This window comes from Curtobacterium sp. MCBD17_023 (genome assembly GCF_003224415.1).
Taxonomy (GTDB): domain Bacteria; phylum Actinomycetota; class Actinomycetes; order Actinomycetales; family Microbacteriaceae; genus Curtobacterium.
Genome location: NZ_QKLJ01000006.1, coordinates 1 through 112877, shown reverse-complemented (window position 1 = coordinate 112877; position 112877 = coordinate 1). Strand labels below are relative to the sequence as shown.

Here is a 112877-nt window from a genome sequence, read left to right as displayed (position 1 = left end):
TCGCACCGGTGGGCGGAGTCGCTCCGGTGAGCACCGACGTCCCGGCGGGCGCAGAGGTTCCGGCGGGCGCAGAGGTCCCGGCGGGCGCAGAGGTTCCGGCGGGCGCAGAGGTTCCGGTGGACGCGGTCCTCCGGCCGGGCTCCGTCGTCGTCACGGGCACGTGCGACCGGTCCTCGGTCACGTCGACGGGATCGGGGACGTCCCGGCACGACCGATCGGTGTGTGTCGACGGACGCCGGACGGGACCAGGCGCAAGCGACATGTGGGCTCCTGATCAGGCGAGGGGCGTGCGGATACGCAGAGGCGGTCTCCCGCTCTCACCCGGCCATGGTACATCAATCCAGTATGTCGGATGCCCCCAGCAGGACCCGGTCGAGCGTCAGCAGCGCCGGCTCACTCGTCAGGGCCGCGATGTCCGCCTCCCCGACGCCGGTCAGGCGGTACCGCACGCGCTCCCCCGGCAGCAGCGTCATGAACCCGCGGTCGACCGTGCCCGTCGCGGCCACCCGGTCCGGCTGCACGAGCAGGTCGCGGACGAGGGAGTCGGCCTCGACGACGAGGTCGAGCCCGTCGCCCTCCGGCGTCGCCGAGAACGTCGCCCGGTACCGCGCGGGCTGCCAGCGCATCTCCCGGTCCGGCGCCGGCGTCCACACGGCCCGGCGCCAGTCCATGTCCGCGACGACGACCTCGCCCCGGGCGTCGTCCACGACACCGACGCTCGCGGGCAGCCGCACGACGGCGACCCCCGGACGGTCGAGCACGACGGGCAGGGTCTCCTCCGCCAGGATCCGCCCGGACAGGTCGATCCGGCGCACCCGGACGACGGTGTCGAGCCCGGTGCGGGCGGAGCGGACCGCGACCTCGACCGGCGAGGCGTCGGAGGCCCGCGACGGGTCGTCACGCCCGTCGTCGCCGGGGACGGTGCCGGACCCGGCCACGTCGGTGACCGGCAGGGACGCGGTGCGCGGAGCCGGGCCTCCCGTCCGGTCGTCGACCTCGGTGGGCACCGCGCGGACGGCGGTGTCCACGGTCGACACCGGGCGGATCGCGACGAGGACGTCGTCGTAGAGCCGGCGGAGCTCGTGCGCGAGCGGTTTGCGGCGACCGGCTGAGTCGATCGCGGACCACGACGAGACCGGCCACAGGTCGTTGAGCTGCCAGACCACGACGCCCGTGTTGCGGGGCCAGTGCGTCCGCCAGTGCTCGACGCCGGTCGCGATCGCGCGGGCCTGCTGGAGCTGGGTCAGGTAGTGCCAGCGGTCGAGGTCGTCCCCGGCGCTGCCGAACCGCGATTCGATCCCCCGCGCGAGCTTCGCCATCCCGTCGGCGGCCTTCTGGTGGTGCACCACCCCGGGGGACGTCGGCGTCATCGGCTCGTCGGTCACCGCGTCGCGGAGCGTGCGCCAGGCCGGCGGCGCCTGCCACCCGAACTCGGAGACGAACCGGGGCACCGAGTCGCGGTAGTGGTCGTCGGACACCCGGTTCCAGACGTCCCACGAGTGGTGCGTCTCGTGGTCGACGTGGTTCGGCTCGATCGACTCGGACCCCGACCACGGCGACGCCACCGTGTAGAAGCGGGACGGGTCGACCGCGTCGACGATCGTCGGCAGCAGGTCGAGGTAGTAGCCGAGGCCCCACGGGCGGTCGCCGAGCTCGTCCCCCCAGCCGTCGACGTCGTGCAGCCAGATGTTCTCGTTGTTGCCGTTCCACACCACGAGGGACGGGTGCCGCGACAGCCGGGCGACGTTGTCCTGCGCCTCGGCGATGACCTCGCCGCGCAGCGGTTCGTCCTCCGGGTACGCGGCGCACGCGAAGGGGAAGTCCTGCCAGACGAGCAGACCGCGCTCGTCGCACAGCTCGTAGAAGTCGTGCGACTCGTAGACCCCGCCACCCCAGACGCGGACGAGGTTCGCGCGCAGGTCGACCGCCGCGTCGAGCCGGGCGGCGTACCGCGCACGGTCGACCCGCGACACGATGACGTCGTCGGGGATCCAGTTCACGCCGCGGACGTCGATGACGGTGCCGTTGACGACGACCTCGAACGGGCGACCGGCGGAGTCGAGCGCCGTCCGCACCCCGGCGGACCGGAACCCGGTGCGGAACGAGCGCCGGTCGAGCACCGCGCCGTCGACGGTCTGCAGCTCCACGACCACGTCGTGGAGGGCCTGCTCGCCGTACCCGCGCGGCCACCACAGCGCCGCGTCCGGGACACGGACCGTGACGACCGCACCGTCTTCCTTCGGGGTGACCTGGGCGCGGGACCGCTGCTTGGTCGTCCGCCCGTCGACCGTGGGACCCGAGACGGTCACGACGAGCACGAGGTCGTCGTCCTCGCCGTCCAGGTCGAGGTCGCCGGTGCTCGTGCCGTGGAGCGTCGGGCCGGAGCGCTCGAGGGCGATGTGGGTGTCGAGCACGCCCTCTCCGGCCTCGACGTCGACGAGGGGCCGGATGTCGGCGAGACGGGCGGTCGACCACCGCTCGATCGCGACCGGTCGCCACGGTCCGCTCGTGACCGCGGTCAGCCCCCAGTCCCACCCGAAGTTCGACGCCATCTTCCGCACGTACGGGAACGGCTCGTCGTACGGGCCGGGCATGCTGCCCGCGCGCGCGGCGACGCGCTCGGCCTCGCGGTAGGGCGACTCGAACGCGATCTCGAGTTCCTTGCCGTCGACCGGACCCGACGTCTCGACCTGCCGGAGGTCGAACCGGTAGCGCCGGTGCATGTTCCGCGTGGTCGCGATCGGGACTCCGTCGAGGGACAGCTCGGCCACGGTGTCCAGGCCGTCGCAGACGAGGTCGACCCGTTCGTGGCCGCGGGGGTCGACGTCGAGCTGCCGTCGGTACGCCCAGTCCGACTGCCCGACCCACTGCGTCCGGGTCTCGTTGCGGTCGAAGGTGGGATCGGGCAGCAGCCCGGCACGCTCCAGGTCGGTGTGCACCTGTCCGGGCACGGTCGCCGGCAACGTGACACCGCGGACGCCGGTCGGCAGGTCGGCAGCGACGCCGGAGGCGCCGTCCTCGACGAGCGACACGGTCCAACCGTCGCGGAGTTCCTCACGGTCGAGGGTCATACGGGTCCTTTGTTGAGCGGGCCGGTCGGCCCTGCGGTTCGGGACGCCGGCCCTCGGCCCGCCCCGTGGTCGGTGGTCCGACCGGGAGGCGCGGCACCGGTGGCCGGGCGTCGTCGCGTCGCGCGCGCGTCACGACGGGCGTGACGCGCGGGTGCGTCGCGATGGTAGTACGACCGCCCGACGAGTTCTCCGGAGGGCCGTCCTGCCGTCTCGGGAGCGCGGCCTCGCGGGTCCGGTCCGCAACCTGGTCGTGCGCTCGGTGCCGGCCGGTCCGGTGCGTGCCAGTGTGGGCGCATGATCACCGTGGAACTCGCCCGTGCCCTCCGCACCGCGGGACTCCGCTGGCACCCGGACACCGGCGACCGGTTCGTCATCGACAAGCCGGGGGTCGACGAGGATGTGTACACCGTCTCCGAGATGACGGTCGAGCGGCACGACCACCCCACGGGCGTCGAACTCGGCTTCAACGGCACGACCGAGTGGGCGCTCGACTCGGTCGCCGCGGCCGACTCCCTGTGGCTGCCGCGCGAGGACCAACTGCGGGACCTGCTCGGGCCGGCGTTCGTCGGACTGACGCGGCTGGTCGGCCAGGACGACCAGGTCCTGTGGACGGTCACCGCCCGCATCGCCGGCACCGACCGGACCTTCGCCTCGGCCGACCCGGCGGTGGCCTACGGCGAGGCGCTCGCCGCGTACATCGCGGCCGCACTCGCCTGACCCACCCGGACCGGCGGGAGGGGGACACGCCCGCCTGACCGTCCCCGGGAAGCCGTGCGCGACGTCGGGAGTTGGATCGACACATGACCACCGTTCCGAACATCACGCTCAACGACGGACGCACGATCCCGCAGCTCGGCTTCGGCGTCTTCCAGATCGACCCCGCCGAGACGAAGGCCGCCACCCTCACGGCGCTCGAGGTCGGCTACCGCCACATCGACACCGCCGAGATGTACGGCAACGAGAAGGAGGTCGGTGAGGCGATCGCCGAGTCGGGCATCCCCCGCGAGGAGGTCTTCGTCACCTCGAAGCTCAACAACGGCTTCCACGCCCCGGAAGCAGCAGCCGAGAACGGCAAGAAGTCGGCCGACCTGCTCGGTGGCTACACGGATCTCTTCCTCATCCACTGGCCGCTCCCGACCGTGAGCGACTTCGTCCCGACCTGGAAGGCGCTCGAGGAGCTCTACCACGCCGGCACCGCCCGCTCGATCGGCGTCAGCAACTTCCAGGCGCACCACCTGAACCGTCTCGCTGCCGAGACCACGATCACGCCGGCCGTGAACCAGATCGAGGTGCACCCGTACCTCGTGCAGGACGAGCTCCGCGCGTACGGCTCGGAGCACGGCATCGCGACCGAGGCCTGGTCGCCCATCGCCCAGGGTCTCGTGCTCGACGACGAGACGATCACCCGCATCGCCCGCAGCACGGGCAAGACCCCGGCCCAGGTCGTCCTCCGCTGGCACATCCAGCGCGGCGACATCGTCTTCCCGAAGTCGGTGACCCGCTCGCGCGTCGAGGAGAACTTCCAGATCTTCGACTTCGAGCTCTCGGACGAGGACATGACGGACATCACGACGCTCGACAAGGGCCACCGCACCGGCCCCGACCCGGACACGTTCGACTACGTCCCCGCGTAGTCCACGCTCCCACGAGGAAAGCCCCGGCCATCTGGTCGGGGCTTTCCTCGTTCTGGTGGAGGAACCTCACCATCACACTCGGGATCTTCTCCGTATCCCACATGCAGTATTCCCGGGTCTGCGTGCTCCGCGCGGACAGGAAGGGAACCATGCGCACGATCCACCGAGCAACAGCCGGGGCCGCCTTCGGCCTCGTCCTCGCCGCAACCCTCGTCCCGTCGGCCGCCTCCGCCGCGACGAGCCCTGCGGACCGTCGATCCCGGGGGCGACGGCTTCACGGCCGATCGTCGGCAGCACCACGAACGTGTACACGGTGCAGGGCGCCACCGCCCAGGGTGAGCGGGACGGCAACCGCCTGTTCGTCACCGGGCAGGCCTCCCCGGAGGCCCGGGTCACGAGCTCCGTCACCGGCGGCACGCTGAAGATCGTCGACGCGGACGGGCACGTCCTGTGCACCGGCACCGCGACCCAGGCGCGTCCGAACCTGTACTCCTGCACGCTCGAACCGCTCGTCTCCGGTCCGCAGACCATCACGGCGTCGGTCGTCAAGAAGAACGGCACGTACAGCACGCCGGGTCAGGCCGAGCTCGACGCCTACGCGGCGACCCCGACGATCGACACGGTCACGCGCGACGGTGACGACCTCGTGGTCACGGGTCACACGAACCTCCGCGCCGAGGTCCAGGCGTCGACCGACCGCGAGACCGTCCTGGCCACCGCCGAGACCGGGTCGAACGGCGACTTCAGCGTCCGGATCCCGGGCGGCGCGGAGGCCGAGCACGCCTTCGTCCGGACCGTGAACGACGCCGTGCCGGCGAGCACGCCCGACCACGACCGGTTCGCGGCGAGCGGCTGGGTGCTGGCGGAGGTCGACTCGGACGCCGGGGACGGCTCGGGCTCCGGCTCGGGTGGGGAGGACTCCGGCGCCGGCGAAGGCTCCGGCTCGGAGAACCCGGGCCCCGGCGAGGCGACCGAACCGGTCTACGACGTGACGAGCCCCGCCGACGGCGCCACGGTCGACACCGCAAGCCGACCTTCACCGGGCACGGTCGCCCGAACGGCCGCGTCAGCATCCTCGCGATGGGCGTCGACCCCCTCGGGAGCACGACCGCCGACGCCGACGGCAACTGGTCGGTCACGATCGAGGGCGCGCTGCACCTCGGCGACAACGGCATCGTCGTCGCGTTCGAGCAGCCGGACGGCAGCTGGCAGAAGCGGGTCTCCCAAAGCGTCACCTGGGCCCCGAAGACCACCGGATTCACCATCGCGACGCCCGCCGACGGCTCCACCGTGACGGAGGCCCGTCCGACCATCGAGGGGTCGACCGTCGGCTCGTACCGACAGGTCCTGGTCACGGACCACACCGGGTCCATGGCCGCGCACGGCACGACCGACGCCGACGGCGACTTCCGGATCGCGTTCTCGGAGGACCTCGAGGAGGGCCTGAACGAGCTCACCGTGCAGTACCAGGACGAGCACGGACGCTGGAAGTCGGAGCCGTACTCCCTCCGCTACGACGCCGATGGTGGGACCCCGAACCCCGGCGCGGGCGACGGCGACGGCACCACCGACCCCGGCGAGGGCGACGGCAGCGGCACCACGGACCCCGGCCAGGGCGACGGCAGCGGGACCACCGACCCCGGCCAGGGCGACGGCAGCGGCACCACGGACCCGGGCGAGGGTGACGGTGAGGAGACCCCCGCTCCGGCCGAGGTCGCCGTGACCACCAGCCGCCTCACCGCCTCCGAGATCGTCGCGCACTTCTCGGGCGCGGAGGGCACCGAGGTGACGGCCACCGCGAACGGCGTCACGAAGCAGGCGACGATCGGCGACGGCGGCGTCGCGAGCGTCGTCCTGCCTGCACCGGAAGCGCTGACGACGACGGTGCACGTCACCTCCACGAACGGCGACCGCACCGCCGAACAGGACGTGGTCGTCGGCAACGGCGACCACCCGTCCGACCAGCTCGCGGCCACGGTCGTGAACGCGTCGGCACTCACCGGCAGCGCCGAGATCGACGTCTGGGGCCTCCCCTCGGGCATCGGCGGCCTGCAGGCGACGGACGCGGACGGCACGGTCCTCGCCTACAGCGCCATCCACGAGGACGGCACCGGACACCTCACCGTGACCGGGCTGACGGCGGGCGAGCACGTCATCACCGTCGTCTCGGGTGACCGCTCCACGCAGGTCACGGTCACGATCTGACCCGCACGGCACGACGGCCCGTCACGAGGGTCTGATGTGGACGGCCCCGCTCCACGCCCGTGGTGCGGGGCCGTCCCCGTCGCGGCCGGCCACTCCCCCGGGCCCGCAGACGTCGGCGGCTCGTCTGACCGGAGCTCAGCGCGGGGCGACCGACGCCGTGACGGTGAACTTCGCCGTCCGCGTCACCTGCCGCGTGGGTCCGACCATGCGCTCGAGCACCGGGCGGTACCGGAGGTGCGAGTTCCACACTGTCCAGAGTTCCCCACCCGGACGCAACACCGAGGCCGCGTTCCGGAACATCGCCTCGGCGGCGTCCGTCGAGACGGTCGTGTCCGCGTGGAAGGGCGGGTTGCACAGCACCAGGTCGGCGCTGTCCTCGTCGAGTTCGTCGCCGGCGTCGCTCCGCACGGTACGGACGCGGTCGCCGACGCCGTTGACGTCGGCGGTGAGACGCGTCGAGGCGATCGCCGCCGCGGAGACGTCCGTCGCCACCACGCGCACCCGTGGGCGGGAGCGCGCGACGACGGTCGCGACCACCCCGTTGCCGCACCCGAGGTCGACGACGACCCGGGCCTCCGGCATGGCTGCCTCGGCGGCCTCGAGCAGGACCCGCGTCCCGATGTCGAGCGACGTGCCCGCGAAGACGCCGCCGTGGGCGGCGATGGTGATGTCGAGCTCGTCCTGACGCACCTGACGCGGCCACGGATCGGTCACCGCGGCGCGTTCGGCGGCGGCGCGGAGCGGGTCCGACGCGATGAGCAGGCGGGACTTGCCGCGCCCACGGCTCGCGACGACCTCGCCGAACGACCGCCGGAGCACGTCGTTCTGGGTCAGGGTCATGTACTTCGTGCGTCCACCGCAGAGCAGCACGACGTCCGGCGCGGCGAAGCGGGCGACCGCGCGTGCGACCTCGTCCAGGCGGTCGTGTGACTTGCTGAGCCGGAGGATGACGAGTCGGGCGTCACGGAACGCCTCCTCGAAGCCCTCCGGGTGGTGGAACCCGCGACGGCCGAACGTGCCGGCGCTGGCCTCCAGTGCTCGCTCACCGACGAGCGAGTCCTGGACCACACGGACATCCGTCGCTCCGTGCAGGGCGAGCACTCCGAGGGTGAGCACCCCGTACCGGTCGTCCACCACCGTGACGGCGCCCGGGTGCCGCAGGGCGTCGCCGTGCACGTGCGGAGCCTCGTCGAGGAGGAACCGGTCGGTCCCGTCGATCGCGATGAGGTCCGGGCCCTGCTCGCGGGCGTGGCGCCGGAAGTGGTCGGCGAAGTCGAAGGACGGCACGGACCGAGAGTAGCCGCGGTGCACTGGCAGTCCCGGTCCCGAGTCACCACTGACCGCCACAGGTGAGCGATATACCACACGCGACAGCACGCAGCAGGAGTCGTACGCTCGGAACACGCCCGGACCGCCCGGGCTCCGCAGCACCGCGAGAGGGGCCGATGTTCGTAGCGCGACCCACCCCCGGGACGAAGACCCTGCTCCGTGACGTCGCTCGTGAGCGTCTGCGTGCGGAGATCATCAGCGGACGGCTCCGTCCCGGCCAACGACTCGACGACGACGAACTCGCGCTGCAGCTCGGGTGTTCACGGACGCCGGTGCGGGAGGCCCTCGCGGACCTGGGTCGCCTCGGTCTGGTCGAACTGCGGGCGAACCGGTACACACGCGTGGCGGTGCCGCGGGACGAGGACGTCCTCCCCGCGCTGCAGGCCCTGGGGCTCCTGTTCGGCGGTGTGGTGCGGCTCGCCGTCCCGTCGCTGAGCGACCGGTCACGGTCCTCGCTGTTCCGTCGTCTCGGCGTCCTGCTCGACTGCATGCAGGAGCCGGGGTGGATGCCGACGGCTGACGCGGCGACGCCGGTCTACCGGACCTTCATCAACGAGTGCCACAACCCGATGCTGTCGGCGGCGTTGCTCAGCTCACTCGACGGCCTGACCTTCCGGCTGCGGAACGACCGGCTGCACGAGGCACTGCCGTGGGAGCACATCCGCAACGGTGTCGTCGCGCTGCGGATCGCCGTGGACGGGCGGGACGGCTGGCGGAGCGAGCGACCTGGGCGGTGCACCTGCTGCCGGACCCGGATCGCGCAGACGCCGGTGACGGGGACGACGACCCGCTCCGAGGACATGCGGAGCGCTGACCGTGTGCCAGGAGTGCATCCGCCAGGTCATCCGCTCCGTCCGAGCACGTCGCCGGACGATCGATCGGTGCGTCCCGGCGGACGAGCGGCCCGACGGTTCCGGGCCGTGTAGTGCCGCGGGCAGTGCGGCCCGCTCGCTCGCAGATCCGCCGCTCGACTGCTGACGGGCACCGTCGAACAGGGCGAGCGGGTCAGCGCTGCGGGCGGTACAGCACCACGGCGGTGTTCCGCTGCGGCCGCATGCCGGCCCGCAGGGGCACCGCGGCGCCGGTCGTCGTCGCGGCGAACACCCGGGCACCCGGACGGCTGATGAGCTGGTCGGCGAGTGCCCGTTCGAGCTCCCGGACACGGGTGCGCAGCTGTGCGTTCTCGTTCTCGAGGTCGAGCACCCGCCGGATCCCCTCGAGGGACACACCCTCGGACCCGAGCCGCGCGATCTCGCGGAGCTGGGTGATGTCGCGCATCGAGTACCGCCGCGACCCGCCACGGGTGCGCCCGGGCACGACGAGGCCGAGCCGGTCGTACTGCCGCAGGGTCTGCGGGTGCATCTCGGCGAGTTCCGCCGCGACCGCGATCGCGAAGACGGGCGAGTTCTCGTCCATCTCGGTCATCGAGCGCTCCTTCCGTCGTGCGCGTGGTGCGGGACCAGTCTGTGCCCGCACCACCGGTCGTGACGGGACGCGCCGGCGGCGCGCCCACCCTGCCGGCCTGGAGGCTCGGCGCGGGTCCCTGACGGAGCCGCGCCGAGCCTCCAGGCCGGTCGTGCAGTGCGGTTCGGTGCGCGGCTAGCCGCGCGCCTTCGCGAGGAGGTCCTCGCGGGGGTCCTCGTCCGGCAGCGCGTCCGCGAGGGCGTCGAGCGCCGCGCGGGCCTTGTCGGAGAGGTGGGACGGTACGGCGACCTGGACGGTGGCGAGCAGGTCACCGGTGCCGTTCTTGCCCGGGACGCCCCGGCCCTTGACCCGGAGGACCCGACCCGAGGGTGTCCCCGGGGCGACCCGCAGCTTGACGGGTTCGCCGCCGAGTGTGGGCACCTGGATCGTGGCGCCGAGCGCCGCCTCGACGAACGTCACGGGGACGTCCACGCGGAGGTTCTGCCCGTCGCGCTCGAACACCGGGTGCTTGCGGACGGAGACGGTGACCACCAGGTCGCCGGCCTCGCCGCCGTCGGGGCTCTGTTCACCTCGACCACGCAACCGGATCTTCTGGCCGTCGGCGACACCCGCGGGGATGCGGACGCTGACCGGTCGGCCGTTGCCCTGCGCGAGCTTGACGGTGTCCCCGGCGATCGCGGTGGCGAAGTCAAGCGTGGTCGTCGCGGTGACGTCACGCCCCTTCGTCGGTCCGCCGAAGCCGCGGAAGCCGCCGGAGTTCTGGCCGAAGCCGCCCCCGCCGAACATGCCGCCGAGGATGTCCTCGAACCCGCCTGCACCGCCCTGGCCGAACCGGACGCGCTGTCCGCCGCCGCCTCCGCCGAACATGCCGCCGAACACGTCCTCGAAGCCGCCCTGGCCGCCCGCACCACCCGAGGTGAAGCGAGCGCCGGAGCCCATCGCGCGGACCTGGTCGTACTCCTTGCGCTGCTCCTTGTCGGAGAGCACCGAGTACGCCTCGCTGATCTCCTTGAACTTCGACTCGGCAGCAGCGTCACCCGGGTTGGAGTCCGGGTGGTACTGCCGCGCGAGCTTCCGGTACGTCTTCTTCAGGTCAGCCTCGGAGGCGTCCTTCGACACCCCGAGCACTGCGTAGAAGTCCTTGTCGAACCAGTGCTGACTGGCCACGGCTCACCTCCCTTCCACCGTCGCCGACCCTCAGGCCGGCACCGCCACGGCGACCTTGGCCGCACGGAGCACGCGGTCACCGAGCTTGTAGCCCGGCTCCACGACGTCCGCCACGGTCTGGCCGGTCGCTCCCGGCGTGGGCAGCTGGACGATCGCCTCGTGCACGTTGGGGTCGAAGGTCTCGCCCTTCTCGCCGATCTGCACGAGCTTGAACTTGTCGAACCCGCTGCGGAGCTTCTGGGCGATGACCTGCATCGGTCCCTCGGCGAGGTCGCCGTGGGACTCGGCGCGGTTCAGGTCGTCGAGGGCCGGGAGCAGTGCACGCACGACCTCGGCGATGACGGCTTCGCGGTTGGCGTCCCGGTCACGCTCGACGCGCTTCCGGAAGTTCACGAGCTCGGCCTGGGCGCGGAGCATGTCCGTCCGCATCTCGCCGACGAGGTCGCGGTCGGACGGCGAGAGCCGGTCCTCGGCGATGCCGGTCGCTGCATCGGCCAGGAGCGCCTCGTCCTCGGGGCTGAGATCGTTCGCCGGCGGGGCGTCCGTCGACACCTCGACGTCCGGACCCTCGGCCTCGATGAGGTCCTCGGTGCCGTCGACGTCAGCCGTCGCGCCGTCCTCGGAGCCCTCGGCCGGGTTGCCCTGCGCCCGTCCGCCCTGTGCCTGGCCGCCCTGTGCCTGCCCACCCTGGGGGGCGGACCCGGCGGGCCCGGCGGAACCATCCGCCGGGCCGGAACCGGTCTGCCCACCGTCAGCCGAGCCTCCAGGCAGGTCGGCGCCGTCGTGCTGCGGGTCCTGCGGGTTCTCGTTGCTGGTGGTCATGTGTCCTACTTCTTGTCGTTGTCGTCGTCGTCCACGACCTCGGCGTCGACGATGTCCTCGTCGTCACCGGTGGTCTGGCCCTCGGCACCGGCGCCTGCACCCGCATCACCGGCGGCGTCAGCTGCCTGGCCCTGCGCGTAGATCGCCTGTCCGAGCTTGCCCTGCGACTCGTTGAGCTTGTCGAACGCGGTCTTCACGGCCTCGTCGTCGTCACCCGCGAGCGCGGACTTGAGGCCGTCGACGTCGCCCTGGACCTCGGACTTGACGTCCGCGGGCAGCTTGTCGTCGTTCTCCTTGATGAGCTTCTCGATCGAGTAGACGAGCTGCTCGGCCTGGTTGCGACGCTCGCTCGCCTCACGGCGGGCCTTGTCCTCGGCCGCGTGCTCCTCGGCCTCGCGGACCATGCGCTCGATGTCCTCCTTCGGCAGCGACGAGCCGCCGGAGATGACCATCGACTGCTCCTTGCCGGTGCCCTTGTCCTTCGCGGACACGTGCACGATGCCGTTGGCGTCGATGTCGAACGTGACCTCGATCTGCGGGATGCCCGCCGGGGCCGGCGCGATGCCGGTCAGCTCGAAGGTGCCGAGCGGCTTGTTGTCGCGGGTGAACTCGCGCTCACCCTGGAAGACCTGGATCGCGACCGACGGCTGGTTCGAGTCGGCGGTCGTGAAGGTCTCGCTGCGCTTGGTCGGGATCGCGGTGTTGCGGTCGATGAGCTTCGTCATCAGGCCGCCCTTGGTCTCGATGCCGAGCGAGAGCGGCGTGACGTCGATGAGCAGGACGTCCTTGCGCTCGCCCTTCAGGACACCGGCCTGGAGCGCGGCACCGACGGCGACGACCTCGTCCGGGTTGACGCCCTGGTTCGGCGACTTGCCACCGGTCAGCGACTTGACGACCTCGGCCACGGCGGGCATGCGGGTCGAGCCACCGACGAGGACGACGTGCGCGATGTCGTTGACGGACACGCCCGCTTCCTTGATGACGTCGTTGAAGGGCTTCTTCGTGCGGTCGAGCAGGTCCGAGGTCATCTGCTCGAACTGCGCGCGCGAGATGGTCTCGTCGAGGTTGAGCGGGCCGTCGGCGGTGAGCGTCAGGTACGGGAGCTGGATGCTCGCGCTGAGCTGGCTCGACAGCTCCTTCTTCGCCTGCTCGGCGGCCTCCTTGAGGCGCTGCTTCGCGATCTTGTCGGTCGACAGGTCGACGCCGTGCTCGTCCTTGAACTTCTTGACGAGGTGGTCGACGATGCGCTGGTCCCAGTCGTCGCCGCCGAGGCGGTTGTCACCCGAGGTCGCGCGGACCTGGATCGTGGAGAAGTCCTCGTCCTTGCCCACCTCGAGCAGGGAGACGTCGAACGTGCCGCCACCGAGGTCGAAGACCAGGATGAGCTCGTCTTCCTTGCCCTTGTCGAGGCCGTACGCGAGCGCCGCAGCGGTCGGCTCGTTGATGATGCGCAGGACGTTGAGGCCGGCGATCTCACCGGCGTCCTTGGTGGCCTGGCGCTCGGCGTCGTTGAAGTACGCCGGGACGGTGATGACCGCGTCCGTGACGTCCTCACCGAGGTACTGCTCGGCGTCGCGCTTGAGCTTGCCGAGGGTACGGGCCGAGATCTCCTGCGGCGTGTAGCTCTTGCCGTCGATGTCGACCTTCCAGTCGGTACCGATGTGGCGCTTCACGCTCGCGATGGTGCGGTCGACGTTCGTGACGGCCTGGCGCTTCGCGGTCTCGCCGACGAGCACCTCGCCGTCCTTCGTGAACGCCACGATCGAGGGCGTCGTGCGGAGCCCCTCGGCGTTGGCGATGACGGTGGGCTCGCCGCCCTCGAGAACGGAGACGACGGAGTTGGTGGTTCCGAGGTCGATGCCTACTGCACGTCCCATGTGATGGTGCTCCTTCGATCGGGTACTTGGTCTTGCTGAAGTCTACGCGGACTTGCGTCCGTTGGGCTCAAGTTTACTCCGGGAGGGAGGCGCGTCAAGTCCTGGGTGCAGAAGTTGCGTCGGTCGGACGCAGGTTCGCGTAGGCATCGCGCTCGGAAGGTCTTCAGGCTGATGCTGATATTTCTTATGTCCTATGACCAGTGCCCGGCGCGATCCCGCGTGCGTGGCCTCGATCCGAAAGACATCTCTTCACATGAAGTCATTCCTCCGGAGGGCCGTCGCGACCGGCGTTACTCTCTCCACCCTCGCTGGCGGCGTTACGTTGAGCAATCACCCGGCATCAGCAAGTGGCGCTAGCCCTTCTCTAGGTGATCATGGCGCGACGTTTCCGCTAATCTGGGAACAATCCAATTCCTACTGGTTCTACAGCGGGACCGGAGCCAGGTCCGGATATCCAGGCGACTCCTCCGCCCTGAGCAGCGCAAAGACATTGGAGGAAGCACAGCATCGCGCCGTCGCATTCCAGGCAGAATTCGCAGGTCAGTCTGAGGACGGCCAGGATCACTGGTACTTGCACCCGACAAAGTATCCGGAGCGCTGTTTGTTCGCTTACGTTCAGCTGAACCGGGATAATCAGTGGGAGGGCGGCGCTGAGACATTGAAGTGTGATACGCCACCGACTAGTTCAACATTCGAGGATGCCAAAAAATGGACAATCGACCACGGAAAGCTTCGGTCATTGTCCAATATAGGTATCGGATTCGATCACTCGCGCACGGACAGGGTCTGGTTCGCCGGACGGAACTCTTCAACCTACGCGACAGCCTCGTTTCCTTCTGTTCCATTTGCAGTACTCGCAGCGAAAGAGCCCGGCGCAAATTCCCTGATCGGTCTCCCTGGAGACTTGTCCGGAGCAGTCGGGATGGTCGCAACCGTCGACAGAGTCAACAACGTCTCAAAGAGTGCGGTCGTCAAGGGGACGGCGACGCCTGGCGCCTTCGTCTGGGTCGGTATGGCGTCGACGCCCGTGGACGCCGACGGAAAGTGGGAGCTGACAGTCGAGGGGCTCAAGGCCGGGCCGAACACGCTGCACGTCGTGCAGAAGATCGACGGCGAGGAGCACGATTCAAAGGACCTCGAGGTGACGATCGTCGACGGCGGCACCGTCGTCCCGAAGCAGAACGGCCCGATCGAGCTCGAGCGTGGCGGCACGACCGACGTCCCGTTCTCGGTCGAGAACAAGGAAGCCCGCTCCGACATGAAGGGCACGGTCGAGCTCGACGCTCCGGCCGGCACCACCTTCGCGGACGGCCAGACGGACGTCGCCGCCGAGGTCCGCACCGGCGACACCGGCTCGTGGACGCCGAACACGGCCCTCGACCTCAAGAACGGCACTCTCTCCGACGGCGGCAAGAAGCTGACGTTCGACGTCGACAGCGGGGCAACCGAGCTGCCCGCCGGCCAGGAGTACCGCTACACCGTCAAGGTCGACACCCCGGCCGACGCTGCCGCGGGCACGGGCGAGCTCGGCTTCGTCTACGCCGGCGACAGCTCGAAGGGCGACTACCGGGCGGAGGGCACGACGAGCACCACGGTGAAGGCCGAGAACGGCGGTGTCACCACCGACGCGCTCGGGTTCGACGTCGCGATGGAGGTCGGTGAGACGAAGGACCTGTTCCTCGGCCTCGAAGCGGCCGACTCGCTCACCTCGCTGAAGGACACCACGTTCGAGGTGACCGCTCCGGCAGGGACCAAGTTCGTCCAGGGCTCCTCGAAGAGCCAGTACCTCGACGGCAACGACCAGTGGCAGACCGACGGCAACTCCACCGCGACGGTGACCGTGAAGGACGGCGGCGCGAAGGCCGTCGTCACGTTGAACACGAAGGACGGCTGGGCACGCGGCGCGGGCCAGAAGGCCCGCTGGAGCCTGCCCATCGAGGGCACTGCTGCCGGCACCGGTGACGCCACGTTCACCGTGAGCGGCACCAGCAACCTCGGAGGGTTCACGGCGTCGGGGAAGGCCGGTGTCACCGTCACGAAGCCGGCGGGCATCTCGAAGCAGTTCAGCGTCGAGACGCCGGCGGACAACACCACGACCGCGAACCGCTCCCCCTACTTCATGGGCTGGGGCACCGCGGACTCGACCGTGAAGGTCACCGACGGCCAGGGCGGTCCCGTGATCGGCGAGACCACCGTCGACGGCAACGGCTGGTGGGGCAAGGTCAGCACCGCCGAACTCAAGGACGGCGTGCACACCTTCGTCATCACCCAGACGAAGCCCGGCGGCACGACGGAGACCATCACCCGCACCGTCACGATCGACTCCATCCGTGACCTCACGATCGAGCAGCCCGTCAACGGCAGCACCGCGTGGTGGCCGAACCCGTCCCTGATCGGTTGGGGCACCCCAGGCGCGACCGTGAACGTCACGGACGAGCAGGGCAACACGCTCGGCACCGAGACGATCAACGCCGACGGCTGGTTCGGCGCGAACAGCACGAAGGCCCTGGCGAACGGCAAGCACACGCTCACCTTCACCCAGACCGCCAACGGTGCCACGAACAGCGTGAGCGTGGACCTCACCATCGCGCACAAGCCGTTCCGTATCGAGGCCCCTGCTGACGGCGGCTCGAGCTGGTGGCCGAACCCGTCCTACATCGGCTGGGCGACCCCGGGCGCCGCGATCGACGTGCTCGACACCGACGGCAGCACCGTCCTCGCCCGCACCACGGCGAACGACGAGGGCTGGTTCGGCATCGTGAGTCAGCAGGCACTGTCCCTGGGCGAGCACACGTTGCACTTCCGCCAGACGTTCAACAACGCCACGACGGAGACCACCACGAAGTACACGATCGGGGCAGACCCGCTGCGGATCGAGGCTCCGACCGAGGGCTACACGAACTGGTGGCCGAAGCCGTCCTTCATCGGCTGGGCGACCCCGGGTGCGAAGGTCCGCATCGAGGACACCGACGGCACGACGATCACGACCGTCACCGCCAACGGCGAGGGCTGGTTCGGCGAGATCAGCCCGAAGGACCTCTCGGTCGGCGAGCACACCCTGAAGTTCGTCCAGGTACTCAACGACCAGGACGTCGACGAGCACACCGTCCACATCACGATCACCGCCAACTGATCGTGCACACATGATGAAGGCCCCCTCCGCACCGCGGAGGGGGCCTTCATCATGTGGTACCCGCGCTCAGCGAGAGAGGCGGTCCCGGACCGACGAGGCGGACCAGTGCAGCGCCTCCAGTCCGCGCACCACCGGACGGGAGGCCCGGCGCAGGTGATCCGCGAACGGTTCCGTCGGGTGCGCGGCACGCGCCACGACGGCACGGCGGTGCCGCTCGTTCTCCCACCAGTAGGACCAGTCCGGGAAGCGCCCGTCGATGGTGTACTCGATGACCAGCTCGTCGTGCGGCACGTAGGCGCCTGTCGACCAGCCGCGGAGGAACAGGTCGAAGTCCTCCGCGACCCGCACGGACTCGTCGTAGCCGCCGAGCGCCTCCCACCAGTCGCGGCGGAACGCGCACGCCGGGTGGTTGACGCCCATCCGACCCCGGGCGAAGACAGCGTCGACACCCCCGGGGGTGTCGGGCATGACCGGCCACGGTCGTGTCCCGCGCGGATGGACGCCGAGCGACCGGCCGAACACCGCCCGCGCCTCGGGGTGTGCGTCCAGGGCGGCGGCGTGTGCGGCCAGCCGGCCCGGGAGCATGCGGTCGTCCGCGTCGCACGGGACGATGACCGATCCCCGGGCGGCGGTGATCGCAGTGTTGCGCGCAGCCGACCGCCCTCGGTTGCGGTCGAGGGTGATCCCGCGGACGGCAGAGCCGTACGAGGCGATGACGGAAGCGGTGCCGTCGGTCGAGCCGTCGTCGACCACGAGGACCTCGAAGCCACCAGCCACCTCCTGCGCGAGGCAGCTGTCCACCGCGCGGCGCAGGGTCGTCGCCGCGTCGAACGCGGCCACGACGATCGAGAAGCGGGGCGCGGGCGGGTCCGGGGCGCTCGGTGTCATTGTGATATACTAACATTCGTTATGCACGAGGAAACGGACGGGATCGAGCACGCGCGGTCGTCGTCCGTCATCGTCGTGCTCGCCGCCGTGGTCGGGGTCCTCGCAGGTGCGACGTCGGAACTGCACCTCGGGCCGGCCTCTGCGAGCGCCGTCATCACCGCGACGGCGGCGGGCTCGTGCATCGCCCTCGCGCCGATGCTCGTCGGCAGCGGGCACCTGGTGCCCACGCCCGCCGTCCTCTTCGTGGCACTCGCGTTCGGTCGCGCCGTGTTCGCACCGAGCTCCGACGGCCTGCAGAACGTCGCCGCGTACGCGATCCTGCTGCTCGTGCCCGCGTTCGTCGCACGGCGGGTGGACCCGATCGGTGCCGAGCGCGCGCTGCGGTGGTTCACCGTGGCCGGCCTCGCCGCCACCGCCCTGTTCGCGGCGCAGCACGTCCTCGGCTTCCTGACCGACGGCGTCCGCTCCTACGCACTCGCCGCGCTGCCGCTGCTCGCCGCCGCGGTCGCCCTGCGGAGTGGCCCGCTGCCGCTCCGCGCCGCACCGCTCGTCGTCACCCTGGGCATCGTCGCGAGCCTGTCGCGGACTGCGTCGGTCGTGGCCATCCTCATGCTCGTGGCGCTCGTCACCCGGCGGCCGCGAGGCCGGCGCACGGGCCTCGCGGTCGTCGCAGTCAGCGTCGCCACCGCCGGGTTCATCGCCCTGTACTCGTTCGTGCCGTCCTTCGCGGCCCGGTTCTCGGCGGGCGACAACGCGTCGGTCGGCGGCGTCACGATCAACACCTCGGGACGCGCGAAGATCTGGGCGGCCGTCGCCGACCACGCACGGAGCGCCCCACTCCTCGGACACGGTCCGGGGAGCGCCGCCCAGCTGGTGACCGACACGTTCATCGAGGTCCGGCAGCCCCACAACGACTGGCTCCGGCTGCTGCACGACACCGGCTGGATCGGCGTGAGCCTCTTCGCCCTGGCGATGGTCACGCTGCTGGTCCGGATCGGCAGCGCCGCCAGGGCCACCGATCGCCCCGTGCACTGGGCCGCACTCTCGGCGCTCCTCGCCCTCCTGGCGACCGCCGTCACGGACAACACCCTGATCTACCCGTTCGCGATCGGTTCGACCGCAGTCCTCGTCGGACTGTCGCTCGGCACGGCACCGCGACGGGGAACTGCGCCGGCTGACCTCCCGGTCCCGTCGGCCTCGTCCACCAACCACACGGAAGGCACCCGCCCATGAAGCACTCCACCGTCCCCACCCGCGCAGCAGCCGTCGCCGTCGGCCTGGCCCTGCTCACGACCCTCTCCGCGTGCTCCGGAGGCGACGATCCCCGTCCGACGACGTCCCCGTCCGCATCGGCCTCGTCGTCGGCCTCGTCGTCGAAGCCCGTCTCCTGCAAGGACGGCACGGCGGTCGTGGACCAGGACGGCGCAACGGTCCGGCTCGACGGCTCGTGCACGTCGCTCGAGATCCACGCGTCGAACACGCAGGTCACCGCCGGCCGTGACCTCGAGCGCATCGCCGTGTCCGGAGACCTGAACTACGTCCGGGCCGCGAAGGTCGACACCGTGTCGTTCGACGCCGAGTCCGAGGGCAACCGCATCGTCACCCCGTCCTCACCGGAGACCGACGACCAGGGGCGGACGAACATCGTCGGTCCGGCTCCGGAAGGCCACTGACTGCGGGTCGTTCCACACGACGAAGGGCTCGGCCGTCACGGCCGAGCCCTTCGTCGTACGCTGACGCCCGCGTCACACCAGGGCGGGGAGGTCCTCGCGCAGGCAGCGGTCGATCCACGCCTGCAGGTCAGCGACTCCGTCCTCGACGGACCACGCAGGCGTCCATCCGAGGCGCTCCGCCGCCGCCGTGATCATGCAGGACGCAGCACGGACGTCCCCGTCACGGTACGCACCAGTGACCCGAGGGGCAGGGGCGCCGTGGAAGTCCGCGATCCGGGTGGCGAGGTCGCGGATCGTCGTCCCGACGCCGGAGCCGATGTCGATCGGCGTCCCCTCGACCTCGGGACCGCCGGTCACCGCGGCGGCGAGCGCACGGGCGACGTCGTCGATGTGCACGAAGTCGCGCACGATGGCGCCGTCCTCGTACACCGGGATCGACTCTCCCCGTCGGGCGAGTTGGGAGAACAGCGACACGATGCCGGTGTACGGGTTGGTGAGCGACTGACCGGGCCCGTAGACGTTCTGCAGTCTGAGGACCGAGAGTCCCACCTCGCGTGCGCCACACCAGGCTCCGAGGACGTGCTCCTGCGCGAGCTTCGTCGCGCCGTAGACGCTCGTGGGCGCCGGCACGGTCCGCCGGGCGTCGGACGGGACGGAGACGGCGCCCGGGTGGTCCCAGACGCCCGCTTCGAGCTGGTCGTGCGTCCGCTGGCCGGGCTGGACGATGCGGTCGGTGTCCCGCTCGCGCCAGTCCCCCTCGCCGTAGACCGCGCGACTGCTCGCGAGGACGATCCTGCTCGGCAGGGTGCCGTGACGACCGAGGGCGTCGAGCATGACCGTGGTGCCACAGACGTTGACGTCCGCGTGACGGGTGGCCGCGTCGAGGGACTGCGCGGTCCCGGTCTCGGCGGCGAGGTGCACCACCACGTCCGGACGGAGCTCCGGCAGGAGCGTGTCCCATGTCTCCGAGGCGGTGACGTCGGCGACGACGAATTCGGCACCGGGGTGGAGTGCGGCCGGGCGGCGGCGGTCGGCGTGCACCTGGGGGTGCAGGGAGTCGACGGCGACCCACCGTGCGGACGCCGGTGCGAGCAGCCGTGACAGCGCGCAGCCGATGAAGCCGGCGCCGCCGGTGACGAGGACGGTGGGGTGGGTGGTGGTCATGCGTTCCTCCTGGAGGCGGTCGTGGTCGGTGGGGTGACGGGGAACTCGTCGAGGAGTTCCCGCCAGGCCCGGACGTGCGCTGCGGGAGCGTGACGCGCGGCGTAGGCCTCGAATGCCCCCCGGCGCAGTCGGGCGGCGAGCGCCGGGTCGTCGAGGACGCTCCGGACGTGGTCGGTGAAGGTGGCGGTGTCTCCGGGGGGTGCGAGGAGTCCGGTGACGCCGTGCTCGACGACGTCGGCGATCCCGCCACGGTCGAAGGCGACGACCGGGAGACCGCAGGCCATGGCCTCCACGATCGTCAGCGGCTGTGCTTCGTCGAGTTCCGACGTGAACGCGAGCACCGAGGCGGAACGGAGTGCCGCCCACTTCGCGTCGTCGTACACCGCACCGACCATCCGGAACCGTCCGTCGAGGTCGCCGCGGGCGACGCGTTCCCGGACCGCTTCGGCGGTCCCATGGTCGGCGACGGGGCCGACCATCCGGTACTCGACGTCCTCCTGGGCTCCGAGTGCGCAGGCCACCTCGGCGAACACCTCAGCACCCTTGCCGGGCATCACGTTCGAGAGCCAGAGCACCGTCCGACAGCGGTCGTCGTGCCCGCGCTCGACGATGGACGGGACCTCCGTCGGGGTGTTCCGGATGACCCGGATCCGTTCCGGGCGGACGAACGGTCGGACGTCCCCGGCGAGGGACGGCCCCAGACAGACCACCGCCGCAACAGCCCCGAGCATGCTCCGCACGGCCGCGCTGCCGATGCGACTCCGCGACGCGATGGCGCAGAAACCGATCGAGTGGACGCTCAGCACGACGGGGACCCGCAGCACACGGAGCGTCCGCACGAGCACGACGTCGACGGCGAAGGACACCGGACGGGTCGTCGCGAAGAGGACGACGACGTCGGGGCGGCGGCGGAGGACCCGTCCGACCAGGCGACCGACGAGCCCGAACGCAGCGAGCACCTTGCGCACCCCGACCGCTCCGACTTCGTCGATCGTCCGGCTGAACCGCCGGTCGACGAGTCGGAGCCGACACCCGGCACGAGCCAGCAGGTCGAGCGTGCGCTTCGTCATGAGCGTCTGCCCGTGCAGCGGCGGCGGGACCTGGCTGACGACGAGGACGTCCGGCCACACCGTGGTCACCCGGGTCACGCTCGACCTCGTGAGACGAGTTGCCGGAGCACGGCCCCGACGAAGACCGCGTTGCCGATGAGGTACCGGCGCCACAACCGCCGCGGCTCCGTGCAGAGACGGAACAGCCACTCGACCCCGAGCCGGGTGGTCCAGGCCGGCGCCTCGGCCTTGGTCCCCGCCACGAAGTCGAACACGACACCGACGCCGACCGCGAGGACACCGAGTTCCCGTGCGAGCCGCCGCGTCTCGGTGTCCTGGAGCGGCGTGCCGAGGCCGACCCAGACGATGTCGGGCGCGGCAGCGCGGATGTCGTCGTCCTGGGCGCGGACCTCGTCGGGGGTCATCGGGCGGAAGTACGACCGGTGCGACCCGACGATCCGCACCCCGGGGTACCGCCGTTCGAGCTCGACCCGCATGGTCGCGAGGACGGCGTCGGTGTTCCCCAGGAGGTAGTGGCGCACGCCTCGCTCGCGTCCTCGGTCGAGCACGTCCGGGAACAGCGACGGTCCGCGGACCTGCGAGAGCCGCGGGCCCGGCAGGAGTCGTGACACCCAGGACAGTGGCTTCCCGTCCGGGTAGACGGCGGCGGACTCGACGAGGACCCGCCGGTACTCGGGGTCGCGCACGGCGAGCGAGAGGACGTACGAGTTGGCGAGGTGCACGTCGCCGGGCTGGCCGGCGAGCGCGAGGTCGACGAGCTGGTCGACCGCTCGAGCTCGGTCGGCGACGACCACCGGGACACCGGTGATCGAACGACGGGGGAGTGCGGCGAACGAGGCGAGGTCGGAGTTCGACATGTCAATACGATACGTTAGATTGCACCAATGCGCGTACTCCGCTGGCCGTTGGCGGCCCAGGTCCTGCTGAGCTCGGGGCAGCTCGTCCTCGCCGCCCTGGGCACCCTGGTGCTGACGCCGCAGCACTGGGGAGCACTCGCGATCGCCCTCTCCGTGCACTACGTCGCGGTCGGCACCGTCGCCGGGGTGACGCAACCCGTCCTCACCTGGTGCGCTGGTGACCGGGACGCCGCCGAGGGCCACCGGTCCGCCGGCGTCCGCCTGCAGGCCGTCGCCGCACTCCCTGCGGCCGTGATCGTCGCCGTCGTGGCGGTCGCACTCCACATCAGCGCGACCGCCCTGCCCCTGTCCGCAGCGCTCGTCGGGGCGGCGTCCTGGAACGCACTGCGGACCGTCGAGGTCGCCTGTGGCCGCTTCCGCCGAGCAGCAGCGGGCGATGCGCTGCACCTGGTGGTGCTGCTGGTCGGCGCCGGCGTCACGGTCCCCCTCGATCGCGACGCCCAGGACGCGCGGACGACCGTCGTCGCGTGGACCCTGGCCACGGCGACCTGGGGAGCTGCCGCGCTCCTCCTGGCGGGACGGCGCACGGCGGCCCGGCCGGTCGGTGTCCGTGCGTACCTCGACACACTCGGGCATGACGTGCCGTGGATGGCGCTCGACGGGTTCCTGGTGGGGTGCACCACCGCGACGGTGGTGACCGTGGTCGGCTGGACGAGCGGACTCGCGGCCGCTGGGGCCGTCCGGACCAGCACGACGTTGTTCGCCGGTCCGTTGCAGATGGCGCTCGTCGCCGTGTCGCCGCTGCTGGTGGCTCGGTTCCGACGGGATGCCGACCTCGCCCGATCCGGTTCCGCGCCGGACCGTCGCTCGGACTCGCTGCGCGTCCTCGCGCGCGTCAGCGGCCTCGCGGCGGCGGTCGCGACGGCGGTCGGCGCCCTGCTCGCGGTCGTGCTGCCGGCGCTCACCGCTCCCGGCGCCCCGCTCCACACCGTCCACACGACCTCCGCCGGTGCCGTGCTGCCACTCGCGGTCGGACTGTGGCTCGCGTCGACCACGACGGCGTACATGCGGTACCGCCGTCCCTGGCGCGAGCTCATGCTCGTCCGGCTGTTGACCCTCGGGACGTCACTGTCCGTCCTGGTGCTCAGCCTCGTCGCACTCGACCTACCGGTGGCTGCTGGCATCGTCGCGACGGCGGTGCCGTGGTTGACGTTCCCCCTCGCCCACGCCGTCGGACGGTGGCGGCAGGTGGCGACGACGCTGTCCTGAGGTCCCGGGCCGCCCGGTGGCAGTGGTTCAGTCGACCGCCGACCGCACGATGTCGATCAGGTCACGCCGCGCGCGCCACCCCATGAGCCGGTGCGCGAGACCGGGGTCGGCGACCATCGCGGCCGGGTCGCCGGCGCGCGGTGCGTCCACGACCGGTCGGACGGGCCTCCCCGTGACGGCGCCGACCACGTCGACGACGTCGCGGACGGATGCACCGCTGCCGGTGCCGATGTTGACGGCGGCACCGGCAGTGCGTCCACTCCGCAGCGCACCGACTGCAGCGACGTGCGCCTCGGCGAGGTCCTCGACGTGCACGTAGTCCCGCACGCAGGTACCGTCCGCCGTCGGGTGGTCACCCCCGAAGATCCGCGGGGCCGCGCCTCGGCGGACCTGTTCGACGACGATCGGGATGAGGTTCGCCGCGATGCGGTCGCGCAGTGTGACGTCGCCCGCGCCGGCGACGTTGAAGTAGCGGAGTCGCACCGCCCGCAGGCCCCATGCCCGGGTGGCGTCCTCGATCGCCCACTCACCGACGAGCTTGGTGCGACCGTAGGGGTTGATCGGCGCGCACGGCTGCTGCTCGTCGACGCCGTCGCGGTCGACCTCACCGTACACCGCGGCGGACGAGGAGAAGACGAGGTCGGGGACACCGGCCCGCCGCATCGCGTCGAGGACGTGCACCACGCCGAGCACGTTGACCCGGTAGTACCGCTCGGGCTCCGCGACGGACTCCCCCACGTCCTTGAGCGCGGCGAGGTGGACGACGGTGTCCACGGCGTACTCGGCGAACACCGCTGCCAGCGCGTCCGGCGCACCGGCATCGGCGAGGTCGAGCCGGACGAACGGGACGTCGACACGGTCCCGGAACCCCGTCGACAGGTCGTCCACCACCACGACGTCGTCGCCCGCAGCCTGGAGCGCCCGGACGACGTGCGCGCCGATGTAGCCGGCACCACCGGTCACGAGGGTGACCGTCACGCTGCCAGCTCCTGCGTGCGCCGGGCGTCCGGTCGTACGACAGCTGTCGTGTCGCCCGGCGCGGTCGTCGGGCTGGCACCGTACCGGTACATGCCGTACGAGGCCGTGTCGTCGTCGGTGGCGGTCACCATCGTGCCGACCACACCGATGACGTTCGCGCCGACGCTGCGCAGGGACCGCATCACCGACGCGACCGCAGCGCGCGACACCCTGCCGTGCGGCACCGCGAGGAGCACGGACGCGACCCGGCTGAGCACGGCGGCGTCGGCGACGAGCAGCGTGGGTGGGGCGTCGATGACGACGTAGTCGTGCTCACGCTGCAGGTCCTCGATCACAGCCGCCATCGCGGGGGAACCGAGCAGCTCCGTCGGGTTCGGGGGCACCGGTCCGGCCGGGAGGACGGCGAGGTGCTGCCGCCCCCACGGCTGGAGGACGTCGGGCAGTTCGAGACGACCGATCAACAGGTCACTGAGTCCGGCGCCGCCCTCGATCCCGAAGCGCTCCCCCACCTGCGGGCGACGGAGGTCGGCGTCGATCAGCGCGACCCGCGCACCGGTCTCCGCGAGGGCGAGCGCGAGGTTGCCGGCGCTGTAGCTCTTGCCCTCGGCAGCGCCGGCACTCGTGACGACGAACGTCGCGTGCCCGGCGGGGAACCGCACGAACTCCAGCGCGGCACGCACGCGACGGACCGCTTCCGCTGCGGGGCTGCGCGGGTCGTGCTGCAGGAGCAACGGACGGACGGACGCCTCCGGATCCCGCAGGATGCTCCCGAGGTACGGGACCTCCGTCGCCTCCTCGATCGCAGCGACGGTGCGGAGACGGGTGTCGAGCACCATCCGGAGCACGGCGACGCCGATGCCGACGGCCAGTCCGGCGAGCAGACCGGCGATGATGACCGTGACGGGCTGCGGGGCACTCGGCGCCGACGGTGGGATCGCCGGCGCGATCGTCGTGCTCGACACGAGCGGGGCGTCGCCGAGGCGGCCGGTCTCGAGCTGCGTGGTGAGGACCTCCTCGAAGGCCTTCCCGATGGCGTTCGCGACGGACGCGGCCTGCGTGGGGTCCGGGTCGGTGACGGAGATGTCGAGCAGCGCCGTGCCGTCCTTCGCGGTCGCGGTCGTGCGTTCGGCGAGCTGCTGCGCGGACTCGTCGAGGTGGAGGCGGTCGATCGCCCGCTGCAGGACGATCGGGCTCGCCGCGACGCCCGCGTAGGTCTCGGCGGCCTGGACCGCGAACGAGTTGCTCTGGCTGAGCTCGCTCGCCGCCGCACCGTCACCGGCGTGCGCAGCGATGTAGAGCCGGGTCGACGCCGAGTACTGCGGCGTCACGAGGAGCAGGTACGTGCTCGCCGCTGCGACACCGAGCAGCGCCGCCACGGTGATCACCAGCCAGTTGCGACGGAGGAGCTGCAGGTACTCGAGGAGCGTCATGGAGGCCTTCCGGGTTGTCATTCCGGATGGCAGAATATCAGTATTCCGTGCGAGTGCGGTTTCACACCGCGTTCGCGCGTGCGACTCCCCCGTACCAGTGCGCCGACGGCTTCGGCGTCCGCTCGAACGTCTCCCGGTCCCACGCGACGAGCCCGAAGGTCGGCCGGAACCCGGACGCCCACTCGTAGTTGTCGAGCAGCGACCAGTGCTGGTAGCCGAGGACCTCGATGCCGTCCTCGATACAGCGGTGGATCCCCTCGAGGGCGCCCTGCGTGTAGGCGATCCGGCGGGTGTCGTCGGAGGTGGCGATGCCGTTCTCGGTGATCATGAGCGGGACGTGACCGGAGAGCTCCCACGCCGACCGCAGGCCGTCCGCCGAGGCCCCGGGGTAGAACTCCCAGCCCGTCAGGGTCGTCTCGACGTCGTCGGCCACGGGCAGCGGCCCGCCTGGCCCGATGAACGTCCGCGTGTAGGCCTGCACGCCGAGGAAGTCGTCGCCCGCAGCGGCCTCGAGGTACCAGTCGTCGCGCGGGTACCCGTACTCGCGGAGCATCTCCTCGGAGCCGGGCTCACCGTTCGCCCGGAACGCCTGGGTCGCGACGGTCCACCCGGACTGGAGGCCCGACACCTGTGACAGCACGTCTCGCGACCGCCGGTGGCTGGCCAGCAGGGCGTCGGCGACGCCGAGGTCCGGGTTCGGCAGGCCGTAGGCGACGAGGTTCGCGGCGTCCTCGCCGCCCGCGAGCATCGCTGCGATGTTCGGCTCGTTGATCGTGCAGACGTACCGGACGCCGTCCTGCACGACGGGGAGCGCCGCCTCGGTGTAGCGGGCGAACAGGTCGGCCGCGTCGGGGGCACGCCAGAAGCCGTCGCGTTCGAACCAGCGCGGCACGGTGAAGTGCATGAGGGTGACGATCGGCTCGATGCCGAACTCGTGGCAGGCCTCGACCATGCGGCGGTAGTGGTCGACCTCGGCGCGGCTGACGAACCCGCGCTCGGGCTCGATGCGTGCCCACTCGATGCTGAACCGGTAGGAGTTCAGGCCGAGGTCGGCCGCGATGCTGATGTCCTCGCGGTACCGGTGGTAGCTGTCCGCGGCGTCGCCGGAGGGTTCGACGATGGTGGTGTCGGGCTCGTGCTCGTGCACCCACCAGTTGGAGCCTATGTTGTTGCCCTCGATCTGGTGGGCGGCGGTGGCGGCACCCCAGAGGAAGCCGTCAGGGAACTGCAGCGTGGTGATGATGGGTCCTTTCAGTGCTGCGACGAGAAGTCGTCGAACAGGGCGAGCGTCGCCGCGGGGTTCTCGACGTGGGGGCCGTGGTAACTGGCGGGGATGACCTCGTAGCGAGCGCCGGTGTCCTCGGCCATCTGCCGCTGCCACGGGATCGGCCATGCGCCGTCCCACTCGCCGTGCGCCACGAGGACGGGGAGCCCGGTCGCGCGGAGTTCGGGGGACGAGTCCGTGTGGTCCTCGAGGATGTGTCCGCCAGCGACGACGCTCAGGGGGCTCGTGGCGTCGAAGCGGTCGCGCACCATGCGGACGTCGTCGGGGAGGTCCTCGTCGGGTCGGTACGCCCAGAGCGGGTTCGTGGCGTCGAACAGCGTGCGGTTGTTCCCGCCGGTGTCGTGCAGGATCGTCAGCTCGGTGACCTTGCGGTAGGGCCAGCCGTACGGGCCGGAGCAGAACTGCACGACGCTGCGGAACGACCCCGGCGAGGCGATGGCGGCCGCCCGGGCGATCACGCCGCCGAGCGAGTGACCGATCAGGTGCACCGGGGCGCCGTCGTCGAGCAGCGCCGCGACCCGGACGACGTCGGCCGCTTCCTCGTCGAGCGAGTAGTCGGACGGCGAGGTCGGTGCTGCCGAGTCGGCCTGGCCGCGGCGGCTGATCGCGACCGCGGTCCAGCCGGCCTCGCGCAGCAGGGGCATGAAGGTGCGCCAGTCCTCCTTCGACCCGGTGTACCCGGGGACGATCAGGACCGTGCCCTTCGACTCCCCCGCAGGGACGACGCGGTAGGCGGTGAGCCGACCGACGGGCAGGTCGATGCCGACGGCGTCGACGCCCTCCGGAGTCGGGAGGTGCCCGAAGGGCGGAACGGGCGGGAAGTCGAGCAAGGTCGTCATCCGAGCAGTGTCCGCCGCGGGTTCGGGACCGCGTCCAGCAGCGCGACCGTGTAGTCGTCCTGCGGGTGCTGCAGTACCTCGGCCGTCCTGCCGCGCTCGACCACGGCGCCGTCGTGCAGCACCATGATGTCGTCGGTGATGAGGCGGGCGCTCAGCAGGTCGTGCGTGATGTAGAGGAGCGAGACGCCCCACTGCTCCCGCAGGTCCTCGAGCAGCGCGAGGACGCCGGCCCGCAGCGTCACGTCGAGCATCGAGACGGGCTCGTCGGCGATGATCACCTGCGGGTCGCTGGCCAGCGCCCGGGCGATGACCACACGCTGCCGCTGCCCGCCGGAGAGCTGGTGCGGGAGCTTCTGCGCGAACTGCTCGACGGGCGTCAGGCCCACGGTCTCGAGGATCTCGAGCATCCGACGCCGGGCATCGCGCCCGCGGAGTCCGGTGTAGTTCGCGATCGGTCGGGACAGGATGTACTCCACCGTGTGCAGCGGGTTGAGCGCCGCGTACGGGTCCTGGAACACCATCTGCACCTCGGAGCGCAGGTCCTTCAGACCGCGCCTCCCGAGCTTCGCCACGTCCGTGTCGCCGAAGCGCACCGTGCCCGAGGTCGGCTGCTCGACGCCGGTGAGCATCTTCGCGATGGTCGACTTGCCCGAGCCGGACTGGCCGACCAGGGCGAGCGACTGCCCGGGCTCGAGGGTGAACGACACGTCGCGGACGGCCTGCACGGGCTGCTCGCCGCGGCGGGGTGCCGGGTACGTCTTGACGAGGTGGTCGACGACGATCGGGTTCTTCGCGGCCGAGCGCTCACGGGAGCCGACGGTGGCGAAGGACGAGGTGGTCTCCTGACGGGACGCCGAGCGCTGCGACCGGTCCGGGAACCCCGGCAACGACACGACCTCAGCCCGCGGGTCCGCGTAGTGCGACAGCAGCATCGTCGTGTAGTCGTCCTGCGGGTCACGGAGGACCTCGAGCGAGCGGCCGTCCTCGACGATCCGCCCCTCGTGCATGACGAGCACGCGCTCGGTCGCCTCGAGCACGATGCCGAGGTCGTGGCTGATGAGGATCGCGGTGAACCCCTCGGAACGCTGCAGCTCGATGATCGTGTCCATCACGGCGTGCTGCACGAGCACGTCGAGGGCCGTGGTCGGCTCGTCGAACACCATGAGCTGCGGTTCGAGCGACAGGGCGAGGGCGATCGACACGCGCTGCCGCATGCCGCCGGAGAGCTCCCCCGGGTACCGCGCGAGCATGGTCTCGGGCAGCTTCACCTTGCCGATGAGCTCGCGCATCCGGGCGTCCCACCGCTCTCGGGGCACGTGACCGTGTGCCCTGAAGACGTCGATGAAGTGGTTGCGGATCGTCCGCACTGGGTTGAGCGCGTTCATGCCGGACTGCAGCACCATGGCGAAACCGCCCTGGCGCTGGCGCCGGAGCTCCTCGTCGCCGAGGTCGCGGATGTCGCTCCCGCCGAAGACGATGTTGCCGCCGTTGGTGCGCGCCGGCGGCTTCTGCAGCCGGGTGAGCGCGTAGCCGAGCGTCGACTTGCCCGAGCCGGACTCGCCGACCAGGCCGACGAACTCGCCCTTCCGCAGCTGGAAGGAGACGTGGTCGACGGCCTGGACGGCCGTCTGGCCGGCCGACTCGTAGACGACGGACAGGTCGCGGACGTCGAGCAGGACGTCGGTCCGGCCCTGGTCCTGCGACGTTCCGGACGGGAGGCGCGTGGCGGTGCCGCCACGAGCCTCCAGGCCGTCGCTGGTTGCGCCGCTCATGCGGTGACCTCCTTGCGCTTGCGGCGCGCGCCCTCGCGCAGTCGCGGGTTGGACACGGCGTCGACGCCGAAGTTGATCAGGGTGAGGCTCATCGCCAGGAGGGCGATGCAGAGACCCGGGGCGAACAGCAGGATCCACTGGCCGGTGAGCAGCGCGTTCGAGTTCTGCGCCCAGTAGAGGATCGTGCCCCAGCTGACGATCGACGAGTCACCGAGTCCGAGGAACTCGAGGCCCGCCTCGGCGAGGATCGCGCTCGTCGCCGCGCCGAAGAAGCTGCCGACGATCAGGGACGTCATGTTCGGCAGGATCTCGCGGAAGACGATGCGCGTCGCGCCGTCGCCGGAGAACTGCGCGGCAGTGACGAAGTCGCGGCTCCGCAGGGACTGCGTCTGGCTGCGGAGGACGCGCGCGCCCCACGCCCAGCCGGTGACGACGATCACGGCGATGATCACCGCGATGCCGCCGTTCTGCAGGTACGCCGCGATGACGATCATGAGCGGCAGGCCCGGGATGACGAGGAACAGGTTCACGATGAACCCGATGACCTCGGCGACCCAGCCGCGGATGTAGCCCCAGCTCAGACCGATCGCGACGGCGACGAGCGTGGAGAGGAAGCCCGCGACCGCGCCGACGAGCACGGAGACCCGGGCGCCGTAGATCAGTTGGGAGAGGACGTCCTCGCCGGCGGCGGTGGTGCCCATCCAGTGCGCCCAGCTGGCGTCGGCGTTCCGCGCGAAGCCGTTCTGGCTGCCGCCGTAGGGGGCGAGGAGCGGGGCGGACAGGGCGATGAGGACGAAGGCGCCGAGGATGCAGATGCCGACGCGGGCCTTGGTGTTGCTCCAGACGACGCCGAACTGGCGGGCGGCTGCCTTGAGCTTGGAGGGGGCGGTTTCCTGTTCTCCTCGGGTCCGTACTGCCACCGTTGTGTCCGGTGCTTTCGTCGTGGTCATCGGCGCGTCCTCGGGTCCAGGACGCCGTACAGGACGTCCACGATGAAGTTGGCGATGAGCACCGACACGGTGATCATCAGGAAGAGGGCCTGCATGAGCGGGTAGTCCTGCCCGATCACGGCGTTGAACAGCAGGTAGCCGATGCCCGGGTAGCCGAACACCTGCTCGACCAGCACCGAGCCGCCGACCACGCCACCGAGCGCCAGGCCGAAACCGGTCAGGTTCGGCAGGATCGCGTTGCGCGCGGCGTACCGGACGGCGACCGTGCGACCGCGGAGGCCGTTGGCCTCGGCGAAGGTGACGTAGTCGTCGCCGAGGGTGTTGATCATCGCGTTGCGCATGCCGATGATCCAGCCGCCCAGGCTCGTCACGAGGATCGTCACCGCCGGCAGGATCGCGTGCCGCAGGACGTCGCCGATGTAGGTGCCGTTCCAGCCCGGGACGCTCGTCGCGGACGACGCACCCGTGGTCGGGAACCAGTGCAGGACGTAGCCGAGGAAGAACAGCAGCAGGAGCGCCGTCCAGAAGTACGGGAACGTCGACATGAAGGAGCCCGACAGGGTCGGGAGCGAGTCGAGCCAGGTGCCGCGCTTCCACGCCGCCGCGACGCCGATCAGCGTGCCGATGACGAACGCCAGGATCGTCACCGTTCCGACGAGCACGAGCGTGTACGGCAGCGCGCGGCCGACCAGGTCGCCGACGGGCTGCGGGTAGAACGTGTAGCTCGTGCCGAAGTCGAGCGTGACGACCTGGTGCAGGTAGCTGACGTACTGGTCCCAGAGGTTGCCGCTGGGGACGCCGAGCTGGGCCTCGATGGCCTTCTTCGTGGCGTCGGTGACCGGGCCGTTCTGGCTGAGCTTGGCGAGCGCCGCGTCGGACGGGCTGCCCGGCATGAGGCGCGGGAGCACGAAGTTCAGCGTGACCGCGGCCCAGAGGGTCAGGACGAAGAGGACGAGTTTCTGAAGGACGTACTTCACTTGGCCTGCTCCTCCAGGATCTTCTTGCCCGCTTCGCTGTCACGGAGCCGGAGCTTCGTGAAGATCAACAGCGGTGCGGAGTCGTAGTTCTGCGGTGCCATGTACGGGTCCTCGGCACTCGGCCAGCCGACGAACTTGCCGGTGTTGAACAGGCCCCAGAGTCCGCCGTAGTACATGCCGATCACGGGCAGGTCGTCGTACACGATGGCCTGCAGCTTGTTGAGGATCTGCTGCTGCTCGCCCCGGTCGGTCGTGCCGCGGTACTCGTCGAGGAGCTTCTGGGTGTCCGCGTTCCGGTACCGCTCGAAGTTGTTCACCGTCGATTTGCCGACCGGCTGGTAGAAGTCGCTCGACAGCAGTGAGTTGTAGGCCTGGAAGACATCGCCGTTCCCCATGCCGCCCATCGCCATGTCGAACGTGCCGTTGTTGATGTTCTGCTGGTACCCGGCGGGTTGCGGTGCCTGGATCTGCACCTTGATGCCGATCTTCCCGAGGTCGCGCTGTACCTGCTGGGCGGCACGGAGCCAGTCCGAGTAGCCGTTCGCGGTCATCAGGGTGATCTCGAGCTGCTTGCCGTCCTTGACGAGCTTGCCGCCCTGCTGCTCGTAGCCGGACTTCGCGAACTCGGCCAGGGCGCGGTCGGTGTCCTGCGTGATCATCCCCTCGTCGGGGATCGAGGGGTCGAGGTACTGCTCCTGGTTCGGCAGGATCAAGCCGGTCTGGCCCGCCGCGCTGAGGTTGCCCTCGGAGGCGGTCTCGGCGATGCCGTCGCGGTCGAGCGCGTACGAGATGCCCTTGCGCACGTTGACGTCGTTGTACGGCGCCTTCGTCAGGTTCGGGATGAGGCCGATCACGCCGCCGGCCGGGAACCACCACTTGTTGTCCGGCGATGCAGCGCCCCACGTGCCCTCGACGTCCGAGATGAACGAGTACGCCCAGTCGTAGCCGCGCGTGACGGTGTCGAGCTGCGTGTTCGTCGCGGGGAGCACGAGGTGCTCGATCGCGATCTCGTCGGCCTGCCAGTACGTCGGGTTCTTGTCCATCGAGTACTGCTGGTCGGAGTAGTTGCCGAGCACGAACGGGCCGGTGCCGACGGGGTCCGGGTCACGCCAGGTGACGGGGTCCTTCACCTTCCCGTAGTGGTGCTCGGGCAGGATGTACGTCGCGCCGATGATGTTGAGGCTCGGGACGTCCTCGCCCTTGAGGTGGAAGACCAGGTGGTCGCCGTCCCGCTCGATGCGGTCGATGTGCTGCCAGGCACCCTTGACGTCCATCGCGGGGAACTCCTTGAGCAGGTCGAACGTGAAGAGGACGTCCTCAGGGGTGAACTCCGTGCCGTCGGACCACTCGACGCCCTTCCGGATCGTCATGTCGATCGTCCGCGCGTCGGGCAGCTCCCACGAGCTCGCGAGCCACGGGGTGCCCGTGCCGTCGAGGGGGTTGATCTCGATGAGCGGTTCGTACATCCACTTGCTCGCGGTGCGGGCGTTCGGGATGTAGGGGTTGAAGTTGCGGTCGAACAGCGGGTTGCCGCGGTCCGCGTTGATGAGCATCGTGTCCTTGCCGATGCTCGGGTCCGGCTGGGAACGGACCTGGATGCTGCAGCCGGTGGCCACGAGGGCCACGACCGCGAGTCCGGCGATGGCGGCGGCGAGGCGGCCGGCACGGGACCGGCCGGCACGGGACTGGCCGGACCGGTGAGATGCGCCCGGGAAGCCGTCCAGCCGGGGCCGAGGGCCCTGGGCGGCGGGCTCGCGCGTGCGCTGCGGGGGAAGCGTCATTGCTCGGTCGACCTCCGTGTCGAGTGGGTACCCGCCCAATGTATGCGCTTACATCACGCGGTGCAAGTGTGGACGTTGTTGCGCAGGGTGTCACGCTCCGGACCGGGGCCGACGGTCAGAGCGACGGCGGGCAGCTCTCGCGCAGGAGCACCTCGACCGGCAGCCGGACGGACCGTGGCGGACCCTCACGGGAGTCCAGCCGGTCGACGATCGCCCGGACCGCGGCCCGGCCGAGTTCACCCATCGGCTGGTGCACGGTCGTCAGGCGTGGGGACGAGAAGCGTCCGGCGTCGATCCCGTCGAAGCCCGTCACGACCACGTCGTCAGGCACCCGGAGACCGCGTGCGAGCACGGCGTCGAGCACCCCGAGCGCCGACTGGTCGTTCGAGCACACGATCGCCCGCGGCACCTGCTCGTCGAGCAGGGCCCGGGCGAGTTCGCGGGCCCGGGCGCGTCCGAAGTCCCCGTGCACGGTGCGCACCGCGTGCTGGTCGAGTCCGTGGTCCTCGAGCGCGCGGCGGAACCCGGCCGTCCGCTCCTGGTCGTCCGGCGAGTCGACCGGCCCGGCCACGTACGCGATCGACCGGATGCCGAGACGCCCGATGACGTGGGCGCCGAGGGTCCGCATGCCGGCCGCGTTGTCGACGCTGATCGAGTCGAAGCCCCGCGAGCGCCGGTCGTCCGCCAACACGACGACGGGGATCCGCCGCGCCACGTGCTCGAGCAACTCGTCCGGGACCGTCTGCGCGAGGACCGCCAGTCCGTCCACCCGACCGGCGACGTCGTTGACGACGACGTCGCGGGACGGCCCCCGACCGGCCGCGACCATGAGTGCCAGACCGCGCTGCCAGGCCTCGGTCTCGGCGCCGCGGAGCACCTCGTCGAAGTACAGGTTCGACGGCGTCGGCTGGATCACGTGCCGCCGGTCGTCGACCACGCGCACGCCGCCGTCGGTGACCACGTCCGGCCGCTCGTCCGGGACGACGTCGAACCCGGGCAGCAGGAGGCCCACCACCCCGGTCCGGCGACCGGCCAGCGCGCGGGCGTTCCCCGACGGCACGTACCCGAGCGTCCGGATCGCCGCCTGCACCCGGTCGCGCGTGCCCTCGCGGACCGCGTCGGGGGTGCGGAGGACCCGTGACACCGTCGCGATCGACACCCCGGCCGCGGAGGCGACGTCGTAGACCGTGGGAGGTGCGCTGCGCTGCGGGCCCACGCCGGTCCTCCCTCGCGATCGGAGCCGTGGGCGAGCCGCCCGACGACGCCGACCATCCTAGGCAGCCCGTGTTCCTCCGGACGCGCCCGGAGGGTCTTGCGGACGGATGCGGGCAGGACGACACTGGCCCGACCATCCGGAGAAGGGACGAGCAGATGTCACAGTCGACACCGTCCGGGCGCAGGGACGCGCACCGGCTCTCCAGCGACGAGGCCGAGGTGCGGGAGGCCCTCCTCGACCACGACGCCGATCCGCACCTGACGTGGGTGACCGCGCAGCTCGACGGGACGGAGGAGCACCCGCTCGTCGAGTGACCGCGGCCGCCGGTGCGGGCCGCGTCAGGCCCGGCCGGCTCCCGCGTCGACGCCCGCCCGCTCCGGCGCACCGACGATCGCCATGCCGGCACCACGGAGGCGTCGTCCCTCCTGGGCGATGAACCCGAGCAGGCGGTCGTTCGTGCCGGCCACGTGCGCCGCCACGAGCTCCGCCGCACGGTCCGCGTCGCCGCTCTGCACCGCGTCGAGGATGTCGCTGTGCTCCTGCCACGCGGCGTCGCGCGCCTCCGGCGTCCGGACCTCGATCCACCGGGTTCGCTCGAGCCGGGTCAGGGCGTCCGCGACGGCGTCGGTGATGAACCGGTTGCCGCCGAGGGCCGCGAGGTCGAGGTGGAACGTCGAGCCCATCCGGATGCCGGCCTGCTGGTCCGGCGTCGGGCGGAGGGCGTCGAGGTGCGCTCGGACGGCGTCGAGGGCGTCCGGCTGGGCGCGGGCGACGGCGAGCCGGGCCGCGGCGGGCTCGAGCACCCCGCGGAGTTCGGCGAGCGAGGCGATCTCGCCGAGGTCGATCGGCGTGACCGTCCACGAGCGGCCCTCGTGCAGGATGAGCCCCTCACGCTCGAGCCGCGACAGCGCCGCCCGGACCGGGGTGCGCGAGGCGTGGAAGCGCGCTTCGAGGCCGCGCTCCGAGATCCGCTCCCCTGGTGCGATGTCGAGCGTCAGGATCGCGGCGCGGAGGTTGTCGTAGAGCTGGGCCGTCTGCGACACGGGTGCGGCGTCGGTCGGTTCGGTCACGGGCACCCAGCGTAGTGGCGTCGTCCCCGTTGGTATACCGTTCCGGTACACCAGCCGAGACGGAGGCCACGTGACCCACACCCCCGCCCGAGCGTGGACGATGCTCGGGCTCGGGGTCGCCGCGCAGGCCGCCGGCACGCTCGTCGTGACCGCGCCAGCACTCCTCATCCCGCACCTGCACGCCCAGGGGCTGTCCCTCACGCAAGCCGGTCTGCTGGCCGCCGCCCCCACCGCGGGCATGGTCCTCACGCTCATCGCCTGGGGCGCGGTCACCGACCGCATCGGCGAGCGCATCGTCATCGCGGGCGGCCTCGTCCTCACCACCCTCGCGGTCGCCGGGGCCTGGATCGCCGACCACGACGCGATGCTGCTCGGGGTGGCGTTCCTCCTGGCCGGCATGACGAGTGCGTCGACGAACGCGGCGAGCGGGCGGGTGGTCGTCGGCTGGTTCCCGAAGGAACGGCGCGGTCTCGCGATGGGGATCCGGCAGATGTCGCAGCCGCTCGGTGTGACGCTGGCGGCCGTCACGGTGCCGACGCTCGCCGAGACGTCCGGCATCCGGGCGGCCCTCGTCCTGCCGGTGGTGCTGTGCGCGGTCCTCGCGGTGGCCTGCGCGCTCGGGATCGTCGATCCACCTCGCCCGCCTGTGGCAGCCGCCGGCCCTGCCGCCGAGAACCCCTACCGGTCGACGGGGTTCCTCTGGCGCATCCACGCGGTGTCGGTCCTGCTCGTCGTGCCGCAGTTCACGCTGTCCACGTACGGCCTGGTGTGGCTCGTGACGCTCGGGTGGTCGACGGCTGCTGCGGGCCTCCTGGTCGGCGCGTCCCAGTTCGTCGGGGCGGTCGGTCGGATCCTGGTCGGGGTGTGGAGCGACCGCGTCGGCTCCCGCGTCGCCCCGTTGCGCGTCGTGGCCGTCTCGGCGGCGGCGGTGATGGCGGTCCTCGCGCTCGTCGACGTGGCGCACCTGCCGGCCGCCGCGGTCGTCCTCGTCGTGGCGACGAGCGTCACGGTGGCCGACAACGGGCTCGCGTACACGTCGGTCGCGGAGGCCGCCGGTCCCCGGTGGTCTGGCCGGGCCCTCGGCGCGCAGAACACCGGGCAGTTCATCGCGGCGAGCGCCGTCGGCCCGGGCATCGGCGCCCTGGTCGGACTGGTCGGGTTCGCGGGGTCGTTCCTGCTGGTCGCGGTACTGCCGGTGCTGGCCCTGCCCCTCGTCCCGCGGGCGGACCGGTCGCACGACTGACCTCCGCGCCGGTCGCGTGCCGGGGTGGCGGACGGACGGGAGGCTCGTGGCGGCGCCGCCACGAGCCTCCCGTCCGTCGTCGGCCGGTCAGGCCCCGGGGACCTCCGGTCCGGTGCGCCAGCGCAGCAGCGCGGCGGTCGGGCCGCCGCCGGGCAGCGCCGCGGCGTTGGCGTACACCACCTCGGCGTCGGTGAGCAGTGCGGCGCGGACGAGCCCGACCGCCGCCGGGACGGGTCCGAGCACCGCTGCACCGAGCGCCTGCTCCGGGGCGGTCGCGATCCAGGGCGCGGCGTCGAGGGCCAGGACCGTGCGGTCGGCGAACCCGGCGGGGTCGAGGACGACGACCGACGGCTGCGCCTGCTGCAGCGCCTCGACGACCGGCCCGAGCCCCGCGGCGACCTCGCCGTCACCGCGTCCCTCGTGTGTACGGAGGAGGTCCTCGACGTCGTGCCGCCGCTGGGCGACGACGCGGGCGAGCGCGATGTCGACGTGCTCGCGGACACCGTCCTCCGACGCGTCGGACGCCCGCGGGTCGATCGGCACCTCGGAGAGCAGGGGTGCGGTCGCCTTCGTCTTCGACAGCTCGGCGACGAGGAGCTGCCGCGCCCGGATGTCCCCGGCGACGACGATCAGCCGTGGTGCCAGCCGGTCGACGGCGTCCTGCACGGCGGCGGCCACCTCGGACTCGTTCTGTCGCCAGAGTTCCTCGGTGTGGTGCTGCCAGCGCAGGTGCGACCAGCCGCCGCCCTGGAACTTGTGGAGCGTGTCGGTACGGCCCTCGACCTCCTGCTCCTCGCGCTGGTCGGGGTGGTCGACGTGCCCGAGCCGGTAGGCGCGGTAGCCACCGCCACCACGGCCGACCTCGACGACGAGGAACGGGACGTCGAGCGGGCGGTGCGCCAGGAGCGGCACGAGGTCGGGCACGGCGCCGTGGCCGACGGACTCGGGTCCGTGCATGTGCCCGGGCAGCAGGTCACTGAGCACGAGCTCGCCGTCGTGCACCAGGACGTAGCGGCTGACCGGCGCGGGGACCCCGGGCGTCTCCTCGAGCTCGGCCATCACGGTGTCGATGACGTCCGCGTCGGCACCCGCGGCGCGGAGGGCGTCCTCGGCCTTCCGGCGCTGCAGGGCGGCGAGGTGCTGCGGGTCCTCGCGGTCCCCGGAGGCGTCGACGTACGCCCAGGTCCACGTGCCGCCGGTGGCGAGCCGGGTGCCGAGCGAGCGTCCTTCGTCGGTGGCCTCGTTCGCGGTGACGGGCATGCTCAGGCCTCCTCGTCCGTGGTCGGCAGGTCGTCGGTGTCGCTCGCACCGTCGGCCGCCGAGGCGTTCGACGACGTGACGTCGGCCGACGCGTCCGGGTCGGCCGCCGAGGACGTCGACCAGACCGTCGCGTCGGCACCGTCACCGCTGCCGTCCGACTGTTCGGCGGCGACTCCGTCCGGGTCGTCGGCGGTGTCGACGTCCGTCGAGTCGTCGACGAGCGCGCCCTCGAGGTCGCCGTCGTAGCCCGAGGCCTGGACGGTCTCGGCGTCGTCGGTGTCGTCCGATACCGGCTCGGACTGGCGGAACTCCTCGACGTGGGCGTTGCTGCCGTGTCCCTGGACGATGCTCTGCGCCTCGTGCGCCAGCTGATCGTCGAGCTCCGGGTTGTGGGTGGTGTTCCCGCGTTCGCTCATCGTTGCTCCTCTCGTGGGGGTCCCACGCTCCGCGACGGCACCTGACCCCGATCCCAGGTGGACGTCGGGTCCTGTGGTTGGCTTGACGCTGCACCCGATCGACGACGCGCCGGGACGACGGCACGGTCGCCGTCCCGGCCCCGCTGATCGCCACACCCGTCCCGAGCGCCCCGAGCGCGGGGCACCACGGAAGGACTGGTCGACGTTGACCGACGCCGCACTCGACGACCTGCACGCGACGACGCCGGGCTCGGCGACACGACTGGCGCCGCGCGCCTGGCTGCACACGGACGCTCCGTCCCTGTCGCTCGCCGGGGAGTGGGACTTCCGCTGGTCGCCCGTCGCCGACGCCCCCGCCTTCGAGGACCCGGACGGCTGGGGCACGCTCCCGGTGCCCTCGCACTGGGTCCTGCACGGCCACGGGGCGCCGAGCTACACGAACGTCCAGTACCCCTTCCCGATCGACGCCCCGCACCCGCCGGACGAGAACCCGACCGGTGACCACCGCCGGACCTTCACCGTGCCGGGCTCCTTCGACGGTGCCGCGCGGGTGCTGCTCCGCTTCGACGGTGTCGAGTCGCACTTCCGGGTGTGGCTGAACGGGCAGGAGGTCGGGTGGTCGACCGGGTCCCGGCTCGCGACCGAGTTCGACGTCACCGAGCTGCTCGTGCCCGGGGACAACGAACTCCGGGTGCGCGTGCACCAGTGGTCGGCGGCCTCGTACCTGGAGGACCAGGACCAGTGGTGGCTTCCCGGGATCTTCCGGGACGTCACCCTGCTCGCCCGTCCGGTCGCACCGATCGACGACGTGTTCGTGCGCGCCGCCTGGTCCGCCGTCCCCGGCGACGCGGCGAGCGCCGGGACCGCAGCGTCCGGCCGTCCCGCGACGGGCACCGGCACGATCACGGTGCCGAGCATCGAGGCCACGTTCCCGGTGCGCTTCCGGGTGCCCGAGCTCGGCGTGGACGTCACCTGGGCCTCCGCCGAGGACGTCGCACCGGTGACCGTCGAGGGCGTCGAGCCGTGGAGCGCCGAGGTCCCCCGCCTGTACGACGCCACGATGTCGGCCGCGGGTGAGACGGTCGCGCTCCGGCTCGGCTTCCGCACCGTGCAGATCGTCGGCGACCGCTTCCTCGTCAACGGCGAGCGGGTCGTCTTCCACGGCGTGAACCGGCACGAGACGCACCCCGAGCGCGGGCGGGTGTTCGACGAGGCGCACGCCCGCGCGGACATGGCGCTCATGAAGCGGAGCAACGTCAACGCGATCCGGACGTCGCACTACCCGCCGCACCCGCGCGTGCTCGACCTCGCCGACGAGCTCGGGTTCTGGGTGGTCCTGGAGTGCGACCTCGAGACGCACGGGTTCGAGGCCCTCGGCTGGCAGGGCAACCCGTCGGACGACCCCGCGTGGGAGGACGCCTACCTCGACCGCATCGCGCGGACCGTCGAGCGGGACAAGAACCACGCGTCGATCGTGATGTGGTCGCTCGGCAACGAGTCCGGCACGGGGCGCAACCTGGCCGCGATGGCGCAGTGGGTGCACGCCCGCGACACCGAACGCCCCGTGCACTACGAGGGCGACTACACGGGCGAGTACACCGACGTCTACTCGCGGATGTACCCGACGCTGCAGGAGACCGAGTCGATCGGCGGCGGTGCGGCCACGCCCCTGCTCGGGTGCGGTCCCGCCGAGGCCGCCCGGCAGCGCTCGAAGCCGTTCCTGCACTGCGAGTACGTGCACGCGATGGGCAACGGCCCCGGCCAGATCGCCGAGTACGAGGCCCTGGTCGACCGGTACCCGCGTCTGCACGGCGGCTTCGTGTGGGAGTGGCGTGACCACGGCCTCCTCGCGCACACCGCCGACGGCACCCCCTACCACGCCTACGGCGGCGACCACCACGAGGTCGTGCACGACGGCAACTTCGTGATGGACGGCCTCGTGCTGCCGGACGACACCCCGACGCCGGGCCTCGCCGAGTTCGCGGCCGTGGTCGCGCCGGTGCGCCTCTCCGTCTCCCCGTTCGGCGGTGGGACGGCCGCGGGCGGCGGCACCGTGCTCATCGAGAACCGGTACCACTCCGCCTCCACCGCGGGCCTGCGGTTCGTCTGGACGCTGTCGCGGAACGGCGTCGTCGAGGCGTCCGGGAGGCTCGCCCCCGGTGTCGTCGCCGCGCGGGGGTCCGCCACGGTGCCGGTCCCGGCGGAGGTGCTCGCCGCGGCGGCGCTCGCCCCCGGCGACGAGCTGTGGTTCGAGGTCGTGGCGGAGCTCGCCGGACCGACGGCGTGGGCGGACACCGGCCACGTCGTGGCACGCACCCAGACGCTCGTGGCGAGCGCGCCCGCCCGGGTGGTCGACGCCTCTCCCCACGCCGCTCCGCAGCGCGCCGGGACCGGCTCGCGTGGGCCCAGGTCGGGCTGGGACGGCGACCGTCTCGGGGAGGCGACCTTCAACGCCCGTGGCGACCTCGCCTCCCTCAAGGGGCACGCGGTCGCCGGCCCGCGCTTCGAACTGTGGCGCGCGCCGACGGACAACGACCGTGGCGCGTCCCAGGGCGGCTACGAGACGGCGGACCCGGTGCTCACCGGCGGGGTCGGCGATCCGGATGCGCCCTCCTCGGCGTCCCGGTGGGAGGCCCGTGGGCTCGACCGCCTGACGCACCGGCTCGTCGCGGTCGAGCGGACCGACGACGGCCTCGTGCAGCGCGTCCGCGTCGCGGCGGCGAACAGCGGGGCCGGCGTCGAGGTCACACACCGCTGGACGCTGACCGACGCCGGGCTGCTCCTGCGGACCGACACGGTGCCGTTCGGCGGGTGGGACGTGACCTGGCCGCGGGTCGGGATCCGCATCGACCTGCCCGCCGCGCTGCTGGACGGGACGGTCTCGTGGTTCGGTACCGGCCCGGACGAGTCGTACGCGGACTCGTCGCACGCCGCGCGCGTCGGACGCTTCGAGGCGCCCGTGTCCGCGATGACGACGCGCTACTCGATGCCGCAGGAGACCGGGCACCGTCCGGAGCTGCGGACGCTGACGGTCGGTCCGTTCACGGTGTCGACCGTGCCGGACCCGGCGACGGGGCACCGCGCCGGGTTCACCCTGACACCGTGGACCGCGCAGCAGGTCGGGCGTGCCGGGCACCCGCACGAGTTGCCGACGCCGGATGCGCTGTACCTGTACCTCGACGACGCGCAGCACGGCCTCGGGAGCCGGGCGTGCGGCCTCGACGTCCTGCCGGAGCACCAGCTCTGGCCGAGCGCCCGCAGCTGGAGCGTGCTGCTGGCGTAGGGCCGCGGCGGCAGCTGCACGGCGGCGGCTGCACCGGCCCAACAGGAACCCGTCCGAACCAGGGGATCCCCCGGTTCGGACGGGTTCCTGTTGGGCGCAGCCGCAGCGCGCCGCCCGCGCGGCGCGCTCAGCCGCGCGCGATTGTGTCGGCGGCCGCGGGGTCCGCGCCGTCGAGGAACTGCGTCAGGCGCTCGGGCTCGCCGGGTTCGTCGATCGCCTCGGCCGCGCGGCGCAGGGCGAACAGGGACCGCAGGACGCCCCGGTTCGGCTCGTGCGACCACGGCACCGGCCCGGCACCGCGCCACCCGGCCTTCCGGAGCGCGTCCAGCCCGCGGTGGTAGCCGACCCGGGCGTACGCGTAGGACTCGAGCGTGGCGCCGCGCTCCCACGCCTCGTCGGCGAGCAGCGCCCACGCCAGGCTCGACGACGGGTGCGACACCACCACCGAGGAGACGGGCACGTTCGACCGGAGGAGCGCGTCCACCTCGGGTTCGGCGGGCAGCAGGGTCTCGGGGTTCGTCGAGGGGGTCGGGAGCAGGTTGTCCGGCATGACCGCCACGCTACTTGAGCCGTCGCCTACTTCAGCGGGTCGTTGCCCCAGTTCATGAGCGAGTAGCGCCACTTGGTGTCGGTGACGTCGCCCGAGGGCCGCTGCTCCGAGTGCCGGGCGACGTACCCGACGACCTTGCGCATGTGTGCGTAGTCCTCGTCGGTGAGGTCACCCTGCTTCTTCTGCAGGATCGCCGCGATGTGCCGGCCGGACTCGTGCCCGGTGGACTCGGTCGCGCCGTCCTTCTTCTGCCCGACGGACTTCGACTCGTCGGTGTCCAGCCACTTCTCGAGCTGGGACGCGGTCATGTTCACCGCGTCGTGGAAGTCGTCCCGCGTCTGCTTCTCGTCGTCAGCCATGCCGGACATCTTGCGCGCGCCGACTGCACGGCCGTACGGTGAGTCGTACCCCGTCATCGCTCCGGGGTCGCGGTGCGGGACGACCGGCCGACGGCACGGGTGACGGCCACGGGGATCCCCGACGGAAACGGTGCGGCATTGCGCGAGATCACCGGCACTGCGCCGCAGCAGCAGCTGTCCCTGCGCTGACACCGTGACCTCGCCCGCCCACCGGTGGGACCGCCGCCCGAGCGGCTGACGGTGTCGTGCGCCCGCACGATCTCCGGAGGCATCCGCATGCCCATCAATCCGTCCGTCGTCCTGCACGACGTCTCCTTCGCGTGGCCCGACGGCACCGTCGCGCTCGACCGCATCACCGCCGCGTTCGGTCGCGGCCGCACCGGTCTGGTCGGCCGGAACGGGGCCGGCAAGTCGACCCTCGTCCGCCTCGTCACCGGCCAGCTCGTCCCCACCGCCGGTTCCGTCGAGACGACGGGGGCCGTGGACCACCTGCCGCAGCGGCTCGCCGGAGCCGCACCGCACCTCCCGTCCGGAGCGGGCACCGCCGTGCCGTCCGGTCTGGAGGCCCGTCCCGGCCCTCCGCGGACCGTCGCGGACCTGCTCGGGGTCGGTGCGCAGGTCACGGCGCTCCGCGCCGTCCTCGCCGGGAACGCGACGCCGGACGACTTCGAGGTGGTCGGCGACGACTGGGACGTCGAGGACCGGGCCGGAGCGGCCTTGGCCGCCCTCGACCTCGGTCCGCGAGCGACCCTCGGCGCTGCCGACCTCGACCGCCCCGTCGGGACGCTGTCGGGCGGTCAGGCGGTGCTCGTCGCGGTCGCGGGGATCCGTCTCCGCGCGCGTCCGATCGCGTTCCTCGACGAGCCGACGAACAACCTCGACCGCCGAGCGTGGGCGGCCCTGCTCGCGCTGATCGACGACTGGCGCGGCACACTCGTCGTCGTGAGCCATGACCGGGAACTCCTGGAGCACGTCGACGAGGTCGTCGAGCTCCGCGACGGCGCTCTGACCGTGTTCGGCGGCACGTTCTCGGCGTACGAGGAGCACCTCGCCGTGCAGCAGGCCGCCGTCGAACGGGAGGTCCGGGTCGCCGAGCAGCGGTACCGTGCCGAGAAGCGGCAGCGGATCGAGGCCGAGACCTCCATCGCGCGACGTGCGAAGGCAGGGGCCGCGTCCGCCACCTCCATCCCGAGGATCCTGGCGAACGAGCGGCGGAAGCAGGCCGAGGCGACCGCCGGGCGGCTCCGGTCCGGACATGCGTCGGCCGAGGCGGTGGCGTCGGCGACGGTACGGGAGGCCGGCCGCCGCGTCCGACAGGACGAGACACTGCACGTCGAGTTGCCCGACCCCGGCGTGGCCGCGTCGCGGCGGATCGCGACGATCACCGTGCGCGGTCGGGACGCGGTCGTGCAGGGACCCGAGCGCCTCGCCCTCGTCGGCGACAACGGCGTCGGCAAGACGACCCTGTTGGAACAGCTCGTCGGGCTCACGACGGCACGGGAACACCCGCTCCCCGACACCGGCGCGGTCGCCCACACCGACCGGGTCGGGTACCTCCCGCAGCAGAAGGACACCCTCGACGAGGACGCGACGGTCCTCGAGAACGTGCGACGCGCAGCGCCGGCCGTCCCGGTGCCAGAGCTGCGGAACCGGCTCGCGCGGCTGCTCGTCCGCGGGGACGCCGTCGACCGGCCGGCGGGATCGTTGTCCGGCGGGGAGCGCTTCCGGGTCGCACTGGCCGGTCTCGTCCTCGCGGATCCGCCGCCGCACCTGCTCGTGCTCGACGAGCCGACGAACGACCTCGACCTGTCGAGCGTCGACCAGCTCGTCGCGGCCCTCCGGTCGTTCCGCGGTGCGCTCGTCGTGGTGAGTCACGACGAGCGGTTCCTCGGGGGACTCGGGCTGACGTCGCGGATCGAACTCGGCTGAGGCTCGACCGGCGGACCGGGCGGGCCGGGCTCGGCCACGCGGCGCCGCGGGACGCTCGCGTGGCCGAGGCCCGGCGTGGCAGCGCCCTCAGCGTCGCCGCGACGGCCGGATCGACAGCATCTCGACCGTGCCACGCTCCGGCAGGTCGACCACGGTGCGGACCGCGTCGGCGACGTCCTCGGGCGCGAGGTAGTAGTCGGTGTCGTACTCCTCGCCGAGCTTCTCGGTGAGGGCCCGCTGCATGTCCGAGTCGGTGCGGCCCGGGTGCACGCTGGACACCCGCACGCCGTTCGCGCGTTCCTCCTCGCGCAGGGCGTCCGTGAAGGCCCGGAGCGCGAACTTCGACGCCGCGTAGACCCCACCGCCCGGACCGGCCGTGAAGCCGGCGCCGCTGTTGATCGTCACGACGAGACCGCGGGCGGCACGGAGGCCGGGCATCGCCACGCGGGTCAGTTCCGCGACCGCGAAGACGTTCGTGGCGAAGACGGCCTCCCAGGTGTCCCGCGGGGTGTCCGCGATGCGGGTGCCCTGCTCGACGCCGGCGGAGTGCACGAGGACGTCGATCCAGCTCGGCACGGCCGGCAGGTCCCCGGCGCCCAGGTCCCCGACGAAGGGCTCCGCGCTCGGCAGCTCCGCGACGACGGCGGCGACCGCGTCGGCGTCGCGTCCGCCGACGAGCACGTGGTGCGTCCGGCCCAGGTCGGCCGCGATCGCACGGCCGATGCCGCGGGTCGCTCCGGTGACGAGCGCGACCGGACGGTCGTTCGCGGCGGTGGGGACGGAGACGGGAGGCTCGGTGTCGGTCACGCAGGCAAGCCTACGGAACCGTCACCGAGCCTCCCGGACAGGACGCGCTCGCGCGCCGTGCTCACTCGTCCTTGGTCTCGCCGGCGCTCTGCCGGATGCGGATGCCCTGGAGGACGTCCTCGGCGCGCTTCTCGTCCTGCTTCTCGGTCTGGCGGGTGTCGCGCTCGGGGAGCTGGATGTCCTCCTCCGCCTTGATGCCGGCCTGCAGCTCGCGGCCACGCTCGATCTCGGCGTCGAACTCGGCACCGAAGAGCAGTGCGTTGTTCGTGATCCAGATCCAGAGGAGGAAGACGATCACACCACCGAGCGAGCCGTACGTGGCGTTGTAGTTCGAGAAGTTCCCGACGTAGAACCCGAAGCCGACGCTCGCGATGATCCAGATGAGCAGCGCGAGGATCGACCCGCCGCCGACCCAGGTGAACTTCGGCTGCTTGACGTTCGGCGACCAGTAGTAGAGCACCGCGACGATGACGATCGCGATGACGAGCAGGATCGGCCACTGCACGATCGACAGTACGGTCACCGCCACGTCGCCGAGGCCGATGACGTCCCCGAAGCTGCGGGCGAGCGGGGCGGACACGAGGGTGAGCAGCCCGATGACGAGCAGGACGACCGTGGTCACGGTGACGCCGAGCATGGTCGGACGGAGCTTCCAGATCGGTCGTCCTTCGCGGACGTTGTAGATGCGGTTCATCGCGCGGCCGAACGCGCCGACGTAGCCGGAGGCCGACCAGAGCGCACCGAGGATACCGACGATGAACGTGACGGGAGCGGCGGGCGAGCGGACGAGACCCTCGACCGGGTCGCGGAGGAGGTCAGCGACGTCCTTCGACCCGACGTTGCCGATGATCTGCAGCAGGGTGTCGATGGTCTTCGACGGGTCTCCGAACAGACCGAGGATGGACACGACCGCCAGCAGACCCGGGAAGAGCGCGAGGACGGAGTAGTACGTGAGGCCCGCCGCGAGGTCGGTGCACTGGTCGGCGGTGAACTCGCGGAGGGTCTTCTTCAGCGTGTACGTGACCGTCGGCTTCTTGAGGTCAGTGGGTGAATCCGGCTTGCGGGGGTCGTTCGCCGCCGGCTTCTGTGCTTCCTTCGCCATGGTCAGCCCTTCGCCGCCTTCTTCATCCGCTTGATCGACTTCCCCGCCCGCTTCGCGTCCTTCTTCCGACGCTTCTCGGCGGCTTCGCGCTCCTGGTACACCGGGTTGCCCGTCGGGTCCTTGCGTGCGAAGACGGGGACGCCCTTCGACTTGCCGTCCTTGCGGACCTTCACCGGCTTGAACACCGGCACGGGGGCGGGCTCGCGGAGCGCGGCGAGGCGACCGGCGGGGGTGTTCCCGATCCGGACGCCCACGACGATCGCCGCGACACCGGCCGCTGCGGTCATCGCGACCGCGACGAGGGGCGTCGGGTCGTGGCGCCAGCGCTGCTTGGTCTTCGCGACGGCCAGGCGCGTGCGCGCGGGCACGTCCGCCTTCTGCCGGATGCGGTCCACCGTCTCGGTGATCCGCTCCCGGGTGCGCACGTTCGCGAGCTCGAGCTCGGGGAGGGAGTCGTTGGGCATGCATCCTGAGTACACGCTCCGGACCGAGCGCACTCGCGGGACGCGCTCCGGTGGAGGTCCGGGCAGCGCACCGGGCGCTGCCGCCCATCCCCCGGCGCTGCTCCCGGCAACGCGTCCAGCGGCGTGGGCCTACCGTCCCCGTCATGCTGTTCCGGGACGTCGCAGAGGGCATCCACCGCCTCGAGCTCGCACACACCAACACCTACCTGGTCGAGACCGGGGACCGACTGCTCGTCGTCGACGCCGGGCTGCCCGCGGTCTGGCCGCACCTGCAGCTCGCCGTGCACGACCTCGGGTACACCCCCGACCAGGTCGAGGCCCTGCTGCTCACGCACGGGCACTTCGACCACGTCGGCACGGCCGCCCGGATGCACCGCGACTGGGGCACCCCCGTGTACGTCCACCCGGGCGACCGGGACCTCGCTGCGCACCCGTACTCGTACCGGCCGGCGGTGAACCGGTTCGGCTTCGTGCTGACGCACCCGGGCGGACTGCGGCCCCTCGGACGGATGCTGCTGGCGGGTGCCGCGACGGTCGACGGCATCGACGAGGTCGAGCTCATGGAGTCCCGCGCCGAGACCCCGGGGACCCCCTGGATCATCGAGACGCCCGGTCACACGGACGGACACGTCGCCCTGCACTTCGCGGACCGGGACGCGGTCATCGTCGGGGACGCCCTCGTCACGCTCGACCCCTACACCGGCGGCATCGGTCCGCGGATCGTCGCCCCGGCGGCCACGGCGGACGTCGACACCGCGGTGGCGTCGCTCGACCTGCTCGTCGACACCGAGGCCCGGCACGTGCTGCCCGGCCACGGCCCGTCGTGGTCCCGAGGCGTCCGCGCGGCCGTGGAGCAGGCGCGGCGGGTGGCCGGCGCGGCCTGACCGCCGGGGTCAGTGCGTGAAGGCGTACCCGATCAGGGCCAGGGTCACGACGGCCCCCGCCAGGTAGTTGAGCCACAGGAACCGCTTCCACCCCGCGTTCGCCGACTCGGCCTCGGCATCGGTGACGTTCCACCACCGCAGCACGTTGAGCGCGTACGGCACGACGACGACTGCCGCGACCGGCCCGGGGAACGCCGAGAACAGCAGCGCCACCCCGGCCACCAGGTACATCACGAACGCGAGGCGGACGGTCGCGCGCGCGCCGATGACGGTCGCCACGGAGCCGATCCCCCCGGCGCGGTCGGCGAGCACGTCCTGCACGGCACCGAACGCGTGCGAGGCGATCCCCCACAGGAAGAACGCGATGCACACCGCGACGAGGTGTCCGGTCCACTCGGGTCCGGCGAGCGCGAGTCCGTAGACCGCCGGGGACACGAAGTGCGTGGACGAGGTGATCGAGTCGAGGAACGGCCGCTCCTTGAAGCGCAGTCCCGGTGCGGAGTACGCGATGACCGCGAACACGCTGACCGCGAGCGCGAGCCACGACCACGGCCCGTTCCCGCTGGCCACGCCGAGCAGCACGAGCGCGACGAGGAACGGCACGTTCGTGACCACGACGGCCCACAGGGTCGCGCGGTGCACACTCCGGTCGAGCAGCGCTCCCTCGACCCCGCCCTTGCGCGGGTTGCGCAGGTCGGACTCGTAGTCGAACACGTCGTTGATGCCGTACATCGCCAGGTTGTACGGCACGAGGAAGTACACGACCCCGACGACGAACGCGAGCAGCGAGAAGCCGCCGCCACCCTCGACGCCGACCCCGCTGCCGAGCAGGTACGCGGCGCCGAACGGGTAGGCGGTGTTCACCCAGCTGATCGGTCGCGACGAGACGAACAGGGCTCGGAGGGTGGACGGTCTGGAGGCGCGGGGCACGGTCATGGGGCCTCCTCGGGGGAACGGGACGGCTGGGACGGGCGTTCCGACCGTACCGGTCGGTCGAGCAGGACCCAGCAGCTCGGCAGCAGCAGGACCGCCCCGATCGCGTAGGCGAGGTCCTCCACGGGGAAGAGCCCGACGCGGGCGCCGAGGACGAGCGCCCGGTCGTACGCGACGACGCCGAGCCCGACGATGACGTTGTTGAACACACACGTCATGACGACCAGGACGACGCCGGTGACGACGCCGCCGAGGACGGTGGACCGCCGGCTGCGCCCGGCACCGACCGTGCCGCGGCTCCGGCGCGCCGACACGACGCCGGCGGCGATCGCGGTCAGCACCGCCACCCCGAGGAACGGGACCGCGAGCAGGGCGTACGTCCCCGACCCGGTCACACCGGGCCTCCGCCCTGGACGTCGGAGACCGTGCCGGTGCCCTGTGCAGCCCGTCGCCGACGGAGGCGCTCGGCGACCGGGCGCACGGCTCCGAACAGGTCCATCGTCGTCCAGCACAGCAGGACCAGGAAGAAGAACTCCTCGAGCGGCACGTCCGGGGCGAGGAGCACACCCGTCAGCACCGGCGTCGTGCCGATGAAGAAGATCCCGAGGTGCACGCCGACGACGTCCCAGACCATGAAGAACGCGAGCCCGATGAGCATGACCACGGCGGCCCGGAGCGGCGCACGCCAGAAGAACAGCCGGTGGCGGGCGTCGAGCACCGCGACCCCGGCGATCGAGACGAGCAGGCCGGCCAGGTACAGCCCCGGCATCAGCCCGTCGTCCGGAGCGGCGGTGCGTCAGCCGACCGCGGGAGCGGGGTCGGCAACGGCTCGGTCGACGTGTCCCCGTGGATCCGCTTGAGCAGGACCTCGGCGCTGATGAGGCACATCGGGAGGCCGATGCCCGGGATGGTCGAGGCGCCGACGTAGTAGAGCCCGCCGACCTTCGTGGACGCGTTCTTCTCGCGGAAGAACGCACTCTGCGTCAGGGTGTGCGCCGGGCCGAGCATCGAGCCGTTCCAGGCGTTGAGGTCGTCGGCGAAGTCCTGCGGCCCGATCGTCCGGCGGACGAGGATCCGGTCGCGCAGGTCCGCGACACCGGAGCGCTCGGCGATGACGTCGATCGCGCGGTCGGCGATGGCCTCGACCTGGGCGTCCCCCGCGCCGTCGATCCCGCCCTTGCCGATGGAGACGTCGGCGGGCAGCGGCACGAGGACGAACAGGTTGGTCTGCCCCTCCGGCGCGACCGAGTCGTCGGTGAGCGAGGGCGCACAGACGTAGATCGAGGCGGGGTCCGGGACGTGCCGGTCCTTCCCGAAGATCGCGCCGAAGTTCGCCTTCCAGTCCGCGGTGAACACCAGCGTGTGGTGCAGCAGCCCGGGGACCTCGCCCTCGACGCCGAGGTAGACGAGGACGGCCGAGGGACCGGGATCGCGCTTCTGCCAGTGCTCCGCGTCGTGCGTCCGGTGCTCCTGCTCGAGGAGTTCCATCTCGGTGTGCCGGAGGTCCGCCGCGCTGACGATGAGGTCGGCGTGCTCGACGTGCTCCGTGCCGTCCTGGTCGCGCCAGGCGACGCCGGTGGCCTGGCCGTCGTCGACCACGATGCGGGACACGGTGGCGCCGGTGGTGATCGTCGCGCCCTCGGCGCCTGCGACCCGCTCGACGGCGGAGATGAGCGCGCTGATGCCGCCCTTCGGGTAGAGCACCCCGTCGGCGAGGTCGAGGTGGCTCATCAGGTGGTACATGCTCGGCGCCGCGTACGGGCTCGTGCCGAGGAACACCGCCGGGTACCCGAGGATCTGCCACAGCCGTCGGTCCTGCACGGCGGACGCGGCGAACGAGGACAGCGGCTGGACGAGCAGGCGGGCGAGCTTCCCCAGCCGCTTCAGGACGTCGGGGGCGGCGAGCTTCGTGAGGTCTTGGAACGTCCCGTACAGGAACCGGCGCACGGCCATGTCGTACGTGTCGGCGGCGGAGTCGAGGTACTTGGCCATCCTCGCGCCGGCACCCGGCTCGATCGACTCGAACAGCGCGATGTTCTCCTCGCGCGAGGCCCGCAGGTCGATCGGCTCGTCGTGCCCCTCGGTGTAGACGCGGTACCCGGGGTCCAGCACCTGGAGGTCGAGCTGCTCGTCGGCACTCGTGTCGAGCAGCCGGAAGAAATGGTCGAACACCTCGGGCATGAGGTACCAGCTCGGGCCGGTGTCGAACCGGAAGCCGTCCTGCTCCCACGAGCCGGCACGACCGCCGAGCTGGGTGCGCTGTTCGAGGACGGTCACGGCGAAGCCGTCCCGGGCGAGCAGGGCGGCGGCCGCCAGGCCGCTGATCCCGCCGCCGATGACGACGGCCCGTCGGACCGGCACGGCCCGTCCGGTGCTCGGTCCGGTCGTCGGACGGGAGGCAGGGGTCGGGCTCAAGACGAGCCTCCAGTCTGTGGCGTGGCGGGTGGTGCGGTGACGGGTGGCGCGCTCCGGGCGGACAGCGTGCCCCGACGGGCGAGGACGCGCGCGGCGAGGCGGGCCTTGGCGGGGTTCGGGACGCGGACGCGGGAGGTGATGAGCCGCGCTGCCGGGGTCGCGGCGATGCGGTCGTTGAGCTCCTGGAACAGGGCGTGGGCGAGGGCGACCGCGGGGCGGGCGTCCTTCGGCAGGAGCGGCACGGTGCGGGCGGCGCGGTCGAGGTCGGCCTGGACGTCGGCGACGAGCCGGTCCTTCGTGGCCTCGTCGAAGCTGCGGACGTCGACGCCGGGGAAGTACGAGCGGCCGAGCACCTCGAAGTCCGCGTGCAGGTCGCGGAGGAAGTTGACCTTCTGGAACGCGGCCCCGAGGGCCCGGGCCCCGTCGACGAGCACGGCGTCGTCGAAGGTCGGTCGTCCGGCGCGGTACACGAAGGCGCGGAGGCACATCAGTCCGACGACCTCGGCCGATCCGTACACGTAGGTGTCGAAGGACGCCTGGTCGTGCTCGGTCTGGTCGAGGTCCATCCGCATCGACGCGAAGAACGGGCGGGTGAGCTCGGGGCCGAAGCCGGTCGTCCGGGCGCTCCGGGCGAAGGCGTGCACGACGGGGTTCACCGAGAAGCCGAGGGCCATCGCACGCTCGGTGTCCGTCTCGAGCTCGTCGAGGACCGTGCGGGCGAGCTCGGGGTCGAGTCCCGCCTCGGTCGCGGGGCCGTCCACGACCTCGTCGGCGACGCGGACCAGCGCGTAGACGTTCCGGATGTGCTCGCGGGTGTCCTTCGTCAGCAGTCGGCTGGCGAGGCCGAACGACGTGGAGTACCGGCTGATGACCACGCTCGAGGCGGCCTCGGCGGTGGCGTCGTAGAGCGGCAGGCGGTCGGGGGTGGTGCTCGACGTCACCGGACGCGCTCCACGAGTTCGGTGACGAGTCCCTCGAGCCGGGCGCCGAGTTCGTCGGGCAGCGCGGCCAGCTCGGCGCGGGCCAGGGCGGTGTGCTCGCGGATGTGGTCGAGGGCCGCGTCACGCGCACCGCACTCGACGAGGAGGGCGCGGAGACCGGCGGCCCGCTCCTCGGTGAGGTCCGGGTCGCCGAGGTAGGGCGCGAGGTCCGGCCAGCAGTCGGTCGTCGCCGCGTAGGCGATGAGCATGGTGCGCTTGCCCTCGCGGAGGTCACCGATCGCGGTCTTGCCGGTCGCGCCCTCGTTCCCGAAGACCCCGAGCAGGTCGTCGACGATCTGGTAGGCGATGCCGATCTCGCGGCCGAAGGCGCCGAGCGAGGCCACCACGGCCTCGGGCGCCCCGGCGAGCACGGCGCCGGACTGCAGCGGCGCCTCGAAGCTGTACACGCTCGTCTTGGCGCGTTCCATCTGGAGCACCTCGGCCACGGTCGGCATGACGCCGAGCGCGAGGTCGACGTCGGCCATCTCGCCGGCGGCACTGGCGAAGACGGCGTCGTCGAACAGGTCGAGCAGTCGGGACCGGCGCTCCCCGGTGACGCCGCTGGCCTCGATGAAGCGCGGGGCGGCGGCGAGCGCGAGGTCGCCCGCGATGACGGCCGCGCTCGTCCCACGGTGCTCGGCGGTCGGCAGCGGCAGCCCGCCGGTCGTCGCGGTGTCGCGGAAGGACCCGGCCACGTTCGGACGGCCGCGGCGGGACCAGTCGCGGTCGATGACGTCGTCGTGCACGACGAGTGCGGTGTGCAGCAACTCGTACGCGGCGGCGACGTGTGCGCCCGCGTGCTCGTCGTCACCCCCGAGGGCGGTGTACGAGGTGAGCACCATGCGCGGCCGGAAGCGCTTCCCGCCCATGCTCGCCTTGCGGAGGACGCGCCAGAGTTCCTCGGACGGCCGGCCGAAGGCCGCGGCCCGGGCGCTCGACGCCGTGAAGAAGTGCTCCAGGCACGCATCCACCAGCGCGAGGTCGATGTGCGCCACGGTGGCCGCTTCCTCGGTCATTGGCCTAATCTATCGAGGCAGATGAGCCTTTTCCCGGAAACCGTTGTCCTGCTCGACGAAGACCGTACCCCGATCGGTACCGCCGACAAGTTCACGGTGCACACAGACCACACGCCCCTCCACCTCGCGTTCAGCTGCCACGTGCAGAACGCGGCCGGGGACGTCCTCGTGACCCGTCGCGCCCTCGCCAAGAAGACGTGGCCCGGCGTGTGGACGAACTCGTTCTGCGGGCACCCCGGCCCGGACGAGTCGTTCGAGGACGCGATCGCCCGGCGGGCCGACCGCGAGCTCGGGCTCTCCGTGCACAGCGTCGAGCTGGTCCTGCCGGACTTCCGCTACCGCGCGGTCGACGCCTCCGGGATCGTCGAGAACGAGGTCTGCCCGGTGTTCCGTGCCGTGGCCGACGCCGATCCGCAGCCCGCGGACGACGAGGTGTCCGAGTGGGTGTGGCTGTCGGAGGAGAAGCTCCGCCAGGCCGTCACCGCCGCGCCCTTCGCGTTCAGCCCGTGGCTCGGGTGGCAGCTCGCCGAGCTGCCGCTCGACGCACTCGCCGGTCGGTAGCGCGTCGGCGGGCGCGACGCGCCCGGCCCACTGCCGGGAGGCCCTCCCCAGGCAGCTGACGCACCGGTCCCGACGGCGTCTCCGTCGGCTCCGTGACGGCGGTGCGCCGCGCCTCCCGTCCGGGGTCGCCCCTGCCTTCAGTCGGTGTGCATCCGCGCGCCGTGCATAATGATCTGGCTCGGGATGTGAACGTGCACATGGGCGTGCTGCGGGCCCGAGCGGGAGAGAGCAGCAATGGCGACCACGCGGGCAGAGCAGCCGCGGTCCCCCAGCATCCGTGACGTCGCGCGGGTCGCGGGCGTCTCGCACCAGACCGTGTCGCGGGTGCTGAACAACTCGGACGCGATCCGTGCCGAGACCCGTGACCGGGTCCGCGCCGCCATGGAGGAGCTGCAGTACCGGCCGAACCGTGCCGCCCGCGCCCTCGTGACGAGCAGGACGCGGACGATCGGTGTCCTCACCGCGCAGCGCGCCCACTACGGGCCGACCGTGACCCTGCAGGCCATCGAGGACGCCGCGGTCCTGCGCGGGTACTCCGTCACGACCGCCAACATCGCGGAACCGACCGATGCGGCGGTGCGCGACGGGCTCGGTCACCTGCTCGACCAGGACGTCGAGGGCATCGTCGTCATCGCTCCGCAACAGCGGGTGTTCGACCTCATCGAGGAGCTCGGCGTGCGCACCCCGTACGTGACGATGCGCTCGAGCGTCGGCGAGGACCCGACCGCCCTCTGGGTCGACCAGATGGAGGGCGCCCGGCTGGCGACCGCGCACCTGCTCGACCTCGGCCACGAGTACGTGCGGCACATCGCCGGCCCGCAGGACTGGATCGAAGCGGACGCCCGGATGCAGGGGTTCCTGCGCGAGATGTCCGACCGGGACAAGCCGGTGCAGCCCCCGGTCCTCGGCGACTGGACGGCGGACTTCGGCTACCACGCCGGGCGGGAACTGCTCCGCTACCGGGACTGCACGGCGGTGTTCTGCTCGAACGACGCGATGGCGCTCGGCGTCATGCACGCCGCCCGCTCCTACGGGCTCGACGTCCCCGGCGACCTGTCCGTGGTCGGGTACGACGACATCCCGGAGGCGAAGCACTTCTGGCCGCCGCTGACCACCGTGCAGGTGGACTTCGCCGAGCTCGGGCGCCGGAGCGTGGACATCCTGCTGCCGAGCGGGGACGACCTGCTGCGCCCGATCGACATCGTCCCGCAACTCGTCGTCCGTGGATCGACCGGGGCGCCGCGCCACCGCTGAACCGGTCAGTCTGTCCCCAGCCCGAGGGGCGCCCGAGCCACTGCGCGCGGAAGTGCCCCCGGCGTTACCGAATCGCGACCCGTCCGAATTGACAGCCCGGGCGAGCCTGTGCGTAGGATTACCTCCGTTCCTCGATGTGACCGTTCACATGGCCCGTCACACGGGGGACACCGGACGCGACAACGAAGTCCGCACGCACCCTCGTGCCCTTCGGATGCCGCAGCTGTTCCACCGAAGGACTGCCGCATCGCAGCGGCAGAAGGAGATGCACCGTGGCGTCAACCCCACAGGGTCACGACCCGATCGAGAGCGGGCTCGAGACCCGTTCGATCACCGCTCCCGAGACGATCCTCGAGATGCGTTCCATCACCAAGGAGTTCCCTGGTGTGAAGGCGCTCTCCGACGTCTCGCTGAGCGTCCGAGCCGGCGAGATCCACGCGATCTGCGGCGAGAACGGCGCTGGCAAGTCCACGCTGATGAAGGTGCTGTCGGGCGTGTACCCGTACGGCACGTACGAGGGCGAGATCGTCTATGAGGGCGAGGAAGTCCGCTTCTCGAACATCAAGCAGTCCGAGCAGGCCGGCATCGTCATCATCCACCAGGAGCTGGCGCTGATCCCGGAGCTCTCCATCACGGAGAACCTGTTCCTCGGCAACGAGCCGGGCCGCTTCGGTCGCATCGACTGGACCGCCGCGCAGCTCCGCGCGCAGGACCTGCTCGCCCGCGTCGGCCTGGCCGACGACCCGGACACGCAGATCAAGAACATCGGTGTCGGCAAGCAGCAGCTGGTGGAGATCGCCAAGGCCCTGCACAAGGACGTCAAGCTCCTCATCCTCGACGAGCCGACCGCCGCGCTGAACGAGAACGACTCCCAGCACCTCCTCGACCTCATCGTCGGGTTGAAGGCCAAGGGCATCTCGAGCATCATCATCAGCCACAAGCTCAACGAGATCGAGCAGATCGCCGACGAGATCACGATCATCCGCGACGGCAAGACCATCGAGACGCTCAACGTCAAGGCGGACGGCGTCAACGAGGACCGCATCATCCGAGGCATGGTCGGTCGGTCGCTCGAGTCGCGCTTCCCGGACCGCACCCCGAAGATCGGCGAGACGTTCTTCGAGGTCCGGAACTGGACCGTGCAGCACCCGCTCGACGCGTCGCGCCTGGTCTGCAAGGGCTCGAACTTCCACGTCCGCCGGGGCGAGATCGTCGGCTTCGCCGGCCTGATGGGTGCCGGCCGCACCGAGCTGGCGATGAGCCTGTTCGGTCGCTCGTACGGCACCTGGCTCGACGGGCAGATCATCAAGGACGGCCGCGAGATCAAGGTCACGAACGTCCAGCAGGCCATCGACAACGGCCTCGGCTACGTGTCGGAGGACCGCAAGGCCCTCGGCCTCAACCTGCTCGACACCGTCAAGCGCTCGACCGTCGCCGCCGACCTGAAGAAGATCTCCAAGGGCGGGGTCGTCGACTCCCTCGAGGAGTACTCGGTCGCCGAGAAGTACCGGAAGATGCTCCGCACGAAGGTGCCCTCGGTCGAGGACAACGTCGGCAAGCTCTCCGGCGGCAACCAGCAGAAGGTCGTCCTGTCGAAGTGGATGTTCACCGACCCGGACATCCTCATCCTCGACGAACCCACCCGCGGCATCGACGTGGGTGCGAAGTTCGAGATCTACGGGATCATCCAGCAGCTCGCGGCCGAGGGCAAGGGCATCATCCTCATCTCGTCCGAGCTCCCCGAACTCCTCGGTCTCTCCGACCGGATCTACACCATCTTCGAGGGGCAGATCACCGCTGACCTCCCGGCCGACCAGGCCGATCCAGAAACGCTCATGCGCAGCATGACGTCCGCGCGGAAGGGCGCCACCGTCTCATGAACAACCTGAAACTGCTCTTCGGCAAGGGCAACAGCATCGGCCAGTACGGCATGATCATCGCGCTCGTCGTGCTGCTCATCCTGTTCTCGATCACGACCCAGGGGCTCATCCTCGAGCCCACCAACGTGATCAACCTGTTCCTGCAGTACTCCTACATCCTCATCCTCGCGCTGGGGATGGTCATGGTGATCATCGCCGGCCACATCGACCTGTCGGTCGGTTCGGTGGCCGCGGTCGTCGGCATCGTCGTGGCGCAGTCCATGGCGGTCTGGCACTTCCCGGTCTGGGCGGCTATCGTCCTCGGGCTCGCCATCGGCGCGCTGATCGGTGCGTGGCAGGGCTTCTGGGTGGCGTTCGTGAAGGTCCCGGCCTTCATCGTGACCCTCGCCGGCCAGCTCATCTTCCGTGGTGCGAACCAGATCATCGGCTCGTCCACCTCGGTCCCCGTCCCGGACGCGTACACCCCGATCGGCGCCGGCTTCCTCGGTGACTTCGGTCCCGACTTCGGTTTCAGCAACGGAACGCTCATCATCGGGCTCGCGACGATCGCCGCGCTGATCATCATCGAGGCCCGTGGCCGTGCCCGCCGCAAGAAGATGCACGCCGACGTCCCGCCGCTGTGGGTCTCGATCGTCCGCACGGGCATCCTCGTCGCCGTCACGCTCTTCGCGACCTACCTGTTCGCCGCCGGTCCGGTCGGCACCTCGGTCCCGATCGTCGCGATCATCCTCGGCGTCCTGACCATCGTCTACGGCTTCGTCACGAAGAACACGATCTTCGGCCGCCAGGTCTACGCCGTCGGTGGCAACGCCAACGCCGCGGTCCTGTCCGGTGTCTCCGCGAAGAAGGTCAACTTCTTCGTCATGATGAACATGTCGGTCCTCGCCGCGATCGCCGGTATGGTCTTCGTCGCCTACTCGGGCGCCTCGGGCCCTGCGGACGGCACCGGCTGGGAGCTCGACGCGATCGCCGCCGTGTTCGTCGGTGGTGCCGCCGTCGCCGGTGGTGTCGGCACGATCTCCGGCTCGATCATCGGTGGTCTCGTCATGGCGCTGCTGTCGAACGGCCTGCAGCTCATGGGCCTCGAGTCGAACCGCGTCCAGATCATCCGCGGTCTCGTCCTGCTCGTCGCCGTCGCCTTCGACGTGTACTCGAAGTCGCAGGGCCGCCCGTCGCTGATCGGCGGCATGATGCGGCAGTTCCAGCGCAAGGACACCGAGGACAACACGATCGGTGCGCAGCAGCCGCGCTCGATCGAGGACCAGCCTGAGAAGGTCACCCTCCCCTAGCTCGGGAATCCCGGCGGTCGGGTGACCGGCTGCCGGGACACCCGGTACGACCCATCCACCACAGCGGGGCCCCGGCCCCACCTCCTCAACGAAGAGAAAGCAATCACATGCGCAAGAAGATCGTCGCCGGCGTCAGCCTGGCGCTCATCGCGGGCCTCGCCCTCAGCGGCTGCTCGGCCCGTGGCAACACGGAGGGCTCCGACTCGGGTTCGGGCTCCGGCTCCAGCTCGACCATCAAGAAGGGCGACCTCATCGGCGTCGCCCTCCCGGCGAAGACCTCGCAGAACTGGGTGCTCGCGGGCGCCGCGTTCAAGAAGTCGATCGAGGAAGCCGGCTTCAAGGCCGACATCCAGTACGCCAACGCCGGCAGCCCGGTCCCGGACCAGCAGTCGCAGATCTCCGGCATGGTCACCAAGGGTGCCAAGGCCGTCATCATCGGTGCCGCCGACGGTTCGCAGCTCGGCTCGCAGGTGAAGGCCGCCAAGGCCGCCGGTGCGACCGTCATCGCCTGGGACCGCAACATCCTGAACACCGAGAACGTCGACTACTACGTCGCGTTCAACAACTTCAAGGTCGGCCAGCTCCAGGCGCAGGCGCTCCTCAAGGGCCTCGAGGAGAAGAAGGGCGACAAGCCGTACAACGTCGAGATCTTCGCCGGTTCGCCGGACGACGCCAACGCCACCGTGTTCTTCAACGGTGCGATGGACGTCCTGCAGCCGAAGATCGACGACGGCACGCTGAAGGTCACCTCGGGCCAGACCACCTTCCAGAAGGTCGCCACCCAGGGCTGGCTCGCGCAGAAGGCCCAGTCGCGCATGACGGACCTCCTGGCCCAGTACTACACGGGTGACACCGAGCTCGACGGCGTCCTCTCCCCGAACGACACCCTGGCCCGCGCCATCCTCACCGCGACCAAGGCCGCCGGCAAGGACAACCCCGTCGTGACCGGTCAGGACTCCGAGACCGCGTCGATCCCGCTCATCATGCAGGGCACGCAGTACTCGACCATCTACAAGAACACCACCGACGAGGCCCAGGCCGCGATCGACCTGGTGTCCGACCTGGCCGACGGCAAGAAGCCGGAGACCGTGAAGGACAAGAACAACGACAACGGCAAGAAGATCGTCCCCACCGTCGAGCTGACCCCGGTCCTCGTCACCAAGGACAACGCCGTCGAGGCCTACAAGAACGACGCGACGCTCTCCGAGCTCGCCAAGAAGGGCTGAGCCTCCCCGCTCCAGCAGAAGGGCCCCGTCGCGTCAGCGACGGGGCCCTTCCTCGTTCCCGGTCGCGCCGACGCGTTCCTGCACCCTTCTGGAGGCCCGTCCCGCGCCTCCAGGCCGGTCCGCCTCGGTGGTCCCTGTGCCGGTAGCGTGTCCCCCGCCGGTCCTCCGCACCGGCCTGGAGGCCCGACCGCGCCCCTCCGCACCGGCCCGGTCCGGCGTCCGGTCGCGTCGGTCAGCGCACCGCGAGCAGCGCGCCGTGCGGGCGGAGACCTGGCGTCGTCGCCACTGTCCGGGTGTGGACCTCGAGCACCGTGAAGCCCGCGGCGCGGACCGCGTCGGCCAGTGCGTCGGGCGGCCAGCAGTACGCGGTCGTCACCGCGTGGTCGAACGGCTCTGCGCGATCGCCGGTGAAGAAGCCGACGAGCAGCCCGCCGCCCGGGCGGAGGACCCGCGCCGCCTCCGCCAACGGCCGACCGATGCCCGCCGGGCCGTGGTGGACGAGCGAGTACCAGGCGAGCACGCCGGCGAAGTGCCCGTCCTCGGTCGGCACGTCGTCGACGCTGCCCAGGTGGAACCGAGCGGACGGATGGGTCCGCCGCGCGTGCTCGACGAACGCCGGCACCTGGTCCAGTCCGACGACGTCGAGCCCCCGGTCGGCGAGGTGGCCACTCCAGTGGCCGGGACCGCACCCGGCGTCGAGCACGGGGCCGCCGAGCCCCGCCGCCCACGTCGTGACGAGGTGGACGTCGGCAGCGTGCATCGACACCATGGACCCGAGCTGCTCGGTGTACTCGGCTGCGCGCCGTCCGTACGCGTCCCGGACGGCGCCGCTGTCGGCCCCCGAGCCGGTGGACATGCTCAGTCGCGCCGCTGCATCGCCGACAGGCGCTCGTTGTACGCGTCGAGCTCGGCGTCGCCGTCCCGCTCCGCCTGACGGTCCTTCCGCTTGGCGGTGCGCTCGTCCGACCGCACCCAGTTGCGCACGACGATGAGCACGACGAACACCATCGGCAGCTCGGAGGCACCCCACGCGATGCCGCCGCCGGTGTGCTGGTCGTCGAGCAGTGCCGCGTCGTTCGTCTGTCCGAGGGCGTGGAACCAGTCGATCGCGTACACCGACTGCGACGTCATCACCGCGACGCCGAAGAACGCGTGGAAGGCCAGGGTCGCGAGCAGGGCGATGATGAGGATCGGGTACTGCGGGCGCTGGGGGCCCGGGTCGATGCCGACGAACACCCAGAAGAACAGGTACCCGCTCAGGACGAAGTGCACGATCATCACGATGTGCCACTCGTGGGACTGCATCGCGTACTCGAACGCCGGCGTGAAGTAGAACACGACGAGGGACCCGGCGAAGACCACCCCGGCGACCGCGGGCTTCGCGAGGAACTGCATCCACCGCGAGTGCACGAAGAGCATGAGCCACTCGCGGGCGCCGCGTGAGCCGTCGTTGCGCACCGGCAGGGTCCGCAGCGCGAGGAGCACCGGACCGCCGAGCACGAGCGGCAGCGGGACGAACATCATGAGCAGCATGTGCTGCACCATGTGCGACGAGAAGTGGATCATGCCGTAGACGGCCGGTCCCCCGGAGGTCGTCCAGATGAACACGGCGCAGCCGACGAGCCAGGCGATGGTCCGGCCGACCGGCCAGGAGTCACCGCGCTGCTTGAGCTTGCGGACGCTCCACAGGTACCAGCCGGCGCCGACCAAGGCGAGCGCGAGCCACATCCAGTCGATGTGCCAGTGCGACAGGTAGGTCTGCATCGTCTGCTCGGGCGGGTACGGGTACCCGATGAGCCCGGAGCGGGTGTCGGCCCCGGTCTCCGGCGTCTGCGGGATCGGCGGCTGGCTGCGGGCGACGGCGACCGAAACGCCGATCGCGACGGCCATGAACACGATCTCGGCCAGGGCGAAGCGGACGAACAGCCGGCGGTCGGTCGGTGCGCGGAGCAGCCCGGGCACGAGCTTGCGGCGCTGCACGACCCCGGCGATCCCGAGGAGCACGAGGATCGCCGCCTTCGTCGTGATGAGCCAGCCGTACGGCGTCGTGACGAGGTCGAGCGGCCCGGTCAGCCGGAGCTGCGCGTTGACGATGCCGGAGAACGCCACGGCGGCGAAGGCCCACCCGGCGAGCGTGGAGTACCGCGCGACGACCCGTCCGGTGGCGCCCTTCGTCCGGACACGCAGGAGCACGACGGCGACGAGTCCACCGGCCCAGACGCACACGCCGAGCAGGTGCACGGCGAGCGAGTTGACGGCATTCGCGTGCTCGAGCGAGCCGGCGGCGTGGCCGGAGAGCGCGAGCGGCAGCAGGGCGAACAGCGCGGCGACCGTGGCGACGGCGAGGGTCGTGGCCCGGGTGGCGAACGCGGCGACGAGCGTGGCGATGAGCACGGCCGCGGCGGAGACGACGAGCGATTGCCCGATCTCGACCTGGAATGCGAAGAGCATGAAGTTGCGGGCGAAGACGGGGCTCGTCACCGGGACGCCGAGGGTGTTCGCCCCGGTCAGGACGATCCCGGCGACCGCGGCGAGGAACCAGACCGACCCGGAGACCGCCGCCCACCGAGCGGCCCGGTGCTGCACGGAGGACATCGCCCCGTGGTCGGCCTTCTGCGCGGGCAGCGCGAACGCGGCGACGATGAGCAGACCGACGGTCAGCGCGGCGACCCCGTCGTGCACACCACGGGCGGCGACGAGACCGAACTGCACGACGTCACCCGCGGAGACGAGCTGCTGGTTCGCGGTGAACGCCCCGGTGATCGTCATCCCGAGGAGCGCACACGCCACGACGAGCGGCAGGGCGATCACGAGGACGGTCGCGACGGTGGACGTGCGGGTGGTGACGGGCGCGGTCTCCGGTGCCGGGCCTCCCGGTCGGGAGGCGGTGTCCGGACGACCTGCGGCGTCGGGGTGGGGCTGGGGTGACGTGACGGCCATACCTGTCTCGGGTCGGTTCCGTCCGCGGTCCGCGGACCCTCCATCGTAGGCGCGCGGGTCTGGACGCGCGAGGGCAGGATGCTGCGCGGCGTCCCGGGGCCACCCCCGTACGCTCGGGCGGGTGACGACGACAGAGTTCGACGACCAGGACCGGTTCGACCACGTGCTCGGCGCGGTCGCCGCCGTGCTGGACCCGTCGCTCGACGTCCTCGACGCCATGACCCGGGCGGTCGACGCATGCGTGCGGTGGACCGGGTCCGCCGAGGCGGGGATCGTCCTGGCCGACCGGTCCGGCGTCCTGCACGTGATCGCCTCGACGAGCGAGCGGGGCATCGACGCCGAGGAAGCCCAGCTCGGCACGAACGAGGGGTCCTGTCTGGACTGCTACCGGACCGGCGGGACGATCGACGTCCCGGACGTCTCCACGAAGGCCGCGGAATGGCCGACCTTCGTCCAGACCATGAGCGACCGCGGACTGATCGGCACCTTCGCCGAGCCCATCCGGCTGCGGACCGCGACCATCGGGTGCCTGTGCGTCTTCGCGGACCACGACCGGGGACACGACGACCAGGAGGTCGTGATGATCCAGTTGCTCGCCGACGCGGCCTCCGCGGCTCTGGCACGCCACCGCGCGCAGGGGACGCAACGGACGCTCGACGAGCAGATCGCGGACGCCCTGGAGGCCCGGGTGCTGCTCGAACAGGCCAAGGGCGCGTTGGCGTACCGGCGGGACGTCCAGATCGACGAGGCCTTCCGGGTCCTCCGGGACGGTGCCGGGCGCACCGGCCGCGGTCTGCGTGACATCGCCGCGGACGTCATCCAGCACGGGGCCGACCTGCGCGAGCTCGCCTGATGGTCAGCCCCGGTCATCCTCAGATCGAGACGGTCCGCTCGACGACCTGCCGCGCGGTCTCCGCGAGCGGCACCTGGTGGGACCGCGCGTAGGACCGGAGCAGCCCGAACGCCTGGTCCATGTCGACCTCGTGCGTCTGCGCGAGGAACCCCTTCGCCTGCTCGATGACCACCCGGCTGTCGAGCGCCCGCTGGAGCTGGTCGCGCGCGATGGTGGCCCGCTCGAGTCCGCGCTGCTGCAGGATGCTGATGGTCGCGACGTCCGTCAGCGCCTGCGCGGCGACGATGTCGTCGTCGCCCAGCGCACCCGGCCGCTCGCGGTAGAGGTTCATCGAGCCGAGCGTCTCGTCCCGCAGGCGGAGCGGGATGGCGTGCACCGACGCGTACCCGAACCGCTCCGACGCCGCTGCGAACGTGGGCCACCGTCTGCGCAACTCGGCGGAGCTGCCCACGGTGACGACCCGACCGGTGCGGTAGGCCTCGACGCAGGGACCTTCGCCGGCGTCGAGCTGCATGACGCCGACGAGGTTGCTCCGCTCGCTGGTCGACGCGACCAACTCGAGTTCGTTGGTCCGGGTCGCGAGCATGATGCCGGCCGCGGTGACGTCGAAGAGTTCCGCTGCCTTCCCCACCAGCATCTGGAGCAGTTCGATGACGTCGTAGTCGTCGACGAGGGTGTCGGCGAGGGTGACGAACGTGTCGACGAGGCGTTGCTCTCTGCTCTGCGTCATCAGCGGTCTTCTTTCCGTGCGGGGTCGGTTGTGCGTGGGTCTCGGAAGTCGATGCGCCGCTCGATGACGGCTTCGGCGATGGCGCGGAGGGGCTGCCCGTCCGCGAACGCGCGTGCACGGAGGACCAGCAGCGCGTTCTCCGGAGTGAGGCCCAGCTGGGCGACCACCATGCCGGTCGCCTGGTGCACGTGACGCCCGGACGAATGTGTGACGGAGACGGCAGAGGTAGCGATGCCGCCTTCGAGGTCACGCGTCGTCGTGTACAGGACACGGAGCGCGGCCAGCCCGGCGAGCAGCTTTGCCTCGGAGAGCTCGGCGGGTGCGAGCGGCTGGGTCTCGAGTCGGTACAGCGTCACGGCGCCGATGTCGAAGGTGCCGACGGAGAGCGGGAACGAGAGCAGCCCGGCCCATCCCGTCGCCCGCAGGGCCGCACGGGTGGACGGCCATTCGTCGTCGGTCGTCTCGCTCAGGTCGTAGGCGAGGACGGGAGCCCCACTCCGCAGCGCCGACCAGCCCGGGCCCTCTCCGAGGAGCACCTGCTGTTCGTCCGACTCCGCGGCTCGCGGATCAGAGGCGGCGATCACGGCGCTGCCGAAGGGTCGACCGAGCGTGGAGAGCGCGGCGCCGGCCACCGGGAGGACGTCGACGAACGCACCCGCCAGGGCGTCGTCGTCGCCGCCCTGGAGGCGACGGGCCGCGTCGGTGAAGGAACTCATCGTCGGCCCCGGGCAAGGGAGCCCGTGGGTGTGGTGGTGGTGGTGGTGGTCATGGGTATCAGCGCTCCTGCGAGAAGTGGCTGCAGCGCGGGGGCTGGGTGCTGAAGCGGACTCCTTCAGCCTAGTCGCGCGGACTCCACCCACTCCGAGGTGCGCTCGGTTAGCGTTCCGGTAGCCCCAGACCCCGGCCGCTCGTATCCACCAGATCCATGGCGAACAGCTGGAGCATCCTGTGCGCACATCGCGTCGTCCCCCGTCCGCCGCGCGTCCCGTCGTCCGGCGCGCGAGCCTCCGTCGCACCGGCCGTGCTCGCCTGCGCCGCGTCGCCGTCCGCCTGGTCGGGTCGGTCGTCGGCCGTCGTGGGACCGCATCGGACCAGGACCGCTGCCCGCGGATGCTGCACGGGCACCGCTGCCAGCTCCGTGAGGGCCACCCCGACTTCCACGCGGTCGACGACGGCTCGATCCGGATGCGCTGGCACGACCGCACCCTGCCCACCGACGACTGGGTCCTCGACGCCTTCGAGTCCTGACGGGGCACGGGCCGACGACTAGGCTTCCAGCGTGCTGCTCTCCGACCGCGACATCGCCGCTCAGCTCGACCAGGGCCGGATCGGCCTCGACCCGTACGACGCCTCGCTCGTGCAGCCGTCGAGCATCGACGTCCGGCTCGACAAGTACTTCCGGCTGTTCGACAACCACAAGTACCCGCACATCGACCCGGCCGAGGACCAGCCGGAGCTCACCCGTCTGGTCGAGACCGACCCGGACGAGGCGTTCGTCCTGCACCCGGGTGAGTTCGTGCTCGGGTCGACCTTCGAGGTTGTCTCGCTGCCGGACGACATCGCGGCGCGACTCGAGGGCAAGAGCTCGCTGGGCCGGCTGGGGCTCCTCACCCACTCGACGGCGGGCTTCATCGACCCGGGCTTCTCCGGACACGTGACCCTGGAGTTGTCGAACGTCGCGACCCTGCCCATCAAGCTGTGGCCCGGGATGAAGATCGGGCAGCTCTGCTTCTTCCAGCTGTCGAGCCCGGCCGAGAAGCCGTACGGGTCCGCCGAGTACCAGTCGCGGTACCAGGGGCAGCGCGGGCCGACGCCGTCCCGTTCGGCGTTGAACTTCCACCGTGCGGACGTGTCGCGCTCGAACTGATCGAGTCCCTCTGCAGGCGTACGAAATACGGAATACTGTGTATCGTGACGGCATGCCGCCACGCCATCCTCGTGCGTCACCGATGACGCTCTCCGCCGCCGCGATCATCCGCGAGGCACGGCAGCGCGCCGACCTGACCCAGGTCCAACTCGCCGCCCGCGCCGGTGTCACCCAGAGCGTCATCAGCACGTACGAGAACGGCCGCCGGGAGCCCTCACTGGCAGCCCTGCAGCGGCTCCTGCTCGCCGCCGGGTTCCGGACGGCGATCGACCTGCAGCCCGTGGCCGAACCGGCACCGCTCCGACGACTGGTCGCACGGCACCGGGACGAGCTGTCCGGAGTGCTGCAGCAGCACGGCGCGGTCGGCGTGCGGCAGCTGCTCGACGGCACGGAGCGAGCCCACCCGGACGAGTGGGCAGCAGACGTCGTCCTCGTCGTGGAGCTGGCCCCTGCCGCCGGGATCTTCGCCCTCATGCGGATGCAGGACGAAGCGGAGCAGCTGCTCGGGGTGCGGGTCGAGGTCCTCGCCGCCGATGCCCTGCCCTCCGACGTCCTCGACCGGACGGTCCCGCTGTGACCAGGGCGGTCGAGCGGTCGCTGGACGACGTCGTCACCGCGTGCGCGCGGATCCAGGAGTACGCCGACGACCCGACGTTGCCCGAGGCGGTCGTCGCGGACGCCGTCCGGATGCGCCTCGTCGACATCGCGTCCTCGGTCCGGGAGTTGCCGCCAGCGATGACCGCGACCGAACCGACGATCCCCTGGGCGCGGCTGGCGGCACTCGGAGAGCAGCTGACCCGCCGACCGTCCGACACCCCCGCCTCCGTCCTGCTGAACACCGCCCGCACCGACGTCCCCGCGCTCCGCGACGCCGTCGAGCGGCTCCGCGGCCACTGCCCCTGACCAGGAGCGACGGACCGATCAGTCCCCGTGCACGATGCACACCGCATCGAGGTCGAGCGATGCCTCGAGGGCCGCGGTGACCCCGGCCTCGCCGTCCGCGCCCAGCGGCGTGACGGTGTCGACCCACCACAGCGGGACGGACATCGCCGGGGCGTCCGGCAGGAGTCGGGTGACCTCGTCCAGGGAGTCGACCCGACGGACCCCGAGCACCGTGATGACCGGGTGCGTCGCGTCGCGGCAGACCTGCGTCATCGGGCCGTCGTCGAGGGCACGGACGCCCCAGGAGTCGTCGTGCAGGAGCAGGGCTTCGGCCACGTCGCGGACCTCGACCGGGCCACGACAGAGCAGGGTCACCTCACGTGGCACCCTGCGACCCCTGCCCGCCGTGCTGCATGGCGTGCGCCCCGAGGGCGCCGTCGTCGTGGGCCGGGTCGAGCGGGGCCCCGCCGACGAGCTGCAGGAAGCGATCCTCGTCGATGCGGTCGAGGAACGACTCGAGTGCGACCCAGCCGTCCTCGAAGCGGACGACGAGCCCCTCGCCGACCTCACCGGCGAAGGTCTCGGTCGTGGTGCGGACGGGCGGCCATTCGCCGCGACGGTCGAGGAATCGGGTGGCCTCGGGGCCGACGATCACCGCGAGCGGCTCCGGCTCACCGTACGAGACCGCGCGGACCAGGTGGTCGGCGTCCCCGCGGCGCTGCATGACCACGCCGAACACCGGCTCGACGTCGCTCGCGACTCGGTGCACGGCGTCCAGCAGACGACCGGCGAGCCCGGGGTCGGTACCGCCCTCGGGCACCGTGAGCACCGCGGACATCGTCTCGACGACGACCCCGTCGGTCAGGTGCGCTGTCATCGTGGCGGAGATGCCGTCGCCGACGGCGTAGGAGGTGCTGATGCCCGGCGACTCGTGCTTCGCGTACTGCGTGACGACCCAGCGGTCCCAGGCCGAGGCGAGCGGTTCGGAGGTGCCCCACCGCGTCGGGCAGGTGTCGACGGCGGCGCAGAGTGCCTCGATCGCGGAACCGATGTCCACCGACCGCTCGTCGTGGTGGCGGAGCGTGAGGTCGATGCTGATCTGCCGGACCGAGCCCCGGGCCTCCCGGTGCTCCGGCGACGGGTCGCCGAGCAGTTCCGGTCCGTGCTCGACGAAGTCCTCGATGCCGGCGGCGGGCACGCCGGTGCGACCGTCGCGCAGCTCGCCATCCGACCCGCGGACCGCCCATGCGGCACCGTGGGTGCCGAGCGCGTGCCGGAGGGCGGGGGTGAGCGCAGCCTCCGGGCCGGTCCGCAGGACGACCGTGCGACCGGAGGCGGACGCACGACGCAGCAGCGAGTCGAAGGACTCGGTCAGCCACACGACCGGGGCGCTCGAGTCCACCACGATGGCCGGTCCGACCACGTCGTCGATGAGGGGATGCCTGACCATCCGGTTCCTCCTCGGTTCGGTCGTGCTGACAAGCGCTTGATCCCCCTGGACGGTACACACGGCGTCCGGGAGTGTCCGTGGAGGACGGCGGCTCACAGCGGAGAGACAGGGGCGGCCGGGAGGCGCGGATCAGATCCGCCCGCGGCTCGCGGGAGCGCTCGGCTGGCATCCAGCGGATCATCCGCTAGGCTGGTGTGGTCCCGTTCGGCGGGATGCGCGAGTGTAGTTCAATGGTAGAACTCCAGCTTCCCAAGCTGGTAGCGCGGGTTCGATTCCCGTCACTCGCTCCGTTTCTCCCGATCGGGGTCGCTGCTCAGCGCTGTCGTTCTTCTTCCGACTCAGCTGAGACTCGCCCCCTGGCCGTTGGCGTCCGAGCCGACGACCGTCACCGGACGGTCTGCTGCACGCTCTTCCGTCGGTCGAGCTCGGCGAGCATCGTCTCCGTCTTTCGGAGCACTCGTGGAGTGGTGACAGCGGTGCCGATGAACACGGCGAGGAAGAAGACCGCACCGATCCAGAACAGCGGTTGACCGGTGACCGCGAGCCCGATGGCGAGGGCGGTCATCGGCAGGTACAGCAGCGGCGCCGCCCAGCGCAGTGGCCGGTACTGCCGCTGATGGTGCTCCACCGCGCGCCGCCACTCGTCCACGTCCACGTCGGTCGGAACGGCGCCACGGCGCACGGCCCGGCCGAAGTCCGGTCGTCGTGCCACCCCGCCGTACCCGCGTCGCATCCACCCGAGCCACAGCCCCATCCCGACGCCGTACAGTGCCCCGACCAATGCAGACACGAGCGCTCGAGCTCCGATGCCGAGTTCCGGCGCCGTGACGATCGTGAACGCGAACCACACCGCGGCGAACAGGACCGCCATGATGACTCCGACGATCCACGTCGGCAACTGCTTCATCCACCCCATGACCGACAGATTGGCACGACCACCCGGGGCTCTGCCTTGCGGGGAAGAGGCGGAGCGACCGCGGACGGTGTGCGGACCAAGATCCCGCGCAGGAGGTGGCGGGGTGTCCGGACCCGGTCCTGAGCGCGGTTCCGTTCCTGCCGACGGGCAGAGAAGGCGGGGCCGACTCGACCTCGTGAGTTGCACGACGACCCGTTCGCGTGATGGAGGTGGCGTCGGGCGCAACCGCAGTTCATCTCGCTGCCGCGACTCGGCATGGCAGGGCACCCCTCGGTATCGTCGCTGCACCTAGGCAACGAAGGAGGACGCAACGTGAGTACGCACTCCGCGCTCCGGCGCGCACGACAGGTGGTCGCGGCCACGATGAACCCGACGATCCCGGCGGACCGCTTCGACTGGGTCGGAATCGACGGCACGGTCGACACCGGCCTGCTCCGGGAGACGAAGGAGGCGATCGAGCTCCTCCTCACCGACCGCGCGGTCCTGCATGTCGGACGGATCAGGGACCTGCCGATCGAGGCAGGCGGACGCCAGGAGCTCTCGAGCGTGATCGTCCGCACCGTCTTCGACCGACTCCCGGCCCGGCGGAGCATCTCCGAGGAGACCTTGAACGCCGCCCTCGCGATGTTCGTCGAGGACGTCGCGCTCGTCCGCCGAGACGCGGTCGACACCGGCGTGGTCACACGCTCGGCAGATGGTTCGTCGTACAGTCTTCCGGCTTCACAATTGAAATCCTGACATTTTGCACTGCAGTTCTGTGCGTCGGTAGGTTTCCTCCATCGATGGCTCGATCGGGGCCATGGATTCATCCAAAGAGAGGAAGAGCACATGAACTCGAACCTGTTCAGCGCCACGGAACGCAACGTGGGGGCCACCCGTCAGGCTGGCGGCTACGGGCCCGGCGTCGCGATCGAGGTCCCGGCGTCGAGCGCCGTGGCTCGGACGACCGACGCTCACTGATTGCTTCCGAGAAGAGCCCCGTGGAGGACCGCGGGGCTCTTCCCGTTCGTGAGGACCGATGAACTCGCTCGAAACCATCCACGCTGAATTGGCAGGCATCCCGAGGTTCCCCGACGCCGCCCCTGTGGTCCACCTCCGGCAGCATCCGACCAACCCGGAAGTCCGAACGGTCTGGGCACAGCCATTCGACGCACCACAGGTCTGCGGCGACTGCCTCGACCGGAAAGTGGCACTGCTGTTCGAATCACAAGAGTCGCCACCGACGACGATCGGGACCGACGAACTCGACGCGATCGTCCACGGGAGCGCATCGCGCGGGATCGGCCTGGCCGTGACGAACGCAGATGTCGCGCAGAGTTGGTCACTGGTCGCCCCATGGCCCGACTGCGGTCGGTGTGATCCTGCGATCTCCCACCTGACGGCCCTGACGGCTGGAGACGTCGTCGACCAGCCCGACGATTGCACAACCGGGAACGGACTCCCGAGGCGAGGCACGGCCCGGGACTTCGTGTCTCGCCACCGCGGCCTCTTCGGCTTCGCATCCGTCCTGCTCAACCCGTCGTTCGACCAGGCGTGTGGCCTGTTCACCGTTGACACCGGCATGTTCCTCGGGACGCCCACGGTGTACGCGCCCGTCGGCGGGAAGGGTGACACGCTCGATCAAGCGCTCGCCAGCTGCGTCGGCGAGGGGCTCGAGCGGTACTGCATCGCGAGGCGCTCCAGCCGAAGCAGACTCGAGACCGTCCGCGCGTTCCCGAAGCATCGTGGCGAGCGGCCAAGAACTTCACCGGAGCGACCATCCCCGTCGACGCGGAGGCGGTGATCGAGGTCACGACGCTCGAGCCGCTCGACGGTCTCGAGCCGGTCACACTCCCGGAGTCCCTGGTACGGGCGCCGTACACGCCACCCTCCTCAGGAGTCGCAGTGCCGACGGCAAGCAGCACGACCGGCGCCGCGGCCGGCGGCACAGTTGCCGAAGCAACCCTGCAGGGCATCCTCGAGCTCCTGGAGCGTGACGCGTTCTGGTTCGCTGCACGGACGCGGATGCCACTCGTGCCCGCCGACCCGGCGCCGGTCTCGGAACTGGTCGACGTCCTCGACCGGAACTACGAGGTCGATGTCGTGCTCCGATGGATCCCCAACCCGCTCTCACTCCCCGTTGCACACTGCGCACTGGTCGGTCGGACGGCACGCCCGATGGCCGCACGTGGGATGGGTGTTGCCGTCTCCTCGACCGCAGCACTGCGCAAGAGCGTGCTCGAAGCGCTCCAGATGTGGCGGTCCCTCATGACAGGCGTGGATGTCGCCCCGTCCGACACCGACATGCGGAGCCTCTGGTGGTCCGGGCAAGCGCAGGAGCAGTTCCCCGCCTTCTTCGGGCAGCCCGAACTCGCTCAGGAGATCGCGCTCTGGGGAAGCGGGCTCGGTTCCCTCGGCACGGAGTCGGTCCTCGACGCCCTCATCGAGCACGCCGCCCGACACGGTCTGCGGTTCGCCCGTGCGGTCCTCGCTGATCACCCGAGCCACTCCGTGGTCCGAGTGATCAGCGATCGGATCCTCCCGCTCGACGACCTCTACTTCCCGAACCTCCGCCGGTTCGGCGACTGGGAGCGGGTGAGCGGGCACGAGGGCACCATCGGGTACCGCGGCCCGTTGTTCATGTGAACGCCATGAAACGGACCGGCGTCGGGATCTGGCTCTTCCTGGGCTGCAGCGGGATCGGCATCGGATGCTTCAGCGTCCTGGACACCTTCTACTTCCGCGGACTGGGCTACTCCGTCGCCGTGATCGGAGCACTGACTGCGACGTTCAACATCTCGCTCGCGGTCGCAGAGCTCCCCTCTGCCGTCGTCTTCGATCGACGGTCCCACTGGGCGGCGATCCAGGTCGGCAACGCGATCCGTCTCGTCGGGCTGACCCTCTTCTTCCTCGCGCTCGGTCCGGTCGGCGACTTCGTCGGCGAGGGCCTGGCCGGGATCGGCGCGGCCGCCATGAGCGGTACCTCGGTGGCCTACGTGCTGAACCGGCTCGGACCTGTCGAAGCACACGAACGACGACGGGTGATGGGCTTCTCGGTGGCGCTCGGAGCAGCCACTTCCTTGACAGGCGGGGCACTGGGACTCTTCGGGTACACGGTGGCCCCCAGACTCATCTGGGGACTCGGCGCGCTCTGGATCGCCGTCGCCGCCGTGGTCTTCCTCGTCGGACGACCCCGGACGTCGACTCCCGCCTCACGCCATGTCGAGCCGCTTGCCGCCTACGCCAGCGGTTTGGTCCAGATCGGGCGCCACCCTCGGGCCTGGCTCGCGGTCACGGCTGATGCAGCGCTGGTCGGTCCTCTCCTGCTCTGGCAGCTAAGACTGGGTGCGACGGACGTCTCAGCAGTCTTCGTCGGCTTCGCCGTGATGAAGGTCGCCGGCCTGCTGGGAGGCCAGCTGCTGGGGCACCGTCGAGTGGGAACGCGGGCGCTCTTGGCGTGCGTCACGGGCAACATCGTGTCGGTCGTGGGGTTCGCCGCAAGCGACCAGGTACCACTCATCGCCGGGTTCTTCGGGGTGCACGTCATGCTGCAGATCGCGGTGAGCGTGTACTGCAGGTCCGAGCTGCACGCGGTCGTGGACGACTCGCGCCGCGCCGGTGCCAGTTCGGTCGTGTCGCTGCTGGGGGCCCTGGTGAGCGGGGTCGCGGCGCTCGTGGTCGGACACCTCGCTGACGTTTCCGGCGCACTGCCCGCGATGCTCCCCAGCATCGTGCTGTACCTGACGGTCGCGGCCTTGACGATCGCGACCGCTCAGGCGCAGCGAGGACGCAGCACCAAGCCCCACGAACCCGACGTCAGGGGCTGATTCCGCACCAGCTCGGGTCGACCGGTGGCACTCGGCCCGAGTTCGGTTGCGCCGCCCGGTGCTAGACCTGACCGTGACGGCGCGATTCTCCGCTTCGGCGCCCAGGTGACAGGGTCGACGACCACGGCGACACCGGCGACACCGGCGACACCGTGACCGTCCATCTGAACGACGGCACCTTGGTGACGGCGCCGAGCATGGTGGCGGACGTCGACTCCTAGTCGCCCACGCTGGTCGGCGAGGTGCTCGCACAACGTGGGATGAGCCTCCCGGCCATCCCGGTGACGCAGGAGCAGACCCGATGCCACGAGCCGCAGCCGCTCCGGGCAGATCAGCGAGAGCGCGGGCGAAGAATCGTCGTCGATCAGGACTGGACGCGGACGATCCAGCTCGTGATCGCGCCGTGATGGGGTCGGCGATCCCAGAGTGAGGACACGCTGTGCTGCTGTGCACCACCAGCCTCAGGCATCCGCGCGCCACCCTCTGCTGGGTCGCGGGAGCTGACGTAGCGAGCTGAGACCTGGTCGATGCGGGTGACCGTCCCGGTGAGGTCATGCCAAGTCAGTTGGTCTGCGTCGTCGCGGTCCTCGACATAGAAGTCGAGCTGGAGTGACACCGTCCTCGGCTCGGTGAGAAGCCGGTCGACCCATCGCTGATCCATCTCGACCAGCGACCACTGGATGCGATCACCCACGGCGACGTCGAAGCCGTCCGCGTCGACCTGCCACTCGGGCAACCACACGTCCACTTCCCCCACCATCGGCACTGGAACCGCGTCCTCGGGCGGTACCGCGGGCACCGGAACGCCCGCTCTCATCGACGGAGCCGTGATGCTTGCAGGCACTCCGAAGATCGCTTCGTACTGACGGCGTGTGAGCACACGGTGTTCCGATCGCTGCTGCTCGGACCCATCACTCGGGAGCATGGGCCCAGCGTAGGACTCGCCTGGACGACGAGTGGCACCCCGAACGCATCAGGCCCGATCGTCGGGAGCCGATCGGCGACCGATACGGGTGCTGAGCGGTCGGATACGCCTTCTTGTCCGCCGCTAGCCTGAGCGGATGAACAAGCCACAACAGCAGGGAGCCGCCGACCTCGTGGGCCTGCTCATCGGCGCTCCGCTCGCCGTCATCGGCATCCTCGTGTCCTTCGTGGCGGGGAGCACATCGGCAGCCATCCTCGGGAGTGCCGTGCTGCTTTCGGGAGTGATGCTGGTGTGCAGCGCGCTGCTCATCCGCGGGTTGCGCCGACCATAGGGACGGACCGTCGGCCGCGGATCGTCTGAAGAAGACGGAGTCGACGGCGTCGCGGCGGACGAGCGCCACGTCGTCGACGAACATCCCCAGCAGTGCGGACAGGCTGCGTTCCGCAGCGTAGGCACGCGGAGAGGGCAGGGACTCGGGATGAGTTCCTGCCCTCTCCGGAGGTGACTCGGTTCAGCCCCAGGGTGCCGGGGTCGGGGCGTCTGCAGGGGCGTTGAGCTGGCTCATGAGGCCGGCGAAGTCCTCGGGGTGCCAGGTGGTGATGATCTTCCCGTCGCGGACCTGGTGCACGTCCATGGTGCGCATCTCGATGCGCTTGCCGGTGGGTTCGTGTCCCCATGAATGCACCCTGGTGCGTCCCGGAGACGGTGTTGCGGACGGCGACCTTGTCGTCCTGGACGATGACGTCCTGGTGCTCGACGGCGTAGTCCGGCATCGCGTGGCGGAAGAGGGCGATCTGAGCGGCCATGCCGGCAGGCCCCTGCTGTTGGCCGGGTGCGAGGGGCAGGTCCGTCCAGTCCTCGGCCAGGACCTCGTCGTAAACAGTGGTGTCCCCGGTGCGGAAGGGCTGGTAGAAGGCCCGCACGATGTCCTCGATGGCGGTTCCGTCGGTGTCGTCGTGCTCGTTCGTGGTGCGCATGCGTGTTGCCCTTCGTGGTGGTGGAGCAGGGTGAGGTACGGGGTGGGTGGTGGGGCGGCCGAGCCGCGAGGAGTGGCGTCCGATCTAGCCGAGTGCGAGGACGAGGCCTGCGATGACGAGCACGAGTGCCGTCGCCGCGTGCACGCCGAGGGCCTGGCGGAGGGTTCCGCCGTTCGTGACGACGATGACGGCGTCACCGATCGGCGTGATCGCCGCGGCGAGGAGCGCCCAGCCGAACACGTGCGGGCCGGCGACGAGCAGGACCACCAGCGGCACGATGCCGGAGGTGATGTCGCGGACGCCCTTGATGCTCGTGAACGCTCGCCGCCGGTCCTCGGCGACGCCGAACCCGGCGGTGGCGATCGCCGGAGCCACGAGGAACCGGCCGCCGATGAAGAGGATGAAGAGACAGCCGAGGACGGCGACGACGAGGGCGGTGATGACCATGGGAGGACCTTCCGTTGTTGTCTAACGACGTTATGCCTCGACGCTAACAGTCGATGGGGCCGTTGTCTACCGTTGTTATGTAACCGCGTTTTGCTACTCTGGACCTATGTCTCCACGACCTGCTCCTGACCTTGATCTCCGGCGCGACCAGATCCTCCGGGCGGCTCGCAGGGTCGCGGAAGCCGAGGGGTGGGAAGCCGTCACCATGCGTCGGCTCGCGTCCGAGATCGGGGTGACCCAGCCGGTGATCTACTCCGCGTTCGCCGGCGGCCGCCAGGCGCTCATCGACGCCGTCGCGCTCGCCGGGTTCGAAGCGATCGCGACCGCATTGGAGGCCGTGCCTGCGGAGCCACTGGCGCGGATGCAGGCCTACCTCGACTTCGCCGCCGATCAACCGCGCGTCTACGAGGCGATGTTCTCGATGCCGTCGGGCCTCGAGTTCGGTTCCGGACGCGGCCCGGACGCGCTCAAGCGCGCCTTCGCCGGGGTTCGCGCGGCGTTCCCCGGCCCGGACGACACCGAAGCCGAGGTGGCCTGGGCGACGGTCCACGGTCTGGCGACCCTGGAGAACAGCAAGCGGTTACCCGCAGCGCGGTCGCGTGCGCGACTCGACCACGCCCATCGAGCGCTGAGCGGAGGCTCGGGAGCAGGACGAGCGAGTGGCGGTCACACCCCCACGAGTTCGTAGGAAGACCCGTCCGCTGATCGGCTGAGGAAGCCGGGATCGACGGCGTCGCGTCGGACGAGCGCCACGTCGGGCGGACCACCTCCGCCCTGACGGACGCCCTACTGTGAAGGCATGCCCCATGCCCCGGCCGGACGACAATCCACTCCGTGGACGTCGCGGCTCGACCACGTCGTCATCGGTGGAGGTGTCGTCGGTGCGGCCGCGGCCCGGTCCCTGGCTGCTCGCGGGGAGCAGGTCCTGCTCGTCGAACAACACGACCGCGGGCACGAGCACGGCTCCTCACACGGAGCGACGCGGATCTTCCGGATGGGCTACACCGAGCCGGACTACGTCACCCTCACGCAGCGCGCCTGGGACGCCTGGGCAGCACTCGAGGCCGCGTCCGGTCGGACCCTGCTCGACCGCACCGGGGCCGTCGACCACGGTCGGCCCGAGGTCATCGACGCGATCGCGCACGCACTCGAGCGTGCCGGCGTGCCGTTCGAGCGGCTCGACCTCGACGAGGCCGGGGCCCGCTGGCCGGGACTGGCGTTCGAGGGTCATGTGCTCGCGCACGGCACCGCCGGCCGGATCCGGTCGGCCGAGACGATCGAGGCGCTGCTCGACCTGGCCGCGTCCGACGGAGCGGCCCTTCGCTTCGGGGTCCGGGTGACGGGGCTCGACGACCACGGCGACACCGTGACCGTCCACCTCGACGACGGCACCGCGGTGACGACGCCGAGCGTCGTGGCGGCCGTCGGCTCCTGGGCGCCCACGCTGGTCGGCGAGCTGTTCGCCGGACGCGGGGCGAGCCTCCCGGCCATCCGGGTCACGCAGGAGCAGCCGGCGCACTTCCCCACCCACCTGCCGGACGCCGCGTGGCCGTCGTTCGTGCACTACCCGCTCGACGGCGGGGACGTGTACGGCCTGCTGACGCCGGGCGAGGGCGTGAAGGTCGGGTTCCACGGCATCGGCCCGGTCGTCGACCCCGACGCTCGCGACCGGACACCGGTCGCCGCCGAGGTCGAGCGGCTGCAGGCGTACGTGGCCCGGTTCGTGCCGGGCGTCGATGCCACGGCTCCCGCGCTGATCAGCTGCTTGTACGACAACTCCCCGAGCGACGACTTCGTGATGGACCGCCGCGGACCGCTGACCGTCGCGACCGGGTTCTCCGGACACGGGTTCAAGTTCGCGCCGGTGCTCGGGGAGATGCTCGCGGACCTGGCGACCGGCGGGGTGCCGCACCCGCGGTTCGCGCTCTGAACCGTCTGGCCTGAGTACCGCCGCGCGTCAGCCCTGCTCGTGGTCGGCGCGCTCCGGGTCGTCTTGGGAGTCGTGGCGCCGGTCCTGCATGAGCTCCTTCGTGCGGAGCAGCCGCAGTGCCGTCACGAGCACCAGCCCACCGAGGACGTTGAACAGCAGCGTGTAGCCGAACCACCCGAGCCACTGCCCGTACGTGATGTCCTCGCCGGACTGGATCGCGCCGAACACGAGCAGCGAGTCCAGGATCGAGTGGAAGAGCTGCAGGCCGGCGAGCAGGAAGCCGCCCGCGACGGCGGCCACGAGCTTCGCCGGGTCCGAGTCGGTGCCCTGCTGCATGCGGGTCATCAGCGTGATGGTGCTGCCACCGAGGACGGCGAGCACGATGCTCTGCAGCCCGAACGGCGCGTCGATGAAGTGCCGGGCCGACTCCGCCAGGGTGACGTGCCACTGCGGGAACGCGTGCACGACGAGCCACATGAAGAGCCAGCCGCCCGCCAGGTTCGCCAGGAGCGTGCCGCCCCAGAGCTTCACGAGCTGCAGCACGGTCCCCTCGCGGGCGACCACGGCCGCGACCGGCATGAGGAAGTTCTCGGTGAAGAGCTCGCTGTGCGCCAGGTGCAGGGCGATGAAGCCGATGCCGAACGCGAGTCCGGCGAGCAGGTGACTGTCGGTCTCGGTGAGGACCGCCAGGTACGCCATCACGCCGAGGCCGACCTCGAGGCCGCCGAAGAATCCGGTGATCAGGACCGCACGGGTCGTCCGCTGGAGCCGCTCGGCGCCCTCCTCGATGGTCGCGTCGAAGGACTCGGCGAGCTCGTCCTCCACGGGTGCGTCGGTGGAGCCGAGTTCGCGTCGGCGGTCGTCGGTCATGGCGGCAACGGTAGGCGGAGGGTGATGTGCGCGGTGCCGAGGGTTGTGCGGCTGCCCCACCGGCTGCGGACAGCGTGGGGCCTACTGTCCCGTTCCCGGTCGGGTGGGCACAGCGGGCCCGAACTGAACGTGCCGCACCACGACGAGCGCGACGGTCGCCCCCGCGGCCGGGATCGCGAGGGTCAGGAACGCACAGCAGGTGATCAGGAGCACGCGTTCGTCACGCCCCGGATCGGCACCGAGCGGACCGGGGAGACGCGAGAACAGCACGATCACCGTGATCGTCACCGCGATCGCGACACCCCAGAGGACCCCTGCGAGCCAGGCGAGCCCGACGACGGCGCGCGAGCGGCGAGGGCGTGCGGCGGTCATCCCCTCATCCAACCCGGCGAGCGGGTTGCGCGCCGGTAGCGTGACCCCATGCGCGTCGTCATCGCACCGGACTCCTTCAAGGGCACCGCGTCCGCGGCCGACATCGCCGCGGCCGTCGCGGAGGGCTGGCGGACCGAACGGCCCGACGACGAGCTCGTCGTCCTCCCGATGGCCGACGGCGGGGAGGGCACGCTCGACGCGTTCGCCGCCGCCGTCCCCGGCAGTGAGCGCGTGCCGGTGCGGGTGACCGGACCAGACGGTCGCCTCGTCGACGCGGCCTGGCTCCAGCTGCCGGACGGCCGCGCGGTCGTCGAACTCGCGGCGACGAGCGGGGTCGGTCTGCTCGACGAGCCGGAGCCCGACTCCGCGCACACGACCGGCTTCGGGCAGGCGGTGGCGGCCGCGCTCGACGCCGGGGCGACCGGCCTCCTGCTCGGCATCGGCGGCAGCGCCTCGACGGACGGCGGGATCGGGGCGCTCCGGGCGCTCGGACTCGGGATCGCGCTGGACGACAGCGCCGACGCCGACGCCACGAGCGCCACCGGCGGCACCCTGCTCGACCACGTGGCCGCGGTCGACCGCACGTCGCTGCGACCGCTCCCCCCGCGCGGCGTCACCGTCCTCAGCGACGTCACGTCACCGCTGCTCGGGCCCGAGGGAGCGGCAGCGGTTTTCGGCCCGCAGAAGGGCGTGACCCCCGACCGCGTCGCCGTGCACGAGACACGTCTCGCCCGCTGGGCAGCGCACTTCCCCGAGGTCGACCCGGCGACACCGGGCGCCGGGGCCGCCGGCGGGACGGGCTTCGGCCTCCTCGCGTGGGGCGCACGTGTCGGGAGCGGCGCGGGAGCGGTCGCGGAGGCGCTCGGCCTCGCGGACGCCGTGGCCGCCGCCGACCTCGTGGTGACCGGCGAGGGGCGTTTCGACGGACAGACCGCGGCCGGCAAGACCCCGACGGTGGTCACGGCGATCGCGGCCGCTGCCGGGACGCCGGTCACGCTCGTCGCAGGTGACGTCGCTGCCCGCCTGGACGGGTTCTCGATCGCGGCCTCGCTCACGGTCATCGCCACGCAGACCACGGGCGAGCCCGACGATGCACTCCGCGACCCGCTGCGCTTCGCGCGCATCGCCGGCGAGCGGATGGCGCGCGCCCAGGGCTGACCTCGGCGGTCGGACGCGCCCGCGCCCGGCGCACGCCCGCGCTCGCCCGCGCCCGCGCTCACGTCCGGGCGAGCGAGCAGCCGCAGGACGAGCGGAGGGACCACGGGTCAGGAGCTGGCCCCGAGCGCGACAGCGAGCGATGGCCACGACGCGTACACACGGACGGGAGGCCCGGTACCAGCTGGCACCGGGCCTCCCGTCCGTGTCCCGCCGCTACCCGAGCCGACTCCGACGACGCCGCACGACCGCGACGGTCGCGGTGATCCCGGCGCCGAGCAGCACGAGCGCTCCGGCGACGAGGCCCCAGCGGGCCGGGTCGACGTCGGACCCGGTGGAGGCCAGGCCGCCCCAGCGCCCGGGCTCGGCCGGTGCGCGTCCGGCGTCCGCTGCGGGCCGGGCGAGCACCCGGAACGCGGCGCTCACCGTGACGGCCGACGTCGCACCGCGCGCCTGCACCTCGTGGGCACCGGGCCGTGCTGCCGACGGGACCGTGAAGGTGCCGCTGAGCACGCCGTCGGCGTTCGCGGTCACCGTGCCGAGCACGAGGGGCTTGCTGTGCAGGGTGAGGGTGACGCGCTCGTTCGGTGCGAAGCCGCTGCCGGAGTAGCCGACGACGGTGCCCTCGGTGCCGGCCTCGGCGAGGAGCCGGAACTCCGGCGCCCACGAACCGTGGCCGCCGCCGTGCCCCGGACCGCCGTTGCCGCCCCCGTTCCCGGAGCCGCCGCCGTTCCCGCCGCCGTTGCCCCCGCCGTTGCCCCCGCCGTTGCCGGGGACGACCACCTGGAAGGCCACGGTCGCCAGGGTCGCCGACCGGTCACCGATCGCCGAGACGCTGTGGCTGCCCGGACGACCCGGAGCCGTGACGTCGAAGGCGACCGACCCGTCGGCTGCGACGACCGCGGTGGTGCCGGTGACCTCTCCGTCGACGGTCACCGTGACGGTCTCACCGGCGGCGAAGCCGGCACCCGTGACGTGCACGGTGGCCCGCGGACGGACCCCCGACCCGGCCGAGGTGGTGAGCGTCGGCGTCCACACCGGAGCCGCCGCGATCTCGACCGGGGTCCGCACGCTCGTGCTGCCGGTGCCGTCGTCGACCGTGACCACGGCCTCCCGGCTGCCCGCCGTCGCGTAGGTGTGACCACCGGTGACGGTCGCGGTGCCGTCGGTGACCGTGACGATCGCCTCCTCGAGCGGGGACCCGTCGCCCCAGTTCACGGTGACGGTCGTGGTGCCGGTCCCGATCGTGCCGCCGGTGGCGGTCGCGAGCGTGCCCGAGACCTCCTCGCCGGCGGTGCCGCTCAGGCGTTCGCCGGCCGTGGCCGTGAGCGCCGTCGTCGGCACCCGGGTGCCGTTCGTCGCGATCGCGAAGACGTGGATCCGTCCTGCGCTCGACGGCGAGCCGGTCTGGGTCGGCAGGGTGATCGACACGGCCTGCTTGCCGGCGGGCACGGTGGTGACGGGGGTCGCGAAGACCCCTGCCGCGATCCGGTCGCTGCCGTTCACCCCGACGGTGCGGTGGTCGCTCGACGCGACGACCGTGTTCCCGAACCGCAGCGTCGCGAGCGAGGCCGCCCAGTCGCCGAACTCGATCGGCAGGTCGGCGGTGGTCCCGTCCGAGTACCGGATCGTGCCGACGGTCTGCTGCGCCCGCTCGTTGGCGGTGCCGATGACGGCGAGCTCGGTGATGTCCGTGCCCGTCGGGACCGGGATGGTCTGGCCGTTCCCGGTCGCGTTGTCCGGCTCGCCGGGCTCCACGGCGGGCAGGTCGAACGTCAGGTCGGTCCCCGGCACGGTGTTCGTCGTGCCCTGGACGAACCCGTCGGCGGCGAGCGCCGAGCGGGAGAACCCGCGGCCGCCGAAGTCGCAGTTCGCGGCCTGTCCCGGGTCACCGAGGCAGACGTTGTCGAACGCGCCCTGGAGGCTCGGTGCGGTGCGCGAGACCGTCACCGGGACGTCGGTGCTCGCCATCTCCGTGCCGGAACGGACGACGACGTGCACGGTGTGCTCGCCGACCGTCGTGAAGGTGTGCTCGCCGGGCACCTCCCAGGCACCGAGCGCCGACTTCGTCGGCGTCACCTGCTGGGGGTCCGACCCGTCCTGCCAGTCGACCGTCACCGTGTAGTCGGACGCCTCGGTGCCCGGTCCGGTGATCGCGGCGAGGTCACCCGTGAACGACTGCCCGACCTCCGCGGTGAGCCCGGGCGTCGGTTCGACGGCGAACGCACTGGTGGTCTTGCTGCTGTCGGCGAGGAGTTCGAACTCCCCGATCGACGGCGCCTTCCCCGTGCTCGTCCCGGTGACCGACAGGCGGTACCAGGTCAGCGCGGCAGGGTTCTCGATCGTGGTCGGACGAGTCTGGAGCGGCGCGTCGAAGGTGCTCTTCGCGACGGTCGACAGCGGCACCCACGTGCTGCCGTCGCTGGAGCCCTCGAGCTTCCACGAGGTGGGCTGGCCGCCGCTCGCCGCGGTGGTGAGCGTGTACTGGTCGACGGTCACCGGGCCCTGCGACGACTTCCACGTGATCGCCGGGGTGGCGCTCGAGAAGGTCGTCGCGGTGAGGGACTCGTCGTCGGTCAGTGCGCCGACGGCGGTGTCGTCGTCGCTCGTCGTGACCCCGAAGCCGGAGGTCGTGGCGTCGACGAGCGGCTTCGGCGCGACGGCCGGGGCGTCGAGCCCCTCGGCACCCTGGGTCTTGCCGGCACCCCAGTTCGACGCGGTCGACCCCATGCGGAAGTCGAGCGTGCCGCCCTTCGCGATGTCGGACTGCGCGATGACCGCACGGTCCAGGGGCTTCCCGTCGAACGAGGCCGACTGCACGTAGACGTTCTGCGCGCTGTTGCCCGCCGCGTTCACGCGCAGGTCGCCTCCGGGCAGGTGCACGGTCGCCTGCGAGAAGAGCGGCGAACCGATCGTGTACTGACCGGAGCCCTGGGCGAGCGGGTAGAGGCCGAGCGCCGAGAACACGAACCACGACGACATCTCGCCGTTGTCCTCGTCACCGGTGTAGCCCTGCCCGATGTCGCTGCCGACGAACAGGCGTCGCATGCTCTCGCGGACGACCTGCTGCGTGAGCGAGGGGTCGCCGGCAGCTGCCGCGATGTAGGGGATGTGGTGCGAGACCTGGTTGCTCATGCCGAGCTGGCCCATACGGACCGACCGCGCTTCGAGCATCTCGTGGATCTGCCCGCCGTAGGAGCCGACGTTCTCGGCCGTCTCCGGGGTGGCGTAGAACTCCTTGAGCTTCGCGATGAGCTGCTCGTCGCCGCCGTACAGGCCGGCGAGGCCCTGCACGTCGAACGGGGCGTGGAAGGCGAAGTTCCAGCCGTCCGTCTCGGTGAAGGCGCCGCCCCACTCGGCCGGGTCGAACTCGTCCGCCGGGACCTCGAACGACCCGTCGGCATTCCGGCCCTGGAAGAACCCGGCGTCCGCGTCGAACAGGTTGACGTAGTCCTCCGCCCGGTCGTGCAGGTACGCCGCGGCGGTCTCCAACTCCTCGACGCGGTCGGCGGGCGTGGCCGGGTCCTTCGCCAACGCCTCGGCCATCTCCGCGAGACCGTGGTCGTTGATGGTGCCCTCGAGCCCCCACGAGACGCTCTCGTGGAGCGAGTCCGGCACGTAGCCGAGGAAGGCGGACTGGTCGAGCGCCTTGCGTCCGGCGCCGGAGACGTCGGTCGAGACGGTCGTGGCGTTCTTGTACCCGGCGTCGAAGGCCTCGAGCGCGGTCTTCGTGTCCACCGCACCGTCGAGGTACGCGGTCGCGAAGGCGACGTCGGAGCTCGTGCCGGTCATCAGGTCGGCGTAGCCCGGCGAGGACCAGCGCGGCGTCCATCCGCCGTCGCGGTACTGCTGGACGAACCCGTCGACGAGCTCCTGCGCGACGTCCGGGTAGAGCATCGAGTAGAGCGGCCAGACCGTGCGGTAGGTGTCCCAGAAGCCGTTGTTGACGTAGACCTTGCCGGCCTTCACGACGGCGTTCGTCGTGGTGGCGGTCGCCGCACCCTTCGGGGCGACGTTCGGGCTGGCGTGCTCCCAGACGGGTGCCCCGGCGGTGCCGGTGTTCTCGTGCTGCGAGTTCGGGTAGAGGTTCATCCGGTAGAGCGAGCCGTAGAGCGCCTGGAGCTGCGTGTCGCTCGCGGCGGACTGCGGCACGGTGACGACACCGAGCCGCTCGTTCCACTGGGCGGCGGCGGCCTGCTGGACCTGCTCGAACGACTTGCCGGAGAGCTCGAGGTCGGCGTTGTGCCGCGCCTGGTCGAGGGAGATGAACGAGGTGGCGAGGCGGAGCTCGACGACGTGGTCGCCGGTCAGCCCGGAGAACGAGGCGTAGCGGGCGCTGCTGCGGTCGCCCGCGGCGGTGCCGGTGCCGGACGGGTCCGTGTCGAACCGACCGGCGAAGAACATCCGCGTGGCTCCGACGGACAGGCCGGAGCCGCCCTCGGTCCACCCGGTCACGGTGCCGTCGTCGCCCATCGTGATCGAGGTGCGCTCGTCGGAGCCGACGTTGTCGAGGACGACGCTGCCGCTGCTCGCCGGGAAGGCGAACCGGAGCACGGCGCCGTGGTCGCTCGGGGTGACCTCGGCCACCGTCCCGGACGTGGTCTTCACGGAGTACAGGTCCGGTCGGGCGACCTCGTCGGCGTGGTCGAACGTGAGTCCACGGGAATCGAGGGAGGCGTTCGGCGTCGCGCCCGAGGTCGACGGCATGATCGCGAGCTGGTTGCGGTCACCCATCCACGGGCTCGGCTCGTGGGAGATGCCGATGCCCTGGAGGCGCGGCAGGTTGTCGGCGTCGTTGTCGGACTGCCACGAGTACTCCCACGACTGGCTCGACGCGTCCGTCATCGGCGTCCAGAAGTTGAAGCCGTTCGGGACGGCCGCGGCGGGGATGTTGTTGCCCCGCGAGAAGCCGCCGGAGGAGTTCGTGCCGCGGCGGGTGTCGACGTAGTCCGTCAGGCTCGAGCCGTCGATGCGCTCGGCCGCCGGGTCGATGCGGATGTCGTCCACCCAGCCCTGGAACTTCGTCGACGCGCTGGTGCCCGCGGCGTCGTCGTCGTACGTGAACAGCACCTTGTCGACGGTCTTGCCGGCGAGTGCGCCGAGCGGGATCCGGATGGAGTTCCACTGGTCGACGAAGAAGACCTTGCCGGCACCGAGGGCCTCCGCCGACACGCGGTTGCCGTTCTCGTCGGTGACCTGCGGGTCCGCGGAGACGAGCGAGCCGTCGCTGAGCTGCAGGTCGACCGCGGCGTAGGTCGCCGGGTAGGTGGTGTCCCCGTTCAGCTCGGGGAAGAGCTTGTAGCTCAGCTCGCTGTCCGCGGTGATCGGCATCGCGACGTCGTCGTAGAGGACGTTCGTCGCGCTCGCCGGACCGGCGGCGACGTGTGCGCCGGCGTAGCGGAGCGCCTTGGTCCCGCTGAAGCCGACGGTCGAGCGGATGTTGAGTCCAGACACCGGACCGTTACCGACCCGGGTGACCATCGGGCTGGGCGGGGGCGGGGTCGTCGATCCGTCGGAGATGCTCCAGTCGGCGAGCTGGGTGATCCCGTCGCCGCTGTTCTTCGTGATGCGGAGGCGGTACCGGTCGTACGAGCCGGGCGTCGCCGCGGTGTACGTGTTCGTCTTCCCACGGCCGCTGAAGGTCTGCGCGGTCTGCGTGTCCACCGTGGTCCACGTGGTGCCGTCCGTCGAGCCCTCGAGCGTCCACGCCGACGGGTCACGGCCGGGGGCGTCGTTGGCGCTCGTGAGCGAGTACGCCCGCAGCGTCTCGGGCTGGTCGAGCCGGTAGGTGACGACGCCGGTGTTCCGGAAGGCGAGCCACTTCGAGCCCGCGTTCCCGTCGGCCAGGCCGGCGGCGACCTCGTTCGGCGGGTTCTCGGCGTCGGCGGTGACGCCCGTGACGTGACCGAGGAGGCTCCCGGGCGGCAGCGTCGACCCGGTGACGGTCGTCGACGGCGTCAGCGGGGTGTTCGCGAGGGGCGCCGTGTCCCCCTCCTCGAAGGAGGTGGTGAAGGGTCCGGACGCGGCCTGCGCCGGCACGGCCCCGAGGAGCGCACCCGATGCGGCGAGCGCCGCCCCGAGCACGACGGCCGTGGCACGGGTCCCGAACCCGCCGCGCCGACCGCTGATCTGGTGCATGGTCCGGCTGCGCCGGGAACCGAATGACGACATCGTCACCTTCCGAGATTGGGGAGGAGTGACGCCGCGTCGACCATGACAGCGTTGTCACACCCGACGTTTCTAACGGTTCCGTGTGAGTCGTGTCAAGGAACGCCCAGCAAACCGGACAACCGTACGATGACGGGGTGAGCACCGAGCGACCCACGCTGCGCGCCGTCGCCGAGCGCTCCGGCGTCAGCATGAAGACGGTCTCACGCGTGGTGAACGGCGAGCGGTACGTCGCCGCCGACACCGCGGCACGGGTCCTGACCGTCGCCGCCGAGCTCGGGTTCCGCCCGAACACGCTCGCGCGCGAGTTCCGCGCCGGTGGACGGTCCGCCACGATCGGGCTCGTCACCGGCGACGTCGCGAACCCCTTCTACTCACGCATCGCGCGGGGCGCCGAGCGCGCACTCCGCGCACCGGGGCTGAGCCTGCTGTCCACCTCGAACGACGAGGACGCCGACCGGGAGCGCACCCTCGTGGCGCAGCTCGTCGAACGCCGTGTCAGCGGCCTGCTCGTCGTGTCCGCCGACGACGACCACTCCCTGATCGCCCGCGAGCGGGCCCTCGGCACGCCCGTGGTGTTCCTCGACCGCGCACCGGCGGACGTCGACGCCGACTCGGTCGTCCTCGACAACGCCGGCGGCATCCGGACCGCGGTCGAGCACCTGCTCGAACGCGGACACCGCCGCATCGGCCTGGTCGGCGACCTCAGCCGACTGTCGACCCACCGCGAGCGCGTGCACGCGTTCGGCGACGCCATGCGCGCGGCCGGCGTGCCGGACTGGCAACGGTGGGTGCGCAGTGACTCGCACGACCTCGACGAGGCCTCGCGTGCCGTGCGCGACCTGGTCGACGCCCCGGAGCCGCCGACCGCGATCGTCACCACGAACAACCGGATCACGACCGGGGCACTCCGCGCACTCGTCGACCGCACGGACCGGCCCGCCCTGGTCGGCTTCGACGACTTCGACCTCGCGGACGTCCTCGGCATCACGGTCATCGCCTCCGATCCGGACGCCATGGGCCGGGTCGGGGCCGAGGAGCTCCTGGCACGCATCGCCGGCGACGACGGGCCCCCGCGGCACCACGTCCAGCCGGTGCGGTTGGTCGTCCGGGCCTCCAGCAGCACGGCCCGCTGACCCCCCGGACCGCGAGGGGTGCTCCGTCCGTACCTGTCTCAGGTCGGGCGACGGGGGCAGGATCGACGGTGGGCCGCACCCGGCCCGTCATCCCCACCCCACGAGGAGACCCTTGCGCACCGTCAACGCGTACGCGGCACCGTCCGCGACCGAACCGCTCGTCAAGACCACCATCGAGCGCCGCGACCTCCTGCCCGGCGACGTCATGATCGACATCGACTACGCCGGCATCTGCCACTCCGACATCCACACCGTCCGCGGCGAGTGGGGCGGCATCGAGTACCCGCAGGTCGTCGGTCACGAGATCGTCGGTCACGTCTCCGAGGTCGGCTCCGACGTCACGAAGTACCGCGTCGGCGACCTCGTCGGCGTCGGCTGCATGGTGAACTCCTGCCGCGAGTGCGAGCAGTGCCTCGCCGGCCAGGAGCAGTACTGCCTGCAGGGCAACACCGGCACCTACGCCTCGGTCGACCGCGCCGACGGCACCATCACGCAGGGCGGCTACTCGCAGGCCGTCGTCGTCGACCAGGACTTCGTCCTCCGCGTCCCCGAGTCGCTCGACATCGAGCGGGTCGCGCCGCTGCTCTGCGCCGGCATCACGCTGTACTCGCCGCTGCGCCACTGGAACGCCGGCCCCGGCATGCAGGTCGCGATCGTCGGCCTCGGCGGACTCGGCCACATGGGCGTGAAGATCGCCGCCGCCCTGGGTGCCGAGGTCACCGTCCTGTCGCAGACGACCTCCAAGAAGGAGGACTCGCTGAAGTTCGGCGCGAAGGCCCACTACGCGACGAAGGACCCGGAGACGTTCGAGGAGCTGCGCGGCTCGTTCGACCTCATCATCAACACCGTCTCGGCGAAGATCGACATGGCCGCACACCTGAGCCTGCTCAAGGTCGACGGCACGATGGTCAACGTCGGGGCGCCGTCCGAGCCCCTCGAGGTCCCGGCGTTCGCGCTGCTCCCGGGCCGCCGCAGCTGGGCGGGCTCGTCCATCGGCGGCATCCGCGAGACCCAGGAGATGCTCGACTTCTGCGCCGAGCACGGCATCCTGCCGGAGACCGAGCTCATCAGCGCCGACCAGGTGAACGAGGCCTACGAGCGCGTCCTGAACTCGGACGTCCGCTACCGCTTCGTCATCGACGCCGCCACGCTCGCCTGACGACGCCTCCCCTCCCGTCCGGCGGTCGCCGGCCGGGACGCACCGGACGGGAGGCCCGCCACCTGCTGGTGACGGGCCTCCCGTCCGACTCCGACCCCGTCGCGATCCTGACCGGAACCTCCGTACCCGCCCCCGAAGGTCCACGGAACGCCGTCCACCGGGGCACACCGCGCCGGGCGACTCGCATCCGGACGCCGCTCCGGGAGAAGGTGAGAGCATGACGACCCCGGAGACCCCGGCGCCCGCCGCCGCCATCGTCGCCGTGTCGGGGACCGACACGGGTGGCGCGATCCAGGACCTCGCCGGCATGTACGCCGGGCGCGCCTGGTACTCCTCGCCGATCGACCGTGACTACTGGTACAAGTACGTCGGCGTCGGTGACGACCGGATGAGCATCCGTCGCTCCCAGATGCACGGCCACCTCCGCGGCGACGTCGCCGTCGAGGGCGAGGTCGTCGTGCAGTGGATCGACGCCGGTCGTGCCCGCGTGGACGTCGGCCGGGACGAGGTCCGCATGCAGCCGGGCGTCCCGACCCTCTTCCCGGTCGAGCAGCGCTTCGAGATGGAGTACGAGGACTGGGACCAGCGCCTCGTCCACCTGCGCCGGGACCTCGTGCTCGACGTGGCCGCCGAGCAGTTCCTGGTCGACGGCACCCTCGCGTTCGACCGCCGGACGCCACCGACGGCCGCGGCCATCGAGGTCTGGCGCGGCTCCGTCGCCGCCGCCGTCCGCTCGCTCCGGGTCGACGGCCCCTCGTCGCTCGCGTGGCACGAGGCGCAGCGCGACGTCGCTCGGTCCCTGTTCGGGCTGTACCGGTTCCAGGGCGAGACGCAGCCGGACGGGTACGGCGAGCGCCGCAACGCCCGACTCCGCGCCGCGGTGGAGTTCCTGCACGAGCACGCCGGCGAGCCCCTCAGCGTGTCGGACATCGCCCGCGCCGCCGACCTGAGCGTCCGGGCACTGCAGGAGTCGTTCCAGCGGACGCTCGACCGCACCCCGATGAACTACCTGCGTGAGGTCCGCCTGCGGCACGTCCGGGCGGACCTGCTGGCAGCGGAGCCGGGGTCGGCCTCGGTCGCGGAGATCGCCTCGCGGTGGGGGTTCAGCCACATGGGGCGGTTCTCCGGCGAGTACCTGAACCGGTTCGGCGAGTACCCGCGGCAGACGCTGCGGCACTGACCGGTCGACCGGTGCCGGTGCCGGTGCCGGTGCCTCAGCCGACCTCGTCGCCCGTCGGCAGCGCGCTGCACCAGTCGATCGCGGTCCCGGCCAGCGAGGCCTCGAGCGCGCCCGAGGTGGCATCGACCACGCTGACGAGCGCACCGTCGGACGACTGCGTCGCCACGGCGACGAACTGCCCGTTCGGCGACGGGCAGACCGCGGTGATGCTCGCGTCGTCGGGCACGGTCACCGCGAGCCGGGAGGCCCGCGCCCCGTCCACCCGCAGGATGCGCGCGGCAAGGGTCCCGTCCTCGCGGACCGAGCCCACCACCCGCAGGTAGACGTCCTCCGCGATCGGGGCGATCCGCCCGAGGTACGCCGAGTCGGTGCTGGCCGCCGGTGCCGGCAGGTCCGTCCGCTCGCCGTCGGTCAGGTCGAGCTGGACGATCCCGTTGCCGGTCTCGACCACGGCGGTCGTGCCGGAGCCGACGAAGCCGTGCAGGTAGGTCGCCGACCCCAGCCGGACGGCGTCGTTCCGACCGCTCATGTCGACGAGCACGAGGTCGTCGGCGCCGGTCCGGACGAGGGCGCTCGCGGTCCGGGGCACGTACGCCCACTGTGCCACGGAGATCGGGGTCGCCCCGGCCGTCGGGGTGCCGTCGGCGGCGACGGGTTCGGGCTGGTGCGTGCCGGTGAGGTCGACGACGTACAGGCCGACGTCCTCGGAGCGCCCGGAGGACGTGTCGGCGTACACGAACCCGAACGAGGAGCCGTCGTCGGCCGCGTGCAGGGCCTTCGCGGAGCCGCGGGAACTCGGCATCGACAGGCGTTCGACGGGCACGGCGTCGTCCTGCACCCCGCCCGCGAGCGGCACGATGTCGATGGCGGACCCGCCGTCCCGGTCGTCCCGGAGCACGACGAGGGAGCGGGCCAGGACGGCGTACTCCGTGATGCCCTGCGCGCGGTACACGGTCCGCGAGCCCGCGGCGCCGAGGCCCCGGCGGACGATGCTGTCCGGACCGCCGTCCGTCCCCGGCACCACGGCCAGGACGTCCGTGGTCCCGGTGCGGATCGTCGTGCGCAGTTCCGACGTCGCAGCCTGTCCGGGTGCCCGCACCCCGCGGACGGTGAGCGTGTACTCGCGGTCGTAGGCGAGCGGTCCGGCGAACTCGACGGCGACGGTGTTGCCGCTCGACGTGACCGAGAACGGTGCCGCGGGGCGGACGCGCACGGCGGAGGCGGGCACCTGCTGTACGGCCTGGTTCGCGGTGAGGATGACCCGCTGCGCCGGTCGGGTGACGAGGTCGCCGGCGTCGTAGGACACCGAGCGCAGCCGGGGCCCCTGCTGCGTCCCCACCACGGCGGCGAGCGCGGCGATGACGGCGAGCACCAGGACCGTGGCGACGAAGCGGCGACGGAAGCGGTGCGCGACCGGGCGACGCGGACGGGACTCAGTACTCATACGGGTCCGAGGGCTGCTCGACCGGGCTGACCCGGGCCGCGCGGATGACGAGGCGGGCGTCCGAGGCGGTGTCCGGGTTCGCGGCGAGGGCACCCTCGACCCGGACCCACTCGCCCTCCTGCGGGGAGGCGTCGTCGGTCGTCACGCCGATGCCGACCGGCTGGGCGTCGACGGCGCAGCAGCTGACCACGAAGCGAGTGAGCGTGAAGGACCCGTCGGATCCCGGGACGACGAACCCGGTCAGGGTGAGCTTGCGGCCGACGAGCGCGGTCGTGTCGGTCGTCTGCCGGATGAGCGCCGCCCAGTCCTTCACGCCGTACTCGGACGTGTCGACGGACTCGCTGCCCAGGAGCGTCACCGGCGCACCGGTACCCGTCGCGTCGGACAGCGAGGCCGACCCGACGCTCCGCTGCTGGGCGGTCCGGGCGGAGAGGGTGGTCGGCGGCAGGACGAGCATCGCCACGACGGTGCCGATCGTGACGAGCGCCGCGACGGACCCGAGCACCACGTGCAGCAGGCGCCCGCCCTCGGCCGGCCGCGGTTCCGGGTCACCGTCGTGCGCGTGGGCGCCGTGGCGGGCGACCACGACGAGCCCCGCGATCGACGCGGGCACGGCGACGGCGGCGAGCACGAGGGTGAAGGTGGCGTAGCGGGGGTTGATGTACAGGTCGAGGTGGTCGGCGATGCCGAGCCACAGGGTGCCGACGGCCACGGCCAGCACCGACCCGAGACCGAGCAGGGTGCGGCGCAGCGCGGTGCGCTCAGACGAGGACATTCATCACCAACCCGACGGTCGCGGCGAACAGGACACAAACGACGGCGAGCAGCACCAGGAAGCGTGCCCGGAACGTCGTGCGGAGGAGGGCGATCATCTTGACGTCGATGATCGGCCCGATGATGAGGAACGCGGTGATCGACCCCGGCAGGAACGTCGACGCGAAGGACAGCGCGAAGAAGGCGTCCACGTTGGAGCACAGCGACACGGTCATCGCGAGGAGGATCATCGCCAGCACCGACAGCACCGGGTTCGCCCCCACCGCGACGAGGGTGCTCCGCGGCACCGCGACCTGGATCGCCGCCGCCAGGCCCGCACCGACGAACAGGGCCGGCATCATCGTCGCGGTCTCGCCACCGAAGTGCGACGCGCTCTCCCGCCACTTGTCGCGCACCGGTGGGGCACCGACGGCCGCGCGGCACCGGGCCTCGAACGCGGGGAGGAGCAGGTCGGCGGGTCGGCGGTGTGCGGCGACGATCCAGCCGACGAGGTTCGCGACGACGAAGCCGCCGACGATCCGGGCGGGGAGGATCCACCCGGACCACCCGAATGCCTGCGCGGTGCTGATGATGACGAGCGGGTTGAGGATGGGCGCCGCGACGAGGAACGTGACCGCCTCGGCCGGGGTGAACCCGCGGAGCATGAGGCCGCGCGCGAGCGGGACGTTGCCGCACTCACACACCGGGAAGAGCATGCCGATCAGGGAGATCACGGCTCGGCGCGGGATCGGCCGGGTCGGCAGGATCCGCTCGAGGACGCCGTGCGGGACCCACACCTCGACGACGATCGACAGGACGATGCCGAGCACGACGAACGGCAGGGACTCGACGACGAGGCTGATCGCGAGCGTCAGGAAGTCCTGCAGCACGTCCGGCAGCCCCGCGGTGCCGACCGCCGGGGAGACGATGCGGACGGCGAGGAGCGCCACGACGGCGGCGAGCACCAGACCGGGACCGGTGAGGCTGCGGGAGCGCGTCGTGACGGGGCGGGCGCGGGTGCTCGTCACCCGGACAGGATAGGCGAACCGGGCGCCGAGGACCCCGACCGGCGGGCCCGTGCCCTGCCCGACGGCGGAGACCCCTCATCCACGGCGGCCGACCCCGGCGCGGCGGTGCGGCGGTGCGGTCAGCGTGTCGTCGTGAGTCCGTCCACGTGCCGGTCGAGGACGGTGATCGCCCGGTCCCCCGCCGCGCCGGGCTCGAGCCGGGCGACGTGCATCGCGAGGCCGTCGATGAGGGCGTGCAGCCGCTGCGCCTCGTACTCGCGGTCCTCCTCGGGCACGCCGAGCATCGTGAGGACGCGCTCGCACCACTCCCGCATCTCGGCGACGACGCGGTCGAGCGTCGGCCGGAGCTCCCGGTCGGTGAGCGCGGCGTTCCCGAGCGCCAGGTAGACGTCGAGCTCGACCACCCGCTCGGCGTCGAGCGGCAGCAGTTCGACGAGCACGGCGCGGACGCGGTCGCGGGCCGGCAGGTCGTCCGGGATGGCGGCGATGCGCTCGCGCGTGCGGTCGAAGACCAACGCGATGGCGTGCTCGCGGACGCTCGCCTGGGTCGGGAACGCGTACCGGACGGTGCTCGGCGGCAGTCCGGCCTCGGCGGCGACGTTCCGGACGGACAGTGCGCCCAGGCCGTCACGGGCCAGGACCCGGTGGGCGGCCTCGGAGACGGTCCGACGGCGTTCCCCGAGGTCGATGCTGCGCGCCATCCGGCAATGTTCGCACAGTCGTACGACTTCGTGCTAGAACTGGGGGTCGTGAAGTCGCACACTCGTACGACTTCGGATCGGAGGAGCACATGGCGTGGGTCGTCCTGGTGCTGTCGGGCGTGCTCGAGGCCGTCTGGGCCACCGCGCTCGGCGCGTCGAACGGGTTCAAGCGGGTGGTGCCGACGATCGTCTTCGTCGCCGGCATGGCCCTGAGCATGGTTGGGCTCGCGTTCGCCATGAAGGAGATCCCGGTCGGCACCGCCTACGCCGTCTGGGTCGGCATCGGGGCGTCGCTGACCGTCCTCGTCGCGATCGCCCGTCGGCAGGAGGCCGCGTCCGTCGCCCGGATCGCGCTGGTCCTCGGCCTGGTCGCGTGCGTCGTCGGACTCAAGGTCGTGAGCTGATGGCCTGGGTCGTCCTGTTCGTCAGCGCCGCGTTCGAGACCGTCTGGGCCACCGCCCTCGGCGAGAGCGACGGGTTCACCCGGCTCGGCCCGACGCTCGTCTTCGCGGTCACGATCGTCCTGAGCCTGGGTGCCTTCGGGTACGTGCTCCGGCACATCCCGATCAGCACCGCCTACGCGGTGTGGACCGGCACCGGCGCGGCCCTCACCGTCCTGTGGGGCATGGCGACCGGCGCCGAACCGGTCACCGTCCTGCGCGTGGTCTTCATCGCGGGCATCGTCGGCTGCGTCGTGGGCCTCAAGCTCGTGCCCGCGCGTCCGGCCCCGCCGCGCGGCTCGGCTCGGCGGACGGCGCGGCCGGAGCGGGCGGCGGACACCACCCGCTGAGCCGCGGCAGGGCCGTGGCGCCGCCCGCGCGAGCAGACGACGGACGGGAGGCCCGGTGCCAGCTGGCACCGGGCCTCCCGGCCGTCAGGTCGACCCCGGACCGATCAGACCGAGGCGCCGGTCCACTCGTCGAGCGCCGCGACGTGATCGGCGCCGGCAGTGCCGGCCGCCTGGGCGGCCGCCACCCGCTCGAGGTGCGTCGGCGGGTTCGCCGGCACGTGTTCGGGGCGGTCGGCCTCGTTGATGCGGCGGAGCTCCGGGACGATGTCCTCGGCCAGGATGTCGATCTGCTCGAGCACCGTCTTGAGCGGCAGGCCCGCGTGGTCGATGAGGAAGAGCTGGCGCTGGTAGTGCCCGACGTGGTCCTTCATGGTCGCGTACCGGTCGATGACCTGCTGCGGCGAGCCGACGGTGAGCGGCGTCTGCGCGGTGAAGTCCTCCATCGAGGGGCCGTGGCCGTACACCGGGGCGTTGTCGAAGTAGGGACGGAACTCGCCCCAGGCGTCCTGCGAGTTCTTCCGGGCGAAGAACTGCCCGCCGAGGCCGACGATCGCCTGGTCCGCGCGCCCGTGACCGTGGTGCTCGTAGCGCTGGCGGTACAGCCCGACCATCTGCTCGGTGTGCTGGATGGGCCAGAAGATGTTGTTGTGGAAGAAACCGTCGCCGTAGTAGGCGGCCTGCTCGGCGATCTCCGGGGTGCGGATCGACCCGTGCCAGACGAAGGGCGCCACGCCGTCGAGCGGACGCGGCGTCGAGGTGAAGCCCTGCAGCGGTGTGCGGAACTGCCCCTGCCAGTCGACGACCTCGTTCTCCCAGAGCTGGCGGATGAGCGCGTAGTTCTCGACCGCCAGGTTGAGGCCCTGCCGGATGTCCTTGCCGAACCAGGGGTAGACGGGGCCGGTGTTGCCGCGGCCCATCATGAGGTCCATGCGGCCGTCGGAGATGACCTGGAGCATCGCGTACTCCTCGGCGATCCGCACCGGGTCGTTCGTCGTGACGAGCGTGGTCGACGTCGAGAGGGTGATGTCCTTCGTGACGCCGGCGAGGTAGCCGAGCATCGTCGTGGGGCTCGACGCGACGAACGGCGGGTTGTGGTGCTCGCCGGTCGCGAAGACGTCGAGACCGGCCTGGTCCGCGTGCTGCGCGATGGTCAGGATGTCCCGGACACGCTGGGTGTCGTCCGGCGTGGTTCCCGTGGTGGGGTCGGTCGTGACGTCACTGACCGTGAAGATCCCGAACTGCATGATGCGCCGCCTCCGTCGTGTGCTGGCTTCCGTGCCGTTCTATGCGTTTGCATCGAACCGACGGGTACAACGTAGCGCACGTCACGGCATTCCCGCCAGGCGCGGGCGGGCGTTCCCGCCAGGCTCGTGCGAGCGTTCCCGCCACGCGTGGGCGGCGACGGCCAGGAGGCTCCGGTCGCCTCAGACGCGGACGGCCGGCCCGTCCGGACGGGTCGTGCGCGGCACGGTGTGCATCCCGTCCGCCAGCCACACCGCGGTGATGACGGCGAGGACACCCGCCGACGAGGCCATGCGCCCGGCGAGGAGCATCGCCCCGTGGTCGCCGCCGGTCGTCCCCACGAGCAGGGCGACCACCCCGACGAGGACCGTCGCGGCGACCGCGAGCAGCAGCACGACCGTGACGACCCGGCGCGGGCCGCGATGCCCGTCACGGTCCCCCCGCGTGCCCCGGTCGACGGCCGGCCCGACCGCCCGGACGAGACCGAGCCAGAACAGGGCGACCGCACACGCACCGATGATGTCGCTCACCCGGTGCCAGCCGTACACCACCGTCTGGTTCGCCACGAAGACGGCGTACACCGCTCCGACGACCAGGACCACCGGACGGAGACGTCGCGGCGTCACCATGAGCACGGCGAAGAGCGCGGCGAGGGCGATGGTCGCGTGCCCGGACGGGAACGAGTTGGGCGTCGGTGACTGGGCGATCTCCGGGCGCTCGGCGATACGCTTGAGCAACGTCGAGGTGGCCGCGGACGCGAGCACCACGAAGCCCGCTCCGAGCCCCACGGCGAGCCGCCTGCGTGCGAACGCGACGGCGGCGATCACGACGACCAACAGCAGGATCACCGGGACCGAGATGACGTTGAGGGCGGTGTCCGACCCGAACAGGTCGGACTCGCGGACACCGCCGAGTGCGGCGTCCTCGATCCGCTGCCCCGTCGGCGTCAACACCGCGACCGCGTAGACGGAAGGCACGATCACGAACCCCAGAGCCGCGAGCAGCGCCCACCGGAATCTCCGGGACACGCTCGGTCCACGTCCGTCGTCGCGGGACTCCGGCGCGGTGCGCTCGGGGGTCCGGATCACGGGCATCGTCCTCCTCGGAGTCATCGTCGTCGGTCTCGCCGTCCGCCTGCTGGGCGGGAAGCGATTCGGTCGGTCGGGGTCCGACACGATACCGTTGCAGCGCCCGTCGGGAGCTGGGAGCACCGGCCTCCGGAGCGGGGCCACGGCCCTCCTGCGACAGGTGTCCGGACAGCACGCCTCCGGACAGCGTGACACAGGTCGCGGTGGCGGGCAGCCGTACAGCGCGATCGTCGCGCAGGAAGAGGAGACCGAAGTGGCCATCAAGGAACCGGGCATCACCGCCTCGCCGAACCGCGCACTGGCGATGACCGCCGGCACGTTGTTCGCGATCTGGGGCTTCCTGGGCTTCTTCTTCGCCCAGGACAACGGTGGACAGTTCTTCAGCCGCGAGGGTGGGTTCCTCTGGAACTCCTTCATGCTGAACCCCGCGCTGTGCGCGATCTGGGCGCTCCTGGCCGCCGCGTTCTTCATCGTGGGCCTCGGCAACACGGTCGGGTCCCGTGCGGTGAACCTGGTCATCGGTGTCGTGCTGCTCGTGCTCGCCGTCTACGGCTTCGTGTTCTCGGCCACCTCGGCGAACGTCCTCGCGCTGAACACGACGGACAACGTCTTCCACGCGATCGTCGGCGTCGTCCTGGTCCTCACCGCGCTGGGTGCCGACAAGGAGAACCTCCGCGCGCTGCGTGCGGCCCGCGCCTGACCCGCACCTCCACGACGACGCCCGTCTGCCGATCAGGCAGGCGGGCGTCGTCGTTCAGGAGGCGTCGGACTCCGGCGTCCCGGCGGGTTTCGGCGCCTCGAGCTGGGTCGCGACGACGCGGGGCGACTCGGACATGAACCGCCGCACGTCCAGGTCGACGATGATGTCGGCCGGTCGGAGGGGGCGCGTCAGGTACAGCCCGTCGAGTGACGTCAACCGCGACAGCGCCACGTAGGTCTGGCCCGCGCTGAACACCCGGTTGCCGAGGTCCACCACCGCACGGTCGTAGGTGCTGCCCTGCGACTTGTGGATCGTGACCGCCCAGGCGAGCCGGAGGGGGAACTGCTGGAACTCCCCCACGGTGTCCTTCTTCAGTTCCTTCTTGTCCGGATCGTAGGAGTACTTGAACTTCTCCCACACCGAGGGCTGCACCTCGAAGTCCTCGCCGTCGACGCTGACCCAGACCGTGTCCCGGATGCTCCGCACGATGCCGAGCGTGCCGTTCACCCAGCGCTGGTCCGGGTCGTTCCGGAGGAACATGACGTGCGCGCCCGGCTTGAGTTCGAGCGCTTCGTCCGCGGGGAAGTTCCGCCCACCGAAGTCGCCGTTGACGTCGGCTCTGGCGGTCTTCAGCTTGCCGGGCAGCCGTTCGAGGGCGGCCTTGTTGATCCGCGCCACGGTGTCGTTCCGCGTGGCGAGGGTGATGGCGTCGTCCGGGGCCGGACGGGCGCCGGCGGCGTTGAGCTGCCCCGCGACGTCGGCGGTGACGCGGCCGTGGCGGACGGCCGTGAGCATGGCGGCGAAGGCGTCGTCGCGCTGGCGGTGCACCGTCGCGAGCTCGATGATGTGCAGTTCGGCCTCGAGCCACACCTTCGCGTCGAAGAACCACATCGACCGGTAGTGGTCGGTGAAGTAGGCACGCTCGTCGCCGTCGCCGGGCACCGGCGGCAGCTGGTACGGGTCGCCGAACATGACGACCTGCACGCCGCCGAACGCCTCGGACTGGCGTCCGCGGGCCTTGCGCAACGACCGGTCCATGGCGTCGAGCAGGTCCGCGTTCACCATCGAGACCTCGTCGATGACCAGGGTGTCGATGGTGTTGAGGAGCTTCCGGGTGTCGGGCCCCTGCCGCAGCTCGGCGTCGGCGATCAGGCCGATCGGCAGGCGGAACAGCGAGTGGATGGTCTGTCCGCCGACGTTCAGCGCAGCGACCCCGGTGGGCGCGCAGATCACGACCTGCTTCTCGGTGTTCCAGGACAGGTGGTTGAGCAGCGTCGACTTGCCGGTGCCGGCGCGGCCGGTGATGAAGACGTGGTCGCGGGTCGACTCGATGTACTCGAAGACGGCCCGCTGCTCCGCGGAGAGTTCGACGCTCACGGTGCGCTCGACCCGCTCGGGACGGGTGCCACGGTCGGGAGGCCCGTGTCCGGTCCCGCCAGGGCGTCCCCGCCGGTCTGCTGCGTGCGGCGGAGGCGCACGAGTCCGACCACCACCACGGCCACCACCACGAGCACCCCGGCGAGGATGAGGACGACACCGCCCCGCGCCTGGTCGACGAGCGGGTCCGGTCCCCAGGTCCGGCCCATCGCTCCGAACCAGGACGCCTGCAGCAGCCCGAGCGGCCCCTGCATGGCGATCCCGAGCGACACCGTGCCCGCGGCGACCACGACGGCTCCGGCGCCGCGCACCAGGAACGCCGCGGTCGACGGACGGCGGGCACCGATGGCGACCGGCGTGAGGAGCGTGGGCAGCGCGAGGAGGCCGACGACCAGGAACACGAGGTCCACGATGGTGCGGCCCGTCGCGTCGCTGACGGACCAGCGGAGCACGTCGGTGGCGTAGAGGCCCCACCAGATGCCGGCGAGCAGCACGAACGCCGGGAACGGCTGGACGAGGTAGCGGACGACGGCGTTGTCGACGAGGACGGTGGTCCACTCGCGGACGCCGGCGCTGTCGTCCTCCCGCGGCAGCACGGCCGCACGGATGAGCTGGACGGGCGCTGCCGCCCAGACGAGCGCGGGCACGACGAGGCCGAGCAGCACGTGGGCGCCGATGTTCGCGGAGACCAGGAAGCGGTCGTAGGTGTGGAGCGCACCCGACGTCGCGACGACGAGTGCCACGATCGCGATGCCGGCGGCGACGGACCGGCGGACGGGCCAGGCGCGGCCCTGCCGGCGCAGGCGGACGACCCCGGCGGCGTACGCGGCGACGAGCAGCACCCCTGCCATGAGCCAGAAGAGGTCGACGTTCCCGTTCGTCAGCCACCCCCACGTGCCGGGTGCGGCCGGGAGCGGGTCGTCGGTCAGGATCTCGGCCGGGGTCGGGTCGCTGGTCTTGCTCAGTGCGAGCTGCCCGGCCGGGGTCGCGGTCCGGCCGAGGGCGGCGGCGAACCCGGAGGCGACCCCCATCACGGCGAGCTCGACGACCACGAGCGTCCAGAACGGCCGGACGCGCGTCGGGCTGGTCGTGAGCGACGCGATCGCCCGGCGACGGTGCACCGCCCCGATGACCCCCATCGCGACGATGGCGCCCACCTTGACGAGCACCAGGACGCCGTACGGGCTGCCGAGTTCGTCGAACGCCCCGATCCGGATCTGGGCGGAGACGACACCCGAGACGGCGACGAGCACGAAGCACCCGAGGGCGACGCTGGAGTACCGGCCGACCACGGCGGCCAGGCGTGCGCCGGGCAGGACGTCGCGGACGAGCACGAGCATGACGAGTCCGCCGACCCAGAGCGCTGCCCCGACCAGGTGCAGGCCGAGCGCGGTGACCGCTGCGTCGTGGCTCGCGGTGCCGGCTGCGTGTCCCTGCTGCGTGAGCGGGACGAGGCCGATGAGCGAGACCGCCGTGGTGAGCGCGACCATCCCCCGGGACCGCACCGCGAAGCACAGCACCGTGACGACCGCCGCGACGAGCACGGTCGTCAGCCAGGCGAGCCCGAGGTCGGTGCCCGTGAGGAACACGCCCATCGACTGCCCGAAGCCGGCGTCGAGGCTGACGGCCCCGCCCGCGACGCTGAGGTAGGTGAAGAAGGTGGTGACGGCCGCGGTGACGGTCCAGACACCGGCCGCCCCGGCGGCGACGTCGATCGCGCGGTCCCACTCCGGCGCGGTACGGGACAGGCCGATCGTGGCGAGCGCGAGTCCGCCGATGGTCGCGGCCGCCGAGAGGTCGACCAGCATGCGCGCGAGCGGCAGTCCGAAGCGGACGACGGCGCCGGGGTCGGCGATGAGCGCGGCATCGGCTCCACCACCGACGACGAGCGCCACGAGCAGGGACACGAACGCCACGAGCAACAGGACGCCGGGGCCGGCGATGCGCGCGATGCGGTTCACCCGTCAAGCCTAGGCGCTGCCCCGGGCACGGCGACGACCACGGTCGGCACCCTGTGGGAACGACGGAAGGGACGGCGCGGACGCCGTCCCTTCCGTGGAGCTTGCGGGGTCTTACTTGACCGACGCCTTGAGCTTGCTGCCGGCGCTGACCTTGACCGAGTCGCTCGCGGCGATCTCGATGGCCTCACCCGTCTGCGGGTTGCGACCGGTGCGCGCGGCGCGGTGGGTCTTCTCGAAGGCGATCCAGCCCGGGATCGTGACCTTGGTGTCGTCCGCGACGGACTTGCCGACGACGGCGAAGAGCGCGTCGACGACGCCGTTGACGGTGGCCTGGCTCTGGCCGGACTCGGCGGCGACGGCAGCGACGAGCTCGGTGCGGTTCAGTGACTTGTCAGCCATTGGATGTCCTCCTCGGACTTCTTGCGTATGGGTCGGACGCGGACGCCCGGATGCCCGGGACGGTTGTCCCGTGCTGCAGGCCCGGCGGGCCGAGGGCCCGTGGAACCGGTGATGAACCTACCAGCCGGCCCCGGGGTTTCCCGTCGACTCGCCCGGTTTTCCGGGCCTGCCGAGCAACGGGAGAGGCTGGTGGGGCCGGTGTGACGACCGATGCACCCTCCGGCGCGCTCGGTGGACGCCTGGCGGACGACGACGCCCCCACGACCTCGAGAGGTCGTGGGGGCGTCGGTGGTGCTGGTGCTTACCAGGAGCTCTTCGTGATGCCCGGCAGTTCGCCACGGTGGGCCATGTCGCGGAAGCGGACACGGCTGATGCCGAACTCACCGAGGTGGCCACGGGGGCGGCCGTCGATGGCGTCGCGGTTGCGGTAGCGGACCGGCGACGCGTCGCGCGGCAGCTTCTGCAGGCCGACGCGGGCGGCCTCGCGGGACTCGTCGGTGCCGTTCGGGTCCACGAGGGCCTTCTTCAGCTCGAGGCGACGCTCGGCGTAGCGCTCGATGATGACGGCGCGCTGGTTGTTCTTCGCGATCTTGCTCTTCTTCGCCATGACTCAGCGCTCCTCACGGAAGTCGACGTGCTTGCGGATGACCGGGTCGTACTTCTTCAGCACGAGACGGTCGGGGTTGTTCCGGCGGTTCTTCTTCGTCACGTACGTGAACCCGGTACCCGCGGTGGAACGGAGCTTGATGATCGGACGGATGTCCTGACCGCGCTTCGCCATCAGATCTTCTCCCCACGGGCGAGGATGCCCGCCACGACGGACTCGATGCCACGAGCGTCGATAACCTTGATGCCCTTGGCGCTGACGTTGAGCGTCACGTTACGACGCAGCGACGGCACGTAGTAGGTCTTCTTCTGCACGTTCGGGTCGAAGCGACGCTTCGTCCGGCGGTGCGAGTGCGAGATGGCGTGTCCGAAGCCGGGAACGGCGCCGGTCACCTGGCACACTGCAGCCATGGTTTCCTCCTGATGTTCACCGTGCAGCCGATCGGCTGCACCCAAGGTCACTTGCCTGGCGCGCACGCGCTGCACCACCGGAGGTGGCTGAGCGAGGGGGGTGTGCGCACCGCCCAGACCGGCGGTCGGCCACCGTCGACCGCTGAACCCGGGGGTTCAGTCAGGCCTGGAGGCTCGGATCCGGTACCACGCGACCGCGGCGTTCGCGACGGTCGGAGGGCAGAACAACGGGTGCTCCGCGCAGGCGCGGAGAACCAGCCGCCCACGTTACGCGACCGCCGGGCGCGTCGCAAGCCGCGCCTCCCGTCCGTGCCCGCCGGGTCGCACCGGCGGCGGGTACCTCAGCGCCGCAGACCGGACGGCGGCAGGAGCAGTCCGCGTTCCTGTCGGATCCAGTGGAGACCGGTCGCCCGCCGCTCCGCCCTGGTCGCGAAGCGGTACCGGAAGACCCGCGCCCGCACCCACCTCGGCCGCTGCCCGTCGAACGGGTCGTGTCGGAGCAGCCGGAGCGTCGGCCGGTCGGCCTCGAGCAGTCGCAGGACGAACACCCGGAACCACCCGTCGTCCGCTCCGAGCGCCAGGAACCACATGAGCCAGTCGAGCCGCAGGTGGTACGGCGCGAACTGGGCCGGACGCCGCCGCGGGTCACCGGGCTTCCCCTTGAACTCGTAGGGGGACCAGTCGTCCTCGTCCGGGTCCTCCGCCAGGGTCCCCTCGACGATGACCTCGTCCCGCTCCTGCGTCACACTGCCGAAGGCACCGTAGGCGTTGGCGAGGTGCCACCGGTTGAAGGAGGCGTTCATGAGCTGCCGCCGCGACACCAGGTTCTTCGCCGATGGCCAGGACAGCACGAGCAGCAGCAGGCCGACCACGACCGTCAGCCCCACGAACCACGCCGGGGTCGCGGTCGGTCCGGTCTCCGCGATGCCCTGGAGGAACGGCAACACCGTCGCCACGGAACGGTCGTCGATCGCGGCGAACGTCAGCACCAGGGTGAGCCAGTTGAGCCAGGCGAAGTTGCCCGTGACGACGAGCCACACCTGGGTGAGCAGCACGAGCGCCGCCGCGATCGAGGCGACCGGCTGCGGGGCGAAGAGCAGGAACGGGACGCCGAGCTGGACGACGTGACTGCCCAGTGTCTCCAGTCGGTGCACGGGACGGGGCAGCAGGTGCGCCGTCCGGGACATCGGGTTCGGCATCGGCTGTGTCTCGTGGTGGTAGTACAGCGCCGTCAGGTCCCGCCACGACCGGTCGCCGCGCATCTTGATCATCCCGGCGCCGAACTCGAGCCGGAACACCAGCCACCGGATCGCGACGAGGACGACGATCGGCGGCGCGACCTCGTCCGAACCGAGGAACGCGACGACGAACAACGACTCGAGCAGGAGTGACTCCCACCCGAACCCGTAGAAGGTCTGCCCGACGTCGGAGATCGACAGGTAGGCGAGCCAGAGCAGCAGGAAGCACAGGACCGGCACCCACGCCGGCCCCCGTTGCGGCAGCCCGACGACGATGCCGGCCGACAGGACGGCCCCGCCCCCGGCCAGGATCCGTAGACGCCGGTCGGTGTACCGCCACCACCGCCAGACGACGGGCAGGGTCTGCGCGTACCGCCGCTCCATGAACCGCGGGACCGGGAGCAGACCCCGCTCACCGAGGAGCGCCGGGAACTGCGCGACGGCGGACAGGAACGCCAGGCACGCGATCGCCGCCACCCCGCGCTGGAGCACGAAGCGGGCGACGTCGTAGTCCTCCGCGCCCGCCCAACTCGTCCACGTCTGCAGGTCCACGCGCCGGACGCTACGCGGGCGTCTCCGCGGGTGCGTCCTGGTCCGCGCGGTCCGGCCGTCCGGTGGCCGCCCGGCTAGACGCCGTCGGTCGGGCGCGGCGCCAGCGCCTGCACCATCAGCGCACCGAGCTCCCGCGGGACCGTGAGCATCGGCCAGTGCCCGGCGTGCAGCCCGACGATCTCGAGTTCCTCGGTCGCGACGAGTTCCGCGGCCCAGGCCTGGTGGTCGGCGACCATGCCGGCCAGCTCGTCCGCCGCGATCTCGCACGTGATGACCGTCGCCGGGATCCGGTGCCGGGCCGGGTCGGTGTAGTGGAACCGGTCGGACGCCACCCGCGCGGGTTCGGCGACCGCCCGACGCTCGAGGGCCGCGCGGACCTCCGGCGTCATGTCGCGGACGGTCGCGGGTTCCCAGACGTCCCAGGGCGGCAGCGGGACCTGTCCGTCGACGACCGGCAGCTCGTCGTTGACGCACCCGCCCTCGGGGCCCGGGAAGGTGTCGACGTACACCAGGTGCCGCACCCGGCCGGGGCGTCGGTCGGCGGCCATGGCGGCGATCGGGCCCGCGCCCGAGTGGCCCACGAGCACGACGGGTTCCGGTGCGGCCTCGAGACGTCGGACGAGGTCGGCCACCTGGTCGTCGAGCGTCGCCCCGCTCCGGGTCACCGCGTCGACGCTGTGGCCGGCGGCCCGGAGGACCGGGACGACGTCGTCCCACGCGCTCGCGTCGAGCCAGAACCCGGGGACGAGGACGACGTGCATGTCCGGGAGACTACGCGCCACCACGGACAGCGGCACGGGCGGTGCAGACGTCGCACTCGCCGAAGACGTCGACCACGTGGCTGGCGTTCGAGAAGCCGTTCGCCGCGGCCGTCGCACGCGCCCACTCCTCCACCGGGTCGGCCTGGATCTCGACCGTCCGGCCGCACACCCGGCAGATGAGGTGGTGGTGGTGCTTGTCGGTCGTGCAGGCCCGGTACAGCGATTCGCCGTCCTGCTGCAGCGAGTCCGCGTCCCCGTCGTTCGCCAGGTCGGAGAGCGCCCGGTACACGGTCGCGAGGCCGATCGTCGACCCGCCGTCGCGCAGGTGCGCGTGCAGCGCCTGCGCGCTGACGAACCCCTCGGTCTCGGAGAGGGCGCCGCGGACCGCTTCGCGCTGCCAGGTGTTGCGTCGTGGCTTCTGCACGGCGTTCATGCTGTGACCCCTTCCTTCGTGGTGGCCGGGAGGCTCGTCCCGCCACCGGTCTGTTGCTCGCGGTCCGTCACCCGGTCGCGTCCCCGGCGTTCCCGCCGGGCGCCGATGACCCGACAGACGACCCAGATGAGGAACGAGATGGTCGTCACGTACGGGCTGATCGGCAGGCCGCCGCCCAGTGCCAGCAGGATGCCGCCGACCACCGACGTCACCGCGAACACGACGGAGAGCAGCGGGACCAGCACCGGGTTGACGGTCACCCGCAGGGCCGCGGCCGCCGGCGTGACGAGGAGCGAGAGCACGAGGAGCGCCCCGACGATCTGCACGGACACCGCCGTGGCCAGGCCGAGCACGAGCATGAACACGAGCCCGAGCGTGCGGACCGGGATCCCGGCGGCGGCTGCGACGTCCGGGTCGACGGACGAGAACATCAGCGGGCGCCAGATCACGACGAGGGTGATGACGACGACGGCCGAGATGAGCACGAGGAACCCGAGCTGCGGGTTGTCGACGGACACGATCTGGCCGGTGAGCAGGCCGAACTTGTTCGCCGCCCGGCCCTTGTACAGCGCCAGGCAGAGGATCCCGAGGCCGAGGCCGAACGGCATGAGCACCGCGATGATCGAGTTGCGGTCGCGGGCACGGCTGCCGAGCAGCCCGATGAGCAGCGCGGCGACGAGCGACCCCACCACGGAGCCGCTGACGACGTTGACGCCGAGCAACAGGGAGGCGCTGGCACCGGCGAAGGACAGCTCGCTGATGCCGTGCACGGCGAAGGGCATGTTCCGGGCGACGACGAACGGCCCGATGAGCCCGCCGACGACACCGAGCACGGCGCCCGCGAGGATCGAGTTCCGCACGAGCACGAGCAGCTCGCCGTAGTCCTGGAACGAGAAGACGGTCGACCAGAGGTCCATCAGAACCGTCCTTCGTCCGGGCCGACCCCGTGCGGGGCTGGTTCACAGTGGTGGTGGCCGACGCCCGCGGTGTCGTGCGCGTCGCTCGCGCCGACGATGACGATCCGACCCATCGTGCGGACGACGTCGACGGGCGTGCCGTACAGGTCGCTGAGCACGTCGGCGCGGAGGACCTCGTCGGGAGCGCCGATCCGGAAGCGTCCGCCGGCGATGTAGAGCACCCGGTCGACGACGTCGAGGATCGGGTTGACGTCGTGGGTGACGAACAGCACCGCGGCGCCCTGCTGACGGCGCTGCCGGTCGATGAGCTCGGTGACGCCGCGCTGGTGCCGGAGGTCGAGCGAGATGAGGGGCTCGTCGCACAGCAGGAGCGCGGGGTCGGCGGCGATCGCCTGGCCGACACGGGTGCGCTGCTGCTCGCCGCCGGACAGCTCGGCGACGGGTGCGTCGGCGAACTCGGTGGCACCGACCTCGTCGACGATCCGGTCGATGCGCTCGCGCTCGGCCTTCCGCTCGGGTCGGAGGCCCCAGCGGTGCCCGGTCACGCCCTGCGCGATCATGTCGCGGGCACGCAGGGGGGTGCCGGACTCCATGAGCCGCTGCTGCGGGATGTACCCGATCTTCCGGTGCCCCCGGCGGACCGGTCGTCCGAGGAACGACATCGAGCCGCTCGTCAGACGCTGCTGGCCGAGCACGGTCCGGAGCAACGAGGTCTTGCCCGCACCGTTCGGTCCGAGGACCGCGACGAACTCACCCGGTGCCACGTCCAGGTCGAGGCCGTCCCAGAGCGCGCGGCTCCCGTACGACAGCCCGGCCTGGCGGAGCGCGAGCACAGCGGGACCGCCACTGCGCGCGGCAGTGGCGGTCCGGTTCGGCTCCTGGACCGTCGTCACTTCGTCAGTGCCGCCTGCACCGCGTCGATGTTCGCCTGCTGCCACGAGACGTAATCCTCCCCCTTCGGGAGCGTCTCCGTCACACCGACCACCGGGACACCGGCGTCCTCGGCGGCCTTCTGGACCTGTTCGGTCTCCGGGCTGGAGGTCTGCTCGTTGACGGCGAGGAGCTCCGCACCGCCGTCCGTGAAGAGCTTGAGCGTGTCGTTGAGCGCTGCCGGCGGGACGTCGTCGCCCTCCTCGATCGCCTCGGAGAAGTCACCGGGGGTCACGTTGTCGAGGCCCATCGCGTCGAACAGGTAGCCCGGCACCGGCTCGGTGTAGGCGACCTTGTCCCCGTCGACCGTCCGCGCGATGTCGGCGGTCTGCGACTCGAGGTCCTGCAGCTTCTCGGTGAGTGCGTCGGCGTTCGTGGCGAACGTGCTCTTGTCGGCTCCGTCGAGGTCGCTGAGGCGCTTCGCGACCTCGTCGACGAGCTTCACCATGGCCGGGTAGCTGTAGAAGACGTGCTCGTTGAACTCGTCGGAGCCGCCCGAGTCGAGCCCGGAGACGTCGACGGCGTTGATCATGTCGGCCTCCGTGTTCGACGACTTCGCGAGCGTCGTCATGAAGTCGTCGTAGCCGCCGCCGTTCTCGATGAGCAGGTCCGCCTTGGACACGGCGAGCTGCGTCTTCGCGCTCGACTCGAACGAGTGCGGGTCCTGGGACGGGTCCTCGAGGACGCTCGTCACGTCGACGTGGTCGCCGCCGATCGTCTCGACGATCGAGCCGTAGACGTTCGTCGAGGCGACGACGCGGATCGTGCCGTCGCTGCTGTCGTCGGAGGGCGTGGAGGAGGTGGCGCAGCCGGTCAGGGCGAGCGCGGCGGCGCCGACGACGAGCGGCAGGGCGAGGAGGCGGCGGGAGTGCATGGAGAGGACGCTAGCGCCAGGTGATAACGATTGTCAAAACCGCGAGCGTCTGTCGGGTCATGAACCGACGGGAGGCCCGTCACCGGCTGGTGACGAGCCTCCCGGTGGGCGGTCCCGACGGCTACGGCTTGGTCGCCGCGTCGATCGAGTTCTCGGCGATCGTGTCCTCCTCGCGCCCCGGGGTGCGGAGGTTCCACTTCTTGATCACGAAACTGAAGAGGAAGTAGTAGACGACCGCGTACGCCAGGCCGATCGGGATGAGCCAGATCGCCCCGTCCGCCTTGCCGAAGTTGAGCACGTAGTCGATCGCCCCCGCCGAGAACGAGAACCCGTCGTTGATGCCGAGGGCGTTCACCAGCGCCAACGAGGTCCCGGTGAGCACCGCGTGGATGACGTAGAGCGGGAACGCCACGAACATGAAGGAGTACTCGAGCGGCTCGGTGATGCCGGTGACGAACGACGTCAGCGCGGCCGAGAGCATGATGCCGCCGACGAGCTTGCGGTTCTGCGGCTTGGCGTTCCGCCAGATCGCCAGGGCCCCGGCCGGGAGCGCGAACATCATGATCGGGAAGAAGCCGGTCTGGAAGATGCCCGCCGTCGGGTCGCCCGCGAGGAAGCGCGGGATGTCACCGTGGACGATCGTGCCGTCGGCACCGGTGAAGCTGCCGAGCTGGAACCACGGGAAGAAGTTGAGCAGCTGGTGCAGGCCGACCGGGATGAGCATGCGGTTGACGAACCCGAACACGCCACCACCGAGGACGGCGTTGTCCGCGACGGTCTGCCCGGCCCAGGTCAGCGCGATGTCGAAGTACCGGTAGAAGAACGACATGACCACGGCGATGACCAGTGCGGCGGCGGCGGTCAGGATCGGCACGAGACGACGGCCCGAGAAGAACCCGAGGAAGTCGGGCATCTTCGTCCGGTGGAAGCGCTGCCAGAGGACCGCGGAGACGAGGCCCATCACGATGCCGCCGAGGACACCGAAGTTGATGGTCGCCTGGTTGCCGTTCGCGTCCTCGACACCGGCGAGCACGATCGGCGACATGGCCGCGAACACCTGGTACATGACCATGTAGCCGACGACCGCGGCGAGTGCCGTCGTGCCGTCCGACTTCTTCGCCCAGCCGATCGCGATGCCGACCGCGAAGAGCAGCGGGAGCCAGGTGAAGACACCGTTGCCCGCCGCGGCGATGATCGTCGCGCCCTGCTCGAAGCCCGGGATGGCGCCGAGCATGTCGGACTGACCGAGGCGGAGGAGGATGCCGGCCGCGGGCATGACCGCGATCGGGAGGAGCAGACTGCGGCCGAGCCGCTGGGCGTTGGCGAAGAGCTTGCTCTGCTTCTTCGGCGTCTTCTTCTCCGGCACGTCCGTGGGGGCAGCGGTGCTCATCGGCGGTCCTCTCGTCATCGGGTGGAGCTGGTCGGGGTGAGTTGAGTCGTGTGGTCGGCGCAGGTACCCTCGGCAGTGTCGCCAGGTCCGGTCCTGTCCGGTCATGACCAGTTCGTAGTGTCGATGACCACGACGGTCGTGTCAACCTGTGAGCGAACCCGTAACGAGGAGGAAACAGATGGCCGACATCAAGGCAGCCGACATCATCGCCGCACTCGGCGGAACCGACAACATCGACGAGGTCGAGGGCTGCATCACCCGCCTCCGCGTCGAGGTCGAGGACGGCGACCTGGTCGACAAGGACGCCCTCAAGGCCGCCGGCGCCCAGGCCGTCGTCGGAGGCGGCACCGGCTGGCAGGTCATCGTCGGCCCGATCGCGGACAACCTCGCGCAGGACATCCAGGACGAACTGTGACGGTCGTCCGCACGCCGTTCGCCGGACCGGTCGTCGCACTCGCCGACGTGCCGGACCCGGTGTTCGCCGAGCAGCTCGTCGGCGCGGGTGTCGCGGTCGATCCCTCCGCCGTGACCGGCCCGGTCACCGCCGTCGCCCCGGTCGACGGGACCATCGTCAAGCTGCACCCGCACGCGTTCGCCCTGCAGGGTGCGGCCGGGACCGACGTCCTCGTGCACGTCGGCATCGACACGGTGAAGCTCAAGGGAGAGGGGTTCGAACTGCTCGCCGCCGAGGGCGACACCGTCGCGGCCGGCGACCCCGTCGTGCGCTTCGTCCCGTCGGCGATCATCGCCGCGGGCTACTCCCCCGTCGTGCCGGTCGTCGTGCTCGGGTCCACGCCGGACTCGGTCCCGCAGGACACCGTCGGCAGCGACGTCGCCGCCGGGGACGGCCTGTTCGAGGTCTGACGGCCGGTCAGGCGATCGCCCGCGCGGCCGTCACCTCCATCTGCACCCGGTACCGGTCCGACCGGTACCAACTGCGCGCGTGCTCGACCGGCCGGGTGCCCGAGTAGGACACCCGGTCGAACTCGAGCAGGGGCGCTCCGGTCCGTGTGCCCAGGAGCGTCGCGATCTCGTCCGCGGCCGGGTTCGCCGCGACCGTCTGCTGCGCCCGGTCGATCGGGTGCCCGTACACGTCGGCGGCGATCGAGTACACCGAGCCCGACAGGTCGTGGTCGAGCAGGCCGGGGAAGACCGCCGCGGCGAGCCAGGCGTCGTCGACGGAGACGGGCGCACCGTCCGCCATCCGCAGTCGCTTGAGGTGGTACGCGGCCTCGCCCTCGGCCAGTCGGAGCGCGGCGACCGTCGCGGCCGGCGGTACCCGCTCCTCGCGGACCAGCACCACCGTCGTCGGCACGTGCCCCATCGCCCGCATCTCCTCGGTGAACGAGGCGAGATGCAGCGTCGACTGCATCGGACGGTGCGCGACGAACGTGCCCTTGCCACGCACGCGCTCGAGGTGTCCCTCGTTCACGAGCTGCCCGAGGGCCTCCCGGACCGTGATGCGGGAGACGCCGTACTCGGCGATGAGCTGGCGCTCCGAGGGGATCGCGGCACCGGGCGCCAGTCGCGTGGTGATGAGGTCGAGCAGGATCCGCCGCAGCTGCTGGTGCTTCGGTTCAGCACCCTCGGTGATGCGGCGGGACAAGCGGGCTCCTCGGGCTGCGGCGGTGGTCCTGCGCGGACATGACCAGTCCCTCCACAGTACCGTCCGACGCTGCACGGTCCAACGGAGCCCGGCCGGCGGCGGCACGGTCGACGAACGGCACGGTCGACGAAGGGCACGGTCGGCAGAGGCGCCGTGCGGTCGGACGCGTGATCGCGGCACCGCCGCACCGCGGCACCGCTACGCGTTGGCGATGAGCCAGTCGAGCTGGTCCCGCGTCAGCTCGCGGTCGCTCCACGCCTGGCACTCCACGTCGTCCGACCCCGCGGCCGCCGACGGACCCTGCCAGACCCGCGTCAGCCCGACGCGGGCCAGCACCCGAGCCGAGGCGGGGTTGTTCGTGAGGACCCTGCCCGTGACCGGGAGCTCGGGGCGCATGTCGCGCGCGGCGTCCACCGCAGCCCGTGCGAGCTCGGTCGCGTAGCCGTGCCCGTGGTGTTCCGGGGCGAGCCGGTACCCGAGGTTCCACACGCCGCCGGCGGTGCGGTCGACCCCGCCGAGCCCGATGAAGGCGCGTGAGTCCGCCGCACGCGCGACCCACGAGCCGAGCCCGTACCGCACCCGACCGCCGATCTTCCGCTGCACGAGGTCTTCGGTCTGGGCCCGGGAGGTGTGCCGTCCGGAGGGGAGGTGCGTCCAGGTGCGGGCGTCCGAGAAGAGCTCGTGCACCGCGTCGATGTCCGCGGGCGTCACGGGGGTGAGCACCAGGCGACCCGTCCGGATCTCCTGCTGCGGGACGAGCAGCTGGTGGACCATGGCTCGATCTTCCCCCGCGCCGCCGACAACGGCGAGGACGGCACACCGGGACCGCGCGACCCGGACCACGTCGACCGGCTCGGCCGGGACGGAGCGGGGTCGCGCTCCGGTGTCCGGGACGTCAGTCCAGCAGGAGCGCCGGCTCCTCGAGGACCGAGGCGACGTCGTGCACGAAGCGCGAGGCCACGTCGCCGTCCACCACACGGTGGTCGAACGAGGCGCCGATCGTCGTCACCATGCGCGATCGCACGTCCCCGTCGACGACCCACGGCTTCGGCTTGATCGTGCCCATGGCGACGATGGCGACCTCGCCCGGGTTGAGGATGGGCGTACCGGTGTCCATGCCGAAGACGCCGATGTTCGTGATCGTGATCGTGCCGTCGGCCATCTGCGCGGGGCTCGTCTTGCCGTCACGCGCGGTCAGGGTCATCTCCTCGATCGCCTTGGCGAGCTCGAGGAGCGACATGTCCTGCGCGTCCTTGATGTTCGGCACGAGGAGCCCGCGCGGGGTGGCCGCGGCGAACCCGAGGTTCACGAAGTGGTGGACGATGATCTCGCGGTCGGTCCACGACGAGTTCACCGAGCGGTTGCGCCGGACGGCCCAGATCACGGCCTTCGCCATGACGAGCAGCGGGGACACCTTCACCCCGGCGAACGTCGGCGACTCCTTGAGGCGCTTGACGAACTCCATCGTGCGGGTCGCGTCGACGTCCACGAAGAGCGACACGTGCGGCGCGGTGAACGCCGAGGTCGTCATCGCGGTCGCGATGGCCTTGCGGACGCCCTTCACCGGGATGGTCTCCTGGCGGACACCGCCCCACTCCGGCGTCTCGATGTTGCGGAACACGCTGGCCTGCTTCGCGTGCCGGATCACGTCGTCCCGCGTGACCTCGCCGGCGAGCCCGGTGGGGACGACCGTCGTCAGGTCGACGTCCAGGTCCTTCGCGAGCTTCCGGATCGGCGGCTTCGCCATGACCTGCAGCGCCGAGCCGCTCGGCATCGTCGGGCGGGCGGGGCGCCGACCCTGCGCGGCGACGGCGTCGGCGGTCGTGGCCTCGCCGTCGTCGGTCACCAGGTCGAGGTCGGCCTCCCGACTGGTGGCCCGGCTCGCCTGCGCCGCGGCCGCTGCGGCCCGGCGGGCACCCGGCTTGCGGCGGGACGGTGCGGAGGTCGCGGACCCGTAGCCGACGAGGACGGCGCCGGAGCCCTCGTCCGTGCCGACCACGCCGGCGTCGACGGCGACCTGTGCGGGCGCAGCGGGGGCCGTCGGTGCGGCGGCGGAGGCCGGGGCAGCGGCGGGCGCGGGGACGGCGGCGGTCTGTGCCGGCGCAGCGGAGGCCGGCGCGGGAGCCGGTGCGGCCGGAGCGGGGGCAGCCGGAGCGGGGGCCTGTCTCTTATACACATCT

At 71.4% G+C, this 112877-nt stretch carries 108 protein-coding genes, 1 tRNA gene and 1 pseudogene; 40 read left to right on the top strand and 70 right to left on the bottom strand.

What is annotated here, in order from left to right:
- Positions 1-335: 335 nt before the first annotated feature.
- Positions 336-3071 carry a glycoside hydrolase family 2 protein gene (locus DEI84_RS09905; RefSeq protein WP_110890684.1) on the bottom strand — a complete coding sequence of 912 codons (2736 nt, stop codon included), beginning with the start codon at positions 3069-3071 and terminating at the stop codon, positions 336-338.
- Positions 3072-3365: 294 nt separating this feature from the next.
- On the opposite strand from DEI84_RS09905, the gene DEI84_RS09900 reads away from it, so the two are divergent.
- From DEI84_RS09900 to DEI84_RS09890, 3 genes are all read left to right on the top strand, one after another.
- A complete protein-coding gene (locus DEI84_RS09900) occupies positions 3366-3788 on the top strand; it encodes a pilus assembly protein CpaE (RefSeq protein WP_110823351.1) in 423 nt (140 codons plus the stop codon).
- Between the two features lie 83 nt (positions 3789-3871).
- Positions 3872-4705 carry an aldo/keto reductase gene (locus tag DEI84_RS09895; RefSeq protein WP_110890683.1) on the top strand — a complete coding sequence of 278 codons (834 nt, stop codon included), beginning with the start codon at positions 3872-3874 and terminating at the stop codon, positions 4703-4705.
- 1080 nt (positions 4706-5785) lie between these two features.
- Positions 5786-6910, top strand: a complete 1125-nt coding sequence (locus DEI84_RS09890; protein WP_110890682.1) for a hypothetical protein — start codon at positions 5786-5788, stop codon at positions 6908-6910.
- A 135-nt stretch (positions 6911-7045) separates the two neighbouring features.
- Here DEI84_RS09890 and DEI84_RS09885 read toward each other — a convergent pair whose 3' ends face one another.
- Positions 7046-8197 carry a class I SAM-dependent methyltransferase gene (locus tag DEI84_RS09885; protein ID WP_110890709.1) on the bottom strand — a complete coding sequence of 384 codons (1152 nt, stop codon included), beginning with the start codon at positions 8195-8197 and terminating at the stop codon, positions 7046-7048.
- 158 nt (positions 8198-8355) lie between these two features.
- Between DEI84_RS09885 and DEI84_RS09880 the strand changes: the two genes are divergently transcribed.
- Positions 8356-9165, top strand: coding sequence for a GntR family transcriptional regulator (locus DEI84_RS09880; RefSeq protein ID WP_110890681.1), 810 nt, complete (start codon positions 8356-8358; stop codon positions 9163-9165).
- 79 nt (positions 9166-9244) lie between these two features.
- On the opposite strand, the gene DEI84_RS09875 is transcribed toward DEI84_RS09880, so the two are convergent.
- The 4 genes from DEI84_RS09875 to dnaK form a co-directional block, all read right to left on the bottom strand.
- Complete coding sequence (locus DEI84_RS09875) at positions 9245-9655, bottom strand: heat shock protein transcriptional repressor HspR (protein WP_110823945.1); 411 nt, start codon at positions 9653-9655, stop codon at positions 9245-9247.
- 183 nt (positions 9656-9838) lie between these two features.
- Positions 9839-10831 (bottom strand): DnaJ C-terminal domain-containing protein, encoded by a 993-nt coding sequence (locus DEI84_RS09870; RefSeq protein ID WP_110890680.1) that lies wholly within the window; start codon positions 10829-10831, stop codon positions 9839-9841.
- A 30-nt stretch (positions 10832-10861) separates the two neighbouring features.
- Positions 10862-11653 (bottom strand): nucleotide exchange factor GrpE, encoded by a 792-nt coding sequence (locus tag DEI84_RS09865; RefSeq protein WP_110890679.1) that lies wholly within the window; start codon positions 11651-11653, stop codon positions 10862-10864.
- A 5-nt stretch (positions 11654-11658) separates the two neighbouring features.
- Positions 11659-13530, bottom strand: a complete 1872-nt coding sequence (gene dnaK, locus DEI84_RS09860) for a molecular chaperone DnaK (RefSeq protein ID WP_110890678.1) — start codon at positions 13528-13530, stop codon at positions 11659-11661.
- 922 nt (positions 13531-14452) lie between these two features.
- Here dnaK and DEI84_RS09855 point away from each other — a divergent pair.
- A complete protein-coding gene (locus DEI84_RS09855; RefSeq protein ID WP_146236345.1) occupies positions 14453-16663 on the top strand; it encodes an Ig-like domain-containing protein in 2211 nt (736 codons plus the stop codon).
- Between the two features lie 66 nt (positions 16664-16729).
- Here DEI84_RS09855 and DEI84_RS09850 read toward each other — a convergent pair whose 3' ends face one another.
- Positions 16730-17551, bottom strand: coding sequence for a glycosyltransferase (locus DEI84_RS09850; protein WP_110890676.1), 822 nt, complete (start codon positions 17549-17551; stop codon positions 16730-16732).
- Between the two features lie 21 nt (positions 17552-17572).
- On the opposite strand from DEI84_RS09850, the gene DEI84_RS09845 reads away from it, so the two are divergent.
- The gene (locus DEI84_RS09845) at positions 17573-18784 is read left to right on the top strand and encodes an O-antigen ligase (RefSeq protein ID WP_110890675.1); all 1212 of its coding nucleotides are present in this window, start codon (positions 17573-17575) and stop codon (positions 18782-18784) included.
- Complete coding sequence (locus DEI84_RS09840) at positions 18781-19224, top strand: hypothetical protein (RefSeq protein WP_110890674.1); 444 nt, start codon at positions 18781-18783, stop codon at positions 19222-19224. Before DEI84_RS09845 ends, DEI84_RS09840 begins: the two co-directional genes overlap by 4 nt.
- A 72-nt stretch (positions 19225-19296) precedes the next feature.
- Here DEI84_RS09840 and DEI84_RS09835 read toward each other — a convergent pair whose 3' ends face one another.
- Genes DEI84_RS09835 through DEI84_RS15700 form a run of 3 tightly spaced genes read right to left on the bottom strand, consistent with a single transcriptional unit; the run spans position 19297 to position 22315 of the window.
- A complete protein-coding gene (locus DEI84_RS09835; protein ID WP_110890673.1) occupies positions 19297-20388 on the bottom strand; it encodes an NAD(P)-dependent oxidoreductase in 1092 nt (363 codons plus the stop codon).
- On the bottom strand, positions 20385-21536 hold the full coding sequence (locus tag DEI84_RS09830; protein ID WP_110890672.1) for a glycosyltransferase family 4 protein: 1152 nt from the start codon (positions 21534-21536) through the stop codon (positions 20385-20387). The genes DEI84_RS09835 and DEI84_RS09830 overlap by 4 nt, the downstream gene beginning before the upstream one ends.
- Entirely contained in the window at positions 21533-22315 is a 783-nt protein-coding gene (locus DEI84_RS15700) for a WecB/TagA/CpsF family glycosyltransferase (RefSeq protein WP_181420410.1), read from the bottom strand. Before DEI84_RS15700 ends, DEI84_RS09830 begins: the two co-directional genes overlap by 4 nt.
- Positions 22316-22342: 27 nt before the next feature.
- Here DEI84_RS15700 and DEI84_RS15695 point away from each other — a divergent pair, with 27 nt between their 5' ends.
- Complete coding sequence (locus DEI84_RS15695) at positions 22343-23584, top strand: hypothetical protein (protein WP_181420409.1); 1242 nt, start codon at positions 22343-22345, stop codon at positions 23582-23584.
- Between the two features lie 27 nt (positions 23585-23611).
- Here the strand turns inward: DEI84_RS15695 and galE are convergent, their stop codons facing one another.
- From galE to DEI84_RS09775, 9 genes are all read right to left on the bottom strand, one after another.
- The gene (galE, locus tag DEI84_RS09815) at positions 23612-24562 is read right to left on the bottom strand and encodes a UDP-glucose 4-epimerase GalE (protein WP_258371749.1); all 951 of its coding nucleotides are present in this window, start codon (positions 24560-24562) and stop codon (positions 23612-23614) included.
- A complete protein-coding gene (locus DEI84_RS09810) occupies positions 24559-26013 on the bottom strand; it encodes a polysaccharide biosynthesis tyrosine autokinase (RefSeq protein ID WP_110890669.1) in 1455 nt (484 codons plus the stop codon). Before DEI84_RS09810 ends, galE begins: the two co-directional genes overlap by 4 nt.
- A gap of 40 nt (positions 26014-26053) precedes the next feature.
- On the bottom strand, positions 26054-27235 hold the full coding sequence (locus tag DEI84_RS09805; RefSeq protein WP_110890707.1) for a glycoside hydrolase family 1 protein: 1182 nt from the start codon (positions 27233-27235) through the stop codon (positions 26054-26056).
- Between the two features lie 8 nt (positions 27236-27243).
- Complete coding sequence (locus DEI84_RS09800; protein ID WP_110890668.1) at positions 27244-28116, bottom strand: alpha/beta fold hydrolase; 873 nt, start codon at positions 28114-28116, stop codon at positions 27244-27246.
- The gene (locus DEI84_RS09795) at positions 28113-29888 is read right to left on the bottom strand and encodes an ABC transporter ATP-binding protein (RefSeq protein ID WP_110890667.1); all 1776 of its coding nucleotides are present in this window, start codon (positions 29886-29888) and stop codon (positions 28113-28115) included. Before DEI84_RS09795 ends, DEI84_RS09800 begins: the two co-directional genes overlap by 4 nt.
- Positions 29885-30838 (bottom strand): ABC transporter permease, encoded by a 954-nt coding sequence (locus tag DEI84_RS09790; protein ID WP_110890666.1) that lies wholly within the window; start codon positions 30836-30838, stop codon positions 29885-29887. The genes DEI84_RS09795 and DEI84_RS09790 overlap by 4 nt, the downstream gene beginning before the upstream one ends.
- Positions 30835-31815: an ABC transporter permease gene (locus tag DEI84_RS09785; RefSeq protein ID WP_110823313.1), complete on the bottom strand. Its 981-nt coding sequence runs from the start codon at positions 31813-31815 to the stop codon at positions 30835-30837. The genes DEI84_RS09790 and DEI84_RS09785 overlap by 4 nt, the downstream gene beginning before the upstream one ends.
- The gene (locus tag DEI84_RS09780) at positions 31812-33596 is read right to left on the bottom strand and encodes an ABC transporter substrate-binding protein (protein WP_181420408.1); all 1785 of its coding nucleotides are present in this window, start codon (positions 33594-33596) and stop codon (positions 31812-31814) included. The genes DEI84_RS09785 and DEI84_RS09780 overlap by 4 nt, the downstream gene beginning before the upstream one ends.
- Positions 33597-33711: 115 nt before the next feature.
- Positions 33712-34812, bottom strand: coding sequence for a LacI family DNA-binding transcriptional regulator (locus DEI84_RS09775; RefSeq protein WP_110823311.1), 1101 nt, complete (start codon positions 34810-34812; stop codon positions 33712-33714).
- A 155-nt stretch (positions 34813-34967) separates the two neighbouring features.
- Between DEI84_RS09775 and DEI84_RS15690 the strand changes: the two genes are divergently transcribed.
- The gene (locus DEI84_RS15690) at positions 34968-35126 is read left to right on the top strand and encodes a hypothetical protein (protein WP_181419437.1); all 159 of its coding nucleotides are present in this window, start codon (positions 34968-34970) and stop codon (positions 35124-35126) included.
- 24 nt (positions 35127-35150) lie between these two features.
- Here DEI84_RS15690 and DEI84_RS09765 read toward each other — a convergent pair whose 3' ends face one another.
- On the bottom strand, positions 35151-35882 hold the full coding sequence (locus DEI84_RS09765; RefSeq protein WP_110890664.1) for a GntR family transcriptional regulator: 732 nt from the start codon (positions 35880-35882) through the stop codon (positions 35151-35153).
- Positions 35883-35982: 100 nt separating this feature from the next.
- Between DEI84_RS09765 and DEI84_RS09760 the strand changes: the two genes are divergently transcribed.
- Positions 35983-37125 carry an MFS transporter gene (locus DEI84_RS09760; protein ID WP_110890705.1) on the top strand — a complete coding sequence of 381 codons (1143 nt, stop codon included), beginning with the start codon at positions 35983-35985 and terminating at the stop codon, positions 37123-37125.
- 87 nt (positions 37126-37212) lie between these two features.
- Here DEI84_RS09760 and DEI84_RS09755 read toward each other — a convergent pair whose 3' ends face one another.
- Both DEI84_RS09755 and DEI84_RS09750 read right to left on the bottom strand, forming a co-directional pair.
- Positions 37213-38385: a Vms1/Ankzf1 family peptidyl-tRNA hydrolase gene (locus DEI84_RS09755; protein WP_110890663.1), complete on the bottom strand. Its 1173-nt coding sequence runs from the start codon at positions 38383-38385 to the stop codon at positions 37213-37215.
- Positions 38386-38387: 2 nt separating this feature from the next.
- On the bottom strand, positions 38388-38801 hold the full coding sequence (locus tag DEI84_RS09750; protein WP_110890662.1) for a hypothetical protein: 414 nt from the start codon (positions 38799-38801) through the stop codon (positions 38388-38390).
- 205 nt (positions 38802-39006) lie between these two features.
- On the opposite strand from DEI84_RS09750, the gene DEI84_RS09745 reads away from it, so the two are divergent.
- Positions 39007-42084, top strand: coding sequence for a glycoside hydrolase family 2 TIM barrel-domain containing protein (locus tag DEI84_RS09745; protein ID WP_110890661.1), 3078 nt, complete (start codon positions 39007-39009; stop codon positions 42082-42084).
- A gap of 127 nt (positions 42085-42211) precedes the next feature.
- On the opposite strand, the gene DEI84_RS09740 is transcribed toward DEI84_RS09745, so the two are convergent.
- Both DEI84_RS09740 and DEI84_RS09735 read right to left on the bottom strand, forming a co-directional pair.
- Positions 42212-42634, bottom strand: a complete 423-nt coding sequence (locus tag DEI84_RS09740; protein ID WP_110890704.1) for a DUF3151 domain-containing protein — start codon at positions 42632-42634, stop codon at positions 42212-42214.
- A gap of 26 nt (positions 42635-42660) precedes the next feature.
- Complete coding sequence (locus DEI84_RS09735) at positions 42661-42993, bottom strand: DUF3140 domain-containing protein (RefSeq protein WP_110890703.1); 333 nt, start codon at positions 42991-42993, stop codon at positions 42661-42663.
- A 276-nt stretch (positions 42994-43269) separates the two neighbouring features.
- Between DEI84_RS09735 and DEI84_RS09730 the strand changes: the two genes are divergently transcribed.
- The gene (locus tag DEI84_RS09730; RefSeq protein WP_110890702.1) at positions 43270-44922 is read left to right on the top strand and encodes an ABC-F family ATP-binding cassette domain-containing protein; all 1653 of its coding nucleotides are present in this window, start codon (positions 43270-43272) and stop codon (positions 44920-44922) included.
- 87 nt (positions 44923-45009) lie between these two features.
- On the opposite strand, the gene DEI84_RS09725 is transcribed toward DEI84_RS09730, so the two are convergent.
- The 3 genes from DEI84_RS09725 to DEI84_RS09715 all read right to left on the bottom strand — a co-directional run bounded on the left by DEI84_RS09725 (position 45010) and on the right by DEI84_RS09715 (position 47295).
- Complete coding sequence (locus DEI84_RS09725; RefSeq protein ID WP_110823297.1) at positions 45010-45729, bottom strand: SDR family oxidoreductase; 720 nt, start codon at positions 45727-45729, stop codon at positions 45010-45012.
- Positions 45730-45790: 61 nt separating this feature from the next.
- On the bottom strand, positions 45791-46831 hold the full coding sequence (locus DEI84_RS09720; protein WP_110890660.1) for a YihY/virulence factor BrkB family protein: 1041 nt from the start codon (positions 46829-46831) through the stop codon (positions 45791-45793).
- Positions 46832-46833: 2 nt separating this feature from the next.
- Positions 46834-47295 carry a hypothetical protein gene (locus DEI84_RS09715; RefSeq protein ID WP_110890659.1) on the bottom strand — a complete coding sequence of 154 codons (462 nt, stop codon included), beginning with the start codon at positions 47293-47295 and terminating at the stop codon, positions 46834-46836.
- A 143-nt stretch (positions 47296-47438) separates the two neighbouring features.
- On the opposite strand from DEI84_RS09715, the gene DEI84_RS09710 reads away from it, so the two are divergent.
- Entirely contained in the window at positions 47439-48179 is a 741-nt protein-coding gene (locus tag DEI84_RS09710) for an MBL fold metallo-hydrolase (RefSeq protein WP_181420407.1), read from the top strand.
- 9 nt (positions 48180-48188) lie between these two features.
- On the opposite strand, the gene DEI84_RS09705 is transcribed toward DEI84_RS09710, so the two are convergent.
- Genes DEI84_RS09705 through DEI84_RS09680 form a run of 6 tightly spaced genes read right to left on the bottom strand, consistent with a single transcriptional unit; the run spans position 48189 to position 53523 of the window.
- Positions 48189-49115, bottom strand: coding sequence for a prenyltransferase (locus DEI84_RS09705; RefSeq protein WP_110890658.1), 927 nt, complete (start codon positions 49113-49115; stop codon positions 48189-48191).
- On the bottom strand, positions 49112-49507 hold the full coding sequence (locus DEI84_RS09700; protein ID WP_110890657.1) for a lycopene cyclase domain-containing protein: 396 nt from the start codon (positions 49505-49507) through the stop codon (positions 49112-49114). The genes DEI84_RS09705 and DEI84_RS09700 overlap by 4 nt, the downstream gene beginning before the upstream one ends.
- Positions 49504-49881 carry a lycopene cyclase domain-containing protein gene (locus DEI84_RS09695; protein WP_110890656.1) on the bottom strand — a complete coding sequence of 126 codons (378 nt, stop codon included), beginning with the start codon at positions 49879-49881 and terminating at the stop codon, positions 49504-49506. The genes DEI84_RS09700 and DEI84_RS09695 overlap by 4 nt, the downstream gene beginning before the upstream one ends.
- Complete coding sequence (gene crtI / locus DEI84_RS09690; RefSeq protein WP_258371748.1) at positions 49881-51527, bottom strand: phytoene desaturase family protein; 1647 nt, start codon at positions 51525-51527, stop codon at positions 49881-49883. The genes DEI84_RS09695 and crtI overlap by 1 nt, the downstream gene beginning before the upstream one ends.
- Positions 51524-52468 carry a phytoene/squalene synthase family protein gene (locus DEI84_RS09685; protein WP_110890654.1) on the bottom strand — a complete coding sequence of 315 codons (945 nt, stop codon included), beginning with the start codon at positions 52466-52468 and terminating at the stop codon, positions 51524-51526. The genes crtI and DEI84_RS09685 overlap by 4 nt, the downstream gene beginning before the upstream one ends.
- Complete coding sequence (locus DEI84_RS09680; RefSeq protein ID WP_110823282.1) at positions 52465-53523, bottom strand: polyprenyl synthetase family protein; 1059 nt, start codon at positions 53521-53523, stop codon at positions 52465-52467. The genes DEI84_RS09685 and DEI84_RS09680 overlap by 4 nt, the downstream gene beginning before the upstream one ends.
- A gap of 21 nt (positions 53524-53544) precedes the next feature.
- Here DEI84_RS09680 and idi point away from each other — a divergent pair, with 21 nt between their 5' ends.
- From idi to DEI84_RS09655, 5 genes are all read left to right on the top strand, one after another.
- Positions 53545-54084 carry an isopentenyl-diphosphate Delta-isomerase gene (idi, locus tag DEI84_RS09675; protein WP_110823279.1) on the top strand — a complete coding sequence of 180 codons (540 nt, stop codon included), beginning with the start codon at positions 53545-53547 and terminating at the stop codon, positions 54082-54084.
- A gap of 234 nt (positions 54085-54318) precedes the next feature.
- On the top strand, positions 54319-55338 hold the full coding sequence (locus DEI84_RS09670) for a LacI family DNA-binding transcriptional regulator (protein WP_110823277.1): 1020 nt from the start codon (positions 54319-54321) through the stop codon (positions 55336-55338).
- Positions 55339-55694: 356 nt separating this feature from the next.
- Entirely contained in the window at positions 55695-57218 is a 1524-nt protein-coding gene (gene mmsA / locus DEI84_RS09665) for a multiple monosaccharide ABC transporter ATP-binding protein (RefSeq protein ID WP_181419447.1), read from the top strand.
- A complete protein-coding gene (gene mmsB / locus DEI84_RS09660; RefSeq protein WP_110823275.1) occupies positions 57215-58507 on the top strand; it encodes a multiple monosaccharide ABC transporter permease in 1293 nt (430 codons plus the stop codon). Before mmsA ends, mmsB begins: the two co-directional genes overlap by 4 nt.
- Positions 58508-58614: 107 nt before the next feature.
- Complete coding sequence (locus DEI84_RS09655; RefSeq protein WP_110823273.1) at positions 58615-59733, top strand: sugar-binding protein; 1119 nt, start codon at positions 58615-58617, stop codon at positions 59731-59733.
- 232 nt (positions 59734-59965) lie between these two features.
- On the opposite strand, the gene DEI84_RS09650 is transcribed toward DEI84_RS09655, so the two are convergent.
- Positions 59966-60589: a class I SAM-dependent methyltransferase gene (locus DEI84_RS09650; RefSeq protein ID WP_110890653.1), complete on the bottom strand. Its 624-nt coding sequence runs from the start codon at positions 60587-60589 to the stop codon at positions 59966-59968.
- A 2-nt stretch (positions 60590-60591) separates the two neighbouring features.
- Positions 60592-62673 carry a cytochrome c oxidase assembly protein gene (locus tag DEI84_RS09645; RefSeq protein WP_110890652.1) on the bottom strand — a complete coding sequence of 694 codons (2082 nt, stop codon included), beginning with the start codon at positions 62671-62673 and terminating at the stop codon, positions 60592-60594.
- Positions 62674-62794: 121 nt separating this feature from the next.
- On the opposite strand from DEI84_RS09645, the gene DEI84_RS09640 reads away from it, so the two are divergent.
- Entirely contained in the window at positions 62795-63526 is a 732-nt protein-coding gene (locus tag DEI84_RS09640) for a GAF and ANTAR domain-containing protein (protein WP_110890651.1), read from the top strand.
- Positions 63527-63545: 19 nt separating this feature from the next.
- On the opposite strand, the gene DEI84_RS09635 is transcribed toward DEI84_RS09640, so the two are convergent.
- Together DEI84_RS09635 and DEI84_RS09630 are read right to left on the bottom strand one after the other, a co-directional pair.
- The gene (locus DEI84_RS09635) at positions 63546-64256 is read right to left on the bottom strand and encodes a GAF and ANTAR domain-containing protein (RefSeq protein WP_110890650.1); all 711 of its coding nucleotides are present in this window, start codon (positions 64254-64256) and stop codon (positions 63546-63548) included.
- On the bottom strand, positions 64256-64972 hold the full coding sequence (locus tag DEI84_RS09630) for a GAF and ANTAR domain-containing protein (RefSeq protein ID WP_110890649.1): 717 nt from the start codon (positions 64970-64972) through the stop codon (positions 64256-64258). The genes DEI84_RS09635 and DEI84_RS09630 overlap by 1 nt, the downstream gene beginning before the upstream one ends.
- 232 nt (positions 64973-65204) lie before the next feature.
- Between DEI84_RS09630 and DEI84_RS09625 the strand changes: the two genes are divergently transcribed.
- Genes DEI84_RS09625 through DEI84_RS09610 form a run of 4 tightly spaced genes read left to right on the top strand, consistent with a single transcriptional unit; the run spans position 65205 to position 67026 of the window.
- Entirely contained in the window at positions 65205-65504 is a 300-nt protein-coding gene (locus tag DEI84_RS09625) for a hypothetical protein (protein ID WP_110890648.1), read from the top strand.
- Positions 65505-65535: 31 nt separating this feature from the next.
- The gene (gene dcd / locus DEI84_RS09620) at positions 65536-66123 is read left to right on the top strand and encodes a dCTP deaminase (RefSeq protein ID WP_110823258.1); all 588 of its coding nucleotides are present in this window, start codon (positions 65536-65538) and stop codon (positions 66121-66123) included.
- A 52-nt stretch (positions 66124-66175) separates the two neighbouring features.
- On the top strand, positions 66176-66700 hold the full coding sequence (locus tag DEI84_RS09615; RefSeq protein ID WP_110890647.1) for a helix-turn-helix transcriptional regulator: 525 nt from the start codon (positions 66176-66178) through the stop codon (positions 66698-66700).
- Positions 66697-67026 carry a DUF86 domain-containing protein gene (locus DEI84_RS09610; protein WP_110890646.1) on the top strand — a complete coding sequence of 110 codons (330 nt, stop codon included), beginning with the start codon at positions 66697-66699 and terminating at the stop codon, positions 67024-67026. The genes DEI84_RS09615 and DEI84_RS09610 overlap by 4 nt, the downstream gene beginning before the upstream one ends.
- An 18-nt stretch (positions 67027-67044) precedes the next feature.
- On the opposite strand, the gene DEI84_RS09605 is transcribed toward DEI84_RS09610, so the two are convergent.
- Positions 67045-67380 carry a hypothetical protein gene (locus tag DEI84_RS09605; RefSeq protein WP_110890645.1) on the bottom strand — a complete coding sequence of 112 codons (336 nt, stop codon included), beginning with the start codon at positions 67378-67380 and terminating at the stop codon, positions 67045-67047.
- Position 67381: 1 nt separating this feature from the next.
- Positions 67382-68455: a DUF6177 family protein gene (locus DEI84_RS09600; RefSeq protein WP_110890644.1), complete on the bottom strand. Its 1074-nt coding sequence runs from the start codon at positions 68453-68455 to the stop codon at positions 67382-67384.
- A gap of 216 nt (positions 68456-68671) precedes the next feature.
- Here DEI84_RS09600 and DEI84_RS09595 point away from each other — a divergent pair.
- A tRNA-Gly gene (locus tag DEI84_RS09595) sits at positions 68672-68742 on the top strand.
- Positions 68743-68840: 98 nt separating this feature from the next.
- On the opposite strand, the gene DEI84_RS09590 is transcribed toward DEI84_RS09595, so the two are convergent.
- A complete protein-coding gene (locus DEI84_RS09590; protein WP_110890643.1) occupies positions 68841-69371 on the bottom strand; it encodes a hypothetical protein in 531 nt (176 codons plus the stop codon).
- Positions 69372-69683: 312 nt separating this feature from the next.
- Here DEI84_RS09590 and DEI84_RS09585 point away from each other — a divergent pair, with 312 nt between their 5' ends.
- The 4 genes from DEI84_RS09585 (at position 69684) to DEI84_RS09575 (ending at position 73177) form a co-directional block, all read left to right on the top strand.
- Complete coding sequence (locus DEI84_RS09585) at positions 69684-70109, top strand: DUF2087 domain-containing protein (RefSeq protein ID WP_181420406.1); 426 nt, start codon at positions 69684-69686, stop codon at positions 70107-70109.
- 90 nt (positions 70110-70199) lie between these two features.
- Complete coding sequence (locus DEI84_RS15960; RefSeq protein WP_258371747.1) at positions 70200-70331, top strand: hypothetical protein; 132 nt, start codon at positions 70200-70202, stop codon at positions 70329-70331.
- A 675-nt stretch (positions 70332-71006) separates the two neighbouring features.
- Complete coding sequence (locus DEI84_RS09580; protein WP_110890641.1) at positions 71007-71996, top strand: YcaO-like family protein; 990 nt, start codon at positions 71007-71009, stop codon at positions 71994-71996.
- Between the two features lie 5 nt (positions 71997-72001).
- The gene (locus tag DEI84_RS09575) at positions 72002-73177 is read left to right on the top strand and encodes an MFS transporter (RefSeq protein ID WP_146236343.1); all 1176 of its coding nucleotides are present in this window, start codon (positions 72002-72004) and stop codon (positions 73175-73177) included.
- A gap of 364 nt (positions 73178-73541) precedes the next feature.
- Here DEI84_RS09575 and DEI84_RS09570 read toward each other — a convergent pair whose 3' ends face one another.
- Positions 73542-74102 (bottom strand): DUF6578 domain-containing protein, encoded by a 561-nt coding sequence (locus DEI84_RS09570; protein WP_146236342.1) that lies wholly within the window; start codon positions 74100-74102, stop codon positions 73542-73544.
- 136 nt (positions 74103-74238) lie between these two features.
- Between DEI84_RS09570 and DEI84_RS09565 the strand changes: the two genes are divergently transcribed.
- Positions 74239-74433, top strand: coding sequence for a hypothetical protein (locus DEI84_RS09565; protein ID WP_110823197.1), 195 nt, complete (start codon positions 74239-74241; stop codon positions 74431-74433).
- 180 nt (positions 74434-74613) lie between these two features.
- Here the strand turns inward: DEI84_RS09565 and DEI84_RS15855 are convergent, their stop codons facing one another.
- The 3 genes and pseudogenes from DEI84_RS15855 to DEI84_RS09555 all read right to left on the bottom strand — a co-directional run bounded on the left by DEI84_RS15855 (position 74614) and on the right by DEI84_RS09555 (position 75526).
- Positions 74614-74787: an ester cyclase gene (locus DEI84_RS15855; protein WP_220032888.1), complete on the bottom strand. Its 174-nt coding sequence runs from the start codon at positions 74785-74787 to the stop codon at positions 74614-74616.
- Between the two features lie 40 nt (positions 74788-74827).
- Positions 74828-75079 (bottom strand): annotated as a pseudogene (locus DEI84_RS16085) (nuclear transport factor 2 family protein); the annotation flags it as partial.
- 84 nt (positions 75080-75163) lie between these two features.
- The gene (locus tag DEI84_RS09555; RefSeq protein WP_110890638.1) at positions 75164-75526 is read right to left on the bottom strand and encodes a DUF4267 domain-containing protein; all 363 of its coding nucleotides are present in this window, start codon (positions 75524-75526) and stop codon (positions 75164-75166) included.
- Positions 75527-75632: 106 nt separating this feature from the next.
- On the opposite strand from DEI84_RS09555, the gene DEI84_RS09550 reads away from it, so the two are divergent.
- A complete protein-coding gene (locus DEI84_RS09550) occupies positions 75633-76214 on the top strand; it encodes a TetR/AcrR family transcriptional regulator (protein ID WP_110890637.1) in 582 nt (193 codons plus the stop codon).
- On the opposite strand, the gene DEI84_RS09545 is transcribed toward DEI84_RS09550, so the two are convergent.
- Positions 76193-76279 (bottom strand): DUF2087 domain-containing protein, encoded by an 87-nt coding sequence (locus DEI84_RS09545; protein ID WP_110890636.1) that lies wholly within the window; start codon positions 76277-76279, stop codon positions 76193-76195. The genes DEI84_RS09550 and DEI84_RS09545 overlap by 22 nt on opposite strands.
- A gap of 46 nt (positions 76280-76325) precedes the next feature.
- Between DEI84_RS09545 and DEI84_RS09540 the strand changes: the two genes are divergently transcribed.
- Complete coding sequence (locus DEI84_RS09540; RefSeq protein WP_110890635.1) at positions 76326-77456, top strand: FAD-dependent oxidoreductase; 1131 nt, start codon at positions 76326-76328, stop codon at positions 77454-77456.
- 27 nt (positions 77457-77483) lie between these two features.
- Here the strand turns inward: DEI84_RS09540 and DEI84_RS09535 are convergent, their stop codons facing one another.
- Complete coding sequence (locus DEI84_RS09535) at positions 77484-78326, bottom strand: formate/nitrite transporter family protein (protein ID WP_110890634.1); 843 nt, start codon at positions 78324-78326, stop codon at positions 77484-77486.
- Positions 78327-78407: 81 nt separating this feature from the next.
- Entirely contained in the window at positions 78408-78698 is a 291-nt protein-coding gene (locus DEI84_RS09530) for a hypothetical protein (protein ID WP_110890633.1), read from the bottom strand.
- 48 nt (positions 78699-78746) lie between these two features.
- On the opposite strand from DEI84_RS09530, the gene DEI84_RS09525 reads away from it, so the two are divergent.
- Positions 78747-79856 (top strand): glycerate kinase, encoded by a 1110-nt coding sequence (locus DEI84_RS09525; protein ID WP_110890632.1) that lies wholly within the window; start codon positions 78747-78749, stop codon positions 79854-79856.
- Between the two features lie 213 nt (positions 79857-80069).
- On the opposite strand, the gene DEI84_RS09520 is transcribed toward DEI84_RS09525, so the two are convergent.
- A complete protein-coding gene (locus DEI84_RS09520) occupies positions 80070-85991 on the bottom strand; it encodes a GH92 family glycosyl hydrolase (protein ID WP_110890631.1) in 5922 nt (1973 codons plus the stop codon).
- Positions 85992-86158: 167 nt separating this feature from the next.
- On the opposite strand from DEI84_RS09520, the gene DEI84_RS09515 reads away from it, so the two are divergent.
- The 3 genes from DEI84_RS09515 to DEI84_RS09505 all read left to right on the top strand — a co-directional run bounded on the left by DEI84_RS09515 (position 86159) and on the right by DEI84_RS09505 (position 89496).
- The gene (locus tag DEI84_RS09515; RefSeq protein WP_220032727.1) at positions 86159-87157 is read left to right on the top strand and encodes a LacI family DNA-binding transcriptional regulator; all 999 of its coding nucleotides are present in this window, start codon (positions 86159-86161) and stop codon (positions 87155-87157) included.
- 112 nt (positions 87158-87269) lie between these two features.
- Positions 87270-88316 carry an NAD(P)-dependent alcohol dehydrogenase gene (locus DEI84_RS09510; RefSeq protein ID WP_110890630.1) on the top strand — a complete coding sequence of 349 codons (1047 nt, stop codon included), beginning with the start codon at positions 87270-87272 and terminating at the stop codon, positions 88314-88316.
- Between the two features lie 217 nt (positions 88317-88533).
- The gene (locus tag DEI84_RS09505; protein WP_110823179.1) at positions 88534-89496 is read left to right on the top strand and encodes a helix-turn-helix transcriptional regulator; all 963 of its coding nucleotides are present in this window, start codon (positions 88534-88536) and stop codon (positions 89494-89496) included.
- Between the two features lie 34 nt (positions 89497-89530).
- On the opposite strand, the gene DEI84_RS09500 is transcribed toward DEI84_RS09505, so the two are convergent.
- The 4 genes from DEI84_RS09500 to DEI84_RS09485 form a co-directional block, all read right to left on the bottom strand.
- Positions 89531-90940 carry a hypothetical protein gene (locus tag DEI84_RS09500; RefSeq protein WP_110890629.1) on the bottom strand — a complete coding sequence of 470 codons (1410 nt, stop codon included), beginning with the start codon at positions 90938-90940 and terminating at the stop codon, positions 89531-89533.
- Positions 90930-91715, bottom strand: a complete 786-nt coding sequence (locus DEI84_RS09495) for a TIGR03943 family putative permease subunit (RefSeq protein WP_110890628.1) — start codon at positions 91713-91715, stop codon at positions 90930-90932. The genes DEI84_RS09500 and DEI84_RS09495 overlap by 11 nt, the downstream gene beginning before the upstream one ends.
- A complete protein-coding gene (locus DEI84_RS09490) occupies positions 91702-92721 on the bottom strand; it encodes a permease (protein ID WP_181420405.1) in 1020 nt (339 codons plus the stop codon). The genes DEI84_RS09495 and DEI84_RS09490 overlap by 14 nt, the downstream gene beginning before the upstream one ends.
- A 119-nt stretch (positions 92722-92840) precedes the next feature.
- On the bottom strand, positions 92841-93422 hold the full coding sequence (locus tag DEI84_RS09485) for a TetR/AcrR family transcriptional regulator (protein WP_110890627.1): 582 nt from the start codon (positions 93420-93422) through the stop codon (positions 92841-92843).
- 89 nt (positions 93423-93511) lie between these two features.
- Here DEI84_RS09485 and DEI84_RS09480 point away from each other — a divergent pair, with 89 nt between their 5' ends.
- A complete protein-coding gene (locus DEI84_RS09480; protein WP_110823171.1) occupies positions 93512-93826 on the top strand; it encodes a multidrug efflux SMR transporter in 315 nt (104 codons plus the stop codon).
- Positions 93826-94212: a multidrug efflux SMR transporter gene (locus DEI84_RS09475; protein WP_110890626.1), complete on the top strand. Its 387-nt coding sequence runs from the start codon at positions 93826-93828 to the stop codon at positions 94210-94212. Before DEI84_RS09480 ends, DEI84_RS09475 begins: the two co-directional genes overlap by 1 nt.
- Positions 94213-94316: 104 nt before the next feature.
- Here DEI84_RS09475 and DEI84_RS09470 read toward each other — a convergent pair whose 3' ends face one another.
- A complete protein-coding gene (locus DEI84_RS09470; protein WP_110890625.1) occupies positions 94317-95456 on the bottom strand; it encodes a CE1758 family FMN-dependent luciferase-like monooxygenase in 1140 nt (379 codons plus the stop codon).
- Between the two features lie 180 nt (positions 95457-95636).
- Positions 95637-96548 (bottom strand): phosphatase PAP2 family protein, encoded by a 912-nt coding sequence (locus DEI84_RS09465; RefSeq protein WP_181420404.1) that lies wholly within the window; start codon positions 96546-96548, stop codon positions 95637-95639.
- Between the two features lie 247 nt (positions 96549-96795).
- Here DEI84_RS09465 and DEI84_RS09460 point away from each other — a divergent pair, with 247 nt between their 5' ends.
- The gene (locus DEI84_RS09460) at positions 96796-97242 is read left to right on the top strand and encodes a DUF4383 domain-containing protein (protein WP_146234198.1); all 447 of its coding nucleotides are present in this window, start codon (positions 96796-96798) and stop codon (positions 97240-97242) included.
- Between the two features lie 54 nt (positions 97243-97296).
- On the opposite strand, the gene DEI84_RS09455 is transcribed toward DEI84_RS09460, so the two are convergent.
- From DEI84_RS09455 to DEI84_RS09395, 13 genes are all read right to left on the bottom strand, one after another.
- The gene (locus DEI84_RS09455; protein WP_110823161.1) at positions 97297-98619 is read right to left on the bottom strand and encodes an ATP-dependent RecD-like DNA helicase; all 1323 of its coding nucleotides are present in this window, start codon (positions 98617-98619) and stop codon (positions 97297-97299) included.
- Positions 98616-100580, bottom strand: coding sequence for a cytochrome c oxidase assembly protein (locus DEI84_RS09450; protein ID WP_110890622.1), 1965 nt, complete (start codon positions 100578-100580; stop codon positions 98616-98618). Before DEI84_RS09450 ends, DEI84_RS09455 begins: the two co-directional genes overlap by 4 nt.
- Positions 100581-100691: 111 nt before the next feature.
- On the bottom strand, positions 100692-100979 hold the full coding sequence (locus DEI84_RS09445) for an HU family DNA-binding protein (protein WP_110823157.1): 288 nt from the start codon (positions 100977-100979) through the stop codon (positions 100692-100694).
- A gap of 301 nt (positions 100980-101280) precedes the next feature.
- A complete protein-coding gene (rpsN, locus tag DEI84_RS09440) occupies positions 101281-101586 on the bottom strand; it encodes a 30S ribosomal protein S14 (protein ID WP_110823155.1) in 306 nt (101 codons plus the stop codon).
- Positions 101587-101589: 3 nt separating this feature from the next.
- A complete protein-coding gene (gene rpmG, locus DEI84_RS09435; RefSeq protein WP_110823153.1) occupies positions 101590-101760 on the bottom strand; it encodes a 50S ribosomal protein L33 in 171 nt (56 codons plus the stop codon).
- Positions 101760-101996 (bottom strand): 50S ribosomal protein L28, encoded by a 237-nt coding sequence (rpmB, locus tag DEI84_RS09430; protein ID WP_110823151.1) that lies wholly within the window; start codon positions 101994-101996, stop codon positions 101760-101762. Before rpmB ends, rpmG begins: the two co-directional genes overlap by 1 nt.
- 341 nt (positions 101997-102337) lie before the next feature.
- Positions 102338-103786 carry a lipase maturation factor family protein gene (locus tag DEI84_RS09425; protein ID WP_110890621.1) on the bottom strand — a complete coding sequence of 483 codons (1449 nt, stop codon included), beginning with the start codon at positions 103784-103786 and terminating at the stop codon, positions 102338-102340.
- Positions 103787-103860: 74 nt separating this feature from the next.
- Positions 103861-104547, bottom strand: coding sequence for an alpha/beta fold hydrolase (locus tag DEI84_RS09420; RefSeq protein WP_110890620.1), 687 nt, complete (start codon positions 104545-104547; stop codon positions 103861-103863).
- A gap of 10 nt (positions 104548-104557) precedes the next feature.
- The gene (locus DEI84_RS09415; protein WP_110823147.1) at positions 104558-104980 is read right to left on the bottom strand and encodes a Fur family transcriptional regulator; all 423 of its coding nucleotides are present in this window, start codon (positions 104978-104980) and stop codon (positions 104558-104560) included.
- Positions 104977-105897: a metal ABC transporter permease gene (locus DEI84_RS09410; protein WP_110823145.1), complete on the bottom strand. Its 921-nt coding sequence runs from the start codon at positions 105895-105897 to the stop codon at positions 104977-104979. Before DEI84_RS09410 ends, DEI84_RS09415 begins: the two co-directional genes overlap by 4 nt.
- Positions 105897-106790 carry a metal ABC transporter ATP-binding protein gene (locus DEI84_RS09405; RefSeq protein ID WP_110890619.1) on the bottom strand — a complete coding sequence of 298 codons (894 nt, stop codon included), beginning with the start codon at positions 106788-106790 and terminating at the stop codon, positions 105897-105899. Before DEI84_RS09405 ends, DEI84_RS09410 begins: the two co-directional genes overlap by 1 nt.
- The gene (locus DEI84_RS09400; protein ID WP_110890618.1) at positions 106787-107701 is read right to left on the bottom strand and encodes a metal ABC transporter solute-binding protein, Zn/Mn family; all 915 of its coding nucleotides are present in this window, start codon (positions 107699-107701) and stop codon (positions 106787-106789) included. Before DEI84_RS09400 ends, DEI84_RS09405 begins: the two co-directional genes overlap by 4 nt.
- A gap of 121 nt (positions 107702-107822) precedes the next feature.
- Complete coding sequence (locus DEI84_RS09395; protein WP_110823139.1) at positions 107823-109091, bottom strand: PTS transporter subunit EIIC; 1269 nt, start codon at positions 109089-109091, stop codon at positions 107823-107825.
- A gap of 178 nt (positions 109092-109269) precedes the next feature.
- On the opposite strand from DEI84_RS09395, the gene DEI84_RS09390 reads away from it, so the two are divergent.
- Complete coding sequence (locus DEI84_RS09390) at positions 109270-109506, top strand: glucose PTS transporter subunit EIIB (protein ID WP_110823137.1); 237 nt, start codon at positions 109270-109272, stop codon at positions 109504-109506.
- On the top strand, positions 109503-109955 hold the full coding sequence (locus tag DEI84_RS09385) for a PTS glucose transporter subunit IIA (protein ID WP_110890617.1): 453 nt from the start codon (positions 109503-109505) through the stop codon (positions 109953-109955). Before DEI84_RS09390 ends, DEI84_RS09385 begins: the two co-directional genes overlap by 4 nt.
- Before the next feature lie 7 nt (positions 109956-109962).
- Here DEI84_RS09385 and DEI84_RS09380 read toward each other — a convergent pair whose 3' ends face one another.
- The 3 genes from DEI84_RS09380 to DEI84_RS09370 all read right to left on the bottom strand — a co-directional run bounded on the left by DEI84_RS09380 (position 109963) and on the right by DEI84_RS09370 (position 112873).
- A complete protein-coding gene (locus DEI84_RS09380; RefSeq protein ID WP_110890616.1) occupies positions 109963-110697 on the bottom strand; it encodes a GntR family transcriptional regulator in 735 nt (244 codons plus the stop codon).
- A gap of 198 nt (positions 110698-110895) precedes the next feature.
- Positions 110896-111471, bottom strand: coding sequence for a GNAT family N-acetyltransferase (locus DEI84_RS09375; protein ID WP_110890615.1), 576 nt, complete (start codon positions 111469-111471; stop codon positions 110896-110898).
- Positions 111472-111592: 121 nt separating this feature from the next.
- Positions 111593-112873 carry a dihydrolipoamide acetyltransferase family protein gene (locus DEI84_RS09370; protein ID WP_258371750.1) on the bottom strand — a complete coding sequence of 427 codons (1281 nt, stop codon included), beginning with the start codon at positions 112871-112873 and terminating at the stop codon, positions 111593-111595.
- Between the last annotated feature and the right edge of the window lie 4 nt (positions 112874-112877).

What these genes read in the sequence shown, in the direction of transcription:
- DEI84_RS09555 (WP_110890638.1), bottom strand. Translation starts at nt 75,526, where the DNA reads ATGGTCATCACCGCCCTCGTCGTCGCCGTCCTCGGCTGTCTCTTCATC.
- DEI84_RS09875 (WP_110823945.1), bottom strand. Translation starts at nt 9,655, where the DNA reads ATGGACGAGAACTCGCCCGTCTTCGCGATCGCGGTCGCGGCGGAACTC.
- DEI84_RS09635 (WP_110890650.1), bottom strand. Translation starts at nt 64,256, where the DNA reads ATGACGCAGAGCAGAGAGCAACGCCTCGTCGACACGTTCGTCACCCTC.
- DEI84_RS09485 (WP_110890627.1), bottom strand. Translation starts at nt 93,422, where the DNA reads ATGGCGCGCAGCATCGACCTCGGGGAACGCCGTCGGACCGTCTCCGAG.
- DEI84_RS09550 (WP_110890637.1), top strand. Translation starts at nt 75,633, where the DNA reads ATGTCTCCACGACCTGCTCCTGACCTTGATCTCCGGCGCGACCAGATC.
- DEI84_RS09390 (WP_110823137.1), top strand. Translation starts at nt 109,270, where the DNA reads ATGGCCGACATCAAGGCAGCCGACATCATCGCCGCACTCGGCGGAACC.
- DEI84_RS09795 (WP_110890667.1), bottom strand. Translation starts at nt 29,888, where the DNA reads ATGAGCGGCGCAACCAGCGACGGCCTGGAGGCTCGTGGCGGCACCGCC.
- DEI84_RS09750 (WP_110890662.1), bottom strand. Translation starts at nt 38,801, where the DNA reads ATGAGCGAACGCGGGAACACCACCCACAACCCGGAGCTCGACGATCAG.
- DEI84_RS09650 (WP_110890653.1), bottom strand. Translation starts at nt 60,589, where the DNA reads ATGTCCACCGGCTCGGGGGCCGACAGCGGCGCCGTCCGGGACGCGTAC.
- DEI84_RS09845 (WP_110890675.1), top strand. Translation starts at nt 17,573, where the DNA reads ATGCACGAGGAAACGGACGGGATCGAGCACGCGCGGTCGTCGTCCGTC.
- DEI84_RS09670 (WP_110823277.1), top strand. Translation starts at nt 54,319, where the DNA reads ATGGCGACCACGCGGGCAGAGCAGCCGCGGTCCCCCAGCATCCGTGAC.
- rpmB (WP_110823151.1), bottom strand. Translation starts at nt 101,996, where the DNA reads ATGGCTGCAGTGTGCCAGGTGACCGGCGCCGTTCCCGGCTTCGGACAC.
- DEI84_RS09615 (WP_110890647.1), top strand. Translation starts at nt 66,176, where the DNA reads ATGCCGCCACGCCATCCTCGTGCGTCACCGATGACGCTCTCCGCCGCC.
- rpsN (WP_110823155.1), bottom strand. Translation starts at nt 101,586, where the DNA reads ATGGCGAAGAAGAGCAAGATCGCGAAGAACAACCAGCGCGCCGTCATC.
- DEI84_RS09395 (WP_110823139.1), bottom strand. Translation starts at nt 109,091, where the DNA reads ATGAGCACCGCTGCCCCCACGGACGTGCCGGAGAAGAAGACGCCGAAG.
- DEI84_RS09540 (WP_110890635.1), top strand. Translation starts at nt 76,326, where the DNA reads ATGCCCCATGCCCCGGCCGGACGACAATCCACTCCGTGGACGTCGCGG.
- DEI84_RS09840 (WP_110890674.1), top strand. Translation starts at nt 18,781, where the DNA reads ATGAAGCACTCCACCGTCCCCACCCGCGCAGCAGCCGTCGCCGTCGGC.
- DEI84_RS09645 (WP_110890652.1), bottom strand. Translation starts at nt 62,673, where the DNA reads ATGGCCGTCACGTCACCCCAGCCCCACCCCGACGCCGCAGGTCGTCCG.
- DEI84_RS09600 (WP_110890644.1), bottom strand. Translation starts at nt 68,455, where the DNA reads ATGGTCAGGCATCCCCTCATCGACGACGTGGTCGGACCGGCCATCGTG.
- DEI84_RS09410 (WP_110823145.1), bottom strand. Translation starts at nt 105,897, where the DNA reads ATGGACCTCTGGTCGACCGTCTTCTCGTTCCAGGACTACGGCGAGCTG.
- DEI84_RS09590 (WP_110890643.1), bottom strand. Translation starts at nt 69,371, where the DNA reads ATGGGGTGGATGAAGCAGTTGCCGACGTGGATCGTCGGAGTCATCATG.
- DEI84_RS15690 (WP_181419437.1), top strand. Translation starts at nt 34,968, where the DNA reads ATGTCACAGTCGACACCGTCCGGGCGCAGGGACGCGCACCGGCTCTCC.
- DEI84_RS09465 (WP_181420404.1), bottom strand. Translation starts at nt 96,548, where the DNA reads ATGCCCGTGATCCGGACCCCCGAGCGCACCGCGCCGGAGTCCCGCGAC.
- DEI84_RS09680 (WP_110823282.1), bottom strand. Translation starts at nt 53,523, where the DNA reads ATGACCGAGGAAGCGGCCACCGTGGCGCACATCGACCTCGCGCTGGTG.
- DEI84_RS09740 (WP_110890704.1), bottom strand. Translation starts at nt 42,634, where the DNA reads ATGCCGGACAACCTGCTCCCGACCCCCTCGACGAACCCCGAGACCCTG.
- DEI84_RS09495 (WP_110890628.1), bottom strand. Translation starts at nt 91,715, where the DNA reads ATGTCCTCGTCTGAGCGCACCGCGCTGCGCCGCACCCTGCTCGGTCTC.
- DEI84_RS09790 (WP_110890666.1), bottom strand. Translation starts at nt 30,838, where the DNA reads ATGACCACGACGAAAGCACCGGACACAACGGTGGCAGTACGGACCCGA.
- DEI84_RS09565 (WP_110823197.1), top strand. Translation starts at nt 74,239, where the DNA reads ATGAACAAGCCACAACAGCAGGGAGCCGCCGACCTCGTGGGCCTGCTC.
- DEI84_RS09705 (WP_110890658.1), bottom strand. Translation starts at nt 49,115, where the DNA reads ATGACCGTGCCCCGCGCCTCCAGACCGTCCACCCTCCGAGCCCTGTTC.
- DEI84_RS09480 (WP_110823171.1), top strand. Translation starts at nt 93,512, where the DNA reads ATGGCGTGGGTCGTCCTGGTGCTGTCGGGCGTGCTCGAGGCCGTCTGG.
- DEI84_RS09535 (WP_110890634.1), bottom strand. Translation starts at nt 78,326, where the DNA reads ATGACCGACGACCGCCGACGCGAACTCGGCTCCACCGACGCACCCGTG.
- DEI84_RS09755 (WP_110890663.1), bottom strand. Translation starts at nt 38,385, where the DNA reads ATGCCCGTCACCGCGAACGAGGCCACCGACGAAGGACGCTCGCTCGGC.
- DEI84_RS09880 (WP_110890681.1), top strand. Translation starts at nt 8,356, where the DNA reads ATGTTCGTAGCGCGACCCACCCCCGGGACGAAGACCCTGCTCCGTGAC.
- DEI84_RS09890 (WP_110890682.1), top strand. Translation starts at nt 5,786, where the DNA reads ATGGGCGTCGACCCCCTCGGGAGCACGACCGCCGACGCCGACGGCAAC.
- DEI84_RS09415 (WP_110823147.1), bottom strand. Translation starts at nt 104,980, where the DNA reads ATGAACGCCGTGCAGAAGCCACGACGCAACACCTGGCAGCGCGAAGCG.
- rpmG (WP_110823153.1), bottom strand. Translation starts at nt 101,760, where the DNA reads ATGGCGAAGCGCGGTCAGGACATCCGTCCGATCATCAAGCTCCGTTCC.
- DEI84_RS15960 (WP_258371747.1), top strand. Translation starts at nt 70,200, where the DNA reads ATGAACTCGAACCTGTTCAGCGCCACGGAACGCAACGTGGGGGCCACC.
- DEI84_RS09400 (WP_110890618.1), bottom strand. Translation starts at nt 107,701, where the DNA reads ATGCACTCCCGCCGCCTCCTCGCCCTGCCGCTCGTCGTCGGCGCCGCC.
- DEI84_RS09760 (WP_110890705.1), top strand. Translation starts at nt 35,983, where the DNA reads ATGCTCGGGCTCGGGGTCGCCGCGCAGGCCGCCGGCACGCTCGTCGTG.
- DEI84_RS09500 (WP_110890629.1), bottom strand. Translation starts at nt 90,940, where the DNA reads ATGAGTACTGAGTCCCGTCCGCGTCGCCCGGTCGCGCACCGCTTCCGT.
- DEI84_RS09575 (WP_146236343.1), top strand. Translation starts at nt 72,002, where the DNA reads ATGAAACGGACCGGCGTCGGGATCTGGCTCTTCCTGGGCTGCAGCGGG.
- DEI84_RS09530 (WP_110890633.1), bottom strand. Translation starts at nt 78,698, where the DNA reads ATGACCGCCGCACGCCCTCGCCGCTCGCGCGCCGTCGTCGGGCTCGCC.
- DEI84_RS09570 (WP_146236342.1), bottom strand. Translation starts at nt 74,102, where the DNA reads ATGCTCCCGAGTGATGGGTCCGAGCAGCAGCGATCGGAACACCGTGTG.
- DEI84_RS09525 (WP_110890632.1), top strand. Translation starts at nt 78,747, where the DNA reads ATGCGCGTCGTCATCGCACCGGACTCCTTCAAGGGCACCGCGTCCGCG.
- dnaK (WP_110890678.1), bottom strand. Translation starts at nt 13,530, where the DNA reads ATGGGACGTGCAGTAGGCATCGACCTCGGAACCACCAACTCCGTCGTC.
- DEI84_RS09695 (WP_110890656.1), bottom strand. Translation starts at nt 49,881, where the DNA reads ATGCCGGGGCTGTACCTGGCCGGCCTGCTCGTCTCGATCGCCGGGGTC.
- DEI84_RS09710 (WP_181420407.1), top strand. Translation starts at nt 47,439, where the DNA reads ATGCTGTTCCGGGACGTCGCAGAGGGCATCCACCGCCTCGAGCTCGCA.
- DEI84_RS09720 (WP_110890660.1), bottom strand. Translation starts at nt 46,831, where the DNA reads ATGGCGAAGGAAGCACAGAAGCCGGCGGCGAACGACCCCCGCAAGCCG.
- DEI84_RS09730 (WP_110890702.1), top strand. Translation starts at nt 43,270, where the DNA reads ATGCCCATCAATCCGTCCGTCGTCCTGCACGACGTCTCCTTCGCGTGG.
- DEI84_RS15695 (WP_181420409.1), top strand. Translation starts at nt 22,343, where the DNA reads ATGCGCGTACTCCGCTGGCCGTTGGCGGCCCAGGTCCTGCTGAGCTCG.
- DEI84_RS09800 (WP_110890668.1), bottom strand. Translation starts at nt 28,116, where the DNA reads ATGACGACCTTGCTCGACTTCCCGCCCGTTCCGCCCTTCGGGCACCTC.
- DEI84_RS09445 (WP_110823157.1), bottom strand. Translation starts at nt 100,979, where the DNA reads ATGGCTGACAAGTCACTGAACCGCACCGAGCTCGTCGCTGCCGTCGCC.
- mmsB (WP_110823275.1), top strand. Translation starts at nt 57,215, where the DNA reads ATGAACAACCTGAAACTGCTCTTCGGCAAGGGCAACAGCATCGGCCAG.
- DEI84_RS09900 (WP_110823351.1), top strand. Translation starts at nt 3,366, where the DNA reads ATGATCACCGTGGAACTCGCCCGTGCCCTCCGCACCGCGGGACTCCGC.
- DEI84_RS09855 (WP_146236345.1), top strand. Translation starts at nt 14,453, where the DNA reads ATGGTCGCAACCGTCGACAGAGTCAACAACGTCTCAAAGAGTGCGGTC.
- DEI84_RS09810 (WP_110890669.1), bottom strand. Translation starts at nt 26,013, where the DNA reads ATGACAACCCGGAAGGCCTCCATGACGCTCCTCGAGTACCTGCAGCTC.
- idi (WP_110823279.1), top strand. Translation starts at nt 53,545, where the DNA reads ATGAGCCTTTTCCCGGAAACCGTTGTCCTGCTCGACGAAGACCGTACC.
- DEI84_RS09655 (WP_110823273.1), top strand. Translation starts at nt 58,615, where the DNA reads ATGCGCAAGAAGATCGTCGCCGGCGTCAGCCTGGCGCTCATCGCGGGC.
- DEI84_RS09905 (WP_110890684.1), bottom strand. Translation starts at nt 3,071, where the DNA reads ATGACCCTCGACCGTGAGGAACTCCGCGACGGTTGGACCGTGTCGCTC.
- DEI84_RS15700 (WP_181420410.1), bottom strand. Translation starts at nt 22,315, where the DNA reads ATGTCGAACTCCGACCTCGCCTCGTTCGCCGCACTCCCCCGTCGTTCG.
- DEI84_RS09865 (WP_110890679.1), bottom strand. Translation starts at nt 11,653, where the DNA reads ATGACCACCAGCAACGAGAACCCGCAGGACCCGCAGCACGACGGCGCC.
- DEI84_RS09715 (WP_110890659.1), bottom strand. Translation starts at nt 47,295, where the DNA reads ATGCCCAACGACTCCCTCCCCGAGCTCGAGCTCGCGAACGTGCGCACC.
- DEI84_RS09470 (WP_110890625.1), bottom strand. Translation starts at nt 95,456, where the DNA reads ATGCAGTTCGGGATCTTCACGGTCAGTGACGTCACGACCGACCCCACC.
- DEI84_RS09475 (WP_110890626.1), top strand. Translation starts at nt 93,826, where the DNA reads ATGGCCTGGGTCGTCCTGTTCGTCAGCGCCGCGTTCGAGACCGTCTGG.
- mmsA (WP_181419447.1), top strand. Translation starts at nt 55,695, where the DNA reads ATGCGTTCCATCACCAAGGAGTTCCCTGGTGTGAAGGCGCTCTCCGAC.
- DEI84_RS09375 (WP_110890615.1), bottom strand. Translation starts at nt 111,471, where the DNA reads ATGGTCCACCAGCTGCTCGTCCCGCAGCAGGAGATCCGGACGGGTCGC.
- DEI84_RS09520 (WP_110890631.1), bottom strand. Translation starts at nt 85,991, where the DNA reads ATGCACCAGATCAGCGGTCGGCGCGGCGGGTTCGGGACCCGTGCCACG.
- DEI84_RS09505 (WP_110823179.1), top strand. Translation starts at nt 88,534, where the DNA reads ATGACGACCCCGGAGACCCCGGCGCCCGCCGCCGCCATCGTCGCCGTG.
- DEI84_RS09780 (WP_181420408.1), bottom strand. Translation starts at nt 33,596, where the DNA reads ATGACGCTTCCCCCGCAGCGCACGCGCGAGCCCGCCGCCCAGGGCCCT.
- DEI84_RS09630 (WP_110890649.1), bottom strand. Translation starts at nt 64,972, where the DNA reads ATGAGTTCCTTCACCGACGCGGCCCGTCGCCTCCAGGGCGGCGACGAC.
- DEI84_RS09420 (WP_110890620.1), bottom strand. Translation starts at nt 104,547, where the DNA reads ATGCACGTCGTCCTCGTCCCCGGGTTCTGGCTCGACGCGAGCGCGTGG.
- DEI84_RS09735 (WP_110890703.1), bottom strand. Translation starts at nt 42,993, where the DNA reads ATGGCTGACGACGAGAAGCAGACGCGGGACGACTTCCACGACGCGGTG.
- DEI84_RS09835 (WP_110890673.1), bottom strand. Translation starts at nt 20,388, where the DNA reads ATGACCACCACCCACCCCACCGTCCTCGTCACCGGCGGCGCCGGCTTC.
- DEI84_RS09850 (WP_110890676.1), bottom strand. Translation starts at nt 17,551, where the DNA reads ATGACACCGAGCGCCCCGGACCCGCCCGCGCCCCGCTTCTCGATCGTC.
- DEI84_RS09895 (WP_110890683.1), top strand. Translation starts at nt 3,872, where the DNA reads ATGACCACCGTTCCGAACATCACGCTCAACGACGGACGCACGATCCCG.